Origin of the sequence: Tenacibaculum sp. Mcav3-52 (assembly GCF_022347665.1) — a bacterium.
In the GTDB taxonomy this organism is placed as follows: Bacteria; Bacteroidota; Bacteroidia; order Flavobacteriales; family Flavobacteriaceae; genus Polaribacter; species Polaribacter mesophilus.
This window is the reverse complement of sequence record NZ_JAKRGE010000006.1, coordinates 57,672-173,014: the sequence shown is the minus strand read 5'-3', so window position 1 is coordinate 173,014 and position 115,343 is coordinate 57,672. Positions and strand designations below refer to the sequence as shown.

The window sequence follows — 115,343 nt, the reverse complement described above, 5'->3', positions numbered from 1 at the left end:
GCTATAAAAACTACCTATTTTAGTATTCTAAGCAATACTAGTTTAGCAATTATTAAAGGATTAGCAGGTGTTTTCGGAAACTCATACGCATTAATAGCAGATGCAATTGAATCTACTACCGATATTTTTTCTTCTCTTTTAGTGTTGTTAGGGTTGAAATATGCGAAAAGACCCGCAGATAAGAATCACCCATACGGACACGGAAAAATAGAACCTTTAATCACTTTTGTAGTAGTAGCCTTTTTGGTAACTTCAGCTACAATTATTGCTTATGAAAGTATACAGAATATCCAAACTCCACACAAAACTCCTAAACCGTGGACGTTACTCGTTTTAGGGGCAATTATTATTTGGAAAGAAATATCTTTTCAAGTGGTTATCAGAAAGAGTAAAGAAACTAATAGTTCTTCCCTAAAAGCAGATGCGTGGCATCATAGAAGTGATGCAATTACCTCTGTAATGGCATTTATAGGAATTTCAATAGCACTTATTTTTAAAGATGGTTACGAAACTGCTGATGATTGGGCTGCTTTATTGGCTTCGTTCTTTATTTTATACAATAGTTACCTGATTTTCAGACCAGCTTTGGGTGAAATAATGGATGAACATGTATATGATGATTTGATAGATGAAATAAGAGAAAAGTCTATGGAAGTAGCAGGTGTTTTAGGAACAGAAAAATGCTTTGTTCGTAAAGCAGGAATGAAATATCATGTAGATTTACATGCCATTGTAGATAGTACTATTACAGTAAAAGAAGGGCACGATATTGCTCATAAATTAAAAGACTATTTAAGAGAAAAACTCCCAGACTTGGGGCATGTTTTAATTCATATAGAGCCTAATGAATATTAATAATAAATATTCTCCATATTGGATATTAAACCCTTTAACGAATAGAATAAGTATTAAAACTTATGGAGAATGGAGTTTTTTTTCATCCGAAGAAATTACAAAAGGGAAGTCCCCTTTAAATGATTTAGGGAGGAAGTTTTTTCGTTTGGCACATTATAAAGTAAGTCTTTATGATCGTAATTTATGGATTTTTAGAAACAAAAAATTTGATTATGATGACTGTTATAAGTTTTCTAGAATTTTAAAAGCAGTATCAGAAACATTTTGTAATTCTTATCTCTCTCAGCCTGGGGTTATTATTGAGTTTGATAATGGAAGTATAACCAAGCAACCAGCATCGCCAGAATATTATGAAACTATTGCTAACGAGAATTTTACAAACGGAAAGTTAATAAGGATTTTAAATATTACTGAAAGTATTTATGAAAAGAACTTGGTAGAATATTTGGCTGTTTTTGAATACTTAAGAGAAATTAAAAAGTCAAGTTTATTTATTTGTGAACTGGCTTTGTGGTCTTTTGTAGAACAACATTGGAAGGGTGAAAAAAAGAGTAACAATGAACTGGCTGAAAGTTTAAAGAGATTAGGGACAACAGTATATGATAGAAAAGATCCAGATTATGTAGAGTTTAAAAATAATCTTAAAACTTTTATTGATACTACGGGAGGAAAGAAGAAAAATTTATCAGACATGAGAAATCTTTTAGCTCACGGAACTTTCTTTAAACAAAAAAAGAATTGGAATAATAGGCAATGGAGTCTATTTGTTGAAATTCATGAATTTCTGTTTAATATGGTGCTTCTAGGTCTTGAACAGGAAATAAATAATTTTTAATATAAATCAAAAAAGCAACCTATTTAGGTTGCTTTTTTGTTTATGGTATATTTAAATATTTATGAGTTTGTAAGGAAATTTTCCATTGTGGATGCTCCATCACATAATCAATAATTTGTGGAGTCATTTTTTCCTTTTTACTCCATTCAGGTTGTAAAAACAACTTACATTTTTTACCAACTTTAGCGGCCTGTTCCTCAGCAAACTGAAAATCATTTTTATTATGAATAATCATTTTCAACTCATCTGCTTCTTGATAAGCACGTTCTAAAGGTAATTTTGTTTTTTTAGGCGATAAACAAAACCAATCCCAAACCCCAGAAAAGTCATACGCTCCAGAAGTTTCAATATGTGTTTTAATACCTTTTTCTTGAAGTTGCCCTGTAATATAGTCTAAACTCCACATTAAAGGCTCTCCACCTGTAATTACCACAGTTTCGGCATATTTCTTTGCATTTTCAACAATAATATCCGTTTTTGTAGGCGGATGTAAATTAGCATCCCAGCTTTCTTTTACATCACACCAATGGCAACCTACATCGCAACCACCAATACGAATAAAATAAGCAGCAGTACCAGTGTGTGCCCCTTCTCCCTGAATCGTGTAAAATTCTTCCATTAACGGAAGCATTTCTCCTGTATTAATTAACTCTTGTACTTCTTTTTTCAACATAAGAGTGCAAAGATAGGCAACATTAAAAATTAATGAATGATTTTTGTTACTTTTACGTGTTTTTATCACAAAAAAGGTCATAAATAATGAGTAAAACCGAAGAGTTTTTCAATTACATCAAAGAAGGCTATACAACAAAAGGAGAGTTTATTACGCTAGGAGCAGGAATGTTAGGAGAAGAAACTGTAACAAATGCTCATGTAAATATCCCTTTAAAAACATTAAACCGTCACGGGTTAATAGCTGGAGCAACAGGAACAGGAAAAACAAAAACCTTGCAAGTACTGGCAGAAAACATGTCAGAAAAAGGAATTCCTGTATTGTTAATGGATGTAAAAGGAGACTTAAGTGGATTAGCACAACCAAGCCCTGGGCATGCTAAAATTGATGAACGTCACGAAAAAATCGGAATACCATTTACTCCAACAAAATTTCCAATAGAAATTTTATCAATTTCAGAACAAGATGGAGTGCGTTTACGTGCTACAGTTTCTGAATTTGGTCCTGTTTTATTATCACGTATTTTAGATTTGACTGAAACACAATCTGGAATTGTAGCGATTATTTTTAAATATTGTGATGATAACCAATTACCGTTATTAGACTTAAAAGATTTCAAGAAAATCCTTCAATACATAACCAATGAAGGAAAAGAAGAGATTAAAAAAGAATACGGACGAATTTCTACCGCAAGTACTGGGGCTATTCTTAGAAAAATTGTTGAAATTGAGCAACAAGGAGGTGATTTATTCTTCGGAGAAAAATCATTTGATGTTGACGATTTAACTCGTATTGATGAAAACGGACGTGGTGTTATTTCTGTACTACGTTTAACAGATATTCAAGATAGACCAAAACTGTTTTCAACCTTTATGCTACAGTTACTAGCTGAGGTATATGAAACTTTTCCAGAACAAGGAGATAGTGGTCGACCAGAATTGGTGATTTTTATAGATGAAGCCCATTTAGTATTTGATGAAGCTTCAAAAGCGTTGTTGAGTCAAATAGAAAGCATCGTAAAATTAATTCGATCTAAAGGAATAGGATTATACTTCGTAACACAAAATCCAAAAGATGTTCCAGAAGACGTATTAGCACAGTTAGGAATGAAGATTCAACATGCCTTACGTGCCTTTACAGCAAAAGATAGAAAAGCAATTAAATTAGCTGCAGAAAACTATCCAGATTCTGAATATTACGATACTAAAGAGGTATTAACACAGTTGGGAATAGGAGAGGCGTTGATTTCTGTATTAAATGAAAAAGGAATTCCAACACCATTGGCACGAACCATGTTACGTGCACCTATGAGTAGAATGGATGTATTAACAGATAAGGAAATTAAACAAGTTTTAGATAATTCAAGATTAATCCCGAAATACAACGATACTATTGATAGGGAGAGTGCTTACGAAATGCTAAACGAGAAGATAGAAAAAGTCAACAAAGAAAAAACTGAAGAAGCACGCAAAGAGGAGGAAGAAAAAACAAGAAGAAAATCTTCAACACGTAGTAGAAGCACACGTATGAACCCAATAGTAAAGGTATTAACCAGTGCTACCTTTATAAGAGCAGCCTTTGGAATTTTGAAAAAAGTAATAAAATAAGAAATACAAGAAATAGACGTTTTAAATATAAAAGAAGACAAATGAGAACATTTATGAAACCTTTAGTTATCGCAGTAATATCAGTACTATTTATCCAGTGTGGTAATAGCAAATTTGATATTGCTAAAGGAAAAGTAGGAAAGTTAACAACGAAAACAACTGTTAACGAAATAGAAAACGTATTTAAGCAAGACTCAGTAGTTAAAGTATTAAGTGAAGGGGCTAAAGGAAATAATCTTTTTCAAGAAGATGATAAGTATTTAGTATATGAAAAAGGAGGAAAGCATTTACTAACAATTACTCCAAAAGAACAATTAGACTCTACGTCAACAATTAAGAGTATTGAGATTTTTGATGATCGTTTTAAAACAAAATCAGGAGTAAATATAAAATCTACTTTTCAAGAAATTAATGCAAATACTAAGGTAAGTAAAGTAGAGTCATCATTTTCATCAGCAACCTTATTTATTGATGATTTAAACGCAACAATAACGATTGATAATGAAGATTTAGGTTTAAAAGAATTTAGTACTCAAAAAGTAACCAAAGAACAAATTCCAGATTTAGCCAAAATTAAATCATTTACTATTTGGTTTAACTAAAATATTTGAAGCCGAAACATATGTTTCGGCTTTTTAATTAATAACAGCTATGTAATTTTTAAAAGATGGAAGTAATAAAAATAGCATTTTTTGTATTGGGAGTTTTCTTTGGAGAAAACAGTAGGATAGGAGCGGAGAAAACAACCGTTACCATAAACCCAAATAAGCAAACAATAACCATAGTTCAAGAAAACATATTTGCACTTATAGCGAATGAAGCAGATAGTATGCAAGTTAGTACAGAGCTAGAAAAGGTGATAGCAAGAAATTGGAGAAAAGAAATAGAAACCTATCCATCAAAATCATGTACTTTTTATGTTACTGATAAAGGGGATTTAAACGCAAAAATTATACTGAAGTATCCTTCTGAAAATGTATTAAGAGATTTTGCTTTAGATTTTAATAAAGAAGCTAAAGAATTCTCTTTAATTAATATCCCTGATTGGAATGTTGAAACAGAAGATGGAGCATTAAAAGGAAATTATTGGCGATTTAGTGCAGACGACAGCTTTACTTTTGTTGTTACTCCTTTTAAAAACATGCCTGATAAGTTTAAAGACGCTAAAAGAAATCTTGCTCCAATTTGGGAAGCTGAAAAGAATAGGTAAAAAATACATTATGAGTAAAAAATATAAGATTCAAAAAAGCCCGTTTGTAGTACCAACGACTGATGGAAAATTAATTGAAGAGCATTTTGGAAATGCTACTGATGGAAATTCAAAAGTAAGTATAGCACACATGATAGCACCTCCAGGCTGGAGTGAGCCTTTTCAAGCACCAGAATTTGAAGAATATACTTATATAATCAAAGGAAAAAAGCAATTCAATATTGATGGTGAAATTGTGGTGTTAGAAGCAGGACAATCGATTAAAATTGAAAAAAAGACACGTGTTCAATATTCTAACCCATTTACAGAACCCTGTGAGTATTTAGCAGTTTGTTTACCTGCTTTCTCAATGGGGTTGGTGCATAGAGAAGATAGTTAACAATATTCCTAAAATAATAGCAGCAAACTTTTGGTAGTTGAATTTATGGTTTTCCGTGCTTTCAAAAAGAATGATGGTTGAAATATGTAAAAACACTCCAACTATTAAAGCTGTAATTTCTGTATGGTATTGTTTTACTAAAAGAACGTTGTTAGATACTAAAATACCTAAGGGACTCATTAATGCAAATAAGGTTAAAAATAAAAAGACTGTTTTTTTAGAATACTTAGCATGTAATAAGAAGGTAGTTAAAACTATTGCAATAGGAATTTTGTGTACAACAATAGCCCATAATAAGTTGTCATCTGCATGATGAATAGGTAATCCTTCTGAAAAAGCGTGTACACACAAACTAATAAATAATAACCAAGGAAACTTAGACGAGTCAGAATGTAAATGTATATGTCCGTGTTCAGCACCTTTAGAAAAAGACTCTAATACCGATTGAATGATGATTCCCACTAAAATTAAAATACCAACTAATCTTGTGTTATTAGTGTAGAGATATACTTCTGGCAATAAATGTAAGATAGTTACTGAAAGTAAATAAGCGCCACTAAATGCTAATAATAAGCGAACGAAGGTATTACTAGGTTTTAGTGTAAAAACGAATAAAACACCTACTAAAACAGAGACAATTAGTAAAAAGTAACTCATTTAGCAACAATAATTAAGCGATCAGAAGATTGTGAATTAAACTCATTAAGACTGTAATCGCCAAAAACATGTGTTATTTGTAAATTGACACTACTAAAATATGATTGTAGTTTTTCTAAAGTTAAAAATTTTACACGCTCTGTATACGAGTGTGATTTTCCTTCAGCTGTAAAAGAAATATGTTTTAATATAAATCCGTCTTTAATTTCTTTTTTAATATTAAACTCAATACCATCAATAGTTTTTATTTCTTCTTTTATAAGTGTATTTTTTACTTTTTCAACATTTAAGAAGTCCAAGACAAATACACCGTTTTCTTTTAATCCGTTTTTAATACTTTTTAAAACAGCAATGTCTTCGTTATCATCTTCAAAATAACCAAAACTAGTAAAGAGATTAAATATAGCATCATATTTACTTTCAATAGGCTCTCGCATATCCCAAACTTCAAAATGAAGCGTGTCATTCTCAAACTGTTTGGCATGTTTAATACTATTTTTACTTAAATCACCACCCACAACGTCATATCCTAACGAGTTTAAGTATACTGCATGACGTCCTTTTCCACAGGGTAAATCAGCAATACGACTTAACTTAGGCAGTTGTAAGAAAGAAGTGATATTACGCATAAAAAACTGTGCATCGGCATCGTTTCTATGCTTGTATAAAATATGATAGTATGGTGTGTTAAACCACGAAGTAAACCAATCTGTTGTATTCATAATTATAAAGGTCTGCAAAAATACGCAAAACTTACGTTTTTTACATTCAAAGTAGAAAAGATTCATAACAACCCAAAATTAGCTGTACTTTTGTAATGAAATTTTACAGTTACATGGAAAAAGATTTTAAAATGACTGCCATAACCATGGCAGGTTTAGAAGGTGTTTTAGCAGACGAGTTACGTCAACTAGGAGCAATGGAAGTGAAAGAAGGAGTAAGGAGTGTTACTTTTAGAGGTGATAAAGGTTTTATGTACAAAGCAAATATAGCTTTACGTACTGCTATTCGTATTTTAAAACCAATTAAACGCAGTAAAATTTTTGATGAAGAAGATTTATACGAAGCAATTCAACGTGTAAAATGGGAACGTTTTTTGGATGTTGATGGAACGTTTGCGATAGGTTCGGTAGTAAATTCAAAAAACTTTACTTCAAATTCACATTATATTAGCTTAAAATCAAAGGATGCCATTGCTGATTATTTTATGCATAAGTATAAAAAGCGTCCGAATGTAGATTTAAAATATCCAGATGTAAAAGTTCATGTACATATTCACAAAGAATGGCTAACTATTTCGTTAGACTCATCAGGTGAATCGTTACACAAACGTGGATACCGAAGTGCTACGAATATTGCTCCGATTAATGAGGTATTGGCAGCAGGATTAATTTTACTTTCAGGATATAAAGGGGAAGAAAATTTTATTGACCCGATGTGTGGTTCAGGAACTATTTTGATTGAAGCTGCAATGATTGCGAATCAAATTCCTGCAAATATCAACCGTAAGCACTTTGCTTTTGAAAACTGGAAGGATTATGATGAAGATTTATACTTTGTTATTCAAGATTCGTTATTAAAGAAAATACGAAGTTCTCATTTCAAAATTATGGGGTTTGATAAGGCTCCATCGGCAGTTAGAAAAGCGCAGCAAAATATTATCAATGCTAATTTGGATGAGTTTATAGGAGTACATCACGTAAACTTTTTCAATTCTAAGAAAGAAGTATTTGGTAAAACTACAATTTTGTTCAATCCGCCTTATGGAGAGCGTTTAAATATTGATGTAGAAGAATTTTACAGAAAAATAGGAGACACCTTAAAGAATAACTATCCAAATTCAACTGCGTGGTTAATTACGTCGGATATTCAAGCGCTAAAGTTTGTAGGGTTACGAACGTCGAAAAGAATACCGCTTAAAAATGCAGATTTAGATTGCCGTTTTGTAAAGTATGAACTGTATGAAGGTAGTAAAAAAGCAAAGAAGAATTCTTCATTTAACGATGAAGAAGAATAAAAATAAAAACTCCGCTGAAAGGCGGAGTTTTTGTTTTTAGCGTAAGTATATTTTAACTCCTTTTATTATGAGAGGAGAGTATAAACCTTATCTTTTCATTAAATACTTATTAAAACTTTTTCCGTTTATTTTAGTGTATTTAGAGTCTATATCAAAAGCTACTTCCATTCCAGTAATATCAAACTCTCCTGATACTTTTGTGTACTTAATATTTAAGTCTTCTTCAAACTTTACATTTCTAAATGATACACCATCTTTAAATTCGGTATATTTAAAAATAGCACTTTCATTGAAAACAGAGTTTTTAAAGCTTACAAAACGGTTAAAATCTGCATACTTAAATGTAGCTGGTTCCTCAAAAGAGGTGTTTTCGAAAGTAATATCTCTATCAAATTTTGCGTACTTAAATGTTGAGTCACCTTTAAATTTAGTGTTAGAAAAGTTTGTGTTTCTCTCAAAATTTGAATATTTAAACATCGCTTTTTGTTCAAAAGTACAATCTTTAAATACAACAATATCTTCAAAATTAGCAACAAAAGTATATCCACTTTTCTCATGAGGAATGTAGGCTAAAACATCATCATCAAAAACACAATTTACAAAAGAAATTTTATTTGTAATTTGTTTTTCAACGGTGTTAGATCCTCCATTATTCCACCAACTTTTTCTTTTAGGTAATTTAGGTAACGCTTCATTCATAAAAGTAAAGTCTAATGTACCTTTAATAGTAGTGTTAGAAATTTCTATTGCTTTTCCGTTTTTAACATCTCTCATAATATCAGATGCATTTATAACTTTTTGAGCAAAAGCAGTTGAAAAGCAAAGTAAAAGTCCTGTAATAGTAACTATAATTTTCATTTTTAATGGTTTTTTAAGTTCTATATAAAAGACAACTAACTTTTGGTTTTTGTGACACTCAAAAAAAAAACAGTATTTAGTTGCCTAAATACTGTTAGTATATTTTCTTAAAAGAGGATATTAGTTTACTGAGTCACTTAAACCAGCACCAGCTTTAAATTTAACTACGTTTTTAGCAGCAATTTTTATTTCTTTTCCTGTTTGAGGGTTTCTACCAGTTCTAGCAGCTCTCTTAGAAACAGACCAAGTTCCCCATCCAACTAAAGCAACTTTATCACCTTTCTTTAAAGTATTAGTTACGTTAGTAGTTAAAGAATCTAATGCAGCTTTAGCGGCAGCTTTAGAAATTCCTGCATCAGCAGCCATCGCATCGATTAAATCTGATTTGTTCATAATTTAAATAGATTTTAAAATTAATTAATATTTTTTTGCTTCAATAGCTCAACAAATATAGACGGAACGTGAGATTGTGCAAGATTTGACTTGAAAAAAATACTCTTTTGTTAATAAGTTACCTTAAATTGTTAATAACCACTCATCTTTTTTTGTTAAAAACGCTAAAACCCCATGGATAAAGGGCTAGAGAACTTTTGCATCTTTTTCGAATTGAAAACCGTTTAATAAACTCTGAACATCCATTAACTTTTTACCAGAAATTTTAATTTGATGAATATTTAAGTAACCATCTGTAACAGCAATTTTTAACTCCTTTTTAGTGGTAACGATAGCACCAACCTCAAGATTATGAGAAGTAGGGTCTTTACTAACTCCGTATATTTTAGCAGAAAGTTCATCATCTCCATTTACAATGGTAGTCCAAGCAGCAGGATATGGATTTAACCCGCGAATATGATTATAAATATCATTTAAAGATTTAGACCAATCTATCTTACAGTTATGAGGGTACAATTTGGGAGCAGATTTCTCTTCTAATTCAGGTTGTTTAGTAGTTGTAACATCTCCTTTAGCAATTAAGTTTAAAGTTTCAGCAACTAGTTTAGCTCCTAAGTGCATTAATCTGTCGTGTAACTTACCAACAATTTCATTTTCTTTAATAGTTACCTCACTTTGTAATATGATTTCTCCTGTATCAATTTTATCATCAATAAAGAAAGTAGTAACACCTGTTTTCGTTTCGCCATTTATAATTGCCCAATTAATAGGTGCAGCACCACGATATTCTGGTAATAATGAAGCATGTAAATTAAAAGTACCATATTCTGGTAGTGCCCAAACGGATTTAGGTAACATTCTAAAAGCAACAACTACTTGTAAGTTAGCATCCCACTTTTTTAAATCTTCTTGGAATTCTTCGTTCTTTAAGTTTTTGGGTTGAAGAATAGGCAAGTTTTGAGAAAGTGCATATTTTTTTACAGCAGATTGATTAAGCTTACGACCTCTACCAGCAGGTTTATCTGGAGCAGTAATAACTCCTACTACATTATAATCATTCTCCACTAAATGCTGTAAAATGGTAGCAGCAAAATCAGGAGTTCCCATAAAAACGATGCGTAAATCTCTCATTTATTTTAAAAAGTATTTATTGTTTTTTGTGTGTATTTTTTCTTCGGAAAGAAGCTCTCGCAAAAGTATTAAAATGTTCGTTTCTTTTTCATTTAATAGCGAGCAGATTTCAGTAACTGTATAGGTTTTTTCTTTTTGTAAGTTAGAAAGAATATCTTTTTGGCTTATACTAGTTTTGTTTTTTCTTTGCAAACAAACATCACAGATTCCACAACTTTGAGAGCTGTGTTCACCAAAATAGGAAAGAAGTTGTACGCTTCTACAAACCGAATTGTTTTCTACAAACTGAAGTAAGTCTCTATTTTTTTGTTTTTTCTGTTTAATGTATTGTTTAATGTTTAGAGAAATTCGGTTGATGGTTTTATCATCTTCTCTAGGGTGTAAAAAGAAAAGTTCCGAATTGTTAGTAGCTTTTGTATAAGCTATTAATTCTTTTTGAGCTAACTTTTCTAAAGTATTGATTACGAACCAAGAGGTAGTACCTAGCTTTTTAGCAATGTAAAATTCATCAATTTTTATAAGGTTTTCAAAAATGCCACCATACATACGTAAAATTTGTTGGACAAAATTTTTAATTTGAGAGTTTTGATTTGTATGTGATATAACTTGTTTGCTTGAGGCTAAAAACTGAACTGTAGATTTTTGTTGGAAGCTATGATTTAATTCAATAATGCCATTATTATTGAGTATTTGAAGAGCATTGAATGTTTTATTGGGGATGAAATTATACTTATTACAAAAAGCTAAAAAATTAAAATCGAAAGCAGTTTCGATTAATTCACCTTTTGCAATTTGAAAATGTTGATATAGTTTTTGGTGAATAGTTTTTATTTCATCAATGGTTGGTAATGATTTTTCAAATAATTCACTACTTAAAGAAATATCACTATCGTTAGTTAATACTACAGAAAAAGACTTTACTCCATCACGTCCACCACGACCCGCTTCTTGAATGTAGTTTTCAATAGAAAAAGGTAGGTTAAGATGAATAACAACTCGAACGTTGGGTTTGTCTATTCCCATACCAAAAGCATTGGTAGCAACTATAATTGGAGTTTTCTCTGTCATCCAATTATCAAAAGCTAACTTTTTTTCTACAGGAGAAAGGCCTCCATGGTAAAAAGAACTTTTAAATCCATTAGCATTTAAGTAACTACTAATTTCTTTCGTTTTACTACGAGTATTTACATATATAATTGAAGGAGCTTTTGTTTTAGTAAAAATCTGATTGAGCTTACCAAGCTTGTCTTCAGTTTTAAAAATTTGATAGGCTAAATTCTCTCTAAAAAAAGATTTTTTGAAAACGGTAGGTTTTTCTAATTCAAGAGAAGAAACAATATCTGAAATTACTTTTTGAGTTGCCGTAGCTGTTAAAGCAATTATAGGGATTGTTGGTAGTAACTCTTTTAAAACAGTAATCTCTTGATAAGAAGGACGGAAATCGTGCCCCCATTCAGAAATACAATGTGCTTCATCAATAGCTATTAAGTTTACATTTAGTTGCTTTATTTTTTCTTGAATAAAACGAGATTGCAACCGTTCAGGTGAAATGTATAAAAACTTAGTATTTCCAAACCGAATATTATCAAAAAGTGTAATAATATCGTCTTGTGAGCTTCCAGAAGATATTAAAGTAGCTTTTATGCCTTTATCAATAAGATTAGCAACTTGATCTTGCATTAAGGCAACTAAGGGAGAAACTACTATACAAACTCCTTCCTTAACCAATGCGGGTACTTGAAAACAAATAGACTTTCCACCTCCTGTAGGCAGTAAAGCAACAACATTATTTCCTGCTAAAACTTCAGTAATTATTTCTTGTTGCGGTTTTCTAAAAGAAGTATATCCCCAATAATGTTTTAATATTTGTAGCAATTTATCATACATCGTGTTTTAACGAATGTAAAATAAAATCACAGCGCTCTTGTACCGAACCAAAAGGAACATCAATAATATTATAGCCTACTTCCTCGTAAGCTTCTTTTAAAAAGGTATCTATTTTCACTGATTGCTCGAAGGTTTCATAACGTTCGTTGTCAGATTTATAAATAGCCTCCCAAGGAGCGCACATAAATACTTTATTGTATAAATATTTATTGCTTTTTTTAATAAAAACATCTGGGTAGTCAGAACCTAAATAATTCATATAAGCGTGTACATCAGGAATCCCTCTATCAAAAAAGATAATCTCGGCATCACTTTGGTGAGCTTCTAAGTACTGTTGCTCTCTTCCTTCTAATAATAGTTGGCTAAATAATAAAGGTTGCTCTAAAAAAAGTTGATCAATACCATCTTTTTGAGCTTTAAGTGTAACCTCTCTTGAAATCTCTGGCATACATTCATACCCACGTCTAATAAATTCTCTTAAAATAGAGGATTTACCTGTGCCAGGACCACCTATTAAAACTATTTTTTGTTGCATGGGGCAAAAATAAAAGTTTCAAGTTATAAATATAATAAATAGTGTAATTTTGTGCATCATCACTACATGCTTTAAATTTTTGATGAGTTTTTATAAAATAGTAATTTCTGAGTTATGCAAGATAGAGAAGCTTTTTACGCAAAATTAAAATCACAATTAGAAGATACCACAACGTTTCCAGCTAAGTATTTATATAAATTTATTGTTCCTACTGACGGTAGTCAGGAGAAAGAAGTACAAGACTTATTTAATAATGCTGGAGCAGTTATCAATACAAAAAAATCTAAAACAGGAAAATACGTAAGTGTATCAATACATATTACAGTAAAGAGTTCAAACGAAGTTATTTCGTATTATAAAAAAGCAGAGGCAATAAAAGGTATTATTTCTTTGTAAATTTATAACAAAAAAAGTTTTACACTTTCATTTTTGGATGTAGTTTTTCTTTTAAAAAAAGAAAAATTATGGCTAAAAACCTTTTACTAAGCTAAAAGTATGGCAAAGAACTTGATGCAATAAAAAAGATAAGTAATTATTTCTAGTAAGGAAAAGAATGATAAAAAAGCTATGAAACAACTATATGGTTAGAGTAAGAAAAGGGGATTAATAAAATTTAAGAATACGTTTAACCAATAATACAAAGTGAGAAAATATATTTTTTTAACAACATTATTTATAATCGTTTCATGTGATCTTGTTAGTTTAAAAACTAAAAGGGTTACGAGTGAAAGACCAATTGCTACTGTTTATAATAAACATCTATACAAAAAAGATATTGCTGGTTTATTGCCAAAAAATCTTTCACCCAAAGATAGTTTAGTTATAGTAAAAGGTTTGATTAATTCTTGGGCTAAACAAGAATTATTGTACATTAAAGCAGAAGAGAATATCTCAGAAGTAAACAGTGAAGAAATACAAAACTTAGTTAACGATTATAAAAAGAGTTTATACATTAACGGCTATAAAGAACGTTTGATAAAACAACAATTAGATACGGTTGTTACTGAGGAAGAAATAGAGTTGTATTATGAGGAAAATAAAGAGAATTTTAAAGTAAGTGAAGAACTTGTACAATTTGAATATGTACATTTTGGTAAAGATTACCTGGATAAAAAAGAAACAATAAAGCAGTTTAAGTCAGAAAAAGAAGAGGATAAAGAAGATTTAGAAAGACATTTATTAAATTTTAAATCATATCGATTACAAGATTCAACTTGGGTAACTTTTGAATATTTAAAGAAAAAAATTCCACCTTTTCGTAACGAAACGAAAGAAAACTTGTTAAAAATATCAAAATTCATACAAAAAGAAGATAGTTTAGGAGTATATTTGGTCGCTGTAAAAAATATGTTACCACAAAACGCTACGGCTCCACTGAGCTATGTAAGCGCTAGAATAAAACAGATTATTTTACATAAAAGAAAATTAGAATTAATACGAGATATTGAAAAAACGCTGATAAATGATGCAATTGAAAACAAGAACTTTAAAGAATATTAGTATAGTATTTACGTTGTTTTTAGCAGGCTTAACAACAGTTAATGCACAAGGAACAAAAGTAGATGGTGTTGCTGTGGTGGTAGGTAAAAACATTGTTTTAGATTCTGATATAGATAAGTTTAAGCAAGAAGTAGAGTTAAGAAGTGAAGGAAAAGTAAAGATATCTGACTGTGAAATGTTAGAAGAATTAATGCAACAAAAACTATTAGCTCATCATGCAATTATTGATAGTGTAACAGTATCTCAATCTGAAATTGATAGTAGAGTAGATAGAAGTATTGCTTTTTTTACACAAGAATATGGAAGTGAAGAAAAAGTGGTTGAAGCTTATGGTTTTAATGATGTTGAAGATTTAAAGAAAGAACTAGGTAGAGTTCAAAGAGAGAATTTACTAATAGAAAAAGAACAGCAAAAGATCACTGAAAATATTGACGTAACTCCAGAAGAAATTCGCATCTATTTTAAAGGATTACAAGATAAGGGAGAGCTTCCTGAAATACCAGCTGAAGTTCAATTGCAACAATTAGTAGTTAAAGCAGAACCAACAGAAGAAGAGAAAGAGCGTGTAATAAACAAATTAAAAGAAATAAAAAAAGAAATAGAAAACGGTGCAAGTTTTAAGTTGAAAGCAATTATTAACTCAGAAGATCCAGGAGTAGCTCAAAATGGTGGGAAATATGTAATTACAAAAGATAGTCCATTTATTAAAGAGTTTAAAGAAACAGCATTTTCATTGGATGTAAATCAAATCTCAGAGCCTATTAAATCAGCCTTCGGATACCATATACTTCAACTGCATAAAATTAAAGGTAATCAACGAGAAGTATCTCATATTTTAATGCAACCTGAAGTTTCTGATGAAAAATTAAATGAAACTAAAGAACAAATAGAAAAGATAGTAGCTGATATAAAAGAAGAGAAAATAACTTTTGAAGAAGCTGTAAAGAAATATTCTGAGGATGAAGAAACAAAAAATAGTGCAGGTATTATAATGAATCCTTATACTCAAGAACCAACTTTTGAGTTAACGAGAATGCCGCCTGAGCTATTCGCAAGAATTAGTGAGTTGAAAAAAGGTGATTTGTCTGATATTTTTTATGATGAAACACGAGAAGGAGAAAAAATGTATAAAGTAATTTTATTAAAAGATAAAACAGATACACATAAAGCTGATTTAGTAGATGACTATGTAAGAATGCAAGAATTTGCTCTTGCTAAGAAAAAAGAAGAAGAAATTACAAAATGGACCAAGGATAAAATCCAAGAAACTTACCTAAAATTAAGTAACGATTATAAGAAGTGTACTTTCAAGAAAGATTGGAAGAAAGAAAACAAATAAGAAATAATAAATTTAGTATATTGTCATTCCCGCGAGAGCGGGAATTTCATTTTATAAAAGTTTGTAATTAAATTTATTGAACAAAGAAAAATTTTGATTTATGTCTGACGTAACAGCAGTAAACACACTTGTAGAAAAATATAGTCAACTACAACAAGAAATAGGTAAGGTTATAATAGGTCAGCAAGAAGCTGTAAACTATACATTACTTTCAATTTTTTGTGGAGGGCATTCGTTGTTAATTGGAGTACCAGGATTGGCAAAAACCTTATTAGTAAATACAATTTCTAGCGCATTAGGGTTGAATTTTAATAGAATTCAGTTTACTCCAGATTTAATGCCTTCTGATATTTTAGGAAGTGAAATATTAGATGAAACACGTCATTTTAAATTTATAAAAGGACCAATTTTTTCAAATATCATTTTAGCAGATGAAATTAACCGTACACCACCTAAAACTCAAGCAGCTTTACTAGAGGCTATGCAAGAAAAGTCGGTAACTGTAGCAGGACATCATTATAAGTTAGAGCTACCATTTTTTGTATTAGCTACACAAAACCCTATTGAGCAAGAAGGAACGTATCCGTTACCAGAAGCTCAGTTAGACCGTTTTATGTTTTCAATTAACTTAGAGTATCCAAGCTTTGAAGAAGAGGTACAAGTGGTAAAAAATACGACATCAATAGCTGAACAAACAGTCAACGCTATTTTTTCTTCAGAAGAAATTATTGAAGTCCAAAAGTTAATACGTAAAATTCCTGTAGCAGATAATGTAGTTGAGTATGCTGTTGGTTTGGTGGGTAAAACACGTCCTAATTCAGATAAAGCTACTGAATTAATTAAAAAGTACATTGATTGGGGAGCAGGACCAAGAGCTTCACAAAACTTAATTTTGGCAGCCAAAGCACACGCAGCGGTACATGGAAAATATTCTCCAGACATTGAAGATGTTCAAGCGGTAGCAATTCCTATCTTATCACATAGAATTGTGAAGAATTATAAAGCAGAGGCAGAAGGAGTGACTATAAAATATATTATAAACTCTCTATTTTAAAATGAAAAAGTTTTTAAGTATTGTTTTTTTAGTGATATTATTTGCTTCATGTAAGCAAGAAGCAGCCAAAACCGTTTCAGAAGAAACAGAAAAACAAGAGATTTTATCGGTGATGAAGGCACAAGAAGAAGCTTGGTCAAATCGCGATTTAGAAGGTTTTATGCAAGGGTATTGGAAGAGTGATTCATTAAAGTTTTACGGACGAAATGGAGTTACTTTTGGATGGCAAAAAACCTTAGATAATTATAAAAAAGGGTATCCAACAAAAGAACACTCAGGAACATTAACTTTTAAGGTTAATGACATTTCTAAAATTACTGAAGGAGCTTATTCAGTTATGGGGGAATATCATTTAAAAAGAACAATAGGAGACGCTAACGGCGTTTTTATGATTATTTTTAAGAAGATACAAGATGAGTGGAAAATCATAGCGGATACTTCGTGTTAAATAAAGAGAGATGAAAAAGGAAAAAGTTATAGTAATACTACTTCTAATAATTGTAGTATTCTCATGTAAAAGTACAGAAAATGAAAAGGAAGTAGTCTTTTTTAATAAGTCAAAAGAAGTTGTAGAGAGTAAGTTTCCTTCTCCGATAGGTTATGTGAATGATTATGAAGATATGTTCACAAATGATGAAGAGCAAAAATTGGAAAAACTAATTGATGATTATGAAAAAGAATCAACAAATGTTATAGCAGTTGTTACTGTAAGTAGTTATCAACCGTATGATAATATTGAAGATTATTCTTTAGCGTTGGCTAATGATTGGGGAGTAGGGAGAAAAGACAAGAATAATGGCTTAACAATTGTTATCAATAAATTAAAAAGAGAAATACGAATATCTACAGGGTTAGGAACAGAAGAAACGCTTACCGATGAAATTTGCAAAAAGGTAATAGGTAGTGTAATTGTTCCTGAGTTTAAAAACGAAAACTACTATAGAGGAATTGAAAAAGGAATCGGTAGTTTAATAAAACAATGGTAAAGTATTAGCTAAAAAAAGCTTCTGAAAGTATTTTCACTACTTTCTCAGCTTTTCTATTTTCAGAATAATCGTAAAAAGCTATTAGATAAACTTATAATTTAGGAAACTAGTCTTTAGTTTACTATGATGGGGTAATCATCTTTTCAGTTATATTTAGGAAAAGGAATTTTCTTATGCTCCATGTAATCAATTCCCCAAGCATGTAATGGGGCTAAAGCATTGACTAAATCATTGCCAAATGGAGTAAGAGAATATTCAACTCTAGGTGGAACTTCAGCATATATTTTTCTGCTAATAATTCCATCAGCTTCTAACTCTTTTAATTGGCTAGTTAACATCTTTTCTGAGATTGTTTCACATGCAGTCTTGATTTGTCCATACCTAAGTGGTTTTTCAACAAGTCTAGAAATGATGAATAACTTCCATTTTCCACATACAACTTTTGTAGCATAAGTTAAAGGGCAATAATCAGGTGAAAATTTTTTCATTTTTTTTCAATTCTATCTTTTTGGTACTAAAAAAACTAACCAAAAGGTGCGTAAGGTACAAAAATGTAACGTATTGTTTCCTGTAAAAAAGTGCTTTAGTTTCGTAGTTAAATAAGAAAAACATATAAAAAAATGAAGAAATTAAATCAACTGCTAATAGTAGTCTTAACTGTAATTAGCGCATGTAAAACAACGAATAATGCTATAAAAGAGACAGTAACAAAATTGCAATATATACGACAAGCTACTGTACTTTTAGAAGTGAATTCAAAAAAAATATTAATAGACCCTGTTTTGTCAGATAAGGGAACACAAGACCCAATTCCTTTTTCTAATGACAAACGTATTCCGATGAATGATTTACCGATACCTAAAAATAAAATTATAGAACAAGCCGATGCTGTTTTGATAACGCATTACCATCCAGATCATTTTGATGCTGATGCTGAAAAATTACTTCCTAAAAACATACTTATTTTTTGCCAACCTTTTGATGTAGAAAAATTAAAATCAAAAGGATTTACAAACTTACAAAGCATAGAGCAGGTTGTAAATTGGTCTGGAGTATCGATAAAACGCTACGAAGCACATCATCATGAAGGAGCAACAGGAGCAATGCCTTTTGGCGAATCATCTTCTTTTTCTTTAACATTTAAAGAAGATACAATATTTATTACAGGAGACGCCGTTTTAGATAGTCTTTTAAAGAATGCTTTGAAAATTGAAAAACCTACTCATATTATTGCAAATACAGGGGAGTGTACTTTTAGCAAGCCAAACCCTGTTTTAGAATCAGGTAAACATATGACGTTAAGTAAAGAAGAATTACTAAGGACAGCTGTTGAGAATACGAAGGCTATTTTAATAGCAATTCATATGGACGCAATAAACCATTGTGGACTAACGAAAGAGGAGCTTCGCTTATTTTTAAAAGAGCAAGAAAAATCTATTCAAGATAAAATAGTAATCCCTAATGAAGGTGAAGTATTACAGTTATAAAACAAAAAGAAGCCCAAAAGGCTTCTTTTTGTTTTATATTTTTCTTAGTTTTTAAGAAAACATCTTAGCAACTTTCTCAGCTTTTCTACTTTCAGAATAATCGTAAAAACCTTCACCAGATTTAACACCTAATTTACCTGCTGCAACCATGTTTACTAATAACGGACATGGAGCATATTTAGGGTTTTTAAATCCGTCATACATTACGTTTAAGATAGATAAACAAACATCTAACCCAATAAAATCGGCTAATTGTAATGGTCCCATTGGATGTGCCATTCCTAATTTCATTACGGTATCAATTTCAGCAACACCAGCAACACCGTTGTATAACGTTTCAATACTTTCGTTAATCATTGGCATTAAAATACGATTGGCAACAAAACCTGGGTAATCATTTACTTCAACAGGAACTTTATTTATTTTCTTAGTTAAATCAACTGTAAAGTCCATTACTTCATCAGAAGTGTTGTATCCTCTAATAATTTCAACCAATTTCATAATTGGCACAGGATTCATAAAGTGCATTCCAATTACTTTTTCAGGTCTATTGGTAGCTGCTGCAATTTGAGTAATTGAGATTGATGAAGTGTTGGTAGCTAAAATAGTATCCTCAGCACAAGCTTCATCTAAATCTTTAAAAATCTTAAGTTTTAAGTCAATATTTTCAGTAGCAGCCTCAACAACTAAACTAGTATTCTGTACACCTTCTTTAATAGAAGTGTAGGTCGTAATATTGTTTAAGGTATTATTTTTATCGTCTTCAGTAATTTTTTCTTTCGCTACCATTCTATCTAAGTTTTTAGTAATGGTTGCTAAACCTCTATCTAAGGCAGCTTGCGAAATGTCGATAAGTTGAACATTGTATCCAAATTGAGCAAACGTATGCGCAATTCCATTTCCCATTGTTCCTGCTCCAATTACGGCGATATTTTTCATGTTGTTGTGTTTTGGTATTTATATGGGCGTTCCCCTATGGGGCGGGCTTTCCGCTACAATCTTTTTTGTTATAATCTTTGCTTTGCGCAGCATAACAAAAAAGGATTTTCACTGCAATCCCTAACGCGGTTGTTACTTATTTACTTTATTCTAAAAACAGTCTATAATCTGATGTGCTACACGTAAAGCCTCAGTACCTTGACGTAACGAAACAATAGGCGTAGTATTATTGTGAATAGCATCTGCAAACGATTCTAATTCATCTAAAATAGCGTTGTTAGCTACTACTTCAGGATTATCGTAATAAATTTGCTTTTTAACACCTTCAGCATTCTGCAAAATCATAGCAAACTCATCAGGTTTTTCTGGTACGTCTTTCATTCTAACAACTTCAGACTTTTTTTCTAAGAAGTTTACTGAAATGTATGCATCTCTTTGGAAAAAACGGCTCTTACGCATGTTTTTCATCGAAATCCTACTTGCAGTTAGGTTTGCAACACAACCATTTTCAAATTCAATGCGCGCATTAGCAATATCAGGAGTTTCTGAAATTACTGATACACCACTGGCATGAACGCTTTTTACTTTTGAGTTTACTACCGATAAAATAATATCAATATCATGAATCATTAAATCTAAAACTACAGGCACATCTGTTCCTCTAGGGTTAAATTCAGCTAAGCGATGTGTTTCAATAAACATTGGTGTGTCAATCAAATCTTTTACAGCCATAAAAGCAGGGTTAAAACGCTCTACATGTCCAACTTGACCACGAACATGATGCTGGCTAGCTAAAGTTCTTATAGCTTCAGCTTCTAACACTGTATTCGTAATAGGCTTTTCAATAAAAATATGTTTTCCTTTTTCAATGGCTTGTTTGGCACAATCGAAGTGAGAAAGTGTAGGAGTAACAATGTCAACTACTTCAACAGCATCAATTAATGCTTCTACTGAATCGAATAATTTATAGCCAAATTCATCAGCTACTTTTTGTGCATTTTCTGTAAAAGGGTCATAAAACCCTACTAATTCATATTTTTCTGATTGTTGTAACAAACGCAAATGGATTTTTCCTAAGTGACCTGCGCCTAAAACTCCAGCTTTTAACATAAGTGAAAGATTATTAGTTATTTGATTGGTTTGTTGAAAAAGAAATGATTTCTACAAAAAATCAACGCAAACAAAGATACACTTTTATACAGATTTATTACTACTTTTATCCTCCTGAAATTTTATAATTAGTGAGAGATACAACCAAACACCAAGGACTTAGAAATCAATTAGCAAACGTTTTAGAAGCAAAAGGAATTAATGACGAGAGAGTATTAAAAGCTATCAGAAAAATTCCAAGACATTTGTTTATGGATAGTAGTTTTGAAGCGCATGCATATCAAGACAAAGCTTTTCCTATTGCTGCTGAACAAACAATTTCTCAGCCTTATACAGTAGCGTTTCAATCACAAGTATTAGAAGTAAAGCCAGAAGAAAAAGTATTAGAAATAGGAACTGGATCTGGATACCAAACGGCAGTATTATTAGAATTGAATGCTGTGGTGTATTCAATAGAAAGACAACATGAGTTATTTAAAAAAACTTCAATGTTTTTGCCAAGACTTGGATATAAGCCAAAAAGGTTTATTTTTGGTGATGGTTACAAAGGATTACCAGAAGAAGCCCCTTTTGACAAAATTATTGTTACAGCTGGAGCTCCGTATGTACCTAAAGCATTACTGGGGCAAATTAAAGTAGGAGGTAGGTTGTTGATTCCTGTGGGGGATCAAGAGCAAGTAATGACACTTTTTATAAGGAAATCACCAAAAGAATTTGAAAAGCATGAGTTAGGTGATTTTAGGTTTGTGCCAATGTTAAAAAAGAAAAATTAATCATTAAAACTAAATTATATTATGAAAAAAGAGAATGAAACAAAATATTACGTTATTACATGTGTAGGAGTTATGTTGTTATTAGTAATGGTGTTTGCCTTTGAAAAGGGTGCTCTGTTAGGAGAAATTATAGCAAAGTAAAAAACTAACACATATAAGATAAGCTCAAATCCTTTTCTATTTTAGAAAAGGATTTTTTGTTATGAGAAAAATCAAAATAAAAAAATCCGCCTAAAAAAGCGGATTTATTGAATTTGAATAAAGAAACATCAACTTATTCAGCGATTGCTATTTCAGTTGCATCTGCAACTACTATCTCTTGTTGTTGATGTTGTTTTTGTTTGTTTTGATTAGTTTTTGCTAATCCACAAGGACTAGTACTTCCGCAAGAAGAAAAACCTAATAAACTAACAGTACAAATTGCAATAAATACTACTTTTTTCATCATTATTCCGTTTTATAAAAATCAAATATACATATTTCTGATTAAGTCACCAGAATTTTCCTTCTTTTCAATAACGTTGAACTCCACCATTTTATTTTGTATGTCCGTAATTAAATTTTCGGAAATAGCTTCGCCGTCATTCCATTCAGTAATAGATAACCATTCCTGAATATCATCTATTTGTTGTTCATACCTATTGGAAAGAACTTTATCAATATTATCGAAGTCTTTAAAGTCTTTAGTACAAGCGTTAATGATATCGTGTACTTTTTTTACTTCTTCAAAATTATTTTCTAAGATTTCATCACGAACAGCAATTACAAAACAAGGCCATGGGGTAGGGCAGTTACCAACTCGCCTAAAAGTACCGTTATCAACCAATGGTTTTGTGGTAAAGTGCTCCCACATAAAATAATCGGCTTCTCCATTAGTTAAAGCGTCTATTCCTCCTTGTAAATCTCCAACTACTTTAAATTGTAGTTTATTAACATCCCAACCATTGTTATGGGCATTTACAATTGCCATAAGTTGAGAACCTGAACCAAATCGGCTAATAGCTACTGTAGCATTCTCTAAGTCATTAATGGTTTTGAATTTTGAGTTCGCAGCAACATGAATTCCCCAAACAAGTGGACTTTTTACAAAAGTTTGTGTAATTTTTGAAGGATTTCCATTAATAATATCTTTAATAATTCCTTCAGTAAGCACCAGGGCAATGTCAACTTCACCAGAGCGTAAAGCTTTCGTCATAGCTCCAGTACCTCCAGGATAATCTTTCCAGCGTAAGTTGATTCCTTCTTTGGTGTATTCTTTATTTTTTAATGTAATGTACCATGGGTAATTAAAATGTTCAGGAACACCACCTATTTTTAATTTCAGCATTTATTCAACTAATTTATCTAGGGTATATGCAATCAAATCATTTACTACTTTATACGGATCTTTACTAAATGTTCCGTTGGCTCTGTTAGCAATAATAGCATTCATTGATGCTGCATTATGACCTAGTAGTTTAGCCAACCCATAAATGGCTGATGTTTCCATTTCAAGGTTGGTAATTCGATTGTTATTATAGTTAAAACTATCAATCTTCTTATTTAAATCGGGGTCTTGCAAAGGTAAGCGTAAAACACGTCCTTGAGGACCATAAAAACCACCAGCAGTAGCTGTAATTCCTTTATATACTTTGTTAGATATTAATTTATCTTCTAAAGGTTTTCCGTTAGAAATGATTAACGGATATGATTTTTTTGCACTCCAATTGGTATGTTTTATGAAAGCTTCTTCTATATCTGGATGTGAGATTTCATCCACTTGATACGATTGTAACATTCCGTTTAAATCCAACCCGTGAGAGCTTAATAAAAAACTATCTACAGGAATATCAGCATGTAAAGAACCAGAAGTTCCAATTCTTGTAATGTTTAATTGTGTATGTTTTTCTTTAGGTTTACGTGAGTTTAAGTCGATATTAACTAGAGCGTCTAATTCATTTAAAACAATATCAATATTATCAGGACCTATTCCTGTAGAAATTACAGAAATTCTTTTTCCTTTATAGGTGCCAGTTGTGGTTTTAAATTCTCTTTTTTGTGTGCTAAATTCTATAGTATCAAAGTGTTTGGTGACTTTGTCGACACGATATTGGTCTCCAACAAAAATGATATCGGTAGCAATATGTTCAGGTCTTAAATTCAAATGGTAAATACTACCATCTGGATTTAAGATGAGCTCAGAATGTTGTATACTCATTTACGATGTTATTTTTAACAGCTTATCAGTAGAGTTTACGTAGAGATAGCTGTATTTTTTTGCGCCACCAAGATACGAAAAATCAGAACGAATTTTAGCATAATAGTTTGTTTGGTTTTGCAATACTTTCTTACCTGTTTTACTAAGTTTTACAGGATCAAAAGAGGTAAATAGCTTTTTAAGGCTTTCAAGTTTGTTAACGTATTGAATATCACCAAACCCATAGTTTTCTTGATGAGTTAAAAGACTTCTAAGCAGTTCATCTTGGTTTGCAAATGTATGCTCGTTAGCAACCTTTAAAATATTATTTTCTATATAATTTAATCCATTTTCAATTGAAGGAAAACGAAGTAAATGTGCTTTTATAGCGTTTTCTAGATATACAAAAGGTGATTTTGGATTAAATTTATGTGCATTTTCAAGAGGTAACGGACTATCTGAGCAATATAATTGCCATATATAGTCAGCATATTCTATATCATCTTGAGAAAGCTCTATTTTATTTTTAAAGTGCTCTTTTAATTGATCGTCAGATAATTCTCCTAAACCATATAACTTTTTAGAGTTATCTATTTTACCACTTGTAACTAAAGATATTTTGTGATTTTTACGGTATCTTTTTAGCCAGCTTATTACTGCTAACATATTTACTTGACAAAATAAATCGTATTCAAACCATAAAACAATCTCATCTTGTTGTTTTTGATTACATAGGTTTCGGTATTCTTTAAGGGTATAATCTATAAACTTCTTCTTAGTAATTTTATAAGTAGTTTTTAAAAAGTCAAAACGTGTTTTCCAGAAGTCTTCACTACCTACGTCTACTGATGTTTTTCCTTCACATAACATTTCACGCCACGTAATAATATCACCTTCAATATTTAGTTCTTGAAGTCTTTGAGTTGTAACGTCTCCATTGGTTATGTGTAATAAAGAATGTTTCATAATTTTAGGGAATTGGTTGATTTCTTTATTTATGTAAAATAAACGATTTATTTTATACGTTATTATTTACTGGTTGGTATTTAACACTTTACAAAAGTTGTAAATATAAAAAAAATGTCGAAGAATCAAATCTTCGACATTTTTTACTTATCCACCAACGCGTTTTACGTTGAATCCTTTATCTTTTAAAAGTTGCATTATAGTATCTCTATAATCACCTTGAATTATGATTTTATCATCTTTAAAACTACCACCAACACTTAGTTTGGTTTTGATTTCTTTTGCTAATTTTTTAAAGTCTTGGGTAGCCCCATTATAACCGTCTATTATAGTAACAGGTTTCCCTTTACGTTTTTCATACTTACAAAGAATGGGTTCATCTTGTAACCAGACGTCAGGTTTTTTTTCTTCAGGTTTTTCCTCAAACTGATGATCTGGGAATAAATTTTTTAATTGATCTTGTAAATCCATTAGATTTATTTTTTCAATCCTAATTCGCGTAAACGTTCATCTAAAAACTCACCAGCAGTAATATCTTCAAACTGCTTTGGATTGTTTTCATCAATACAGTTTTCTAAAACATCTAATTTCATATCAGAAACAGGATGCATGAAAAATGGAATTGAATAACGTGATGTTCCCCATAATTCTTTAGGAGGGTTAGTTACACGGTGAATTGTTGATTTTAACTTGTTGTTACTATGGCGTGATAACATATCACCTACATTAATCATTAACTCGTCATCTTCTGCTATAGCATCAATCCATTCACCTTTATGGTTTTGAACTTGTAATCCTTTTCCTTGAGCTCCCATTAATAAAGTGATTAAATTAATGTCACCATGAGCAGCAGCTCTTACAGCTCCTTTAGGTTCTGTTGTAATAGGAGGGTAGTGTATTGGACGTAAAATACTATTTCCGTTTTTGATGTAGTTGTCAAAATACGTTTCTTCTAAACCTAAATGTAAGGCTAATGAACGTAAAACGTATTTAGCTGTTTTTTCTAACATTTGGTAAGCTTCTTTACCCACTTTGTTAAATTCAGGTAATTCTTCAACTTCAACATTTTCTGGGTATTCTTTTGCGTATTTTGAATCTGCATCAACATACTGACCAAAGTGCCAAAACTCTTTTAAATCTCCTTCTTTCTTTCCTTTAGCACTTTCTTTACCAAAAGAAACATACCCTCTTTGACCTCCAATACCTGGAATTTCATATTTTTCTTTTACATCTGTAGGTAAATCAAAAAACTTTTTGATTTCAGCATATAAGTTATCTACTAATTCATCGTCTAAAAAGTGTCCTTTTAATGCTACAAATCCTATATTCTCGTAAGCGTCACCAATTTCATTGATGAATTTTTGTTTTCTTTCAGCATCGTCCGATAAAAAATCTGCTAAGTTTACGCTTGGAATTTTATTCATTGTTAATAAGTTTTATTATTCAGGCAGTAAAGTTAGTGAAATCAAGCGTATGCTGATAATTTATTTATTAACAAAAGGAATTAAGTACGATATTGTATAGTTGAATCCGAAGCCTGTACTGCTTTCAAAAACACGATTAAAACCTGGTGTATATAGCGTTTTAAAGCCTTTTTGATCGTCAACACTTAACATAATTTTATATGAAAAGCTAAAACCTATAAACAAGTTTTTAAAAGTTTCTGCTTTTATACCTAGCTGTAATTCAGTCCAATGAGCGGTAAGTCCGTCGTCAGACATAGGTGTTGTAACAGGGTTTGAAGGAAAATAAGGAGGTAAGTTTTCAGTACCTGAAGAAACATTAGGTTGATAGCTATTTAAGGTATGATCAAATATGGCAAAACCATAACGCATACCAACATAAATTTCGTTATTCATGTCTAACCAATTCTCGTAGGCGTTGTAGTTTGCTCCAAGTCTAATATAACTTCCTTTTGAACTAGAAGAAGAAAAATCTTCATAGGTAGTTTCATCTTCAAAACCTAATTCAGTAGCGATGTACCATTTTTTTGATACTCTATAATCACCTACTAATTCAAGTCCGCTATAACTTTTATCAATAATGGCAAGACCAGGTTTACTAATGTCTAATCCAATACGTAAGCCATATCCTGTTTTATATGTAACGGTATCTTTTTTTTCTTTGGTTTCTTCTTTAGATGTATTTATTTGTGAGTATCCGTTCACAAATACAAAAACGAAACATAGACTAATGAAATACTTGTACATGGGCGCTAGCTTGATTATCGATTAATGGAATTTCTGTAGTTGATAAACTGTTTATCCAACCTGTATCATTTAAAGTTACATTTTCATAAATAATTCTGAAACCACATGAACGAGACACAAAGTCTTCTTTAGGATTGTACTCAATGGTAAGTGTAGCCGTTTGGTTATTAGCTATATTGCCATCTACATCATTCATTTTTAGTGTATAGACTGTTTTTTGAGATAGGCTGTTTAAAGGAATAGCAATACTGTCTACTGTTCTATCGGTAAAAAGGCTATCAGTTTTTCCTTCTGCAATTACAGATAAACGTTCTACATTTTTTAAATCATTCGTATTATCCATATCGTAAAAACGAAGTACTAAATTAGGGGTTACTGGGTTTTGTGTACAGAAATCATCTTTTTCACAGGCCGTTAAACCTGCTATAAATATGAATAGAGCAATGTATTTTTTCATATAATGTTTATTTTTCAAATAGAACTACTGTTTCTATGTGTGATGTATGTGGAAATTGATCTACTAAACTAATCTTTTTTAATTGATATCCGTTTTTCATCAATTCCTCCGTATCACGAGCTTGTGTTGCTGGGTTACAAGATACATAAACCATTCTATCTGCATTTAAGTTTATGATTTTCTTAAGTGTTTTTGGTGCAATACCCGCACGAGCTGGATCTAAAATAATGGTTCTTATCTTATTTTTATATTGTGGGTGTTCGTTTAAGAACTTTCCTACATCAGCTGCATAAAATTGCAAACCTTCAATATTGTTACGTTCTGCATTTTTCTTAGCGTCTTCAATAGCAGAGGCTACAATATCTACACCAACAATTTTAGTGTTATTCGACTTTGAAGCAATAATTTGTCCAATAGTTCCTGTTCCACAGAATAAATCCATCACTACGGTATTGTCAATTGCATCTTTGTTTTCTAACGCATAATCAACTACTTTGGTATATAGTTTTTCGGCAGATTTAGGGTTGGTTTGAAAAAAGCTTTTCATGCTAATTTCAAAATTTAAACCTAATAACTCTTCAACAATTTTATCTTTTCCATATACTAATTTTACACTTCCTGAGGTAGCTATGGTTCTATCGCCAGTTTCGTCATTAATAGTATGTAATAAACCAGCCACTCTATCGCCAAATAACTCTACTAAATAGTTAGTAAATTCTTTTAAATCAAATTTAGGTAAATCGTGAGAAGTGGTTACTAAGTTGAATAACAATTCGTTGGTTTTGTATGATTTTCTTACCACAAAATACCTAAAGAAACCTTCTTTTTTAGGTCCGTGCCAAGGCGCTAGACCAGTTTTTTTACAGTACTCTCTAATGTTTTTGATGTTGTCTTCAACTTGTTTGTCAAATAAACCAGAATCTTTTTCAAGGTTATCACCCATCCACCAAACACCGCGACGTTTAAAACCTAAGGTAAATTCATCTACATCGGTTTTGTTTTCACGATCGTAACCAATGGCAGAAAAACCATATTCCATTTTATTTCTATAGTGGAATACATTAGGGGAAGCGATAAATTCATCAAATAAATCTTCAATATTTTCAACTTTACCAATACGCTTAAATAAAGATAACGTACTTTCTTGCTTGTATTTGTGTTGTAAATCTATAGGTAATTGAATATAAGGTGCTCCAGGAATATCTTGATAAGGAATAGCTACTTCGTCCTCAGAATGTTTTAAAACATCAATTAATTTACACTCTGCATACTTTTTCTTTGATTTGTCTACACGTGCTTTTACTAACTGTCCTGGTAAAGTGTTAGGAACAAAAACAACAAAAACACCTTCTTCTGAACGTATTCTTCCAATTCCTTTTCCGCCGAAGGCATAATCTTCAATTAAAATTTCAATGACTTGTCCTCTTTTTACAAACTTATTTCGTTCTCTTCTTGGCATTCTATACTATGATTTATAGTGTGCAAAATTAGGAAAAGATATGGTTTGAAGATAAAAAAAAGACCACTCATTGTAGAGCAGTCTTTTTAGGTATAGTTTGTAAAAGTTATTTTTTTATTGACGGGCTTCTTGTTTTGCTTCTTTTATCATTTGTTCATTTGCAACAATCGCAAACTCTACACGTCTGTTTTTACTTCTTCCTTCAGCAGTATCGTTTGTTGCTATAGGATCTTTAACACCTAGTCCTTTAGTTTCAAAACGACTGTTTTTTAATCCCTTACTAGCTAGGTAACTTTTTACAGAGTTAGCTCTTTTTTCTGAAAGCGTTTGGTTGTATTCAACCCTACCTGTACTATCTGTATAACCATAAATTACAATATTAGTATCTCCATAATCTTTAAAAACAGGGACTAATTTATCTAAGTTAGCTTTAGCAGTAGTTGTTAAAGTAGCTTTGTTAGTAGCAAAACGAACGGCGTTTTCTCCTAAGGTAAGTTTAATACCTTCACCAACTCTTTCAACTTCAGCACCAGGTAAAGCTTCTTCAATCTCACGAGCTTGTTTATCCATTTGATTACCAATTACACCACCGGCAACACCACCTACAACGCCACCTAAAATAGCTCCAAGTTCTGAGTTGTTTTTACTTCCTACATTATTACCTATTACAGCACCTATCACAGCACCAGCGGCTGTACCAATAGCAGCTCCTTTTTGAGTGTTGTTAGCATTTTGAATAGATTTACATGAGGTAAAAACTGTACTAGCTAAAAATAAAATTGATAAACTATAAATTATTGATTTTTTCATAATGTTTTATTAATTATTGTCTTTGAAATGAATAGGTAATGTTTTTTACTTGGCCAGCAACGTTTACTTTGTCTATTAAATCGAAGCTAGTTTCAGTAACATTATTTATATTTAATATATATCCTTGGTTTACTTCTTTTGCTTTGTGGTTATTTATAATTTTTAAAACAAAATTACCATCTTTATTAACATACCAAGTAATTGGAGAACTAAAGTTTTTACAATTTGTACTTGGATTATTTAAATTCATTTGTCCTTTATTATTGTTAGAGATAAAACTCCAATCACTACCAATAAAACAGTTAGAATCTTCTAAATTAAATGAGTTTACTTTTAAATAATTTGAACCCGGAAAACTTACAGCAGTAATGGTCCAGTTACCCTTTAACATTCGTTCAGTTTTGTTGTCAAGTTTTGTGTTAGTTACAGATGTAGATTTACAGCCGATTGTAACTATAGAAAGCAGTAGTAAAAAAAAGATTTTTTTCATAAAAATGATATTTAGTTAAATTCTCTTAAAGATAAAAAAAACTAATTAACTGTTGTTTTATTGTAAATAATAAAAAGTTAAGTAGTCTATATTTTTAGACCCTATAAAATCTAAGAAAGTCACTTAAATTTAATAATTTTGTAGTTAGGGATGATTTCTTTCCCACGCTGAATTTTCGAAACTTCTTTTTCGAAAGGATAAAGGTAGATAAGGAATGGTTATTTTATAAATTTTAAAAAATTAAGAAAAATGGCTGTTTTAGACCAATTAACTTCGCAACAAGCGATTGACTTAGAAAACAAATACGGAGCACATAACTACCATCCATTACCAGTAGTATTGAGTAAAGGAGAAGGAGTATATGTATGGGATGTTGAAGGAAAAAAATATTATGATTTTTTATCGGCTTATTCCGCAGTAAACCAAGGACACTGTCACCCAAAAATTGTAGGGGCAATGGTAAACCAAGCGCAAACATTAACATTAACATCTCGTGCTTTTTATAACGATATGTTAGGAAAGTATGAAAAGTTTGCAACTGAATACTTTGGTTTTGATAAATTATTACCAATGAATACAGGTGCAGAAGCTGTTGAAACTGCTTTAAAAATCTGTAGAAAATGGGCGTATGAAGTAAAAGGAATTGAGGAGAATGAGGCGCAAATTGTTGTTTGTGAGAATAACTTCCACGGAAGAACAACTACCATTATTTCTTTTTCAAATGATCCTGTAGCACGTAAGAATTTTGGACCATTTACTGATGGGTTTATCAAAATTGAGTACGATAACTTACAAGCTTTAGAAGAAGCATTAGAAAATAACGATAACATTGCTGGTTTTATGGCTGAACCTATTCAGGGAGAAGCAGGAGTATATGTGCCTTCTGAAGGATATTTAGCAGCAGCGAAAGCGTTATGTGAAAAGCACAATGTATTATTTATTGCAGATGAAGTACAAACAGGTATTGCACGTACAGGTCAGTTATTAGCAGTAAACCACGAAAATGTACAGCCAGATATTTTAATTTTAGGTAAAGCATTAAGTGGAGGTGCATATCCAGTATCTGCAGTATTAGCAAACGATAGCATTATGAGTGTTATTAGACCTGGAAACCACGGTTCTACTTTTGGAGGAAACCCTGTTGCTGCAGCGGTAGCTATTGCAGCTTTAGAGGTAGTTAAAGAAGAAAAATTAGCTGAGAATGCTGAGCGTTTAGGTAAAATCTTTAGAGAAGAGTTAGCTGAGTTTGCTAAAGAAAACGAGTTAGTAACGTTAGTACGTGGTAAAGGGTTATTAAATGCTGTTGTAATTAACGATACTGAAGATAGCTCAACTGCTTGGGATATTTGTATGAAGTTACGAGATAATGGACTATTAGCAAAACCAACACACGGAAACATCATTCGTTTTGCACCACCATTAGTAATGAATGAAGAGCAATTAAGAGACTGTATTAATATTATTAAGAAGACTATTACTGAGTTTAAAAAATAAGCTTACAGTATTGTATATAAAAAAAAGGAACGATTTAATCGTTCCTTTTTTTGTTGTTATTTATTAGTTTTTAATTACTAAAAGATGAAACTAACATTTTTCTAAATGTTATTAAAAATGTTTAATAGCAAGTTAGGTACTTTTCTGTACACTTTTTAAGTTGATAATTTTTTTGGTGTACAAGTGTTGTACACTTTTTTAGTTATGATTTTTTTTGGTGTACAAAACATAATTAGTTAGCCATTTCATAAATGTTTAAGTGCCTTTTTAAAATTCCTGAAGGTGTGTTTTTGGTTTCATCAAAAATACGAGTGTCTCCAAAAAGAATAAAGCTTTCTTTGGCTCTAGAAACTGCTACATTTAGCATGTTAGGCTTATTGTCTTTTTCAAAAAATAAGGTTCCTTCATCATCATTAGAATATACAGAACTGAACAAGATAATGTTTCGTTCTGCACCTTGTAATGCGTGTACAGTACCTAGTTTAATATCACTTACTTTATAACCCGCATCGGTTAAGGCTTTTGATAATTCTCCTTTCTGACTTGCAAAAGGAGTAATAATTCCTAAAACAGGTTCAATAGCATCTACATCGTATGCTTCTTGAATGGTTTCTTTGTTTTGTTGTAACCAAGAAATTATGGCTTTTACTTCACTAATGTTTTGACGACTGTTGTATTTGCGCTCACTAACTCCTTCTATATGATATGCCATCATTGATGGAAATGCCTGATTTTCTTTAGCTTTTCCTTTCATAGGTTTTAAAATACCATCGTATGCCAATTCGTTACAAAAACTAATAATTTCATCATTACATCGTCTATGTTCTAATAAAACCAATCCTTGTTCTTTTTTTGTGGGTAATGGTGTTTCAAATTCGCAAGCATTTTGAGCCATTTTCATAATACTTCCGCTAGAAGCTAAAAAACCTAATTCGTCTAAATGCGCGTCATTTTGGTTTTCAATAATATCAAGACTTGTTAAGTTTCCTTGGTCAATTTTTTTAGGAATAGACCAAATAGGTTCAATTTGTTGTAAATCACCTACTACAAAGGCTTTTTGAGTTAATGAAAATACAGGGATGCTTACTTCTGGAGTAACCTGACCTGCTTCATCAATAATTAATAAATCTAAAAAGTTGTATAGCGGTAAATATTCAAAAATAGGCTTTCCGTTTTCGTTTTCTCCTTGAAATTGACTGTATAAAAAGTGACTTGGTGCTGTGTAAAAGGTAGCTACAAAGCAAGGGGTAAGCATAGCTCTTCGTTTCCATTTTGCTTTAATAGCATATTCTCCTGTTCCTTTTTCGGTGTTTTCCTCTAACATTTCTCTGGTTTCTAGTAACCAGCGAGCCTCCCAATAATGGGTTGCTAATAAGAATGCTTTATGGCGTAAATCAATATCTAACTCATCATAAAAGAAACGTTGTGTTGCATCATTAGAGTTTATCTTTTCATATTCATATGCCCACATTTGTTCTTCTGAAACAAAAGGAAATCCTTTGATGTTATTTTCGTACTTCCAATTTTTTAGGCTTAAATGTGATTGCAGTAGCAGATTTACATTGTTTGTACATTCTTTTATATATGCTGCTGCTTTTTTAGCATCCAACAGTGTTTCAGCGTTAGCCTTAAAAATGTGTTCAGCATTTCTTGATTCAAACTGAGCTTCATCAATAAAATAGTGTTTTACTTTATCAATAAAATCAGTGTCTTTTGTAGCTGTTTTTAAATCGTTTAAAACAGTTCTCCATTCTTGTAGCTTGGAGATTTTAAATGTACTTTTTTGAACAAAATCTTCTTCGTGTACAAGTATGCTGTTAATATAATTTACAGCATTTATATAGTTTCTTGAGAAATCAACACCATCAGCTAAAATATTTTGAATACCAATAATTTCTTCTTGTAGATGGTTGCAAACATCGTCAAGTGAATTTGTTTGGGTATTGAAATACTGACAGTAGTTTGTTAAAAAATAGTATTCTGCTTCAGAGATATATTTTTCATTTTCTAGATTACATAGTGTTCCTTCATGACCAAATAAATTTCCTTTTAAGTAATTGATATTGGCTAGTTTTTTCTCACTTTTAGAACTGGATGGGAGGTAGGTTGCATATCCGTTAAAATCGGGTATCCAACGATTGGCCAATTCTTCCATAGTACTTTCAGAATTGATAAAACTATCAATAATATTCGTTACTGCTTGGTTGTTGTTAGAGCATGCTAAAATTATTGGAGCTTCTTCACCGTTAATAGCAGCTTTTACAAACTCGGTAGCAACCAAGCTTTGCAATAGCGTAGTTTTTCCAGTTCCTGGAGGTCCGTTTACAGCGGTAACTGCATTTTCTTCGGCTACTAAATAGGATAATAATGTTTTTCGCTGACTAACCGAAAGTGGGAACTTATTCGACATTTGTCCTAAATGCAAATGGTTATACACTAAAAATCCGTTATCGGTTATGGCTTCTTGTCGTTCTCTAGTATATGGGTTGATGATTTTAGAGAGTACAGGTAACTCATCCGTATTTTTAAGTAGATTTTCGTACAGAAATAGAATACTTTTTGCTGTAGAAATTTTAGAACTTAAAGCGAAATAAGTAAGTTCATATTGTGTGGTATGGCGTTCTACTTGATAACGATATAGGTTGCTAAAAGTTATCGCAGAAAACACTTCGTTAATATAGTTCCAGTATTCATCCCAAGGTATAGGTTCTTCGCTATTTTCAAAATCGGGAGCATCTAGGTCTTTGGCATCTAAAACGGTATCGATAGAAGAGAAGATAAAATCGTTCTTAACATCCGCCATAGGAGTTAGATAGTTACGAACGATTAAGGGAAATCCATCTTTTGGAGCTGATAATTGTCCTGAACGATTTACAATAGCACTAATCCAAAAAGGATGAATAGTACGTTGTTTAAATTTTGTATTATCCGTTTGATATACTAAATGAAAAGGTGCTATTAATATTTTAGTTTCTTCTACTTTATGCCACTTAGGATTGTCTTTTTTAGTAATTCCTTTTAACCGATTAATTCTACGTTCTTCAACATCTAACAGTTGACTTGCTTGTTTAGCGTTGATGAGAGCGTTACTTAAGTCGGAAGATTTTTGATGAAAAAGGTTTTTTATTTTACTAATATCAATCGCTAAGTTTTCACTATCAGATAAGCTGTTTTTATAATATTGTAACCAGTTTTTTTCGTCGTTCATAGTTGTTCTCGTACCCTTGAAATGTGATTTTTTCTGTAAGAAAGGGTGCGAAAATACTATATTCAACGGGTGAAAAAATAGTTTTTGTTAGCTTTTTATTAACGAAAAAATAGGAGAGAGGATAGTGGGTTTGTTTTCAGTAAATTAAAAATTATTGTTAAGATGTTGCTTTACACTATGCATAGTTTTCCATAAATATAGTTAGTTTAACTACGAGAGTTTTGTAATAAAATTTAAAGTAGTAAAAAAAATATGTGTTTATATAATTTAATTTATTATATTCGTGACCAAATGGAAAGTAATCGTTTAAAAAATAGCATTGCATATTTATTTCTTGTCCTGTTTCTATCAATGAAAGTGGGCGGATTGCACGTGCTATCCCATACAGACGATAAAGACCATACATCACACTGTACTATATGTGACCATACGGTTGCAAGTGATTTAACTCCGTTAGTTACTCCTGATGCTCTAGATTTTTCAGTAGAAAACACTGAGCACTTTGTTCAGAGAGAAGTAATTAAAAGTTATGATTTTATTATTTCAGGTACTATTACTGCGGAGCAACTTTTTTCTAGACCACCACCTTTTTTAGTGTAAGAGTTTTTATTTTTACATTTAATCTTTTTCTTATTAACGTTTTTTTATTCAAGTATTTGAGCTGTTATAGAGTATTAGCTTAAATAATGCTTGTGATGAATAAGAGATAGGTTGTTGTGATATCTCAGTTTTAAAGAGGAGAGAAAATACTAGCTTAAAAGCTCTTACCACCACTTTGTTTTTATTTTAATAACCTATTTTCTTTATTGTTTTAAAGGAATAGCTCGTAGTATATTTAGATGCAGGATTATCTTATCTAAAATATATTATAGCAGCTTAGATGTCTTTACGTGTTTTTAAGGGTTTTAAACAGTTATAGACATTAGATAATATAAGAAGTAAGAAAAGTACCTAAATATACTAGAGTATAGGTTATTACTAAAATTTAAATTTCAAAAGAATCTTTACAGAAATCTTTCAGTTTTTCAAAAGACTAAGTCTCATTTTGAAAAGCCTAGGAATTCTATTGGATTTATGTACCATAATATTAAAGAAGTTGCAACAAAGGGGATGCTGAAAACCTTATAAAATAGAGTAGGCCAAACTTTAAAATTTTTAATTATGAAAACCAAAGAATCAATGATTTCAGAAATTTTAGCTGATAAGTCTAAGCAAGCAGCTGGAACTACACATTGTAGTAATTGTGGGCACTGTGTTAACACTTTATAGTCCCAAGTTTATAGCGGTAGGAATTTATCCTACCGCTTTTTAAAAAGTAAAAACAGTTAAATATAATGGAAGGAAAAGTTACAGAAGAACAATTAGAAAAGCTCCTAACTTTTAGTGATGAAAATGTAATATCTAGGTTTTTAGATATGTATGATGTTACAGAAACTGAAGCAGAAGATATATTAACGGAAACTTTGAAGTTTTTGTACATAAGTCAAATTCCAGGAGTCTTCATTCCAGATGATTTATTAATTATAGACGAAATGTGGCACAATCTTATACTGTTTACACCACTTTACCATAAGTTAAGTAAAGAATACTTAAACACGTCTTACTTTCATCATCTTCCTGCAACTAAAAAAGAAAAAGATGAAAGAAGAGAGGCCATGAGAATTGCGCCAGATGAAGCAAAAGAAGAGTACCTCAAGAAATTGGAATTTTTGTTGTCTACAACCTACGATTATTTAGGTGAAGAAACCATGGTAAAATGGTTTAAAGTATACCCTCAAAAATACAGCAAAGAAAATATTAAAAAATTGAAAAAATAAGAATGAGCATTTTTCCCAAAAGAACCATTCAAGGTACCACTGTTACCATTCATTGGAACTTTAATACAGCACACTTAAAAGATAAACACTTATGTCCATTGGTAAAAATAGGAGTAAAAGATCCTAAAGGTAATGTAACAATTCTTTTTGAAAATCATGTTGTTGCTTTTCCAGAAGAAAATGAAAATAAGGAAGTAGTACCACAAAAATTAAAATATTTAAACAAAAACACTCCGCTTTTAGTGTTGGCTTCATATTTAGAAGGAGCTTGTAAACGTGAAAAGCTTGTAGAAATTCTTACAAACATACAAGCTGGTCGCCATTATTATTTTACATATAACGTTCCCGATAATGCTCCTTTAGGAAAATATACTCTCGTATCTGAGGTACATAATAATGGAAATATAAAGTACTCAAAAACTCACTTAGACGATCATTTTTGGGTAGAAAAAGTTTCGCTAATTAATGTAAAAAAAGAAGAAAAAATAGCAATGGTTTGCAATCATTCAGAAGAGAAAACTCCAGTAAAAATAGTAAGGTGCTTTATCAACTCTGAAGGTTGTATGAAAACAGAAATGGAAGCTTTTGAAATGAATCCAAATGAAACAAAATCACTTTCAATTTCAACAGGAAATACTTTTTTACTTTACAATGAAGAACGAGAAATAGTGCCATTATTAGAAGAGACCCCCATACACTTAATAAAAAATCACGAAATACTATTAGTTAGTAAATCACCAGAACTTAATTATCTCATGAAAAAAGATACTGATGAAGCTTTTTCTCTTACGTCAGAAGCAAAAGAATTATGGGATAAAGCCGATGGATTACTCACTAAAAACAGCCTATCAAAAAAAGAATTAGAGATATTTAAAGAAATGGAAGCTGAAGGGCTGATAAAGCAAGTAAGGTTATAATGACTAAAAATTATTTTAAATCAGAGATGTTATACCTTGAAAAGTTAGGAGGTAAAAAAGTTATATGCATACTATTTTTTAGCCTATTAACAAGTAGTTTTTTGCATTCGCAAACAGTAAAAATTTCAGGAGTAGTAACTGACAATTTAGGGATTCCTTTATTTCAGTCTCATCTCCAAATACAAGAACTTAATAAAAATGCAGTAACCAATGAGGACGGAAAATTTACATTTAAAAAGATTCCGAAAGGAAAATATAGCTTAAAAATATCTTATGTAGGTTTTAAAACAAGTTACCAGGCAATAGATGTTTCAGGTGAAAAAACGAATATAAAACTTACTATTCAGTTAAAGCCTGAGCAAAATCAGCTAAATGAGGTAACTCTTGAAGGAAAATCAACAGCTCAAAGATTAAAAGAGAGTACAGCTAACGTATCAGTTTTACAAATGGAAAAGTTTCGAGAGAGGAACATTAATACAAGTGATATTGTAAAACAAATTTCAGGGGTAAATGTACGACAAACAGGAGGCTTTGGTAGCGATGCAAAAATCTATGTAAATGGGATGACTGGAAAATCGGTACCCTTTTTTCTAGATGGAATTCCTTTATCATATTTTGGGGCTGGATTAGGGCTAAATGTACTGCCTTCAAACTTAATAGAACAAATTGAAGTTTATAAGGGAGTAGTACCTGTAGATTTAGGAGCAGATGCGCTTGGAGGAGCTGTTAATATAGTTCCTAGAAAATCATATTCAGACTATTTAGATGTTTCCTATTCAGCAGGATCGTTTAATAGCCATAAAATGAGTGTAAATGCGCAATTGATGAGTCCAGACAATCAATGGATGTTTGGGGTAAATTCATTTTTTAATCACTCTGATAATAGCTATAAAGTTGATGTTGAAATACCAAACGAACAAGGAAATCCAAAGCCTGCGAGAGTTAAACGGTTTCATGATAAATTTTCTAACCATCTTTTAAACGTTTATGCAGGAGTTTTAGATAAAAAGTATGCAGATCGATTGGTTCTTAGTGCGCGTTATTCAGGACTTGACGATGATATACAGCACAATGCTATTATGGCTCAACCTTATGGAGAAGCCACTTATAGTGAATCAACCGTTGGAACTTCTTTAGAATATGAAAAAAAGAATATTTTAAAGAAAATGAACATGAAATGGTATAGTGCTTATAACCGTACCAGAGGACATTTTATTGATACTACCCTAAATGCCTATACTTGGGATGGTAAAATATATCGTAAACGGACAGATGGTGGAGAAATTTCTGCTTCACGAAATTCTTTAAAATTAACCTCTCAAAATGTTTTAAATCGAGTTAATTTAAACTACTATCCTTGGGAAAAAGGAAAGTTTACGTTGAATCTTTTTTCATCTTGGTTTAGAAGAGTAGGAGAAGACCCAATTGCGGCTGAGTTTTATGGAGAAGATTTTTTTAAGAATCCAACCCAACTTTTTAAAAACGCATTAGGTGTTGCTTATGAACACCGTTTTTCAAAAAGTTTAACGAGTTACACGGGAGCAAAACATTTTTGGTTAGATGCGGATGGGTATGAAATAAAAAACCTTGACTTTGTTCCTAACCAGCAAGAAACATCTAATTTTGGATTTTTACAATCGCTTCGTTACCATCTTACAAAATCTTTTTTAGTAAAGTCTTCTTACGAGTATGCTACGAGACTTCCTGATGAAGTGGAGCTTTTTGGAGACTTTACCTTAATAAAATCCAATCCATTTTTAGAACCAGAACAAAGCCATAATTTTAATTTAGGTTTCCAGTTAAAAACAAAGAAAGTTAATTGGGATACGAATCTTTTTTACCGAGGAACAAACAATGTTATTTGGTTACGCACCTCTCAATTTTATTCTCAATATCAAAATTTACTAAAATCACGTACGCTTGGGGTTGATATGGAGCTGCGCTATCGTCCGGTTGATTTTCTTGATGTAAAAGCAAATGCTACTTATCAAGATTTACGAAACCGTTCACCAAAAAATATTACTGGGGCTGTGGATAATCGTTATTTTAATGCAAGACTACCTAACATTCCTTATTTTTTTGGAAATGCAGAAGTACGCTACCACAAAGAAAATTTCTTACACACAAAAAATAATATTTCAGCATGGTGGTCTGCAAACTACGTAAATGAATTTTATCTGTTTTGGGCTGTAGATGGTAATAAAGATTTAAAAAACACCATTCCATCTCAATTTACTCAAAATTTAGGTATCACTCTTTCTCACCCGGAAAATAGATGGACGGTTACTGCTGAAGCGACCAATATATTTAACGAAAAAGTATTCGATAACTTTAGTGTGCAACGTCCTGGAAGAGCATTTTATATAACACTTAGAACATTTATAAATTAAAAATAAACATCAATAAATAAAAATGAAAACACAATTCTTAAAAAAAATAAGTTTAGTATCACTTTACACATTTGTATTAGTTTTTACATTCATAGGGTGTAGTAGTGATGATAATTCACCAGTTGGAACCGATCCAGTAATTATTAATTTTGGGATTACAACAGTAAGTGGAGCATTTCCTAATCAGACCTCTTATATTCAAGGAAAATCAAGTTTAGAATTTTCAACGATAGGAAATGACAAGGCTTTAGAATTAACAGGAAATACAAGAACCGTTTCTTATAATAAAGAGTTGTATGCATTGCCTTTTGGCGCACCTGCAACCCTTGCAAAATATTCATTTAATGAAGAAGGAAATGCAGTCGAAGATCAACGTATTGTTGTTCCTGGGGCAAATACTTTTTCTGCCCTTTATTTTGAAAGTAAGGAGGTAGCGTATGCTTCAGTAGCAGGGGGGATTTCAAAGCTTATTATTTTCAATCCAACTACAATGCGTATTACAGACGAAGTAGCTTTAACATTAATTAAAGAAAAATTTCCTGAAGCTACGCGCACCTATTATACAGATATGATTGAACGAGATGGAAAGTTGTTTATGGGAGTACATTATGAGAAAAATTTTGCTCCAGTAAACGATTGGGCGTATGTAGCGGTAATTGATTTAAAAGAGAAAAAGGTAGAAAAAATAATTTCGGATAAAAGAACAGGAATGGTGTTTGGCGGACATGCAGCAAATGCAGGAATGGTTAAAACTACTAATGGAGATATTTATGTACAAGGTTTAGGAACTACAATGAGTAGTGGAAGTAGCCCTAGTGGTTTGCTAAAAATACCTAATGGAGAAACTTCTTTTGACCCAGATTATTTTATGAATATGCAAGAAGCAACAGGAAATGTATGTTATGGAATTTATCATGCACCTAATGGAAGAAGCTTTACAGCAAGAGTAGAGGAGGTAAGTGATTTTTATGAGTATCAAACTGGGCAACCTCAATTCAAATATTTTGAGATTGATGTTCAAAAAAAGTCGAGTTTAGGGGCTGTACCAGGACTTCCTACCACATATGGATCTCGTAGTATGATTATTCTTCCTTATAAAGACCAAAAATTATTATTTACAACAGCAACGAATGATGAAAATGCTGTGTTTAGTTTTGACACCAGTTCAAACACATCTAGTAAAATGTTTACGTCTACAGGTGGTTACATATCTGGTCTTGAAGATTTTAATAACGAATAGAATACACCATGTTAAAAGCACAAGATCTCACAAAAAAATATGGTGATTTTACCGCCTTGAATAGTTTAAATTTAAATATTAAAGCAGGAGATATTTTTTGCTTGCTCGGAGCTAACGGTGCGGGAAAATCAACAACTATTAATTTGTTTTTAAATTTTATTGAGCCTACATCTGGTAGTGCTTTTGTTAATGATTTAGATGTAACAAAGAACCCACAAGAAACAAAAAAATGGTTGTCTTATATTCCTGAAAATCTCCAGTTGTATCAATATATGACAGGACTGGAGAATCTTCACTTTTTCTGTGGTCTACAAGGTGTGGATATAGAAAAAGAAGCATTAGAAAACTTATTAATACAATCAGGTTTACAAAAAGATTTTGTTAAGAAAAGAGTTCGTAGTTACTCTAAAGGAATGAGACAAAAAGTAGGGATTGCTTTAGCGAGAGCTAAAGGAGCCAAGGTATTACTTTTAGATGAGCCTACCTCTGGATTAGATCCTAAAGCAAGTAATGAGTTTTCTGAGCTTCTACTTAACATGAAGCAACAAAAAGTTGCCACTTTAATGGCAACACATGATCTTTTTAGAGCTAAAGATACAGGAACACATATTGGTATTATGAAAGAAGGGGTTTTGGTTGAAAAAATGGAATCAAATCAAGTTTCTTTTCATGATTTAGAACAAAAGTACTTAAAACATATGCACGAATAGTGTGTAATAAGTCATTACGTCTAAAAAATAAAAATGTAAACAGATGATACATCAAGTATTTTTAATAGCTAAAAAAGAACTTACCAATATTGCAAGGCAAAATGCTTTAAAAATTTTGTTTCCTATTATTTTGTTTCTCTTAGGGTTTTCACTTTATGCTGGACATATAGCTTATAAGCAGGAAATGGGTATGGTGAAAAAGGCTCAAGAAGAAAGAAGAGCTGAGTGGTTAGAACAAGGAAATAAGCATCCGCATATTGCGGCTCATTATGGAACATATGTTTTTAAGCCTAAAACGCTTTTAAGTCTTTTTGATTTTGGATTGGATACTTATACAGGAACCTCCGTTTATTTAGAAGCACATTATGCACATGAGTTTATGTTTAGACCTGTACAAGGATATGGTAATATGGCTCGTTTTGGAGAATTGAGTGCAGCTTTGGTTCTTCAGTTATTATTACCACTTCTTATTATATTCATCACTTTTCAAACTTTTAGTAAAGAAAAAGAGACAGGAACCTTAAAGCTGCTAATAGGACAAGGAGTTTCAATGAGATCCATTTATTTAGGTAAAGTTTTGGCTTATTTTTTAATAGTTCTACTCATATTAATATTGTTTTTTACAGGACTTTATATTGTGGGAATAATTGAAGATAATAGTTTAGTAGTGCAAGATGTAGGCTTACGAGTTTTATTTCTCTTTTTCCTTTACGTTGGGTATTTATTTGCTTTTACAAACTTTTCTGTTTGGGTTTCTTTTAAGTCTTCAAATGCGCGAAACTCTCTTCTAACTTTATTAATGTTTTGGATTACAACTGGTATTATTATTCCACAAACCTCGGCTAATATAGGAGAGAGTTTATATCCTTTACCATCTCTTAAAGCATATAAAGAGAAAATTAAAAAGGATATAGATAAGGGGTTGCCTAAGGATGGCTCTAAAGAAGAGAGACTTGTTAAATCAAAGGAACAGTACTTAAAAAAATATGGAGTAGACTCTTTACATCAATTACCACTAAATTTTGAAGCAATACGAATGCAAGAGGGAGAAGAATATGCTTATAAAGTACAAAAAGTTCATGATTCTCTTCTTAACAGAAGGTTTGAATATCAAAATAGAATAGGAAGTATAATAGGGTTTGTTGCACCGTACATTTCAGTAAGAAATTTTTCAATGGCTTTTGCAGCAACAGATGGGTACAGTTTTAATGATTTTCAAGAAAAAACAAAAGTATACCGCCTTAAATTAATGAGAAAAATGAATAATGATATGGCTGTAAATTCACGTTATGGCGAGTTTTACGAGTACAAAGCAGGAAGAAATTTATGGGAAACGGTTTCTGGACTAGAATATCGTACACCAAGTGTAATGAAAATCTTTAAAAATTACAGAATAGAATTAATATCATTAATTTTTTGGGTTTTAATAATGTTCTTACTAATACCTTCTTCTCACAAAAATAAATTGATATGAAATTAACGATATTATTATGGAGACGTGAAGGTATTTCAATCGTTAGAAATACGTTTCAAATAGTTTTACTTACCATTGTGTTTTTATTGGGGATTTATGCTGTTTATTATGGGCACTCAAAAATAACGGAGCAGCGTAAAATAATTGAGAATGTTAAACATATTGAAAAGAAAGAATTTGAACAGTATAAAGAGAGTTTTTATACCAATCATACTTCGTTAAAAGATAAACAGTTATTTGACATAGCTTCTAAGCCTGCTTATGCATGGTATCGACATGGATATCATGCAATTTTACCTCCTCATGGTTTAGCACACATGTCTTTAGGCCAAAGAGATATAGAACCTTATTATTATAAGTTAACGGGAATGAGCTTATATTATCAATTGTTTGAAAATGAACTAGCAAACCCGCTTAAACTCTATGTTGGAAATTTAGACCTATCGTTTGTTTTTGTTTATTTGTTTCCATTGCTTGTCATAACTTTTACTTATGGATTATATGCAGAGGAGAAGGAAAACGGAATGTTACCCTTATTAAGGTTACAATCTATAGGACTAAGAAAAATCCTCTTAATTAGAATTGCTTTTTATTATGTTTTAGTTTTAGGATTAGGAGTCCTTTTGTCTATAATAGCTTTTACGGTTGCTGAAATAGTAAGTGTTTTAAGTGCTTGTTTATGGTTATTAGCAGTCTTTTGTTATTTCAGCTTTTGGTTTGTCTTAATGTTTCTTTTAATAAGCTTTAAAAAGAATTCTTCATTAACAGCCATTACTGCTGCTGGTTTATGGTTACTTTTTTTAATAGTTTTCCCAGCAGTATTAAATGTATATGCAAATATTGTACATCCGATAGACAATACTTCATTAGCTGATATAACCAGAAGAAGAAGTCTTGAAAATGAAGAGAACATAGAAGAAGCTAAAGCTGTAGTTGTTGAGTATTTAGATTACCGAGATGATTTAAAAGGAGCAAAATCTTTAATAGATGTAAATACAATGGCCAAGGCTTATGCATCTTTTACTGCGCTTAATGATAATCATCACAGAGAAGAAGTACAGGAGTATTTTAAACAAATTGAGTTAAGACAAGAATGGGTTTCTAAATTTCGATGGGCAAATCCAGCGGTAAATGCTCAAGGAATGTTTAATGAAATAGTTGAAACGGATTCTGAAATTTTTCAATCTTTTTATCAATCAATTGAACTTTTTCATAGAGATATTACCAATTTTTATTTTAATAAATTGTTTTTAGGTAAGCAAATAACAATAAGAGATTATGAAAGGTTGCCTAAGTTTAAGTTGAATGCTGATTATACTAAAAGTCAAAGAATAGGAAAAAGTTTATTAGAAGTAATACTTATAACCTTTATAATTTTTGGTACATCACTGGTCTTTTTTAAAAAAATAACTTCTTAAAAGAGTGGTGCAAATATGAGTTCCGAAATAAAGAATAACACAAAACAAAAGCTTGATTTTATTAATGATAGCCTTTGGGGTCTTATGTTACAACTATCTGTTCCAAGCATTTTAGGTATGATGGTTATATCTATAAACGGGCTTGTAGATATATTTTATACAAGCTATTTTATAGGGATAAAAGCTTTTACAGGGGTTTCAATGTTATTTCCCTTAATGCTAGTTGTTACAAGTATTACTGTTTTTATAGCTGCAGGCTCTGCATCTGTTCTTAGCAGAGCTATAGGAGCTAAACAAGTTGAAGTTCAAAAGAAAGTAATTCCAAACATGATAGCCTTATCTCTCATAGGGGCAACTTTAGTAACTGTTTTAGGAATTATTTTTTCTCATGAAATAGTCTCAGTAATAGGAATTTCAGGAGAACTATTTACGTATGCTTTAGAATATTTTAAAGTATACGTTTTGGGAGCATTATTCAGTATTTATGGTCTGTCAGCTAATAGCTTAATACGGGCAGAAGGAAGCATAAAAGTAGCAATGCAATTCACAATAGCTTCAGTAATTTTAAATATTTTACTAACTCCCATCTTTATTGGCGTTTTACAGATGGGAGTAGCAGGTGCTGCATGGAGTAGTATTATAGCAATGTTTATTTATAGTTTGTTAACATCTTTATACTTTATCCGTGGAAAAGCAACATTTAAAACAGGGGCTTTTGGAATAAGATTGGAGTATAAAATACTTAAAAATGTTTTAAGCATTGGTTTTTCAGCATTTACAATGCAACTATCTAATTTGTTTAGACAATTTTTACTTTTCAGGTTAGTGGTTTTCTATGGAACAGTAGAAGCTATGGCATTTTTTAATGCTGTTTTTAGGTTGTTTACTTTTTTAGCTATCCCGCTTTTAGGACTTTACCAGTCTATGCAGCCGATTATAGGAATTAATTACGGAGCTAACAAGCCGTCTAGGTGTTTAAAAGGAGTAAGGGTATACAGGTTAGCAGGGGTTGTTCTTGGTGCAGGACTATTAATTCCGATACTGATTTTTCCTGAGGCAATGGTTAATGTTATATTACCTAATGTAAAACTTAATGATACAGAAATTTTTAATGTACGAATGTTGCTAAGTATTTTATTAGTTATTCCAATATCTTCTAGTAGCATAGTTCTTTTTCAAGCTATAGGAGAAGCAAAATTAGCAACGTTGTTACCTATTGGAAGACAATTATTGTTGTTTGTTCCGGTAGTATTACTTTTAACTAAATACTTTGGAATAGAGGGGATATATTACAGTTTAGCTTTAGAAAATATTTTATATGCTTTGGTTTTATATATTGTATCTAGAAAAACACTTAAGCAAATATCCAAGGGAATAATATAGGGGTAGGTATAAATGAGTTAGTTTATTATTTTATAAGGTGTTTCTTTTTTGCCACAATATGAAAAACATGCCAAAATTTTTCTTTTCCAGATAATGTTTTTCCTTTTTTAGAGATTTCATTAAAATAAAGAATCTCAAACTTATCAAATAAGTTTTTTACATCTTGTATATTGTGAAAAGTCATATCAGAATTAGAACTCCAGGAATCTTGTGGTCCAAAAAAATGTCCGCAAAAAATTCCTCCAGGGGATATGCATTTAATGATATTCGACCATAACTTACCAAATTGATTAGGAGAACAAAAAGGAAGTGAAAAAGATGCATTAACCAAATAAGCTAAAGGAAGCTTTTCTAAATTCTCAAAAGAAACGTTACTAAATTTTAATAATTTAGAATGTTTAGGAGCTAAGTTTTGTTGCAGGTAAAGTAATGAGTTAGGGTTACTGTCTATGGCAACTACAGAAAAACCATTTTCTAATAAAGCAAATGTATCTACCCCATTACCACACCCCAAGTCTACAGCTGTTTTTTCTGTTATATTATCTTGGGTAGCTATAAAATCTAAAGCTTTACGAAGTGTATAAGCTGGGGGATGTTTTTCTTTTTTAATTTTATTATAATGCTCTTTCCACATTCTATATTTTTTTCTGAGATAAACAAATATAATGAAGTATTACACTGTTTAAATTAAAAAAATAAAACATTCTATTATATTTTAACTTTTATAAGAGTAAAAGGTTTATTATTATGTGTTTAACTTTATTGAGGTATTTGTTTTTTGGATGAAAGCAAGTGTGAAATTAACACCTTTTTTAAGTTAATTTTAGTAGGTTTGTAAGTAATGAAAAAAGGTTGGTTAAAGAGAAGTGTAGCCTATTTATTTCTTGTGTTTTTTCTTTCAGTGAAAATGACAGGAATTCATGTATTGATGCATACGGATGATATGGATCATGCAGTGCATTGTACCATGTGTGACCATAGCATAACACATGATTTAACTCCTGCGCTTACTCCTAATTTCCAAAATTTAATTATTGATAAGTTTGAAATAATAGTTCAAAAATCAATTATTAAAAATTACAAGTTTACTGCCACAAGTAACTTTGCTTTGTATCAACTTTTCTCCAGACCTCCTCCTTTCTTATTATAATTTTTTAGAGAAAAACAAAGTAAAATATCATCTTGGTTTTTTATAAGTTATTCTAGTTTCTTTTAATGATAGTGTAATCAAAAGTTAAAAACTTTGGATTATAAAATGCATCTAAATATTTAGAGTATATAAAAAGCTATGTGTAAAGAAAAAACATTTTCACATTCAATTTTTTGAAAATAATTACAACTTTTTTAAAAAGGAGTTGAAGAACATTTTATGCAACTAATTGTAATGAAAAACTTCTAGAACTTATAAAACCAAAATAATTCATTCTTAAGTAATACTTAATATTTAGGTATCTGTGTAAAAACAGAAATTAAATAAGCAGAATGATTACAGGTAGATAAATCTATCTAACTAAAAAATAAATTAAATAATGAAAAATTATATCAAAATACTTGTACGTTACTTTTTAATTCTTTCCCCATGGCTTATTTTTTCACAGGAGGTTGAAGTAAAAGGAATTGTTAGTGATGCCACAAATCAAGTATTACCAGGTACAACTGTTTTTATAAAAGGAAGTAATAAAGGAACAGTAACCAATTTAGACGGGAAATATTCAATAAAAACTACTAGAGGAGCTGTTTTGGTATTTTCTTTTGTAGGAATGATTACGAGAGAAAAAAAAGTAACTGATGAAGAAAAGATAAACATAACCTTAAAAGAAGATACTAATGCGTTAGACGAAGTAGTGGTTAATTTTAAAAAACCGCTTATTGAGGCTAGTAAAGGAAAATTAACATTTAACCTAAAAAAATCTACTCTTACAACAGGGCAATCCGCTCTTGATATGTTAAAAAAAATACCAGGGATAAATGTAGCGCAAAACGATGCTATTTTATTTAGAGGGGCGTCTGGGGTAAATATTATGATAGATGGTAAAATGACCTATTTATCTGGAGGGCAATTGTCAAATTTATTAAAAGGAATGAGTGCTGAAGACCTTAAAAAGATAGAATTGATAACATCACCAACAGCCGAGTTTGATGCAGCAGGTAATACAGGTATAATTAATATTGTTCTCGAAAAAAAACTCAAAAAAGGTTATGCAGTCAATTTACGAACTACCATTTCAAAAGGGAAATACTGGATGACAAATGAAAATATTTTGGCAAGTTTACGTACAAAAAAAGTGAATTTATATGGTTCTTTTGATTATAATACGCCTCATAGATTTACCAAAAACAAGAGTGGAAATACCATCAATGAAAATGGAGAATCTCTGTGGCTTAGTCGCAAAAACGAAAGTAATTATAAAATAAAATATTATACTTGGCGATTTGGAGCTGAATGGCAATTTTTACCTAAACATAGTTTAAGCATTAATTATCATGGTTACTTAGATGACTTTAAAAAACAAAATTATTCTACAGTTAATAAATTCAATAATTTTAAAGAACTACAATCCTATACATTAACTGATAATAAAATAATTGAACCTTATCATTACGATGCGGGGAGTATGCATTATATGTTTGTTATGGATTCTCTTGGAAAAAAGTTAACAGCAGATGCCAATTATACATCCTATCGAAATTATTCAGATGGAATACTGATAACAGACAATTATGATGCAAACCAAAATAAATTAGATACCAACGTACTCAAGTCACACCAACCAGGAAGTGTAGATATTTTTTCTGCACAAATTGATGCTAATTTGCCTTTTAAGAAGTATGCTATTAAAACAGGGGTTAAATATGCTAAGGTTAAAAACGACAATCAATATGAATTTGAATCGTTAGAAGAGGATACTTATGTAAAAGTACCAGCATTAAGTAATCATTATAAATATAAAGAACAGATTGCAGCAGCATATATAACTGGATCAAAAGAAATAAATAAAACAACAATTGATGCTGGACTTCGTGTGGAATATACCAGGGCAGAAGGATATACAGTAAAAGAAAATGAAACAAATCAATGGCAATACACCAAGCTGTTTCCCTCTTTTTCAATAGGACAAGTTTTAAATAAAGACAATAAAATTGATTTTTCGCTTAATAGGCGTATCAATCGTCCATCTTATACCGATTTAAATCCAGTAAGATGGTATAGAGATCAGTACTTCTATTATTCAGGGAATCCTAATTTAACACCTGAATTAGCTTGGGTATATTCGTTTACATATAGCTTAAAAAATAAATATGTTTTTTCTGCAACGTATAACCAAAGCGATAATTTTATAAATCGAAGGCTTTTAGTAGATGATAATGGTACTACCATAAAAAGTCAAAGTGATAATTTTGGTAATAGAGAACGTTTTGATTTTACTGTGTCAACACCATTTAAATTATATTCGTTTTGGAATTTACTTTTCTTTTCAGATATAAGTTATACTACGTATCCTATTTCACAAGTTTCAGGAGAAAAACAACTATCAAAGTGGGCTACAACATTTACATTACAACAAGATATTTCTTTACCAAAAGATTATAAAATAAATCTTTCTGCACATTGGTTTTCATCGGAGTTACTTGGTTTGTACAGTACAAAAGCAACAGGTTATGTAGATTTTGGAATAAAAAAAACATTCCTAAATAAAAAACTAGTAGCGCAACTGACTATAAGTGATATATTTAATACCAACCGTTATGAAGCCTATTCTCAAAGTGATATTATAGATTATTACTATAACAATAAACCAGATTCAAGAAGGTTTGGTGTAACCTTGCTTTATCACTTAGGAGGAAACTTAGTGAAAGAAAATAGAAAAAAAACAGAAGAACAGAAAAGGTTATGATTTTTTTCAAGAATTAAATTACGAGATAGAATTCCATAAAAAAACAAAGAATGACGTTCTAAAAGGCGGTATTCTTTGTTTTGATTAGGTTGCTTTTACTTAAGTAAGTAATGTTTATTTAAACTTGTGTAAAATAAATATTACTGCCTCGCGTAATAATGATAATCTTTAATCACAGTATCTATAAATTTAGCAGGCTTTTGCTCGGTAGTAATTCCTGTTAACTCAATAACTTTTGTGTATAGTTTCAAAATTACTTTATGATTTCTTTTCTTTATGGCATCTCTATATACTCTTGTGATAGTGTGAATATCATTATCACTCAATAGCGTTACCTGTGAATAGGTTGGTGTGTAGTTATCTACTACATCGCTTGCAATAGTATCTTTTAACGTAATTCTTTTCTTTTCAGATATTACAGTAGTCCCTGCAGCAATATCTCCTAAACGTTGTCCTTTTCCGTTTAATAAAATGGTAAGTACAGCAACAGAACCACTAGCTAAAGTGAAATCAACAAAACGTAATAACCATCTAATTAAATAACTTCCAAAAGTGGGTTTAGAACCATCTAATTTAACCACTCTTATTTGGTTAAAGTATTTGCCAGGAGTTTGCCCGTTCATTAAAACCTCAAAAAGTAAACTATAAAAGAATACAGGAAGTCCTAATAGAACAAAGAGACTCATATATTCCATACTCATAGGAATATCTAACATGCCTATTATAATAGCAATGATAATGTAATATCCAACAATAAATAACGCATCAATTAAATAAGAACCAATACGAGTGGTAACATGAGCTACATTTTGACTAATAGCAATGTTTTGAGCTGTTTCTATTTGAAAATTATCCATGAACTAGTTTTTCACTTTTTTTTGTTGATATTTATGCAACTTTTTTTAGTTTAGCGAAGATAAAAATATTCTATGATTAGAGAAACTTCTCAACAAACATGCTTTAATTTTTTAAACTCATGAGAGAAGCTGCCTTTGTAAATAAAAATAAAGAAAAGTGGCAACTTTTTGAAGATGCGTTGTACAACAAAACAGTTATTTCACCAGATAAACTATCTGATTTATATGTGGAGTTAACTGACGATTTGAGTTATGCCAAAACGTTTTATCCTAACGGAAATACGGTAATATACTTAAACTCGATAGCATCTGCAGCACATCAAAAAATTTATAAAACTAAAAAAGAAAGTAAAAACAGGTTTGTTAGCTTTTTTAAAACGGAATTTCCTTTAATGTTTTATAGTCATCAAAAACAATTACTGATTGCGTTTTTAGTATTTGCTTTTTTTTCTATTTGTGGTGCTTTTTCAGCCGCAACCGATATTGATTTTGTCCGTTTGATTTTAGGAGATGGTTATGTAAATATGACTCTGGAGAATATTGAAAACGGAGATCCAATGGCTGTATATAAAAAAGCTAATGAAGTAGACATGTTTATTGGAATTACTGTAAATAATATAAAAGTAGCTATGTATGCCTTTGTGTTAGGAATGTTATTTTCGGTAGGAACCTTATACATTATGATGCAAAACGGAATAATGTTAGGTTCGTTCTTATATTTTTTTTACGATAAAGGGTTGTTTTGGGAATCGTCAAGAACCATTTGGATTCACGGAACCATAGAAATATCAGTAATTGTTATTGCAGGATGTGCCGGATTGGTATTAGGTAACGGATTACTATTTCCAAAAACCTATTCACGACTAGAATCATTTAAAAGAAGCATGAAAGATGGATTAAAAATAATGGTAAGTACCATTCCGTTTTTTATAGTTGCAGGATTTTTAGAAGGTTTTGTAACCCGTCATACAGAAATGCCTGATTGGTTAGCAATCTTAATAATTGCTACCTCATTAGCACTCATTATATTTTATTACGTCATATACCCAATTAAAGTTTATAAAAATCAACAAACCCATGCATAAAGAATACGTAGAGTTTAAAAAAGAAAGAGATTTAGGAAGTATTATTTCAGATGCCTTTAAGTTTATACGATTAGAAGGGAAACAGTTCTTTTTAACCATTTTAAAAGTAGCAGCAATACCTATTGTTATAGCGGTTGCTTCTATGATTTACTACATGATGTCTATTTCTTCAATAATGAGCCAAGATACAAGTGCAGTTGCAGGAATGGTGGGAGCGGTGTTTATTATGATGATTGCTTATTTAGTAGCCATTGTTTTTATAAACTTGGCAGGTATGTATTATATTAAATCATATATAGATAATAAAGGAGTAGTTAGACAAGAAGATGTTATAACCAATACAAAAGCTAAGTTTTGGTCGTTTACAGGATTTGGTATTTTGGCAGGGTTACTATTATTTGCAAGTGCAATGCTATGTGTATTACCTGTGTTTTATACTTGGCCAGCATTATCTTTAGGAGCTTCAATTTTAGTATTTGAGAATGAAACAGCTTCTGGAGCAGTAGGAAAATGTTTCAACTTTATAAGCGGATATTTTTGGGAAACTTTTGGGGTGATTTTCGTTGTGTCTATTTTAGTAAGTATTTTAGGATATGTTTTTCAAATACCAGCAACTATATATCAATTAATAAGCATGGGGATAGGTTCAGGAAGTGATGACCCAGCGCAAGTTTTTGGATTTTTTGGTGATCCTATTTATTTGATTTTAAATGTTATATCAATAGCAGGCCAGCTACTATTTTATTCAATTACCTTGATAACGAATGTGCTTTTATATTTCGATATTAATGAAAGAAAAAATCTTACAGGAACTATTGAAAGAATTGATAGTATAGGACAGTAATCTTTTGAAGCAGTTTCTTTTTTACATAACGTTTTTTATTTGTTCAATCACTCTATTTTCACAGGAAGAAAAAAGAGAGGTGCAGTATGATGATACTATTATTGAACAAAAAAAGTTTGATACTCAAAAAATAGAGGAGTACAAACAAAAAGATGAATTTATATACATTGTAGAAAAAAGAGAACCTACTATTTTAGAAAAAATATGGGACTGGTTAAAACGAACCGTCATAAAAATTCTCTCTTATATTTTTGATGATATTACACCAGCAGTAGGATTTTTACGTGTTGTTTTAAAAGCGCTACCATATGTAATTGCAGGGTTGGTGTTGTACTTCATTATTAAGTTCTTTTTAAAAGTAAATGCACGCAATATTATTGATGGTAAAAAGGCTAAACCTATTGTGCATTTATCGGAAGAAGAAGAATTGATAAAAGATAAAGACTTACCAAAGTTAATTCAAGAAGCAATTTCAGAAGGAAATTATCAACTAGCAGTACGTTATTATTATTTGTTGCTGTTAAAAAAACTGTCAGATAAAGAGTTTATTTCTTGGCAACAAGAAAAAACAAACGAAGATTATATAAAAGAGTTATCATCTAAAAAACAACTGTATACAGACTTTAAAGAGTTAACTTATTTGTACGATTATGTGTGGTATGGTGAGTTTTCTATAGATAAAGAAAAATTTACACAAGCGGAGAACAACTTTAAAAACACACTAGCTAAAATTTACTAATTTGGATAAAAAACTTAAAATATACATTGGTCTGTTGGTGCTTATAGTGCTCGGTATTTTTTATGTTGAATCTGTAAAGCCTAAAGAAATCAATTGGTATCCAAGTTATGCTGCAAAACATAAAATTCCATATGGTACATATGTATTGCATAAAGAAATGCCAAGTTTATTTCCAAAAAGTGAAGTAAAAGATATATACCAAAATCCGTATGTGTACTTAAAAGACGATAAGAATAACGGAACCTATTTTTTTCTTGATAATAAAGTGAATTTTGACAAAGATGAGTTGAATGAGCTTTTAGAGTTTGCAGATAGAGGAAATGATGTGTTCATAGCAACCAATGGAATATATTTAGATACGTTGCAAACAAAGACAAGTTATTTAACAACTTCAGCGTTTGAGGAAAAAGCCTATCAAAAAATGAGTAACCCTATTTTTGGTGGAAAAGAATATCATTTTGATAGAGATTTTTCAAAGCTGTATTTTTCTGAAGTTGATACGCTCAATACAACTATTTTAGGCGAGTTGGTAATACGAAATGAAAACGATTCAATCATCAGTAAAAAGCCGAATTTTATCAAAGTTAAACACGGAGAAGGTAATTTTTATTTGCATACGTTCCCGCAGGCATTTACGAATTATAACATGCTATTAGATAATAATTATGAGTACGTAGCGAATGTGTTATCATATCTAAATAACCCGGGTAATAAAGAAGCAGAGGTGGGTTCTAATAGTAACAATACCATTTTATGGGATACCTATTATAAGACAGGAAAAAGTAGAATAACCTCTCCCATGCATTATATTTTATCAACCCAATCGTTAAAATGGGCATATTATATAGGATTGATAGGGGTGTTGTTCTTTATTATTTTTAAAGGAAAGCGTAATCAGCGATTAATTCCTGTTATTACACCGTTAAAAAATCAAACACTGGCTTTTACACGTACCATAGCCAATATGTATTACGAAAAATCAGATCATAAAAATATAGCTGAACATAAAATCAACTATTTTTTAGAATATATCAGAATAAAATACCGATTATCAACTTTAAACATAGACGAACGTTTTTATAAAAACCTTGCTAATAGAAGTGGTAATTCAGAAGAAAAAGTAGTTGCTTTATTTAAAAAGATAGAGCAAATACAGTCAAAATCAAGTATAACCGAAGAAGATTTAATAGCCTTAAATAAAGCTATTGAAGCTTTTAAAGCATATAAAAAAGAATAGGATGGATACAGAAAACAACCCAATAGAAAATACGAATGAGTTATTTTCAAGTAGAATAGATTTGTCAAAGTTAAAAGAAGCGGTTGTAAAAATAAAAGAGCAACTAGGGAAAGTAATTGTAGGTCAAGAGGAGTTTATGGAGTTACTGTTGGTTTCTTTACTGGCTGACGGACACGTATTGATTGAAGGTGTTCCTGGAGTAGCCAAAACAGTAACAGCAAAGTTATTGGCAAAAACCATAGCAACCGATTTCAGCCGAATTCAGTTTACGCCTGATTTAATGCCTTCGGATGTATTAGGAACTTCGGTTTTAAACATGAAAACATCTGATTTCGAGTTTAAAAAAGGTCCGATTTTCTCTAACATTGTGTTGATTGATGAAATTAACAGAGCACCAGCTAAAACGCAAGCAGCATTGTTTGAGGTGATGGAGGAAAAGCAAATTACAATGGATGGTGAGCGTTATGAAATGAATCCACCCTTTATGGTATTAGCAACTCAAAACCCAATAGAGCAGGAGGGAACGTATGCCTTACCAGAGGCTCAATTAGACCGTTTCTTATTCAAAATAAATGTTGGGTATCCGAATTTAGAGGAAGAAATACAGATAATCACTGCTCATAACGATCGCAAAGGAGCGTTACCGCAAACGAAAGTGGAAGCTGTGTTAACAGAAGCTGAGTTATTAGAATACAGAAGCAAGGTTTTTGAAGTATTGGTAGAGGAAAAAATAATTAAATACATAGCACAACTTATTTCTAATACACGTAACAATGCACATTTGTATTTAGGAGGTTCACCAAGAGCAAGTATTGCAGTATTAATGGCGTCTAAAGCATTTGCAGCAATCAATGGACGTGATTTTGTGATTCCTGAAGATGTAAAGAAGAGCATTTACCCTGTATTACGCCATAGAATTATGTTAACTCCTGAACGTGAAATGGAAGGAATGACAGCCGATAAGGTGATTGAAATGATTGTACAATCTGTAGAAGTTCCAAGATAGTGATTCAATTCTTTAAATCGTTATACGTACACAATCGCTTTTTTATCTATATAAGCGTTATTTCGGCATTATTTTTAGTGTCGTTTTGGATTCCTGCGCTTTATTCAGTAACATGGATGCTTGTGTGGTTATTTGTAATAACGATATGTGTTGATGTGTTTATCTTATACCGATTTAAAAATGGATTTTTAGCGAAAAGAATTACATCAGAAAAACTATCAAATTCAGATGCTAATGAAATAGCCATTACGCTTGAAAATAATTATCCGTTTCAAGTTTTTATTTCATTGATTGATGAATTGCCAGTACAATTTCAAAAAAGAGATTTTGAACATGCAATGTCTTTGAAGCCTGGTGAGAAATCAACCTATACCTATAGTGTTAGACCAGTTGAAAGAGGGGAATACAAATTTGGGAAAGTAAATATATTCGTGTCTTCTTTTTTACAAATGTTTTCCAAACGTTATTCCTTTGCTGCGGAAGAAAGTGTGAAAGTATATCCGTCATATATACAAATGAAAAAGTACGAGTTTCTGGCGATGCACAATAACTTAACGGAGTTTGGTATGAAGAAAATCCGACGAATAGGGCATACCATGGAGTTTGAGCAGATAAAAAACTATATTCCTGGTGATGATGTACGTACCATAAACTGGAAAGCAACAGCTAAAAGAGCAGAGTTGATGGTGAATCAATATCAAGATGAAAAATCGCAACCCATATATTCTATTATCGATTTAGGTCGTGTCATGAAAATGCCTTTTGAAGGGTTGAAGTTATTAGACTATGCAATTAATTCAACCTTAGCTTTTTCAAACATAGCCTTATTAAAAAACGATAAAGCAGGGATGCTTACCTTTTCCAAAAAGGTTGAAAAGATAGTAGCTGCTAGTAACAAAAAAACAAACTTATCGGTTATTAACGAAGAGTTGTATAATATTACAACCGATTTTTCAGATGCTAATTTTGCGTTATTGTATGCGAATATTAAAAGAAAAATAAATCAACGTAGCTTGTTAATTTTATATACCAATTTTGAGCATATATCGGCGTTAAAAAGGCAATTACCATATTTAAAAGCAATAGCTAAAAAACACTTGCTAGTGACTGTTTTTTTTGAAAATACGGAGTTAGATACGTTGATTACTGAAAATGCAGAAGATTTACAAAGTGTGTATCATAAAACAATTGCCGAGAAATATGCTTACGAAAAACGTTTGATGATAAAAGAGCTAGAGAAAAACGCTGTGCATGCTATTTTAACAAAACCACAACATTTGTCTGTTAATGTAATAAATAAATACCTAGAGTTTAAAGCAAAAGGAATGATATAAAAAAAGCGACCATTTGGTCGCTTTTTTATGAGTTATTATTGATATTGTTCTAACTGTCTGTTATATTGTTCCATAAGAACATCCCAATCTGTTGTTGCAACTCTATAAATAGTCATTGACAAATAAATGGCATTTAATATTAAAGCAATCATAGCAACTGTTTTAGCTGTTTTTATAGACTTGATTGTAGCAGCATTGTATTGCTCAGGATTTGCTTCAGCTTCTTTTAGTTTATTGTTTGCCATTATAAAAGCAGGTGCAGCCAATACAATACCTAATCCAGCAAAACAACAACATAGGAAGCTAATTATAGGATAGTACATAAATAGCCGTTGGATTGAATTGTTTTTCCATAGTTTTCTAAAGTTTAAATTAATTGATTCATTTTTATAACATAACTACTCACTATAATAATTATGTTAATGATAGCCAATATACTGATTATTTTTTGAGCATATTTTACTTTATAGAAGAAGTTAATGCCTACAACAAAAGCTAAAAGCAATAAAGTATATATTGCAGGGTACATTTTAAAAGCAGCAACGAACTCTCCTTGTGAAATTAAGCTCAAAGCACGCTGTATACCACAACCTAAACAGTCAACTCCAAAGAATTTTTTGTTTAAGCAAGGCAACATATAATCTTCTAATTGTACAGGCATAACTTATTATTTGAACATATCCATTCCAGGAATATTAGGCATTCCGCTTTTAGCAGCAACAGCTAATTCCTGTTCGTTAATTTCACCAGCACGTTTTAATGCTTTGTTTAGCGCTAAGATTAAATAGTCTTCCAATTCTTCTTTATCATCTAACAAAGACTCATCTACTGTAATAGCTTTAACTTCACGATTAGCGGTTACGGTAACTTTTACATTTCCTTCAGCAATTGCTTCATCAATTAAAACGGTATCTAATCGTTTTTTTGTTTCTTCTACTTTTTGTTGAGCTTCTTTTAGTTTACCCATCATTCCAGAAATATCTCCGAACATATTGTACAGTTTTTATGATTTATTTTCCAACAAAAATAGTATTTTCACAAGAAATATAAACCAACTTAAAAAATGAAAAAAATAATGCTACCGGCTTTGTTTTTTAGTCTTATTTTTGGTTCTTGCAAAAAACAAGAAATGAATAAAGATATCAAAGCCCCAGTTGCTGAAAAGCAACCAATTAAGTTAGAGAAACACGGAGATATACGTACTGATGATTATTTTTGGATGCGTTTAACTGATGCTCAAAAAAATGCAGAAGTTAAAGACGAACAAACTCAAAAAGTATACGATTACTTAAATGCAGAGAACGCTTATTATGAAGAAATGACAAAAGAAACTAAAGAGTTTCAAGAAGAGTTATTTCAAGAAATGAAAGGGCGCATAAAAGAAGATGATGAGTCAGTACCATACAAAAAAGATGGATACTTTTACATAACTCGTTATGAAAAAGGACAGCAATATCCTATTTATAGCCGTAAAAAAGAAACTTTAGAAGCAGAAGAGGAAATCATGTTCAATGTGAATAATGAAGCAAAAGGATATGATTATTTCCAGCTAGGAGGGTTAAATGTGTCACCAGATAATAAAATGACAGCTTTTGCTACAGACACAGTTAGTCGTCGTCAATATTTTATTAGAATTAAAAACTTAGAAACTGGTAAAATCTATAAAGATATTATTGAAAATACCACTGGAGGTTCTGTATGGGCTAATGATAATAAAACGTTGTTTTATGCTAAAAAAGATCCTGTAACGTTACGTTCTTCAAAGATTTACAAACATACATTGGGTTCTGATGCATCTTTAGATGAATTAGTGTATGAAGAAAAAGACGATACGTTCGGAGCTTTTGTTACCAAATCAAAATCTAAAGATTATATCATAATAGGTTCGTATAGTACTGTTTCAACAGAATATCATGTATTAGATGCTAATAATCCTGATGGAGAATTACAAATAATTCAACCACGTGAGCGTGATTTAGAATATGAAGTAGCACACTACGGAGATCATTTTTATATTAAAACCAATAAGGACGGAGCAACCAATTTTAAGTTGATGAAAACTCCTGTAGATAAGCCTGGGAAAGAAAACTGGGTAGATGTAATTCCACATAGAGAAGATACCTTATTTGAAGATTTTTCAATTTTTAAAGACTATTTAGTTTTAGAAGAAAGAAACGAAGGATTGAATAAAATCCGTATTAAACGATGGGATGGAACTGAAGACTACTACTTACCTTTTGAAGAAGAAACCTATTCAGCAGGAGTATATGGTAACCCTGAATTCGATACAGAGGTAATTCGTTACTCATATAATTCAATGACAACTCCAAGCTCTGTGATTGATTTCAATATGAAAGACAGGTCAAAAGAAGTTAAAAAGGAGCAAGAAGTTTTAGGAGGAAAGTTTGATAAAAATAATTATGTAAGCAAGCGTATATGGGTACCTGCACGAGATGGTAAAAAAGTAGCGTTATCAATTGTACACCATAAAGATACGAAGCTTGATAAAAATACACCAATCTTACAATATGCGTACGGTTCTTACGGATATACAATTAATGATGGGTTTTCAACAACACGTTTAAGTTTATTAGATCGTGGATTTGTATATGCTTTAGCGCATATTAGAGGAAGTCAGTATTTAGGACGTGAGTGGTATGAAGATGGTAAAATGTTGAACAAGAAAAATACATTTACCGATTTTATTGATTGTTCTAAATATTTAATTGATAACGGTTATACATCTCCAGAGCATTTATATGCTATGGGAGGTTCTGCAGGAGGTTTATTAATGGGGGCTATTGTAAATATGAATCCTGAGCTATATAACGGAATCATAGCTGCGGTGCCTTTTGTTGATGTAATTTCTACCATGCTAGATGATAGTATTCCATTAACTACAGGTGAATATGACGAATGGGGGAACCCGAATAATAAAGAATATTACGATTATATTAAGTCGTATTCTCCATACGATCAAGTTGAAGCAAAAGCATATCCAAATATGTTAGTAACTACAGGTTTACATGATAGCCAAGTGCAGTATTGGGAGCCAGCAAAATGGGTAGCGAAACTACGTGAATTAAAAACAGATAACAACATGTTATTCTTACATACTAATATGGAAGCAGGTCATGGAGGAGCCTCAGGAAGGTTCGATGCTTTAAAAGAAACAGCAGAAGAATATACGTTCTTTTTAATGTTAGAAGGTAAGTTAAAAAAATAATTATATTTTTGCGCTCGATTGAGTGTAAGTGTCATTGCGAAAGCAACGAACAATCTCAACAGATTTTTCGTGTCTAATTTTCGTAATGACACTTTTTCTTATTTATAAAACATAATGAAAAGACATCAAGGTATTACCAATTCAATAATAGATTTAGTAGGTCAAACCCCCATGATTCAACTGCATCGAATTACCCAAGACTTACCGGGTACGTATTATGCAAAAGTTGAAGCTTTTAACCCAGGTCACTCTGCTAAAGATAGAATTGCATTGCATATCATAGAAACAGCAGAACAAAAAGGAATCGTAAAAGAAGGAGATATTATTGTTGAAACAACATCTGGTAACACAGGGTTTTCATTGGCAATGATTAGTATTGTAAAAGGATATCGATGTATTTTGGCAGTGAGTGATAAGTCTTCTCAAGACAAAATAGACATGTTAAAGTCTATGGGAGCAGAAGTACATGTTTGTCCTGCAAATGTTACTCCTGACGATCCTCGTTCGTATTACGAAGTAGCTAAAAGATTGCATAGAGAAAATCCAGGGTCTATTTATATCAATCAGTATTTTAACGAATTAAATATTGAAGCACATTATAAGAGTACGGGACCAGAAATTTGGGAACAAACCGACGGAAAAGTAACCCACGTAGTTGCAGCTAGCGGGACAGGAGGAACGATTTCTGGAACAGCACGTTATTTAAAAGAACAAAATCCTGATATTCAAATTTTAGGAGTCGATGCGATGGGCTCAGTGATTAAAAAGTATCATGAAACAGGTGAGTTTGATTCAAATGAAATTAGTCCCTATAAAATAGAAGGTTTAGGTAAAAACTTAATTCCTACTTCTACTGATTTTGATGTGGTAGATGTGTACGAAAAAGTATCAGATAAAGAGGCGGCTTTAAAAGCTAGAGAATTAGTAAAAGCAGAAGGAATTTTCGCAGGGTATACTTCAGGAGCAGCTTTACAGGCTACACAACAATATGCAGACAATGGTTTTTTTGATGAAAATAGTGTAGTAGTCGTAATTTTACCAGACCATGGTTCTCGTTATATGAATAAGATTTATTCTAATAACTGGATGAAAGAACAAGGGTTTATGTAGTGGTTTATCTTATTTAATAGAACGCTATCTTATATTTTTTAGCCAGTTTCTATGCCAAGCGATTCGGTATTTATCTTTCTGTTCAATGTTAGAGTTAAAAATATCAATGAGTTTTATTTTTTTTGACTTACTAAGACATATTGTGCAAACTAGTGAATCAATTAAACCAGAATCCCTTAATTTTCTTGTCCTATAATCAGTATCATAAATCATTATTCTTATATAACTTGTTTTTAAAAAACGTCCCCAAAAAGGGTGTATTTTTCGTTTTGAATGTTTTATTCCCTTTTTTACAATTTTCTTGTAATTATTTTTTACGTACTCAAGAGCATTTTCATTTCCAAATTCATTTAATACAATACTCATATCACTAACAACAATTGAGTACTTTCTCCTATGTTGTTTAGAATCTCTAATCGAATATTTTTTTCTAAACTTATTTTCAGTTTTTTTGTGAAAATCATCCCAAAGGCTTTTTTGTTTTATAATAATGTAGAAGTTAAAAAAAGCAGAAAGAAATTGAGGGATTTTAAATTTTGGAACAAAAAAAAATAAATTATTCAGTAAAACATTTTTGTAGTCTTTTAAGTTTTCGCTTTTAGCTTCCCTATTAATTTTTAGTATTTTACCATCATAACCACCAAATCCAATTAAACTACTATAAGTAGCTTCTATGGATAAATAATAACGTTGATAATTTCTTACAAAGTATTCAGAAAGAATAGCTGTTCTACAGCCATAATAATTAACTTCATTATGAGTGCGACAATTAGTTTTTATAAAGATGTTTAGCTGTTCTTCATTGTTTATAGTTTTGTTACTCAAGCAATCTTTTATTTCCCATTGAGGTGTGCTTCCTAGTGCTTTAAGTTCTTCAATAGCTATACTTTGAGGGTAAGAATACTTTTCTTTCTGTAAAAACTCTCGATTATTTATTAAAAATATTTTAAAAGCGAGTGCAACTCCGTTAACTATGTCAATTAAATTGTCAAATAAATCAATAATTTTTTTAGTTCTAATTTCTTTAGGATCTCCTCTTTTACCTTTGTAAACTGTTGAATGTTCTAAATAGCTTACGTTACCATGTGCAATACCATTTCGAATAGTATGATCGTAAGGCTTAGTTAAAGGTGATAATTCAGTTTTTTTTAATTCTTCAACTATATGATATAAATCTAACCGAGAAAAAGACTTATCTCTATATAACCTTTCTAATATGGCAGGAAGTTTAAGGAAAGTAGTATAGCTTGACTCCAGTATTTTCAAGTAATTAAAATGAATACTATTTTCAATAAATTGAATTGTGACTAGATTATTAGCCTCAGGAATTAAACAATCATGAATATGAAGTTTGTTAATTTCGTTCAAATTGTTAATACCAATATCTATTTCCTTAGAGTTTTCCTTAAAAAAAGAAATAACTGCGTTTGGATTTTGTAGAATTCCGTTTTCTAAATTATTAAGATATAATTCAAATGAAGAGTTACAAAATAATTTCTCAGGATAACTTTCTAGATACTTTTTTAAATGTAGAACTCTAGAACTTGGGTTAATTCTATTAAATTTACTAAGAATTTTTTTAGTAGATATTCTATTCTCTTCTTTGGTAATAGGACATTCTTCTAATAGCATTTTTTAGTGATTTTTTGCAAAGTTTATTAATGTTCAACTAAGCTTAGTCAATTACTCATACAACAAATACAACTCACGTATCTTTTTAAAGTCGTTTAAACCTTGTTGCCAACTTGCTTTGATTTCTTCTTCAGAAAGTCCTTGTTCAATTTGTTCTTGTAGTTTCTTAGTACCAGCTAGTTTGGTGAAAAAAGCATTGAAAAACTCTTTTTTGGGAGACTGCTTATAGGCTTTCACTAACCAACTAAGGTTTAGGTTAACTAAACGTTCAGAAGTGCTTAAATCTTCTCCAAAACACATTTTTTCTTTATGTTTTGGATGTTTTGCACCTTCATTGGGTTGTGGTGTAAAACTAAAATCAGTTTTTTCTAAATGTGGTGAACCATAAATTTGAAATTGTTTATCTGTTCCTCTTCCAGCAGATACATTGGTTCCTTCAAAAAAACATAAACTAGGGTATAAGTTTATTGAAACATCGTTCGGTAAATTAGGCGATGGTTTTATCGGTAAACTATATGTTGATTGATGTGTGTAATTTTCTAGCGGAATTACGGTTAAGTTACACTGAATACCATTTGCTAACCACTTTTCACCATTAATCATTTTACCGTATTCACCAATTGTCATTCCGTAAACTACAGGAACAGGGTGCATGCCTACAAAACTTTTGTGTTCAGGTTCTAAAATAAGTCCGTCAATATAATGTCCGTTTGGGTTTGGTCTATCTAATAAAATTACAGGAATATTAGCCTCGGCACAAGCTTCCATCACATAATGTAACGTAGAGATATAGGTGTAAAAACGTGCGCCTACATCTTGAATATCAAAAATAACAACATCGATTCCATTCAATTGTTCAGGCGAAGGTTTTTTGTTTTTTCCGTACAACGAAATAATTGGAATCCCTGTTTTTACATCTTTTCCATCAGCTATGGCTTCACCAGCATCAGCTTTTCCTCTAAAACCATGCTCAGGAGCAAATACTTTTTGAACGTTAATTCTATCGTAATTATGTAAATAATCTACTAAGTGATGTTGTACCATTTCAGACCCCATAATGTTGGGGGCAACTTCAGCTCGTTGTAACACTTGCAATACGGAAGTTTGATTTGCAACTATGGCAATATTTTTATTCTTTAAAAGAGGAAGGTAAGCTGTAGTTCTATCAGCACCCGTTTTAATTGTTTTTGGCTGTTCTTGTATTGGCTCTTCTTTAGTAGTTGATTTTTTTTGTTGTTGTGCACAAGAAGAAAATTGAAAACTGAATACTAAAAAAAGTAAAAAAACGTAATTAAAAGTAAGCTTCATCTATAAAAAATTAAAACATAAAGGTACAGATTTCTATTTTTTAAGAATAATAAAAGTTAAAGAATTAAAACCTAGGTATTCTTCTCTTTCTTTACATAAGAATTAGTTACTTTTGGTTTGTAAAAAAGAAAACATTTGAACTTCGAATTATTTATAGCAAAACGAATCATTGCTGGAAAACAGTATAAAAGCAGTATTTCATCACCAATTATTACCATTGCAACCATTGCCATTGCTCTTGGTGTAGCTATTATGTTAATTGCAGTGTCGATTACCTCTGGGTTTCAGAATAAGGTGCGCGATAAAATGACAGGCTTTAAAGGGCATATTCAAATTGTAAATTACGATAATAACAATTCAGATGTTTCAACAGTACCGATTGATATTAACCAAGAGTTTTATCCAGAGTTTAAAAATATTGACGGCATAAAAAAAGTGCAACCTTTTGCTAATGTTGGAGGGATAATTAGAACTCCTACTGATTTTGAAGGAATTATTTTTAAAGGAGTTTCGGCTGATTACGATTTTACTTTTTTTAATGAGTGTTTAGTTGAGGGTCGTTTACCAGATTTTACCCAAGATAGAAACCGAGAAATTCTAATTTCTCAATCTATTGCAAACCGATTGCATTTTAAACTAAACGATACCATTCAAACATGGTTTGGAGCAGAAAACAGTAGTTTGAAATTTAAATCAAGAAAGCCAATTATTGTGGGAATATACAATACAGGTTTTGAACAGTTTGATAAGATTATGTTGTTGGGAGACTTAAGAGAGGTTCAAAAAATTAATCGTTGGAAAGACAATGAAATAGGAGGCTTTGAAGTGTTGATTGATGATTATGATATGCTTAAAGAAAAAGGAGATGAAGTGTATACAAGTATTGGAGCAACCTTAAATAGTATTACCATTGTAAATAATTATCCTGCTATTTTTGAGTGGTTAAAACTATTAGATAATAACGTATGGTTTATTATTGGAATCATGGTGTTGGTTGCTGGAATAAACATGGTAACAGCATTGTTGGTTCTTATTCTAGAACGTGTACAAATGGTTGGAATTTTAAAAGCATTGGGAAGTGTAAATTGGAGTATCCGAAAAATATTTTTATACAATGCTTCTTACTTAATTTTAAAAGGATTGTTCTGGGGAAACCTTATTGGGCTTAGTATACTTTTAATTCAAAAATATACGAAGTTAATAAGTCTAGATCCTGAAACTTATTATGTATCAACAATGCCTGTAGATATTAATTTCTTGGCAATTTTATTGTTAAACATAGGTACGCTAATACTTTGCTTTTTAATGTTGATAGTACCTTCATATATCATTACAAAAATTCGCCCTTCAAAATCCATTCGATTTGCTTAGTTTTGCATAACATTAATAAGATATGAAGTACGCAAAAAATATATTAGAAACTATTGGTAACACACCTTTAGTTCAATTAAACTCAGTAACAAAAGAAGTAGATGCTTTAGTATTAGCTAAAGTAGAAACGTTTAATCCAGGAAACTCTGTAAAAGACCGTATGGCACTTAAAATGATAGAAGATGCTGAAGCAGATGGTCGTTTAAAGCCAGGAGGTACCATTATAGAAGGTACTTCAGGAAATACAGGAATGGGATTAGCATTAGCAGCTATTGTAAAAGGGTACAAATGTATTTTTGTAATTTCAGATAAGCAATCAAAAGAAAAAATGGATATTCTGCGTGCTGTAGGAGCAGAGGTAGTTGTTTGCCCTACGAATGTAGAACCAGATGATCCTCGTTCATATTATTCTGTATCTAAGCGTTTAGGGGAGGAAACTCCAAACTCTTGGTATGTGAATCAATATGATAATCCGTCAAACGCACAAGCACATTATGAACAAACAGGACCAGAAATTTGGGAACAGACCGATGGTAAAATCACACATTTTGTTGTTGGAGTAGGAACAGGAGGAACGGTTTCAGGGACTGCTAAGTTTTTAAAAGAAAAGAATCCAAATATTAAAATTTGGGGAGTAGATACATACGGTTCCGTATTTAAAAAATATCACGAAACTGGTATCTTTGATGAAAATGAAATCTATCCATATATTACGGAAGGAATTGGGGAAGATATTTTACCTAAAAATGTTGATTTTTCTTTAATTGATGGATTTACAAAAGTAACTGACAAAGATGCTGCTATTTACACACGCAAAATAGCTAAGGAAGAAGGGATTTTTGTAGGGAATTCAGCAGGTTCAGCTATTAAAGGATTATTACAGTTAAAAGACGAGTTTAAACCTGATGATGTAGTGGTAGTGTTGTTTCACGATCATGGAAGCCGTTATGTAGGAAAAATGTTTAATGACGATTGGATGCGTGATAGAGGATTCTTAGATGAAGAAATTACTACAGCTGAAGATTTAATTAAAGATCATATAGATAAACCATTAGTAACTGTTCAAACAGAAGAATTAGTATCGCATGCTATCGAAAGAATGCGTGCATTTAAAATATCACAGATTCCTGTAAGAGATGTAAATGGGTTTGTAGGTTCAGTAGATGAATCAGCATTATTATATAGTTATTTAGAAGATAAAAATATAGCAGAAAAGCCTATTAAAGATGTAATGGGAAGAACATATCCTACAGTTAAAAAATCAGCTTCTATTGATGAGGTATCTAAGTTAATTAACAAAGAAAATCAAGCAGTTTTAGTTGATTTAGAAAATGGAAAACACCACATCATTACAAAATATGATATAATTAGAGCTATTTAAAATTAGCATCTCTAAAGAGAATAAAAACAGGAAGCCCACTCAATTTGAGCGGGCTTCTTTGTTAATCAACTAATTCAAATAATTTACACAATGAAAACAATGTTACTTGCTTACGGTATTGTTGTTTCCAATATCTGTGCCAAAATTATAAATAAAAAGCGGTACTTTATTTAATTTTTAATTATTTGACATTTTTTTAACGTTAAACCGTTAAAAAGTTAAGGATATTTTAATTTAAGGTTAGCTAGCGTGTTTGTGTGCTTTATACGATGAACGTACTAAGGCACCACTTTCTACATACATAAAGCCCATTTCTAACCCTAATGTTTCGTATTTTTTGAATTGTTCTGGTGTTATAAATTCCTTAACAGGTAAGTGTTTTTTACTAGGTTGTAAATATTGACCGATAGTAATAACATCCAATCCAACATTACGTAAGTCTTTCATGGTTTGTATTACTTCATCTTCTGTTTCGCCTAAACCAAGCATAATTCCAGATTTAGTACGCATTCCGTTTTCTTTTAGGTATTTTAAAACCCCCAAGCTACGATCATATTTTGCTTGAATACGAACTTCACGAGTTAAGCGACGTACCGTTTCCATATTGTGAGAAACAACTTCAGGAGCTACTTCAATAATACGGTCTATTAATTTTTCGTTTCCTTGAAAATCAGGAATAAGAGTTTCTAAAGTAGTATTCGGATTAGCTCTACGAATAGCCTGTACTGTTTCAGACCAAATAATAGAACCTCCATCTTTTAAATCATCACGGTCAACAGAGGTAATTACCGCATGTTTAATATTCATTAATTTAATAGAACGAGCTACTTTTTCAGGTTCATCCCATTCAACGGTGTCTGGACGTCCAGTTTTAACACCACAAAACCCACATGAACGTGTACAGATGTTACCTAAAATCATAAAGGTAGCAGTACCTTCTCCCCAACATTCACCCATGTTTGGACAGCTTCCACTGGTACAAATAGTGTTTAATTTATATTTATCAACAAGTCCTCTTAGTTCCGTGTATTTTTTTCCTACAGGTAATTTTACACGTAACCATTTTGGTTTTTTCGTTCTTTCTGGTGTTGCTACAGTTTCGTTTGCCATTCCATAAAAATTGAACTGCAAATTTACGAAGAAAAGATTTATAAACTAAGTAAAAACCAAATACTAAATCCGAACAAAAAAACAATACCTATAAGACTCAAAATGCGTAAACCAATATTTGGTCTGTACTTTTTTGGCGTATGCTTACCAGTAATTAAGATATAGTTGAGAATAGCATAAAACGGAGCTGTTAAAAAAGATAAAACTGTGGCTATTCGTACAAGAAATACCATATCACTTAAAAAACAATATAAAATAACAGAGGTTCCAAGCGTTAACAGTAGTAACCAAAACCAGTAGCCTAATTTTATTGTTCTTGTTGTTCTCGGAAAAAGTAAAAAAGAAGATTTTTCCATAGCTCTTGGTGAAGCATCTAATGTTGTAATGGTAGTACTAAACATAGTTGTAAAAGCTGCAATACCAATAAATACAGAAGAAAATTCTCCTAAGTTTTTTGTGTATAAATTGATTAGTTGAGAAGCAAAAATAGTTCCTTTACTAGAGAATGATTCTCCTGATTGATGCATAACTAAAGCACCTAACATAACGAAACAAACTCCTAAAAATAAGGCTCCAATATAGCCAACATTAAAATCAAAAATGGCTTGTTTAGGCTTTATTTTTACAAAAGTAGTTTTGTCTTTTTCTACCGACCATAAAGAATGCCAAATAGAAATATCCAACGGAGCGGGCATCCATCCTAAGAAAGCAATTAAAAAGGTTACTTGAGCTGTTCCGCTAGGTATTATTTGTTGAAAGCTAAAACCCTTGTCAGTTTTAAATAGGGCAATGTTTACGGCTATTATAGTGCTAATGGTTAAAATAGCAATAATATACTTCATTAAGTTATCTAAAAATTTGTATTTCCCTATGCCTAGTAAAACAATACTAATGAACATAATTAATACAGACCACGCTACTAAATCAAGTGAAATACCAAAAATATTAGAAGCTAAACTGGCTGTAACAATAGTTACTGCAGCTTGAATGGTAAACATAGTTGCAATATTTAATATGAAATAGCTGATTAAAACTCCTTTACCAAGTTTTTTATAACCATCTAAAAGCGTTTCGCCTGTTGCTGTAGCATATCGAGGGCCAAATTGAAAAAAAGGATATTTGATAATGTGTACTAGGAGTAAAGCCCATAGTAAACCAAAGCCAAAATCGGCACCAGCTCTAGTTGATTGTACTAAATGGGAAACACCTATGGCAGCACCAGCAAATAATAGTCCAGGGCCTAATAGGTTTAAGAGAGATTTTTTCATGAAAAAGAGAGCTTAAAAGTTTAAATAGTCACCATCTTTTAACTTTTCAAACAAAGTTTTCAGATGCTTTTTTTCTTCTCTTTTTGGTTGAAATTCTTTTTTATGTAGATATTTTCTTATTGCATTAAACTGTAAAATCATAAAGTTTTGATTTTTATGGTTTTGCAATTTATGATTTCTTTATTATTTCAGCTAATAATTTTTTTGCACGTAATAATTTTACTTTTACATTATTTATCGGTTCCCCAATTTGCTCAGAAATTTCTTTATAACTTAATTCTTGAAAATACCGAAGGTTGATGACATCTTGATATTTTGGTTTTAATTTTTTAATGTCTTTTAGAAGTTTCGCTAAGTTTTGTTCAGTAATAATTTTGTCTTCAGGAGAAGGAGCGTCATCAACAACAGCATACACTTCTTTTTCTTGTTCTTCAGTTGTTTGTGTATATATGGTAGATTTTTTCTTCCGAAGAGAATCGATGTATACGTTTTTTGAAATTGTAATTAACCAAGTTTTGAATTGATAGTTTTCATCAAAAGTTTCAATTCTATCAAAGGCCTTAGAAAAAGTCTGAATAGTAATATCTTCAGCATCATTATCATTTTTGGTTTTTTTCAGCTGAAAAGCATACACGCTCCCCCAGAAAGTATCTAATAAATAATTAAAAGATATTTGATTTCCTTTTTTAGCTTGTTGAATGTGGTGAAATACTTTTTCTTGATTTATGTCCAATGCTTGGGTTTCAAAATTTGATTTGATATAAATATACTAATTTATAGCGATATTCGGTAAATACCAAGTATACCAGCTATAAAAAACTAAGTAACTCTAGTTATGGAAGAGTAATATCTTGAACGATATAACATCTAAACATAGATTTTTTTACTTCCTTTTGCAAAATAGTAGCTGCTGTAAGAGAGAAGGGTAAAGTGATAAATTCTAAAAAAGATTAGTTAATTGGTACTTGTTTAATAATTATGTTGAGGTTCACTACAAGTATCAAACTGGTCTGGAGTTTTACCACAAAATCCACAAGCTTCACCACTCTCATTTAACATCGGGTTTTGGCTAGCACAAGTACCAGCAAACTCTCCGTCTTTTTTTGCCCAAATTTTAATGGCAATTCCAGCAAATGCTAACGCTAATAATCCTATGGTAACAAAAATTAATTTCATGATGTATTGTTTTGTACTGCAAAGATACGAACTTCATATTTTTTTGTATGAAATTAAATAAATTTATACTAATGAAATTGAAGTATGGCTAAAATGTTAGAATTAATTGTAATTTTATAAAATAATGTTTACCTCTATTTCTAGGTTAATATTAAACTTTTCTTTGATAGTGTGTTGAATATTTTGTGCCAATTCATAAATTTCATTTCCCTTTGCATTTCCGTAATTTACTAAGACTAAGGCTTGCTTTTCGTGGACTCCATAGTCGCCAAAACGCTTTCCTTTAAATCCACTTTGTTCAATTAACCAACCAGCTGGTACTTTAATTTCAGTATCAGAAATAACATAACTAGGAGTATTAGGATACTTTTTCTGAAGTTTTTCAAAATGTTCTCTTGAAATTACTGGATTTTTAAAGAAACTACCACTGTTTCCTATTTCTTTTGGATCGGGTAATTTTGATTGACGTATGGCGATTACAGCATCAGAAATATCTTTTATAGTTGGATTTGTAATATCTTTTGAAGCTAACTCAGACTCAATAGCTCCGTAGGAAGTATTAAGTTTGTGATTGTTTTTAGTGAGTTGAAAACTTACTGAAGTTAACACATATTTCCCTTTGGCTTCGTTTTTAAATATGGAATTACGGTATCCAAACTGACATTCTTCCGCAGAAAAAGAAACTAATTTTCCTGTTTTTATTTCAACAGCTTCTACTTTTGTGATAGTATCTTTTACTTCAACACCGTAAGCACCAATATTTTGGATAGGACAAGTACCTACATTTCCAGGGATTAGAGATAAGTTTTCCAATCCACCATAGTTTTGAGAAACGCACCACAACACAAATTCATGCCAGTTTTCACCAGCATTTACAGTTATGTAGATGTCATTATTATTTTCTCTATCAATAGAAATTCCTTTAATATCAATATGTACAACTAGGTTTTCAATATCTTTGGTAAGTAACATGTTACTACCACCAGAAATTAAAAAAAGATTTTTTTCCTCTTTTAAAAGCTGTTGTAGTTGATATACAGAAGTAATAGAAACAAAACGTTTGGCATTTACATCAATGCCAAACGTGTTGTACTCTTTTAAAGATATGTTTTCTTGAATATTCAATTAACTATTATATTTTTCTAAGGCGATTTTTAATATCTCAACTGAACGTTTTAAATCGGCTTTGTTTAAAACATAGGCAATACGCACCTGATTTTTTCCTTCACCTTCGGTAGAATAGAATCCACTTGCAGGAGCTACCATTACCGTTTCATTATTATCGCTGAATTTTTCTAAAATCCATTGAGCAAAGTCATCAGTATCTTTAACTGGTAATTCAGCAACACAGTAAAAAGCACCTTTAGGATTGGCAACTTTTACACCTTCAATTTTTTGTAACTCAGAAATTAAGGTATTTCTACGATCTTCATATTCTTCTATAACTTCATCAAAATAACTTTGAGGAGTATCTAAAGCAGCTTCACTGGCAATTAAGGCATAGGTTGGTGGGCTTAGACGTGCTTGAGCAAATTTAATAGCTGTTCCAATAAAATCTTCGTTTTTAGAAACAATACAACCAATTCTTGCACCACACATACTGTAACGTTTCGATACAGAATCAATCATAATAGCATTTTGTTCTAATCCTTCTAAAGCCATTACCGAGTTATGCTTTTCACCATCATAGGTAAACTCACGATATACTTCATCAGCAATTAAAAACAAATCATGTTTTAATACAATTTGTTTTAGTTTTTCAATTTCTTCTTTGCTGTATAAATATCCAGTTGGATTCCCAGGGTTACAAATTAAAATTGCTTTAGTTTTTGGAGTAATTAACTTCTCAAAATCTTCAATAGCAGGTAAAGCAAAGTTATTTTCAATTTTAGAAATAACAGGAACTACTTTTACACCTGAAGCTGTAGAGAAACCATTATAGTTAGCATAAAAAGGTTCAGGTATAATGATTTCATCTCCTGGATCGGTAATACTACCAATAGTAAATAATAAAGCCTCTGAACCTCCTGTAGTAGCTATGATATTATTAGCCGTTACATGGATATCATTTTTAGCATAATAATTAGCTAGTTTGGTTCTGTATTCTTCTGAACCTTCAGATCTAGCATATGATAATACTTCAATACTATTGTTTTTTACTGCGTCTAAAGCAACTTGTGGTGTTTTAATATCAGGTTGACCAATATTTAAATGATAAACTTTTGTTCCATTTTTTTTAGCAGCCTCAGCAAAAGGAACCAATTTACGAATTGGTGATTGAGGCATTGCGTTTCCTTTACTAGAAATTGATGGCATTTTTAAATTAAATTAGTTGTTTGAAAGGCAAATTTGCAAAATATATTTGAGAGTATTAGAATGTTTACGATGAAAAAATCGGTTAAAAAAATCATAAAAACCAGAATTTCTAAAATGAAGGTTGTATATTTAAGTATATAACTATAAAATAAGTTCTTTTGAATAGATTATTACTATACTTTTTTATACTTTTTTTAAGTACTTCAGCTTTTACTCAACAAAACTTTCAGTTTTTAGGTAAAGAGATTGATAAACAATCGATAAAGTTTCAGTTAATTAACAATTTAGTCGTTATTCCATTGGAAATTAATGGACACAAACTATCATTTATTTTGGATACAGGGGTAAATAAGACAATTTTATTTAATCTAACTTCTAAAGATAGTATTGGTTTAAATAATGTAAAAAAAGTGTTTATAAGGGGGTTAGGGAGTGGAGCTCCAGTAGAAGCATTATTTTCTAGAGGTAATAATTTTAGAATTAAAAACATAGCTAGTTCTAATCAAGGGTTATATGTTATTTTGAAAGATACTTTTGATATTTCTGCTAAAATGGGAACAACCATTCACGGTATTATAGGGTATGATTTATTAAAAGATGTTATAGTCAAAATTAATTATGCTAGCAAGAGGATTGATTTTTACAACCCTAAAACTTATAAACTGAATGTATGTAATAGATGTGAAAGTTTTCCTTTACAATTTTATAGAAATAAACCTTACATAGATGTAAATGTGCAAGTTGATACTTTGAAAACAACAATGTTACCAGTAAAATTATTAATTGATACAGGAGGTAGTGACGCAGTTTGGTTGTTTGAGGGAACAAAAAAAGAGTTGAAAACACCTAAGAAGTTTTTTAAGGATATAATAGGAGAGGGGTTTAGTGGTACTATCTATGGAAATAGAAGTAGGCTTCAGAAAATTTCTATAGGAAAGTTTAAAATAAGTGAACCAACAGTATCTTTTTTAGATTCTTCATCAACCTTTAATGCCAGACAATTTAAAGAAAGGAATGGTAGTATTGGCGGAGGAATTTTAAAACGTTTTAAGGTATGGCTTGATTACCCGAATAAAAGAGTAATACTGAAAAAGAACGCTTCATTAAATAGAGGCTTTTATTATAATATGAGTGGTCTACATATAATATATGATGGGCAAGAGTTAATAAAAGAAAAAGGAGCGATTAAGTTTGAAGATGCTTATGGTTCAAATAATCAAACACAAAAAAGTAATGTAATTTCTTTAGTAAGTACATATTTTTATCGTTTTAAGCCTAAGTATAAAATAGATAAAGTAGTAGAAAATTCACCAGCTTTTAAAGCAGGTCTTCAAATTGGAGATGTAATAAAGAGAATTAATGGAAAGGCAGCACATGAATATCATTTAAATGAGATTATAGATATGTTTCATACAAAACCAGGTAAGAAAATAAATATAGAAGTAGAAAGAGCAGGTGTTAGGCTAAGGTTTATGTTTAAGCTAGAACAAAGAATATAAAAAAAGCTCAACATTTGTTGAGCTTTTTTTTATGTATAATAAGTTTTTAGCTATCGCTTACCGTACTTTTCTCTTTGGCAGGAGTTGCATCCTTTACAATGAATCCTTTAATTTTAACTCTTTTTCTTTTGTTTTTAGCATTTGAAATAACAGTTAAAGTTTTAGAAAAACCACCTAATCTTTTTGTGTCATAAGAAACTTCAATTTGTCCTTTTTTACCAGGCATAATTGGTTCTTCAGGTTTAGTAGGTACTGTACATCCACAAGGAGATACGATATCCTTAATTATAATAGGAGCTTCACCTACGTTTGTAAATTCAAATACGCGTTTTCCTTCAGACCCATAAGCTATTTTTCCATAGTCAATAGTTTCAGTTTCAAATTTAAATTCTTGAGCGCTTACTGTTAAGGTAATAAAGCAAACAGCGATAAATGATAAAATTGTTCTCATAATGTTAAAAATTAATTTTTTAGGGTATTAACCGCTACAAATTTAGTATTATTTCTTTAAGTTCTAAAAAAACAACCTCTAATTTTCTGTACCTCATAGATAGTTGTATTTTTGCTAATCGAATTTCAAAAACAATGCCAAAGGTTAAAAAATGTTAAATTATTAACCATAAAGATACACATAACATATGAATATTCCATCAAAATATAATTCCAAAGAAGTAGAAGGAAAATGGTACGATTACTGGATGAAACACAATTACTTTCATTCAGAAGTAGATGAACGCGAACCCTATACAATTGTTATACCGCCACCAAACGTTACAGGAGTATTACATATGGGGCATATGTTAAACAATACAATTCAAGATGTGTTAATTCGTCGTGCTCGTTTACAAGGAAAAAATGCGTGTTGGGTTCCAGGTACTGACCACGCCTCAATTGCTACTGAAGCAAAAGTAGTAGCGAAATTAAAAGAACAAGGTATTGATAAAAATGATTTAACTCGTGAAGAATTTTTAGCACATGCTTGGGAATGGAAAAATGAGTATGGAGGGATTATTTTAGATCAATTAAAAAAGTTAGGAGCTTCTTGTGATTGGGAACGTACTGCATTTACCATGGATCCTGCATTGTCAGAATCAGTAATTAAGGTATTTGTGGATCTATATAATAAAGGGTTAATTTACCGTGGATATCGTATGGTAAATTGGGATCCAGAAGCAAAAACTACACTTTCTGACGAAGAAGTTATCTACGAAGAACGTCAAGGTAATTTATATTACTTACAGTACGATATAGTAGGTTCTGAAGAAAAAGTAACTATCGCAACTACACGTCCAGAAACTATTCTAGGAGATACAGCTATTTGTATCAACCCAAACGATGAGCGTTTTACGCATTTAAAAGGTAAAAAAGCAATTGTTCCTTTATGTAATAGAGAAATTCCAATTATTGAAGACGAATATGTAGATGTTGAGTTTGGTACAGGGTGTTTAAAAGTAACTCCTGCACACGATGAAAATGATAAAACCTTAGGAGATAAGCATAAGTTAGAAGTAATCGATATTTTTAATGAAGACGCTACCTTAAATTCTTTTGGATTACATTATGAAGGAAAAGACCGTTTTGTTGTTAGAAAGGAAATATCTAAAGAATTAGAGGAGAAAGGTTACTTAATTAAAACAGAAGTTCATACTAATAAAGTTGGGACTTCAGAAAGAACGAAAGCGGTAATTGAACCAAGATTATCGGATCAATGGTTCTTAAAAATGGAAGAGTTGGTAAAGCCAGCTATTGAAGCTGTATTAGGAGAAGATAGAGAAGTTAAGTTATTCCCTAAAAAGTTTGAAAATACATACCGTCACTGGATGGAAAACATCCGTGATTGGAATATTTCTCGTCAGTTATGGTGGGGGCAACAAATTCCTGCTTTCTACTTTGGAGATGGGAAAGAAGACTTTGTAGTAGCTGAAAATATTGAAGATGCAGTAAAACTAGCCCAAGAAAAAACAGGGAATACATCATTAAGTGTTTCTGATTTAAAACAAGATCCAGATGCGTTAGATACTTGGTTCTCTTCTTGGTTATGGCCAATGTCGGTTTTCGATGGAATTCGTAATCCAGAAAATGAAGAAATAAAGTATTACTATCCAACCAATGATTTAGTAACTGGACCAGATATTTTATTTTTCTGGGTGGCACGTATGATTATTGCCGGATATGAATACAAAGATGAACGTCCGTTTGAAAACGTATACCTAACAGGGTTAGTACGTGATAAGCAGCGTAGAAAAATGAGTAAATCCTTAGGGAACTCACCAGATGCTTTAAAGTTAATTGAAGATTTTGGAGCTGACGGAGTTCGTGTAGGGTTATTATTAAGTGCAGCGGCTGGAAACGATTTATTATTTGATGAAGATTTGTGCCAGCAAGGAAAAGGATTTGCTAATAAAATTTGGAACACCTTCCGTTTAATTAAAGGGTGGGGAATAGACGAAAGTTTAGCGCAACCAGAAACGGCTAAAATAGGATTAGCTTGGTATGAGGCTAAGTTTAATAAAGTGTTGTTAGAAATAGAAGATCACTTTAGTAAGTATCGTTTATCAGATGCTTTAATGGCAATTTATAAGTTAATTACTGATGATTTCTCATCATGGTTATTAGAAATTGTTAAACCAGGATACCAACAACCAATCGATGCAAAAACATATAAAGCTGTAATAGAAGTATTAGAGAATAACTTAAAAGTATTGCATCCATTTATGCCTTTCTTAACGGAGGAAATTTGGCAACACATTACAGAAAGAACTCCTGAAGATGCATTGATTATAGCTAAATATCCAACAGTAGGAGAAACAAATGAAGAATTGATAACGAATTTTGAATTTGCTACAGGGGTCGTTTCAGGAATTAGAACAATTAGAAAAAATAAAAATATTTCGTTTAAAGACGCGGTTGAATTGTCTGTTGTAAATAACGAAAAGTTTACAAAAGAGTTTGATGTAGTAATTCAAAAGCTAACAAATGCTTCAGATATAAATTATGTTACCGATAAGGTAGAAGGTGCAGCATCTTTCCGTGTAAAATCAAATGAATATTTTGTTCCAATTTCATTGGATACAATCGATGTAGAAGCAGAAATAACTAAGCTAAATGCAGAGTTAAAAAGAGCTGAAGGTTTCTTAACAGGAATTCAAAAGAAGTTGTCTAATGAGCGATTTGTAAGTAATGCACCAGAGCAAGTAATAGCCCTAGAGCGTAAAAAAGAGTCAGATACGTTAGCAAAGATTGAAACAATTAAAGCTAGTTTAGCTTCTCTACAGTAAGTTAATTGTTTTAAATAAATAAAAAACTCCGCTGTAAACTTACAGCGGACTTTTTATATAGTAAGATACTTTAATTTCTATCAATAACATTTCCAGAGCCTAAAGAAGTCTTATCTATGTCTGAAGGGTTTCCTTTATAATATATACTTCCAGACCCTACTATTGTAGCTTTAATCTTATTGTTAACGGTTACTGATACATCACCAGAGCCAGCAATACTAGCTTTTAAAGAACTTGTTTTTAAATCGTATGCTTTTATATTTCCTGACCCACCAATAGCACATTTTAAGTAGTCACTTTTTCCTTTTAGTTTAATGTTTCCAGAACCGCCAATAGAAGTTTTAACAGTATTAGCGTCTACACTGGCTATAATATTTCCGGAACCTCCTAAACCAAAAGAAATTACATCAGCCTTAATACGTTTTTTTGCAATTATATTTCCTGATCCTCCTAAAGCTACGGCTTCAATTTTTTCAAAAGGAATAGTTACTGTTAGCTTTTTTGTAGCTTTAATATTGGTGTTTTCTTTAAAGTGTATATTTAATTTTCCGTTTTTAACTTCAGTTTCAATATACTTTAAAATATTTTCTTCTCCTTCTAAGGTTACTTTACCTTCGGTTCCGTTAATTAAATAAACATCAAATGAGCCTCCAATGTTTACTTTGTCAAAAGAACCGATTTTTCTAATTTCTGTAGTAACGTTTCCGTTTCCTTTAATTTTTTTTGAATTCCACCAGCTTTGTGCTTGTGTTTGAAAGCTAAAAAAAAGAGATAATAATAAGATTGCTAATTTCTTCATTGTAATATAATTTGTAAGTTGGTTAATCATTTAATTTTAAAGAAACACCTCCGTATTTAGATTTTATGGTAATGGTAGAATTAGAATTTCCTTTACCAAAAGTTCCCTCGTAGTATTTTTTAGATGATTTATTAATGCTTTTAAACATGTTTACATAGTTTTCAGGATATCCAAATCCAGCATAACCTAAATCAACAGTAAAAGTAAAGTTGTTATTACTATTCGTGCCAAGTTTAATTCCAGCATAACTTCCATCAACAACAATACTTTCAAAGCCTTTTTTAATATTTCTAACTCTAACACTACCGTAATCAGTATTAATTTTTAAGTTTTTTCTAATAGCACCTATTTTTATGCTAGCATAATCAGAATTACCATTAATGTTTGAGGCATCATCTATAGAAATACTTCCATAATCACTATTAAAATCAATATCGGTTACAGTACCTATTTTCATGGTAGAATAATCGGCACTTACTTTTAAGTTCTCTGATTTTATAATAGCTAACTTAGAGTAGTCAACACTTAAGTTTCCTGATTTCATAAAGTTAATTTCAGAAGTACCACAATAATCTAAGTTAATGTTATTAGTTCCATTTAATAATTGATCAATTTGTATTTTACCATAATCACAATTAATATTAGACTTACCTTCTAATTTATCTAGCTCAATGTTTCCGTATTTATTATTTAAATCAGCATTGTTGGTGATTGGCATTTTAACAAAGTAGTTAATTTTGTAGTTGGTGTTATTATTACCCCACCAAGACCAGCTTGATTTTGTTTTTTCAATAATGGTTCTGGCTTCTATTAAACTAGGTGTAGCTTCAAATTGAACATCAATTGCTTTTAACTTACGTTCAACGTTAGATAAGTCATTGCCCTTAACGGTTATTTTGATATTAATTTCTATTCTGTTTTCGTTCCAAGTAGCTACATTTATATTACCATATTTATTGTTAATGTATAAGGTTGCGTTTTTGTTAACCGAAAATGTTTTACGTATGTTTTTGCTTTTTTCGTGATTTTTATCATTAGCTACTAAAAGAGTAGGAATTAATAACAGTAGGAAAAGTATTTTATATAATTTCATCTTCTAATATTTCTAATTTTGCGGGGTTTTGTTGTAATTCTAATCGTAAAAGAAGTTTTTCTAATACATCTAATCGTTGTTGATAATTTTGTATCATTTCTCTGATGATTTGATGTTTGTTATCTTTTTTAGATAGTTCTTTTACGAGCGTTTTGTATTGGTCTTCTAGCTCTTCAATTTCATTTAAAGAATCTTCAATAACTATTTCGGTTTCTAAATTCCTATATTGTTCAACTTCCTTTAATTCTTGATTTATAGTTGTAACAAAAAAGTTTTGAGCCTCTGCCATTTTGGGCGAAATATCAGCTAAGTCATAGGTGTTTTTTTGTTGATAACTACCAAGATAAAATCCTAAAAATAATACGATTGAAGCTGCTATGCTCATCCAAAAATAAGATGGTCTTTTAGCTCGTTTTGGCGATTCTAGTTTTCGTTGAAATCGATTTAAATGTCCTTGATGAGGCTCGAAAACATCAAAATCATTTTCTTTAAAAAACTGATGTAGTTTATCCTCCATATACTTGTGTTTTATTAGTATTAGCTGCTAATACTTGTTTTAATTTCTTTTTTGCTCTAGATACTGTTGTTCGCACATTTTCATTGGTGTAATTTAATATCTGAGCGATTTCATCATAATCATAACCTTCAACAAGGTTCAAGGTCAATACAATTCTGTAATTATCCTTTAAACTTTGCAAACAGCTTATAACTCTTTTAACTTCTAAAGAACTATAGTCTATCTCAATATCTTCTACTTCGTAGTTAGGAATCACATCCATTCGTACTTCATCATATCGAGTAACTTTCTTTAATTGGGTTAAACTTTTATTAATCACAATTCTTTTTAACCATGCACCAAAAGTAACCTCACCTTTAAAGCTATCTAACTTCATGAAAGCAGTTAAAAATGCTTCTTGGATTAAATCTTCTGCCTCAAACTCGTCTTTTAAGATACGATATGACGTATTATACATAGCTTTGTAATAGTTTTGATAAACCTGCATCTGAGCAGCATTATCGTTCTTTTTACAGCGTTCGATTAGTTGGTTAATATGTGTATGTTGAGACTCCAATAAAATCATTCTACACTAGAGACAATTTAACTTTAAAATTGTGACAGTTTACATCAATAAAAGTAAAATTTTTTTTATAGTTTTAAATTTTATATTGATATTTTGTTGATAATTAAAGTGTTGTGTGTTTTGTTTTTTGTTAGGGATCGGAAGATTAAGACAAGTGAAAAAATGAATCAAAATATGTATATTTGACACAATGGTGAATAGTGTTAAAATTATTGAATGTCCAAGGGACGCAATGCAAGGAATTAAAAGTCATTTTATTCCTACAGAGGCAAAGGCTAAGTATATTAATTCACTGTTAAAAGTAGGGTTTGACACTATTGATTTTGGAAGTTTTGTATCACCAAAGGCAATTCCGCAAATGAGAGATACAGCTGAAGTTTTATCGATGTTAGATTTATCTACTACTACAAGTAAACTTTTAGCAATTGTAGCAAATGTTCGAGGAGCAAATGATGCTTCACAATTTGAAGAAATAGATTATTTAGGATACCCTTTTTCAATATCAGAAAACTTTCAAATGCGGAACACGCACAAAACAATTGATCAATCTATAGATACCCTAAAAGAGGTATTAGCCATTGCTAATCGAACAAATAAAGAGGTCGTAGCTTATTTGTCAATGGGATTTGGAAATCCGTATGGAGATCCTTGGAGTGTTGAGATAGTTGGAGAATGGACCGAAAAACTTTCGTCGTTTGGTGTTAAAATATTATCTTTGTCAGATACAATTGGAAGCTCAACACCTGAAGATATAGATTATTTATTCTCAAATCTAATACCAAGTTACCCTCAAATAGAATTTGGAGCTCATTTACATACTACACCAGTTAAGTGGCACGAAAAAGTTGATAGTGCATTTAAGGCAGGTTGTCGACGTTTTGATGGAGCTATTAAAGGGTATGGGGGGTGTCCAATGGCTAAAGATGATTTAACAGGTAATATGCCTACGGAGAAATTGTTATCTTACTTTACATCAAATAAAGTAATAACTAATATAAAACCAATGAGTTTTGAAAGTGCATATAATAAAGCCCTAGAAGTTTTTTAAAAAAATGATGAAATTAAATATTGTTTTTCTTTTTTTCTTTATTTCAGCTTTTTCTCAATCTGTTGATAGTGAAAGAATAGGAGTATGGGACGTGAAAGGCAATAAAATAATTAAAAATCATTCTGTAAGTGATGAATTAGCTTCTTATTATTGGAGTGAGTTTAATAGAATTTTTCCAAAAGAGCTCACTCAAAAATATATAAAGCGTATTGTTTTAATGACAGATGGGGTTGATGAAAAAACAGGTGCTTTAGTAGCTTTGAGTTCAAAAAATGATAAATGGCAATTAGAAATTGATATTAGAGATGTAAACTTTGAAACTAAAGATAAAAGAAGATTACACGAGTCTGTTTATACCTTAGTTCATGAGTTTGGACATTTGTTAACACTTAATAGAACTCAAATAAGGCCAACGAATAAAAGAAAGCAAGAAGAAGGAGAGTTATATTTAACTCATGAGGGAGAGGCTTATAAAGATAGTTATATTAACAGGTTTGTTAATATTTTTTGGAAAGGAGCCCTTTTAAACCGTTGGGATGTTATTCAACGAAAATACTGTTATACAGAAGCAAATTGTGTAGAAAAACTATATGATTTATATTTAAATAACAGAACAGAGTTTCTTACAGACTATGCAGCAGAAAGTCCAGAAGAAGACATCGTAGAAAGCTGGACAGCTTTTGTGTTAAGGCCTAAAATAAAGAAGCCTAGAACTATAGCACATAAAAAAATAAATTTCTTTTATCAATTCCCTGAATTGGTAGAATACAGAAAAATGATTAGGCAAAACACACGTCAATATCTTCACTAAATTTGTAAATTTGATTTCTTTATCAAAGTAAAATCAAATGAAACAAGTTAGAATTCTTATAGTATTTCCCATAATCTTTTTGTTTATAGTTAGTTGTAATTTAAATAAAAAAACAGCTAATGCTTCTACAAACAAATATCAGTTTACAAAAGATGCCGATAAAACGTACTTTACAATACTTCAGTTAAATGATGTTTATGAAATAGCGCCAATACAAGGAGATAAATATGGCGGAATGGCACGGGTGGAAACCGTACACCAAGACTTACTTAAAGAAAATGAACAAACAATGTTAGTGTTGGCAGGAGATTTTTTATCACCTTCTTTGCTTGGAACAATGAAGTATAATGGAGAACGAGTAAGAGGAAAACAAATGGTAGAAGTTATGAATGCTATGAATTTTGATTTAGTTGCTTTTGGTAATCATGAATTCGATTTAAGTTACACACACTTACAAGCGAGATTAAACGAGAGTAAATTTGAATGGATTTCTGCTAATGTTTTGCATAACATAGATGGTAAACACTCGTATTTTTATAAAATAATTGATGGAGAAAAACATAGTTTAAAAGATTCTTATATAAAAGAATTTGTAAACCCAGATGGTACAAAATTAAAGGTAGGTTTTATAAGTGTTTGTATACCTTCCAACCCTAAGAGTTATGTATATTATGGAGATATGTACGAAGAAATAAAGCGGGCATATAATGAGATTAAAGATAATGTTGATATAGTTATTGGGTTAACCCATGCTTCGCTAACTCAAGACAAAGAAATAGCAAAAATATTACCTAATGTGCCTTTAATAATGGGTGGACATGAGCATACCAATAGTTACGATAAAGTAGGAGAGGTAGTAATTACCAAAGCAGATGCAAATGCTAAAACGGTCTATATTCATAGATTTGAATATGACCCAGCAACTAAGAAAACTCAATTTAAGTCAGAGTTAAAAGAGATTAACGATTCGATAACTTCAAATAAAAAAGTAAAAGCTGTAGTTGATAAATGGCAGGTTGTTTTACAAAGTAAAATTCAAGAAGTAGTTTCTAATCCTTATGAAGTTATATATACAGCTAAAGAACCTCTTGATGCAAGAGAAAGTACTATTAGAAGTGTTCAAACAAATATGGGTAAGATTATAGCTGAGTCTATGAGTTTAGCATACAATAACGAAGTTGACTGTGCATTAGTAAACGGAGGTTCTGTTAGGATAGATGATGTACTAGCAGGAGATATAAATGCCGTTGATATTTTCAGAGTTTTGCCTTATGGAGGTGAAGTTTTAAAAGTAGAAATCAAAGGAAGTCTATTAAAAGAAGTGTTGGACTTTGGAGAAGCTGCTTCAGGAACAGGAGCCTATTTACAACGATTCAATGCTAAAAAAGAAAAAGGAGAATGGGTGCTTAAAAACGGTAAACTTCAAGAAGATAAAATTTATACAGTTGCTTTTTCAGATTATTTATTAAGAGGTCTTGATATACCTATACTTTCAAATAAAAGTAAAGATGTAATACATATTTATAAACCAAAAAAAGATGAAATGGCTTATGATATCCGTAAAGCCGTTGTAAACCTTTTTGAAAAAAATAAATAGATTAATTTTACTTCATGTGTAACTAAGTAAAATATGTTGAAAATTATTTAAAATAAGTCTTAATAAGATTTGGTAAAATAAATTTCTTACATAAATTTGCCAGTAAATTTAATTAAAACTTAATCTAAATAAAATGAAAAGAGTATTTCTTTCAATGTTAGCTATATCAGCTCTAGTATTTACATCTTGTTCAGACGATAATGATAATGATGTAAAACCACCAGTGGAAGCTCCAGCTACCTACGCTTTTAATGGAAAAGATAATAAATCTAACGTTAGTTTTTCAGGACAAGTAGCACGTTTAAAAATGGCTAAAGAGTTAAAGGATGCACTTGGAGATAACGTTAAAACTCAGGCTCAGTTAGAAGAAATGTTTAAAGATGGTACAGGGTTTGAAGATGCATCATTAAACACTTCAGGAAAAAAACTTAGAGGTACAGTGGCTTCAGCTACAAACTCTAATGTGGATGCTGTTGAAACAGATGAGTTAAGGCTAAAAATGGATGGATGGATTAAAGATCATGCAACAGAGGTATATGCTAATTGGAATACAGATGCTGCTGCTGGTACAGCAGGAAAATTAACTACAGGTAGTAGAACAGTTTATGTGAGTGCTAAAGGAGTTGAGTATAATCAAGCAGTAGCTAAAACATTAATAGGTTCTGTGATTGCAGATCAAATGATAAACAAGTATGTTTCTCAAAAATTTATTGATGATAATAAAGCAGATCATGAAGCAGGAAAACCATACAAAGGAGATGATACCAAAAATTATACAGCTTTACAACATGGTTGGGATGAAGCTTATGGGTATTTATTTGGTTTAGAAGAAGATCCTGCAAAACCAGTTAATTCTTTAGACGACAGAAAAGGCTTCCTAAACTCATATATTAAAAGTGTTGATAATGATAGTAAGTTTAAAGGAATTTTTGATGATGTTTATAATGCATTCAAATTAGGAAGAGCAGCAGTAGATGCTAATGATTATGAATTAGCAAGCAAGCAAGCTGAAACTATTAGAGCATCAGTATCTAAAGTAATAGGGGTTATGGCTGCACATTACCTATTAAAAGGAAAAGGAGCTAAAGATGCAAATAGTTTACATGCATTATCAGAAGCATACGGTTTTTTACAATCTTTAAGGTTTGTTGAAATTAATGGAGAACAAGTTGAAAAAAACCAAATAGCAGGAACTATCGCAATGTTAGAAGCTGATAATGGTTTATGGTCTATTACAGACGATCAATTAGACCAAATTGCATCTAGATTAGGAACCTATTTTGGATTCTCAACAGAAGATGTAGTTAGTTTAAACGATTAAAACCATTAAATTAAGATAAATTAAAATAGCCATGTATAGTTACATGGCTATTTTTTTTTATTTTTGCGTGTTTATTTAGATTAATAAAAAATTAATTAAGACAAAATGAAAAAAATCGTATACATATGTGTACTTTCTTTAATCGTTGCATGTAGCTCAAGTAGTAGCGATAATCCTAGTACATCAAACCCAGATGATTTTAATAGAAAAGAGATGTTGACTTTTTGGGCTGATCAAATGATTATTCCAGGATACAATGATTTTGTAGAGAAAACACAATTATTAAACGAAGCAATAAATAAATTTACAACAACAGTAAGCACAGCTAATTTAGTTGAAGCAAGAACTGCTTGGAAAAATGCTTACGTAACTTGGCAAAAAGTTTCTTTATATCAAGTAGGTAAGGCTCAAGAGATAAACATGGTTGGTTATATGAACACAATACCAACTAACGCTACTCAACTAGATGATTATGCTAAGTCAGGGACTTATAACCTAGAATCACCTAATTTAATAAGTGTACAAGGTTTTCCTGCTTTAGACTATTTACTTAACGGGAAAGGGACTGATGAGGAAACTGTAACTTTTTACACAACAGCAGAAAATGCAGCTAAGTATAAACAATACTTAAAAGATGTAAGTAACAGAGTTTATAATTTATCTAAAGAAGTTAAGGATGATTGGAACGGAGGTTACAAGCAAACTTTTATTGAAAATGATGGATACTCAATATCAAGTAGTGTAGATAAATTAGTAAACTTTTATGTTGTAGCTTTTTTTGAAAAACAATTAAGAGACCCTAAAATAGCCAATCCATCAGGAGCAAGAACAGGTATACCAGATGTAACCTTGGTTGAAGGATTTTATAAAAAAGACATTTCTAAAGAATTATTTATAACCGCATTAACAGCAACAAAAAATTTTTATAAAGGAATAGGTTATAATGGAAATAATGGTAAAAGTTTACAGCAATATCTTGAATTTCTAAAAAGAAAAGATTTAGCAGATTTAATAAACACAAACTTTACAAATTTAGAAGATAAGGCAAGTTTAATAAAAGATGATTTTACAGATCAAATTCAAAATGACAAAAACGTGTTTTTAAATACTTATGAGGCTATGCAAACAGTATTAAAAAACTTTAAACCAGATATGATGAGTGCTATGAGTATTAAAAATACTTCGAGCGACGCTGATAATGATTAATACATTACAAAAATATTTCAAAAAAAATACGGAAGCTGCTCCACTTGCAGTATTTCGTATTTTTTTTGGTTTTATGATGTTTTGTAGCATACTACGTTTTTGGTTAAACGGATGGATAGAAGAACAGTATATAAAACCAAAATTTTTCTTTTCATACTACGGATTTGAGTATATAAAACCATTAGGTAACTACACTTATTTATTATTTTTAATTTGTGCAATAGCTGCACTATTTATAATGTTAGGTTATAAATATAGAGCAGCAGCAATTACTTTTTTTTTAAGCTTTACCTACATAGAATTAATGGATAAAAGCTATTATTTAAACCATTATTACTTTGTAAGTTTAGTAGCATTTATTCTAATTTTTTTACCAGCAAATGCTTATTTTTCTGTAGATGCAAAACAAAACGAGAAAATAGCCTATCAAAAAATACCTAATTGGACTATAGATGCTATAAAGTTACTATTAGGTATTGTATATTTTTATGCAGGATTAGCAAAACTAAATTCTGATTGGTTGTTTAGAGCATCACCATTAAATATATGGTTACCCGTACAAAACAATTTACCGTTAGTAGGTTTTTTAATGGCTAAAACATGGTTTCACTTTGCTATGAGTTGGGCAGGAGCCATATACGATTTAACAATACCTTTCTTATTATTAAATAAACGAACACGCACAATAGCGTTTATTGCAGTAATTATATTTCATGTATTTACAAGAATATTATTTTCAATAGGAATGTTCCCTTATATAATGATTGTCTCAACCATTATATTTTTCAATCCAAAGCTACATCATAAAATACTAAATACCATAGCAGCCATATTTAGAATTTCTAAGGATTATTTCGATCAGGGAAAAACCTTAGTAACTAACCAAAAACTAACATTAACAAGAAAATTTTTAATACTATTTTTTGTACTGCAAATAATTATTCCTTTTAGATATTTGTTGTACCCTGGAGAATTATTTTGGACTGAAGAAGGATACCGTTTTTCTTGGCGTGTCATGTTAACAGAAAAAGCAGGCTATGCAGAGTTTAAAATAATTGATGAAGAAACAAAAAAGCAAGTATATATTGATAATAGCGACTATTTAACAACGTTACAAGAAAAACAAATGAGTTTTCAATCAGATTTTATACTTGAATTTGCTCATTTTTTAGGAGACACCTACAAGAAAAAAGGAATGAAAAACCCTAAAGTGTATGTAGATAGTTATGTAACATTAAACGGTCGACTTAGCACACAATTTATAGATCCAAAAGTAGATTTATATCAACAAAAAGAAAGTTTTAAACATAAAAATTGGATTATACCATTTAATCATGAAATCAAAATTAAAGGCCTGTAGCATTATTTTTACCTTATTTTTAGCTGTGCAAACAGTAGTAGCACAATATACCATTTCAGGAAAAATAATTGATGAAAAAGGAAACCCTATTAATAATGTTGAAGTTTTTGATGCTTCAGGCGGAAAGTTAGCAATATCAGATGCTCAAGGAAATTATAAAACCAAACCATTGCAATCAGGAAACTATTCATTGGTATTCTTTTCTTATAATTTCGAAATAAAAGAACATGCACTAACTATTACAAATAAAAATATTGTAGAAAACATAACACTTTTAAAGTTAGATGAAGAATTATCAGAAGTAATTATCAATCAAAGACTAAGAAAAGTGTTTAGTTTAAAAAGATTAAAAGCAGTAGAAGGAACTGCCATTTACGAAGGAAAAAAAACAGAGGTAGTTTTATTAGACCAAACAGTAGGAAACAAAGCAGCTAATAACGCTCGCCAAATATACAGTCAAGTAGTTGGACTCAATATTTACGAAAATGATGATGCAGGATTACAGTTAAACATTGGAGGTAGAGGCTTGGATCCTAACAGAACATCAAACTTTAATACACGACAAAACGGTTACGACATTAGTGCAGATGTATTAGGATATCCAGAAAGTTATTACACACCACCAGCAGAAGCCTTACAAGAAATACAAATTGTAAGAGGAGCTGCATCATTACAATACGGAACACAATTTGGAGGCTTATTAAATTTTAAATTTAATGAACCTAATAAGAGTAAAGAATTTGAGTTCATAACAAGACAATCTACAGGATCTTTCGGTCTTTTCAATTCTTTTAATAGTGTTGGAGGTACAGTTGATAGAACAGGTTATTACGGTTACATAAATTATAAACGAGGAGATGGTTTTAGACCAAATTCAGAATTTAATTCAATAAATATTTATGGTCATGTAGATCATAAACTATCAGAAAAAACAACTTTAACAGTAGAGGCAACATATTTAAATTATTTAGCTAAACAAGCTGGAGGGTTAAATGATAAAATGTTTAATGAAGATCCTTTTCAAAGTAACAGATCAAGAAATTGGTTTCGTGTAAACTGGAATTTGTGGACGGTAAAACTAGACCATAATTTTACAGAAGACACGCGCCTAAGTGTTAACTTATTTGGGTTAAATGCTTCGAGAAAAGCCATAGGGTTTAGAGGAAATTATAAATCAAGTAATGTAAGTCCTATAACGTATGTAGATGAACCTTTTGCAGATGGAAATTATGCTACGAGAGATTTAATTAACGGGCAATATAAAAACTGGGGAACAGAAATTCGCTTTTTATCAAACTATGATTTTAGAGGGCAAAAGAATACTTATTTACTAGGTGTAAAATATTACAAAGCAAATAATTCAGAAGAACAAGGAGCAGGATCTAATGGTGTAGATGCAAACTTTACATTTGCAGATGTAGATGCCTATGCCTCATCTAATTTTAAATTTCCCAATACGAACGTAGCATTATTTGGAGAACATATTTTTAAACTATCAGATAAATTTTCAATAACTCCTGGATTTAGATTAGAATACATAAAAACTGGAAGTAACGGAGATTATAAAACAGTATTGTGGAATAATGAAGATCTACAAAACGGAGTGCCGTTACCTAACGGAATTAATACGTTTAGAGACGATAGAACAAAAGAAAGAAGCTTTGCTTTATTTGGTATTGGAGCAAGTTATAAACCATCAACAAAGTTAGAAATTTATGCAAATGCTTCTCAAAACTACCGTTCAGTAACCTTTAATGACATCCGTACGGTAAGTCCTACTTTTAAAGTAGATGAAAACATAGATGATGAAGAAGGAGGCACAGCAGATATTGGAATAAGAGGAAAAATTAAAAACATAGTAACCTACGATCTAAGCGGATTTGGATTGTTTTATAACAAGAGAATCGGAATTTTTTGGGTAAGTAGCGGACCCGATGCAGGAGATAGGTTAAGAACTAATGTAGGAGACGCTTTTATTTATGGTTTTGAAGGTTTTACAGATGTTAGTTTGGCAAATGCATTTAAATTGTCACCAAACTACGTGCTAAATACCTATGTAAACCTAGCGTTAACACAATCAGAATATACAGATTCATTAGAAAAATCAGTAATAGGAAATCAAGTAGAGTTTATACCGAACCTAAACTTAAAAACAGGAGTGAAGTTTGGATATAAAAACTTTTTAAGTAGCTTACAGTTAACGCATTTGTCTGAGCAACAAACAGATGCTACACATGCAACAGTAGATAGCACACATCCTAGTTACGGAACAATAGGGCCTATACCAGCATATACAATTGTAGATGCTTCTTTTTCATATTCGTATAAAAAATGGAAGCTAGAAACAGGAGTAAACAACCTATTAGATGAAAAATACTTTACACGTAGGGCAACAGGATACCCAGGACCAGGTATTATACCATCGTCTCCAAGAAATTGGTATGTAACATTACAGTTCAAAATTTAAAATAAAGGGAGATATTTAGTTTTCTCCCTTTTTTAGTTAGTTACATGGTATTAGCACATAGTTTCATTGTGTTTATAACGGTTTTCTCTTACTGTAAATAATATTTACTTTCCCAATAGGAATATGAGAAATTTCACAAAAGACAAATTTCTCTATAACCTCTATAAAATAGTAACAAACTATTTTTTCTTTTCTTTTTATAATTGTAAATTTAGCCAATAACCAAATTAAAATTATAAAAACATGGGAAACCCAGTAAACGTTAACGGAGTTACATTAGAGTTAAAGTACTTTAGAAAATTTGATACAAATATTAGTGTTGATAATGTACCTACAGGTCCTTTAGTAAACATGTCTAGAGATGAATCAGGAAACAGTGCAACTCCTAATACCGTAACGGTTTTAGCTTACTTACCAGACAACACATTAAATCCAGTAGATAATACAAGTGGATTACAACTACAAGGAAACGAAGTATACTTAAATTACTACGGAGTTACACCAACGCAAATCTTAAACAAAGACGGTGGATATGATACAATAAGTTGTAGAGATTTTAGAGTAGAGTTTAATTGCGATGAAGTAGCAAGCCAATACGATTTATATTATGTACAGTTCGCTTATCAATTAGATGAAGGAACTCCTTCTGTAGATATGATTTTAGTACGTAGTGAAAATGATGACCCAGTAACAGATAGAGGAACTGTAACTACGCCTGCTAATGGAGGGCAATAAATTTTTCTATATTTTTATTTTTGTTTTTTCTACTTGTTTTTCTCAAGTAGAAAAAACAAATGATTTATACGATCTTTATAAAGATGGAGATAGTATATCAAATGTCTCTGGAAATGAATTGTTTTCTAAAGCTTTTTCTTTTTATAAAAAGAAAAAATATGATTCTTGTTATGCTTTTTCGTCAAAAGCTTTATTGAATACAACTTATCTAGAGCATGAAGATATTTTAAATTATATACAAGGGGTTAGTGCTATTGAAAAAGGACTTTATAAAAAAGCTTTAAAAAGTATTTTACTGGTCAAAAGCCCTAAGTATGAAAGTTTAACACAACAAAAACTAGGTAGAGTATATCTCAGTTTAAAGGATTATGATAAGTCAATATTTCATTATAATAAATGGATTCAATTAACAGATAGTAGTTCTGTTGATAAATTAAAAAAGGCATCTTTTCATAATCTAGGACTAAGTTATGTTCATAAAAAAGAATATAAAAAGGCAAAAGAATATTTTACTAAAGAACTTTCTTTGATTGAACAAAAAGATACGGCTGCTGTTATAAGGACTAAAATGGACTTAGCAAATGTCTATTATAACCAGTATTTAGATGATGAAGCGATTCCATTATTTAAAGAGGCGTATGATTTAGCAAAAAGTTTTTCTGATTTAGAATTGAAGCAAAATTCTACGAGAAATATGGCGGTTGTTGAGAAGAATAGAAAAAACTACCAAAAAAGTATAGAGTATTATACGGAATATGGTAATTGGAAAGATTCTATTTGGAACCGTGATAAAATTTGGGAGCTTACAGAAAAAGACAAACAATTAGCCGTAGCTCAAAAGCAACAAGAAATAGCTTTACAAGATGAACAATTAAAGCGTCAAGCAGTAGTGCAAAAGAGTTTAGTAATTGGAGCTTCGGGTTTATTAGTTTTTCTCGGGTTTTTAGGTTATTTTTATAGAGAGTTAAGAAGTAAAAATAGATTTATAACCCAGCAAAAAGAGGAGTTAAACGTAGTTAACAAAACGAAAGACTATTTATTTTCTGTAGTGTCTCACGATTTACGTTCGCCAATTAATACAATTAAACGACAGCACGAAAAGCTAAAACGACAATTAAAAAATAAAGAATACGACGCGGTAAGTGAAACTACCAACAATGCTATTGCATTAACAGAAAGTACAAGTCATTTATTAAACAATGTATTGCATTGGTCGTTAGAACAAAACAACCAGTTATCGTTTAAAGCAGAAGAATATCCTTTAAAACCGTTGGTAGAACAGGCTGTTTATAACTTTGAAGAAATTGCAGAAGCTAAAAACATAGCACTAACTACAAAGTTAGAAGCTACTATTTTGGTAAAAGCAGATAAGGAATCCTTGAAAATAGTATTGAGAAATTTGTTAGATAATGCACTAAAATACACAGGAGAAAAAGGTGAAATAGCAATAAAAACCTATAAAGACTCTGAAGAATTTAGTACTATTGAGATTAAAGATACAGGTTTTGGAATTTCAGAAGAAAAACTAGCAAAAATTAAAGGATTAGAAGATTTAAGTATTGACAAAATTAACAGATCTGAGGGTGTAGGACTAGGTATGTTACTGTGTCAAACACTTATTAAAAAGAATAATGGAAAATTACTCATAGATAGTGAGTTGGAAGTGGGGACAACTATACGAATTTTGTTACCCAACGCAAGCGCATAAATTATGAAAAAACTACAATTACTATTGCTAGAAGACTTAGAAGAAGAAGCTTTAGAACTTTCTTCTTTTTTAGAAGATAATGATTATGAGGTATCATTAGCAAAAAATGCGGTAGAAGCAGAAAAGCTAATTAGAAATCGCTTTTTTGATGTTATTATTTTAGACATCATGATAAACGGAAGACCAGACGGAATTTCGTTAGCACACCGTTTGAATAAAGAAGGGATTAATGTGCCTTTTTTATTCCTAACAAGTATGCAAGGAAGAGAAATTTTTGATGAAGCAAAACTAACCAATCCGTTAGTGTATCTTCTAAAACCATATAACAAACTAGAATTGTTATTTTCTTTAGAATTGGCAATTGAGTCGTGTTATCAACAAAACAACAGTATTAGTTTAGCATCAAACAATGGTGTAATAAGTCCGTCTTTTTTATTTATAAAGAAGAAAAGAAGTGTGGTAAAAGTAGATGTAGCTGCTATTAATTATGTAGAAGTAAAGGAAAAATACTGTAGTATAATTTGCGACTCAGGAAATTATCTAATAAAGTTATCGCTAACCAAGCTAAAAGACATGCTATCTAATCCAGATTTTAGACAAGTACATAGAAATTACTTAGTTAACGTAAAGAAAATCAAAGAAATTTACTTTGAAGATAATCTTATTGTCTTAGATAATGATGAAAAAATACTCTTTAGTGAGCGTTACAAAACAGCATTTATAAAAGACAATACAATTTTTAGGTAGTTATACCACTTTAGAAACTAAACTTATAACAAAGCCAAAGCCATTTTCAATATTAGAAATAGCTTTGGCTTTTTCATTATTACTAATAGTAGCATCATCAATAAGTTTAAGTGTTTTTATGGCGTTTGCATTGGTAATTTTACTTTCCTTAATAAAAGCATCCACTTCGCTAAGCTTTAGGTTTGTTAAACTAGCCAATTGTTTGTTAAACTCAGCATCAGTTTGTGAAGCAGCTTCTTTAGCTATATTGTTCCAGTCTATAGAGTTCATAATCGTTATTTTTCAGAAATTACTTTTTCAATGGTTATCAATTTATTTAGGGCACTTCCAGTTTTATCAATACTCTGATTAATAGTATTTTCAACCTTTTTTATATTAATTTTATCACCTGTAAGTTGATCTATTGCCGACAAAGCATCACTTTCTGTAGTTTTTATTTTCACTGCAGAGTTGATTAAGTTTTGAAGCGAAGTAGTTGCTTTACTATAATCGCTATAATTTGAGTTTAGCTGGTTTAAAATATCTTGTCTTTGTGAATCCAAAACACTTTGAAGTGAATCTTTCTTGTGATTAATAATAGGAACAATATTATTTAGAATATTAGGTAGTTCTTTTTTATAATCTAAAGAATCTGGTAATAAACCCTCAAACTTTTTTAATAGCGTAGGGGTGTACTTATTTTCAATAAATAAATTGATTTTTTCTTTTCGCTCATCAAAAAGTTTATTGACTAAAGCTACATTTAGTTGATGCATATTATCAGCTTCTTTAATAACTTCTTTAGTAAGTGTTACAGTAGAGCTTGGAATACTGGCGCAGGAAAAAAGAAAAAAAGAAAAAACAGATGCATAAAAGTATTTCATAAGTATAGTTAGTTTATAATAAAAAAGAGGTTACTACAGTATTGAGCTAAGTTTGGTTAGTATGTTGTAAGCTCTATTATAATCACTTAACAGTGCAACCTCTTTTATTTTTAGTAATAGTTATTTATTGGGTTTAGGTACAATAAAAATAGATTTAACCCTATCTATAATGCCTTGTAATATGCTAAAAATAGCTTCTGAAGAAAACCCTCCAATCAGAGCCAAAACTCCTTTATTGAAAAGGTTGATATCTTCAGGGCTTTTGGTGTAAAATGAAATAATTTCCGACATGATAAGTCCAGCAATAATACCAAGTACTATTTGAGCCAAATAAGAAATAGACTCCTCTGAAACCATGGTTGATTCTCTAATAGAATCGCTAACCCTTTTCAATAAATAAAAAATAACACCTAAACCAGCAACAGAGGCTAAGTAGGAGAGGTTTAAAAGAAGTGGTAATCCAGAGTTATTCATTAAGCCTTTATCTAATGAGTTATTATTTACATCAGGAGAAAGTGCAGTAACAATAAACAAAACCAAAAAGAAAAGAGCTAAAAAAATAAGGTTCCTAACCACAGGAAGCTTGCTAAAAATCGATTTGTTTTGTCCTTCTTCACGCAGTGCTTTAGTGTATTCTATCGATTTTGGTGTTGCAGGAGCAATGTTTTTAACAAGAATATTATGTGCATTTATCAAGTCGTTTAAATCCTTACTTTCAATTAAAGAATTCACCTCAGTATTAATAACAATACCATTATAAATAGCATACGATAGCATGTTGTTAATTTCAGTAATTAATTCTTTAAATACCTTAGGATAAACATCGGTAGTGTTAACTATTTTCTTGGTATCTTTTATGAGGGTACTGTTCTCCATTAGTTGTAGGTTTATGAATAGGAATAGGGTAAACACATACTAAAATTAAGAATGATATATAAAAGAATGAGCAGAGAAACCTTGAGCGTATAAAAGTTGATTATTAGCGTTATTGATAGAAGGGTAAAGCAATAAACAAAAGATAAAATATAAAGCGATTTACTTAACTTAAAATTAAAGGTAGTTTTTGCATTATTTGTAGTATATTTGCATGCAATTAATTAACAACACACTAAATTGATTGCATATGCAAGCTCATCAAGCTAAAATATTAGGAGAAGGATTAACGTACGACGACGTTTTATTAGTTCCTGCCTACTCAGAAGTACTTCCAAGAGAAGTTTCAATCCAAACAAAATTTACAAGAAACATAACAATCAATGTTCCAATAGTATCAGCAGCTATGGATACGGTAACCGAATCTGCTATGGCAATTGCTATTGCAAGAGAAGGAGGAATAGGAGTGTTACATAAAAATATGACAATTGAGCAACAAGCTCAAGAAGTTCGTAAAGTAAAACGCGCAGAAAGCGGAATGATAATCGATCCGATTACTTTGTCGTTAAGTGCAATCGTTTTAGATGCTAAACAAGCAATGCGTGAGCATAAAATTGGAGGTATTCCAATTGTTGATGAAGCAGGAAAATTAGTAGGAATTGTAACGAATCGTGATTTGCGTTTCGAAAAAAATAACGAGCGTCCTATTGTTGAAGTTATGACCTCTGAAAACTTAGTAACTGTTGCAGAAGGAACTTCTTTAAAAGATGCTGAAGTTATCTTGCAAGAAAACAAAATAGAGAAGTTACCTGTTGTTAATGACGATGATAAGCTAGTAGGATTAATTACTTTTAGAGATATTACAAAGCTTACACAAAAACCAATAGCTAATAAAGACTCATATGGACGTTTACGTGTAGCTGCAGCATTAGGTGTAACGCATGATGCAGTTGATAGAGCAGAAGCCTTAGTAAATGCAGGGGTAGATGCTGTGATTATTGATACAGCTCACGGACATACCAAAGGAGTGGTTTCTGTATTAAAAGAAGTAAAAGCTAAATTCCCTGAATTAGATGTTGTTGTAGGGAACATTGCAACACCAGAAGCAGCTAAATATTTAGTAGAAGCTGGAGCAGATGCAGTAAAAGTAGGAATAGGACCAGGATCTATTTGTACAACTCGTGTAGTTGCAGGTGTAGGATTCCCACAATTTTCAGCAGTATTAGAAGTAGCAGCTGCTATTAAAGGAAGTGGAGTTCCTGTAATTGCTGATGGAGGTATTCGTTATACAGGTGATATTCCAAAAGCTGTTGCGGCTGGAGCAGACTGTGTAATGTTAGGATCATTGTTAGCAGGAACCAAAGAATCTCCGGGAGAAACTATTATTTACGAAGGAAGAAAATTCAAATCGTACCGTGGAATGGGATCTGTTGAAGCAATGAAACAAGGATCAAAAGACCGTTACTTCCAAGATGTAGAGGATGATATTAAAAAGTTAGTTCCAGAAGGAATTGTAGGACGTGTAGCTTACAAAGGAGAATTACAAGAAAGTATTCACCAATTTGTAGGAGGTTTACGTGCAGGAATGGGATACTGTGGAGCAAAAGATATTGAAACATTAAAAAATACAGGGAAATTTGTTCGTATTACTGCAAGTGGAATTAACGAAAGTCACCCACACGATGTTGCTATTACTAAAGAAGCACCTAACTATAGTAGACGATAAAATATAAAGTTATTATTACCTTAATTAAGGTAAAGGTAAAAGCTGTTAATTTAAATATTAACAGCTTTTTTTATTTTAGCGGAAAAATTTATTTATATGAGAAAAGTAATTTTATCAGTAGCACTTTTATTAGCAAGTGGAGTCTTCACATCTTGTACAGATGTATCCGAAGATAATATTCAAGAACAAGAAAAATTAGAAATTCAAAATACAGGCGGGGAAAATGATCATGACCCTGATGAAGAGGATGATGAAGTGTCAATAAAAGGTGGAAAAGAAAGTATTGATACGGGAGGTGAAGAGGATCCAATAGATGAAGAAGAGGAAGATCCTAATCCACCAAAAATACAAAAATTTGAAAGTACTGATACAGGAGGAGAAACCGACCAAGATCCTGATGAAGATGAAGAGGTACCCACAAAAGGTGGAAGATATGAAAGTATTGACACGGGAGGTGAGGATGGTCAAACTCCAGTAGAAGATGAAGACGAAGGTTAAAGCAATCTAAAATATCAAACGCCGTTAATTTAATTATTAACGGCGTTTTTACTTTCTATAGAAAAACCTTCTTTCTCCAAAATGTAAGGTGTAATAGGATCTAATTCTTTTAACGTTTCAGGATGTACGCCTCTAGCTGTAAAAAACTCTCTTTCTCCTTTTGTATTACTTCCGTACCAAAAATTCTCCTTACCGTTTGTAAAAAACTCCATATCCTTGGTAAGTGTTACTTTTTTAAAACGATCAATATCTATATGGTAAGTTGTATTATCTATTGAATTTAGATAATAACATGGGATTTCTTTATAATGGTCTTTTTCCCAAACGATGCAGTTGCTTTTTTCAAATAAAATATCTTTATAAAAAATAAATACAGAAACTAAAAGAATGGCACCAATTAAAATTGATGCCTTCTTTTTTAAGAGAATAGTTGAAATTCCTAACTTATTTTTTCCTTTTACTTTTTTACCAGTTAAGTTAATTTCTTCACTTATTGAAAAAGGTTTTACAGGATCTATAGTAATACTCTCCTTATAGTTTTCAAAGTCCTCAAAACCCAAATATTCAGCCATTACATCTTTTACAAAAAGATCGGGAACTCCAACAGGGATATTCTCTTCTTTTTCTACATATTTTTTATGCAATCTACTAATTGTTTGTACACTTACATGATTAAATATATCATGCCTTCTTTCTAGTAGTTCTTGTACAAAAAACACAGCTTTTCCATTTCGACTATCAATTCCTTCATCTGTCTCAATCTTTTTAAAAAAATCAACAATTAGTTTTTCAATCATGGTTAATCAATTATTAGACAAGTTGCGGTCAAAAGTAAAGTTGTTGTACAAAAATTGATTACGGTTATCCATAAACTAGACAAAAACCAATTGATCAAGTTTTGATAAAAGGTAAAACTTGGATTTTCAGAATCTTTGCAGTGGCACTGATCGAGAAATTAAAAAGAAAACAAATTGATTGGTTCTAATTAAAAGATGAAATATCGGTAGAATTTCTTAGGGGGAAGCTACTTAATAATACCGATGTTCATCTCTACTTCCCGCGAAAGAGGCGCGCGACTCTTTTAAAAATTCTACACCCAACAAGGTGTAACTGTAGCTAAGCAAAGTGCTTGGACAGGATAAATATTATCAATTTTTAAAAGTAACAAAATGAACAAGGTTTTATTAATTATAACATTTTTAGTAACAAATGGAATCTATACTATAAATACAAACTCAACTACTGTAGTACCACAAACCAATTCTACAGAGACAACGACAAGTGATACAGGGGGAGAGGATGGTCAAACTCCTGATGAAGATGAGGATGAAGGATAAGTAGTGATAAAAGAAGGCTTTTAAAGCCTTCTTTTTTATTTTAGCATAAAGTTTATTTATATGAGAAAAGTAATTTTATCAGTGACACTTTTATTAATAAGTTGAGTATTCACATCTTGTACAGACTTATCCGAAAATATTGTACAAAGAAAAATAGAGCAAGAGCTTCAAAGTACAGGAGGAGAGGAAGACCAAGATCCAGACGACCTGAAGATCCAGATGAAAGTTTAACAAGTAAGTAGAAAAAAATTAATATTTTAGGAGGATGAAAATGATTAAGATTTTATCCTTCTTTTTTTTTGTGTTAGTTTTTTCTTGCAAAAAAAGTATAGATGTTCAGAATAATGAAGTTATAAAGCTGTATAGTTTATCTAAAAAAGATTCGTTAACAACTTTACAAAAAAGAGTATTTTTAGAAAAAGCATTTGAAGTACTAAAGTTAAAGAGGAATGATTCCTTGGAATTAAAAATGCTAAATTACAATGTAATTCTTTATAGAAAAGAAAAAAAATATAAAGAAGCGATTAGAGCTTCAAGAAAATTATTATATACAGCTCAAAAATATAATAACGAAGAAAATATAGGTGAAGCTTATTATAAAATGGGGTTGTATTATTATAGAATGAATATTGAAGACTCGGCGTATGTATATTATAAAAAATCTTTAGGTGTTTATAAAAAACTTAAGGATAGTGTTAAAATAGGAAGAAGGTTTTTAAATATAGCAATTGTAGAGTCTAACTATGGAGATTATCTAAAAAGCAATACAACTGCGGTTGATGCTTTAAAATACTTAAATGAATCTAAGAAAGAGTATATAGCTTCTGTTTATAACTGTTTGGCTATAAATGCACGAAAACAAAAAGCACTATCTAAATCTATTGAGTATTATAATAAAGCAATAGATTTTTCAAGGAAAAAAAATAAAATAATTATATACTATAATAATAAGGCTAATATTTATAGGGATCTAAAAGAGTATTCAAAATCAATAAAGCTTTTAAAAGAAATATTAAAAGATTCATTAGTTAATAAAAAATTAAAAACAAAAGCAAAAGTCATAGACAATTTGGCGTATACAAAATGGCTTCAAGATTCAACTAGAAATGTAGTAGCTGACTTACATTTAGCAGAGAGTATAAGAGTAGCAGAAAAAGACAGAAATGGTTTAATAGCTTCGTATTCACATTTAGCAGATTATTATAAAGACGTAAATGTTAATAAATCACTAGGGTATGCTTATAAAATGAAGAGTGTTGCAGAAAAAGAAAAGAGTGTTTATGATATTATTGAAGCCTTAGATAAAATAAAAGTACTGGAGAAACCCGAAAAAGCAATTGTTTTAGCGAATAGAAGAAGTGTTTTAAAAGATAGTATTGAACTAGCTAAAGATAATACGCAAGATAAATACGCTTTGATAAAATATGAAAGTGAAGAAAACGAAAAAGAAGCTATAGAAAACAAATTCTTAGCAGAACAACAAAAATCGCAAAAACAACTCTGGATTTTTACAGTTATTCTTACCATTCTATCCTCAATAGTCTATTTCTTTTATAAAAGAGAAAAAAATAAAAAAGAAAAAGCCATAGAAGTTTACAACACAGAAACCCGCTTAGCTAAAAAAATACACGATGAATTGGCAAACGATGTATACGCGGTAATGAATACACTACAAAATACATCAATAACAGATGAAAGGTTGCTCACGAGAGTAGAGAAAATATACGCACAAACCAGAGATATTTCTCACGAAAACAGTCCTGTACTCACAGGAGAGCACTTTGAGAATTTCTTAAAGCAACTGTTTTTAGATTTTACGAACGATCGTTGTAAAGTAATCCATAAAGGATTACAAGAAGCAAACATAAACCAGTTAGCTAAAGAAAAACAAATAGTAGTGTATAGAGCCTTACAAGAGCTCTTGGTAAACATGAAAAAATACAGCGAAGCAACGTTGGTGCTTATCACTTTTTCAGTAGAAAAAAACAAATTATCGATAGCGTATCAAGACAATGGAATAGGTGTAGAAAACCTCTCTGTAAAAAATGGTTTGCAAAATATGGAAATCCGTATTAAATCAGTAGGAGGGTTTATTACTTTTGAATCAAAGCAAGAAAAAGGATTTCAAGCAAAGTTTCAATTTAAAAAGTAGTTATGTTCAAAAAAGTATTGATAGCAGAAGATGCTGATTTTATGTCAAGCGGAATAAAAGTAGCCTTAGAAAATATGCAAATTCCTAATGTTGAATATGCACAATATTGCGACGAGGCTTTTTTAAAACTAAAAAAAGCATGGTTAGACAATGAGCCGTTTGATTTATTGGTAAGCGATTTATCATTTAAAGACAACATACATGAACAACGATTAGAATCAGGAGAAGATCTCATAGCCGAAGCAAAAAAACTACAGCCTACTTTAAAAACAGTCGTATTTTCTGTAGAAGATAAACCCTACCGAATTCAGCAATTATGTAATGAGTTAGCAGTGAATGCGTATGTATGGAAGTCTAACCACGGACAAAGAGAGCTAAAAAAAGCAGTACAAAGTGTGTTTAACGGTGAGTTTTTTATCACCCCACAATTAGCACATGCGCTACGCGATAAGGAAGCCTTTGAAGTAACAGACTATGATGTGTTTTTATTAAAACATTTAGCAGAAGGCCTAGATCAAAAAGAAATTAGCGAAGCATTAAAAAACAAAGACATAAAGCCCAGTAGTGTTAGTTCGGTAGAAAAGCGCTTAAAGCTATTAAAAGAAAACTTTAACGCCAATAACCCTACACAATTGATTGCCATCACCAAAGATTTCGGACTTATCTAAAATAAACCATTATTCTGAACGGTAGAAGGAATCTCATTCAAAAGAGAAAAACGATTTAGTCTGATAGTAATAAAAACAAAGCGGTTTAGATAAACATCCAAACCGCTTTTGTTTATAAGGTTATTCTACATGCGTAAAAACCTTAGCTACAATTTTCCATTCATTCTCTATTTTGTTTAGAGATAAATAGTCATAGTAATTATAACCCAACATAGGTACATGTAACTTTGCCATGGCAACTTTCCCTAAAATATCAACTCCTACAATTTTCATGTTAAAAGTTTCTTTTAAATCATTTGGACTTTGCCTGTTAGCAACCCCTTCAATATAATTTTCAGAACTTTTAAAATAGTCAGCGCCTTTAATATCTCCATAAATAGGAGTATTGTTATGAAAGCATGATTGAAGTTTTTGAGTATCTCCATAAAAAATACCCTCAAAGTAGTTCGTTACTAAAAGTTCTATTGCTGTTATATTCTCTTTATACATCTTTTTTAGTTTTAAATGGCATGACCAACGGTGTGACCACCAGCCACATTCATAGTTTCACCTGTAACAAAATTTGAAAAAGCTAAATAGTAAGCAGCTTCAGCAATATCAGTTACCTCACCAATACGGTTTAACAAGTGTAACCCAGCTAAACTATCAGCGTCTTCAATACCTATTTTGCTTTGTAGCGGACTTCTAATAATACCTGGAGCAATAGTATTTACTTTAATATTATCATTACCAAACTCAGCAGCGAGTTGTCTGGTTAAGGCATGAATTGCACCTTTGCTCATTAAAGGAGCAGTAGCAGGGAAACCAGCTATGGCATGATCTACTAAAACAGTTCCTATATTTATAATAGCTCCATTTTTTTGTGCTACCATACTCGGAATAACAGCTTGAGAGGCAAAATAAGTTCCTTTTAAATTCACATTCCAGTACAACTCTAAATCGCTTTCTTCAACCTCTAAAAAAGGTTTAGGAGCAAAGATTCCTGCATTGTTAATTAGTACATCTATACTGTTGAATTTTTCTAAAGCTAAGGCTACTAATTGTTTACTTGTTTCTTGTTTACTAATGTCTCCAACAAGAAGCACAGCGTTTAACGGACTACCTAACTCTTCATAAGCTTTTTGTAGGTTTTCTTCATTAGAAGCATTCATTACCACATTGCATCCTTTTTCTATGAAAAGTTTAGCAATTTCTTTACCAATACCTGTTGAAGCTCCTGTAATAATTGCAGTTTTGTTCTTCATGAGTCTTATTTTTTAGTTCCTAAATACTGTTTACCATCGTGCCCCCAATTACCCATAGGAACTTCTTCAATAACAATATGGGTAGTTGCAGGATTTTTTTGGAGTACATCAACTAAAAGCTGCGTTGTTCCTTCAATAAGTTGACGTTTTTGTTCTTGGGTTACCTGTTCGTCGGTAACTTTAATGTTTACAAAAGGCATAATAATATGTTTTAAAATTATACTACAAAGTTGCAGTGGACGTACAACTTTAGACAGGAGCTATGTCACACCTTTAAAGTGATGTATGTCACATGCAAACAATAAGAAATATTAAAAACTAAGAATTAAGCCTGCTAAGAGTTTCTCTAGAAACCCCTAAATAAGCAGCAATCATTTTTTTAGGAACCCGTTGAAAAAGGGTAGGGTATTGTTCTAACAGTTGATCGTATCGTTCTTTTGCAGAATTTTGTAAGAGCGATACAATTCTTTTTTGAAGAGCTATTCTGCCCATTTTACTCTTTTTAGCCCAAAAACGTTCCATTTTGTGCAAAGAGGCAGTTAGTTTATCACGGTTTTCGTAAGTAATGTATAGTAGTTCGCAATCTTCAATACAATCAATTGCTGTTTTAGAAGGTAGTTGCTTTACAAATGATTCATAATCGGTAATCCACCAATTTTCCATAGCAAATTGAAGAATATGCTCTTTACCGCTATCTTCAATAAAATAGCTCTTTACACAACCTTTAACCACCCAATATTCTTTATTGGCAGTTTCGCCCTCTTGCAGTAAATATTGATGTTTACGTTTAGTAATAGGCTGAAAAAAACTTAGAATATAGGCGAATTCCTCATCAGTAAGAGGTATAATTTCTTCAATATGTTGTCGTAAAGGATGTGTCATTAAGACGGTACTATTTTCTTTTTACTATATGCAAATATAGCTGTAAAGTAAGTAGTATAAGTAAAAATACTTTTACAAACCATCATTCCGAGGAAGGTATGACGAAGTAATCTATTTATTTAGAGTCCCAAACATAAAAACTACACGTTTGTCTCATAACAACGTTATAAAGAGAAGTTTTTCCTCAAAGATTATTGTGGTATTCTTTTTCTTGATAAAAAGAAACAAAAATCAAGACTTACAATAAAATCGTGAGAAAATACTACGACATCCTCCACTGATAAAAAGAACTCGCTATCGCTCAAACAGCTTTTTATCTTACATCCATCACTGCTGTCTTGATTTTCAAAGATTTTCTTGTAGGTCACAAGACATACCGTTATTCCGAACGTCACTGAAATTAAGATATATTTTAATTGAAAGTATGTTGCAAAGCAACTGAGAAGGAATCTCATTGAAAAGTGTTACTCTTTTTTTATTGTAATCACTGTCAGTTCGAGTGATTTTTATTGAGTGATAACGAAATAAAAATAGTATCTAGAACTATTAGAAAACTTCTCGATACAAAATTATTTTTATTTCATTTCAATAATTTTACTCGAAGTGACACTGGATGATAAAAAGAATATAGAAAAAAGAGAATAGAACAAAGACCTATAAATAAGTCTTTACTCTAACAGCGAAGCGGTCTATTCTCTTGGCTCTAAAAAACAACCGTCATAACGAGTAGCAATAGCAACGTAGTTATCTCATTATTCAAAATCCATACGCTAACAACTAAGCATTCTTTCATAGTGTTTAACCCTAAACAAAGTTAGTAGAAGTACTTATTAAGTACAAACAAAGTACACGATCCGTATTTGCTTAGTACAAAGAGATTTAATAATAAATATGCTAGCTTTTTAAATAGAAAAATTGTAGGTTTGATACGTTGAAATTGCTAAAGATTACTTCAACAAGAAAAAAATATAACTAAAAACGATGCTATGAAATATAGAACTATGCTGTTGTTTAATAACAGAGAGATAGAGGTACTAACCTATAACTTTGGTTTTAATAGAAACATAAACGTTTCTGACCAACCCACAAGCTCCGCTAACTTTGCAGGTTTAGAATTAGAAATAGAATCAGGTAGTAATACTGATTTTGAAGAATGGGCTTGTAAAGAAAATGCTATAGACCAACTAGAGTTAAAAATATACTACCCATATTTAAAAGGGGGCTCTAAAACAATGACTTTTTTTGATTGTTACCTAAAGAAATATGAAACAGTATTTTCTAATACAAACGATCAGCCTATAAAAGACCGATTAATTATTACGTGTGCAGGAGTAAAAATGCCTAATTCTTCGCTAGAATACTCTACGTACTGGAGAAAAACACTTTCAGGAGCACAAAACGAAGTAACTGATAACGGAGATACTGCTTCAGGAGGAGGTGATACAAACTTTAGTGTAACCCCAAAATTATCGTAATATGCCAAGTTTTGTCCCCCTAGGAATTGCTGATTACAGCGGAAATAGTGAAAGAGGCTTTGTACAATTTACTTACCAAATAGCCGATAATAATGCCAAGGAACTAACGCTACAAATTAGAGATGGAAGCTCGGTGATTTTTGAAGAAAAAATAACTGATGCTAACAAACTAAAACAAGGAGAACACATTTGGAAATGGGATGGGTTTGATAGCGGAGGAATTTTAGATACTGCTAAACTAACACAATACGAAAATTTAAACTTGTATACTATTGGCGTAGATAACTCAAATAACTATAGCAGAAAAAAGTTAGATTTTAGTATGCGTTACGATGAGGTTAGGTGGGTTGATGTAAAAATTGATAAAAACTCTAAAAGAATAGATGTTACATTACGAGTTAACTTAAAAGATGGAGGAGCAAAAGGAATAGAGTGTTATGAAAAGGATATTGACCCAGATCCAAAACTTAGAGTTCCAATGAAAGTATGTCCTTGGGATAAAATACCAGAAGAAGATTTGATAGCTGGTAAATCTCCTTTAACAACACGTACAAGAAGTTTTGAAGATTTAGAAAGGTTGGCTTTAAATGGTATTAACTATCACTGGGGCAGAAACAGGGAGCACTACATAGCAAAAGATGTTGATATTAATGGAGAAAAATATGAAGTTTATGTAAACGCAATAAATACAACGGAGAAAACAATGGATGATGTTAGTTTAATCTTTAATACAAATGGTGATTGGATGCGCTCAGGAAACCCAGGAACCGTGGAAGACCCTATTTCTTTTGTAGGAAATATTGTTTCTAGAGAAGCTGTATGCTATAATGTTGGGTATATTTATGAGTATTTTTATGTTGATAGTTGGGATTATCAAACCTCAATTAATGAAGATAACGAGTTCAAAGAAACTTCAGCGCATGAAATAGGGCATACTATTTTAAAAGCGTATGGAGGTACATTTTATTCGTATGGTCACAAAGGAAGTGTAAATACGATTACTCAAAAACAAAAATCATCAGCCCCAGTTTACCCAGTTTCTGGAGAAGTTGATATTATGCCATATTTGAAAAAGAATAAATATGGAGGAAAACGAAGACAACCTAACATATATAAAAGACTTGTAGCTTCAGAAAAAGATGTGCTAAGTTTACTTTGGTTAACTAAATTAAAATTGAAATGAGAAAGCTGTTTTTAATAATTTTGCTGATTGTAATAACTCAATCTTGTTCAACAAAGTATCACGGTTATGTTTATGACTTTGATAAAGAAACTCCTTTAAATAAAGTGAAAGTTTATTATAAAGATTCTACAGATTTTGTTCTTAGTAATAAAGAAGGATATTTTGAGGTAAAAAAGAGTGCTACAATAAAATACCTTCTCTTTGAAAAAGAAGATTATCGAAGATTTAGTTTAAGTACATTCGATAGACAAAATGAATTTATAAAAGAACAGCCATTTGGAGATACTATCTATTTAATATCAAAAAATAGTAAACATAGAAGACCTCAAATAGCATTACCTATTAGAAACTAAAAAATGAGGCTTTGTTACTTACTAATAATGACATTTATTTTAAACTCATGTTCATCAAGAATAGAAAGACCCGAAATTAAAGGAACACTATACGATTCTTTGACATATAAACCAATTAAAGGTGTATTAATACAAATTGATGATGAACAGATAAAGTCCGATAACCAAGGAAAGTTTACCATACAGAGAGTAAAGAAAAGAGTGATGTTTAATTTTGAAGGCGGGCATGTTCCTTTATCTTATTCAATGGAATTAAAACATCCAAAATACAAGAGTATCAAAATAGAAAAAGGAACAAGAGGGAGTTTTGGAGAAGAGGCAATATTGTATGATTCAATCTTCCTAAAGCCAATTGAAAAGTAAGCGTATTCTAGACATGTTATGTAGCTAAAATGAAAAACGTATTATTACTAACATTATTACTTTTAACAGTTTCTTGCAAACAAGAACTATGTGATTGTTACCACGGCTATGTATTAGATGAAAACAAAGAGCCAATAAATAAAGTAAAAATAATAGAAAGCTCATCTTATTCACAGCATACCTATTCTAAAAGTGATGGCTATTTTTATCTAAACAGAAAAGCAGATTTTATTAGTGAATTAATTTTTGTTAAAGAAGGTTATATCTCAGATACTATTTCTCCTTATACAGCGAACAGAAGAGGAGATAAATCGTTATTCGTTCATAGAAAAGACACTTTATTTATGAAGAGGAAAGAATAAAATGAGAAAACCCCTATTCATATTTTTCATTGCTTTATTACTATTCTGTGAAGAAGAAAGCAATACTTCCTTTAGAAGACTAAAATTATAATGAAAAAGTTATTTTTATTTACTCTAACTATAAAAATAGAATAATAGCAAGCGAAAAAGATGTATTAAGTTTAATTTGGTTAACTAAATTAAAATTGAAATGAGAAAGTATATTTTAATCTTATGTATTTTATCTTATTCTTGTGAATCAGATAGAAAGTTTTACCACGGCTATGTATTTGATGAAAATAAAAAGCCGGTATATAATGTAAAAGTTCAAGAACAAAGTAAAAGGGATGTTCAAACTTTTACAGATACTTCAGGATATTTCAAGCTAAAAAAGTACCCCGATTTTTCATCTAGTTTAATCTTTTCTAAAGATGGATATCAAATAGATACTATTAAAACAGTTGTAGAAAGATATGATGGAGTCAAATATATTTTTGTGAATTATAAACCAGACACTTTATTTATAAAGAGGATAGAATAAAATGAGAAAGCAAGTATTATTAGTTGTATTAATTACATTGTTTACTTCTTGTACAGAAGGGACAAAAGAGTATTTTGAGGGGTATGTTTATTATAAAGAAATCTCTCTCAAAGGTGTAGTAATAACTGAAGGACACTCTGAACCTAATAACGTGTTTTCAACAACAGATAGTTTAGGGTATTTTAAATTAAAGCGATTTTCACAAACTTATGTAGATAAACTAATATTTAGTAAAAAAGGATTTAAAACAGATACCGTTTACCTACTAAGAGGTAGAAACTCTCCACCTCTATATACACTATTTTTACGTGAACAATCAGACACTTAATTTATGAAGAGGATAGAATAGGATGAGAAACTTAATATATATAGTATTAGCAATATCTTTATTATGTTTTGCATGTTCTAATGAGACTAATAAGACTAATAAGTATAAAGGGTATGTGTTTTATAATAATAAGCCTTTAATAAATGTGACCGTTATTGAAGATGGAGTAACAGAAAATTTTACGAAAACGAATGAAGACGGGTATTTTATTTTAGAAAGAGCATCAAAAAAAGTAACTAGAGATTTAGTTTTTAAAAAAGAAGGATACTTTACAGATACATTGAGGATATTAAGAGGAAAAACGGGAGGCAAAATTTATTTTCTTTTTTTACGTGAACAATCAGATACTTTATTTATGAAGAGGAAAGAATAAAATGAGAAAGCAAGTATTATTAGTTGTATTAATTACATTGTTTACTTCTTGTACAGAAGGGACAAAAGAGTATTTTGAGGGGTATGTTTATTATAAAGAGAAACCCCTCAAAGGTGTAGTAATAACTGAGGGACACTCTGAACCTAATAACGTGTTTTCAACAACAGATAGTTTAGGGTATTTTAAATTAAAGCGATTTTCACAAACTTATGTAGATAAACTAATATTTAGTAAAAAAGGATTTAAAACAGATACCGTTTTCTTATCAAGAGGTAGACATTCACCTCCATTTTATCGTTTGTTTTTACGTGAACAATCAGACACTTTATTTATGAAGAGGAAAGAATAAAATGAAAAAAGTAGCATTCATATTTATAATAGTAACATTAACAAGCTGTTTTGTAAAAAGAGTTAGTAGACCTCCTATCATGGGTTATATATATAACTCTGAAACATTACAAAGAATAGATAGTGTTGATGTAGTAACTTGGGATTCAGTAAAAAAAGATTATTCTACTGAAACCAGTAGTGATGTAAACGGGAGTTTCTTTTTAAAAATGAAAACTTACTACGATAAAATGGCCATAGGAGGTGAAGCTCCTATGGGCTTTTTTAAGTTTAGTTTAATAAAAAAAGGATATGAAAAAAGAAGTATTGAGAGAAGAGGTAGGTATGGTTTTACAAAAGACACTATAAGATTCGACTCAATCTTCCTAAAACCACTTGAAAAGTAAGCGTATTCTAGATACGCTGTGCAGCTAAAATGAAAAAGTTATTTTTATCTATTCTCTTGTTGTCTTTACTTTCTTGTAAGAAAAAGATAGACTATTACCACGGTTATATTTATAGTAAAGAGAAAAAGCCTTTAAGAAACTTAAAAGTAGTAGAAGATGACAACCTTAAAACTTTTAGTTTAACAGATGAAAAGGGATACTTTAATATACCAGAGTTAAATAGTTTTGGAGGTAATTTAGTTGTATATACCGAAAATAATAAGGTGATTGATACCATACATACCATATTCTCAAATCGTGGAGAAAAATTGAATTATCGTTTTATTAATGGAAGAAACGATACTCTTTTTATAGATATGAGTAGGTTTAAATAGTTGTAAAAATCTTATTCAAGGATGCTACCGTATCTTTTTATCGTCATTACGAGGAGGATACGACGAAGTAATCTGTTTATTTAGAACTCAAAACTTAGAGATTGCTTCGTTTTAGCCTGTCTTGAGCAACAGCCGAAAGGCTCGTAATGACGTTAACAAACAGTAAACCGTCATTCCGAACGATAGAGAGGAATCTCACTCAGAAGTGTTACCCTTATTCTTTTATTGTACGTCTTAATTTTTGTTTCTTGTTATCAAGAAAAAGAATATAAAACTTCTTTTTGTCTTCATTACGAGGAAGATATGACGAAGTAATCTGCTTATTTAGAACTCAAAACTTAGAGATTACTTCGCTTTAGCCTGTCTTGAGCCTTTCGACTTCGCTCAAGATAAACTTAAATCGAAAGGCTCGCAATGACGTTAACAAATAGCAAACCGTCATTCCGAACGATAGTGAGAAACCGTAAGGTTCAGCGTAGCTAAATCTCACTCAAAAGAGTTGCACTTATTCTTTTATTGTAATCACTGTCAGTTCGAGTGATTTTTATTGAGTGATAACGAAGTAAAAATAGTATCGAGAACTATTAGAAAACTTCTCGATACAAAATTATTTTTATTTCATTTCAATAATTTTACTCGAAGTGACACTAGATAATAAAAAGAATATAGAACAAAGACCTATAAACAAGTCTTTACTCTAACAGCAAAGCGGTCCATTCTCTTAGCTCTAAAATAACCGTCATAACGAAGAACGATACAACACCGTATAAAACATTGAGAATTTTGTTAGTTATACTAGTTAACACCTAATACCCATTAAAAACCATAGCAAATAAGAAATATAAAAAAAGTACGAGCATATAGCTCGTACTTTTTACGTTATTAGATTTTGTATTAACCTTCATACACTACTGTATGAAGTCACCCGACACTACTGTATGGTGTCACTCGACACTACTGTATAGTGTTACGATACAGTAAGAGTATATGTAGACTCAGCTATCATAATATCCTTTAAAAATCGATCAGAACTAGAAGTAGCCTGCGTTTTAATTCTAACACGGTAATTACCCGCAGCAAGGGCAGGAGCTTGACCAATAATCTTCTTATAGCTGTTTTGTGCCAAATAAGATACCTTAGTTTCGGTACCATCCTCGGCAACAAAATACAAACCAACCTCAGGTAAGTCACCAGCAACCTTTAAACGCAAACCATTCAGCTCAAATAATCCGTTGGCAGATAAGGTGGTATTCGTAGTTGCTGTGGTAATATCTTTTAAATTATTAATAACTGTGTTGGTAATAGGAGCAGTTACTTTTTGTAGCGGAATATCGTCTTTAATTTCGTTGATTAACTTTCCGCTGTTGAGGTTTACGTGTAGTTTATGAGTTTCAGGATTAAAACCATCTTCCTCAGTATCAAAAACCCCAGAAATAGAGTAGCCAATATTTAGTAAGGGTAGGTTAATATTATCACCGTCTTCTATCGACTCGATAATTTCTTCATAGTAAGAATTAAGCACCGCCACAATATCGGTTTTACTTACTAGGTTACGTTTACTCAACATTTTATCAATCAACTCGTCTTGATTAATAGTACGCTCTGTTAATACGCGTGCTGAGTAGTTGGTTTCATCGGTTAACTTGTTTTCAATTAAATAGTACTTCATCATATTGATTTTTAAAATTACATACTTTTCCTTTTGAATCCTTTTTGGGGTAGTAACAGTTGGGGTATTGGAGCAATAACCAATACATGCCAAAACATTTACTAACCTTGGTGTTATTCATCACCAAACAGTCAGGTACAAGTGTACCTTAATAGCATTAGCTTCGTAAAGATGTTGTAAAATTGAATGTGATTGAATAGTAATAAGAGATAGCAATTTACTTTTTACAAACAATTTTTATAGCTGACACTAAAATAGTTTTTTTTCGTTTTAACCCTCTGACTTTATGAGTTTTTTAACGTTTTAGGAAGTGTAGGGGAGGTATGGGAATAGAAAACGCGGATGTGAAATCCGCGTTTTATAATATTACTATTCTTCAAGTTTAACTTTTTCTACGATTGAGAAACCTTTAGTTTTTGTAAACTTCATGTTATGGACGAAGTTTAGCATGCTATCTGAAGGGTCAATTGTTTCTAAATTTAAACTTTCAATTGTTTGAGGAGGAAAAATGACAGACAGAATAGGTTGTTCTTCTAAGTGACCTGTTTTAGTATTTACAATTTCACTCATCGCATTTACTCTAGCATAATCAATAGGTAAATACGCAAACACTTCTCTAGCAACACGCATTGATGCACTACATATATGATCTTGATACAATTCATTAAACTTTGACTTTGGCATATTTTTTTTAGAAAGCTTTCCTGTTGAGGTTTGTCTTAATTCATAATCAGGTATAACGTTAAGACTATTAACATGTAAATCAATATCAATGTGATTTTCGTTGAAAGCAAAACTGATTTTTGTACCTAATTCTCCAATATCAGAAAAAGGGTCAAAATAATGAAGAGCTTTTTTATAAGAGGAAGTTTCTCTTTTTTTTATACCAGAACTAATATCTTGGAGTTCATTCCAATTATTTAGTTCATTTAAGTAGTTTTTATAAACAATATCAAACTCTTTTTTATCTTTTTGTTTAGCTTGTTCTAATTGATTAGATAACCTTTTTATTTTCTTTTGAGTAGAGCCAAATATTTTGTCAAAAAAAGAAGGTTTAAAGTTTTCTAACCTCTTCTTAGCAAGAGCTTCATTTCTTGTTTGTAAATTTGGTTCTATTGGTTTTTCAGTCTTTTCTATTTCTAGCCAGTCAATAGGTTCTGTGCAGTTTTTATGAACAGACTGTATGGTTTCAACATAATTTTTCCAATCTAAAACAGCTTGTTTAGCATTTTTTATTTCTTGTTGTTTCTGTTGTTCTTTAAACCTTTTGGCAGCTTCACGAGCTTGTCTTTGTTGTTCTCTTTCTATTCTTCTAACTGAAGCGCCATATGAACGTATAGCTCCTTTTAAAGTAGTCATTTTAGTTTTTTTAAGTTAGTATAACACAGAATAATCATATCATAATGATTATTTTTATCAGTAAAATTACAATACATACCCTGTTGATTCTTACGGTTTTCCGCAACCTAAATTGCAGATATCCGCAAAACATACATTATTACATATATAATTACCATTTAATAACACAATAGTTGTTATTACTAATGATATTTTACTACTTTTAAATTGTTAATATGCAGTTATGTAGAGTTTTAACTAGTGTTTTGCTGCTGGTTTTAAAGATTGTTGTAGCTGTATGTGTACAAAAAAATAACTAACCAAACTAACTAAAAATTATGAAAACCCTATGCACTTGCTTAGCACTCTTTTTTTATGTGCTATGCATTAACGGACAAACACAAACTATTAACTGTGAATTTGAAATTAAAAAGCTTAACAAAGCTTATGAGAATCATTTAGACTTTATAAAAGATAATAAAGAAGAAACTAGTCTAGTAAAAAAGGTTATAAATGAACAAACAGTAGAAGAACTTAATAAATTAATTGAAGAAAGAAGAAAATATCAAAAAGCACTACATAAAATTTATAATAAGTTTACAAGTTTTAAAGATGTGTGTACCAGTATTCCTATAGATTCTATTAAGGAATGGTTTCCTCATAAAAAACCTCTTAAGTTAGAAGAGGTTAAAGAAATAGAGAAAAAGAAGGAAAAGGAGGAAAAGAAGGAGGAAAAAAAGAAAGATTGTGAATCTGAAATAAAAAAGTTAATTAAAACATTTGAAGATTATGAGAAAGCTAAAGAAGCAAAAGAAAAGGAGATAAACGAAGTTAAAAAAGTAATAACTAGTGAAACTTTTACAAAGTTAGGTGTCTTAAAAGAAGAGAGAAATAATATTATAAATTCGTTAGGAGAAACGTACTCTAAACTTGAAGCGTATAAAATAGATTGCCCTTCAGTGACTTTAGAAAATATAAAAGAATGGTACAAAGAAGAAAAACCTTCTGTATTAGCAATTCTTTTTAAAGGAGAAGAAAATGAACCCGTAACCTACAGCTATTTTAACGAGAATGTAATTATAAGCGAAGATATAAACGGAAAGGATACAAAACAGAAAAAGATATTTAATCAGGTATTAAAGCAAGTAAATCAAGAAACTTACCTAGGGGATATTACGATACCTAAAGATGGACAGGAGTTTTGTTTTTATAATAATAAATTTGAACGTCAAGATGAGGAAAAATATACGTATAAATTTAAAAAGATAGATATAGAAGTGCGTGATGGTAGTTTTGCTGATATACAGGTATTGGTAGAATATAAGGGAAGTTTGTTATTATTTGAAAATTATAAAGGTGTGAGTTTTCTAAGGTATAGTCATTGGGCAAGAAAAAACTACCTTTTTTATTCACAAAAACAACCAACAACCAATGTTGATGAAGCAGAATTTAAAGACCTTCGCATTCGTTTAAGTGATGTACTGATGTATAAGTACAAAATAGGAAATAACTACATACCATACGATTTAACATTAGA

117 protein-coding genes (2 of these 117 cut by a window edge) are annotated in these 115,343 nt (G+C 31.0%); 66 read left to right on the top strand and 51 right to left on the bottom strand.

Features of this window, described 5'->3' with window-relative positions; all coding sequences use genetic code 11:
* Both MHM83_RS14690 and MHM83_RS14685 read left to right on the top strand, forming a co-directional pair.
* Positions 1-855 carry the 3' portion of a cation diffusion facilitator family transporter gene (locus MHM83_RS14690; RefSeq protein WP_239180571.1) on the top strand. It extends 18 nt beyond the left edge of the window, so the window shows 855 of its 873 coding nt (coding positions 19-873); its start codon lies off the left edge, out of view; it ends in the stop codon at positions 853-855.
* The gene (locus MHM83_RS14685; RefSeq protein ID WP_239180569.1) at positions 845-1,690 is read left to right on the top strand and encodes a hypothetical protein; all 846 of its coding nucleotides are present in this window, start codon (positions 845-847) and stop codon (positions 1,688-1,690) included. The genes MHM83_RS14690 and MHM83_RS14685 overlap by 11 nt, the downstream gene beginning before the upstream one ends.
* Before the next feature lie 40 nt (positions 1,691-1,730).
* Here MHM83_RS14685 and MHM83_RS14680 read toward each other — a convergent pair whose 3' ends face one another.
* Positions 1,731-2,363 carry a 7-carboxy-7-deazaguanine synthase QueE gene (locus tag MHM83_RS14680; protein WP_047789407.1) on the bottom strand — a complete coding sequence of 211 codons (633 nt, stop codon included), beginning with the start codon at positions 2,361-2,363 and terminating at the stop codon, positions 1,731-1,733.
* 86 nt (positions 2,364-2,449) lie between these two features.
* Between MHM83_RS14680 and MHM83_RS14675 the strand changes: the two genes are divergently transcribed.
* The 4 genes from MHM83_RS14675 (at position 2,450) to MHM83_RS14660 (ending at position 5,559) form a co-directional block, all read left to right on the top strand.
* Positions 2,450-3,970, top strand: coding sequence for a helicase HerA-like domain-containing protein (locus tag MHM83_RS14675; protein ID WP_239180567.1), 1,521 nt, complete (start codon positions 2,450-2,452; stop codon positions 3,968-3,970).
* Positions 3,971-4,011: 41 nt separating this feature from the next.
* Positions 4,012-4,572 carry a hypothetical protein gene (locus tag MHM83_RS14670; RefSeq protein ID WP_047789409.1) on the top strand — a complete coding sequence of 187 codons (561 nt, stop codon included), beginning with the start codon at positions 4,012-4,014 and terminating at the stop codon, positions 4,570-4,572.
* A 65-nt stretch (positions 4,573-4,637) separates the two neighbouring features.
* Positions 4,638-5,180, top strand: coding sequence for a hypothetical protein (locus MHM83_RS14665; RefSeq protein ID WP_159611682.1), 543 nt, complete (start codon positions 4,638-4,640; stop codon positions 5,178-5,180).
* A gap of 10 nt (positions 5,181-5,190) precedes the next feature.
* Complete coding sequence (locus tag MHM83_RS14660) at positions 5,191-5,559, top strand: cupin domain-containing protein (protein ID WP_159611680.1); 369 nt, start codon at positions 5,191-5,193, stop codon at positions 5,557-5,559.
* Here the strand turns inward: MHM83_RS14660 and MHM83_RS14655 are convergent.
* Both MHM83_RS14655 and MHM83_RS14650 read right to left on the bottom strand, forming a co-directional pair.
* Positions 5,527-6,216, bottom strand: a complete 690-nt coding sequence (locus tag MHM83_RS14655) for a ZIP family metal transporter (protein ID WP_173360054.1) — start codon at positions 6,214-6,216, stop codon at positions 5,527-5,529. The two genes, MHM83_RS14660 and MHM83_RS14655, sit on opposite strands and share 33 nt — an antisense overlap.
* The gene (locus MHM83_RS14650; RefSeq protein ID WP_239180565.1) at positions 6,213-6,938 is read right to left on the bottom strand and encodes a class I SAM-dependent methyltransferase; all 726 of its coding nucleotides are present in this window, start codon (positions 6,936-6,938) and stop codon (positions 6,213-6,215) included. The genes MHM83_RS14655 and MHM83_RS14650 overlap by 4 nt, the downstream gene beginning before the upstream one ends.
* Positions 6,939-7,051: 113 nt before the next feature.
* Here MHM83_RS14650 and MHM83_RS14645 point away from each other — a divergent pair, with 113 nt between their 5' ends.
* Entirely contained in the window at positions 7,052-8,233 is a 1,182-nt protein-coding gene (locus MHM83_RS14645) for a THUMP domain-containing class I SAM-dependent RNA methyltransferase (RefSeq protein WP_047790156.1), read from the top strand.
* An 87-nt stretch (positions 8,234-8,320) separates the two neighbouring features.
* Here MHM83_RS14645 and MHM83_RS14640 read toward each other — a convergent pair whose 3' ends face one another.
* The 5 genes from MHM83_RS14640 to MHM83_RS14620 form a co-directional block, all read right to left on the bottom strand.
* Positions 8,321-9,091, bottom strand: coding sequence for a pentapeptide repeat-containing protein (locus tag MHM83_RS14640; RefSeq protein ID WP_239180563.1), 771 nt, complete (start codon positions 9,089-9,091; stop codon positions 8,321-8,323).
* Positions 9,092-9,211: 120 nt separating this feature from the next.
* On the bottom strand, positions 9,212-9,484 hold the full coding sequence (locus MHM83_RS14635) for an HU family DNA-binding protein (protein ID WP_047789030.1): 273 nt from the start codon (positions 9,482-9,484) through the stop codon (positions 9,212-9,214).
* A 186-nt stretch (positions 9,485-9,670) separates the two neighbouring features.
* Complete coding sequence (gene fmt, locus MHM83_RS14630) at positions 9,671-10,615, bottom strand: methionyl-tRNA formyltransferase (RefSeq protein WP_239180561.1); 945 nt, start codon at positions 10,613-10,615, stop codon at positions 9,671-9,673.
* Positions 10,616-12,502, bottom strand: coding sequence for a RecQ family ATP-dependent DNA helicase (locus tag MHM83_RS14625; protein WP_239180559.1), 1,887 nt, complete (start codon positions 12,500-12,502; stop codon positions 10,616-10,618).
* Complete coding sequence (locus tag MHM83_RS14620; RefSeq protein WP_047789027.1) at positions 12,495-13,037, bottom strand: AAA family ATPase; 543 nt, start codon at positions 13,035-13,037, stop codon at positions 12,495-12,497. Before MHM83_RS14620 ends, MHM83_RS14625 begins: the two co-directional genes overlap by 8 nt.
* Positions 13,038-13,151: 114 nt before the next feature.
* On the opposite strand from MHM83_RS14620, the gene MHM83_RS14615 reads away from it, so the two are divergent.
* The 6 genes from MHM83_RS14615 (at position 13,152) to MHM83_RS14590 (ending at position 17,916) form a co-directional block, all read left to right on the top strand.
* The gene (locus tag MHM83_RS14615; protein ID WP_047789026.1) at positions 13,152-13,433 is read left to right on the top strand and encodes a DUF493 family protein; all 282 of its coding nucleotides are present in this window, start codon (positions 13,152-13,154) and stop codon (positions 13,431-13,433) included.
* Positions 13,434-13,679: 246 nt separating this feature from the next.
* Positions 13,680-14,537 (top strand): hypothetical protein, encoded by an 858-nt coding sequence (locus tag MHM83_RS14610; protein ID WP_047789025.1) that lies wholly within the window; start codon positions 13,680-13,682, stop codon positions 14,535-14,537.
* The gene (locus MHM83_RS14605) at positions 14,500-15,876 is read left to right on the top strand and encodes a peptidylprolyl isomerase (RefSeq protein WP_239180557.1); all 1,377 of its coding nucleotides are present in this window, start codon (positions 14,500-14,502) and stop codon (positions 15,874-15,876) included. Before MHM83_RS14610 ends, MHM83_RS14605 begins: the two co-directional genes overlap by 38 nt.
* A gap of 100 nt (positions 15,877-15,976) precedes the next feature.
* Positions 15,977-16,930 (top strand): AAA family ATPase, encoded by a 954-nt coding sequence (locus MHM83_RS14600; protein WP_073183653.1) that lies wholly within the window; start codon positions 15,977-15,979, stop codon positions 16,928-16,930.
* 1 nt (position 16,931) lies between these two features.
* Complete coding sequence (locus tag MHM83_RS14595) at positions 16,932-17,378, top strand: YybH family protein (protein ID WP_159611674.1); 447 nt, start codon at positions 16,932-16,934, stop codon at positions 17,376-17,378.
* A 10-nt stretch (positions 17,379-17,388) separates the two neighbouring features.
* A complete protein-coding gene (locus MHM83_RS14590; RefSeq protein ID WP_159611672.1) occupies positions 17,389-17,916 on the top strand; it encodes a TPM domain-containing protein in 528 nt (175 codons plus the stop codon).
* 143 nt (positions 17,917-18,059) lie between these two features.
* Here MHM83_RS14590 and MHM83_RS14585 read toward each other — a convergent pair whose 3' ends face one another.
* Positions 18,060-18,404 (bottom strand): winged helix-turn-helix transcriptional regulator, encoded by a 345-nt coding sequence (locus MHM83_RS14585; protein ID WP_159611670.1) that lies wholly within the window; start codon positions 18,402-18,404, stop codon positions 18,060-18,062.
* Positions 18,405-18,536: 132 nt separating this feature from the next.
* Between MHM83_RS14585 and MHM83_RS14580 the strand changes: the two genes are divergently transcribed.
* Positions 18,537-19,403: an MBL fold metallo-hydrolase gene (locus MHM83_RS14580; RefSeq protein ID WP_159611668.1), complete on the top strand. Its 867-nt coding sequence runs from the start codon at positions 18,537-18,539 to the stop codon at positions 19,401-19,403.
* A 51-nt stretch (positions 19,404-19,454) separates the two neighbouring features.
* Here the strand turns inward: MHM83_RS14580 and MHM83_RS14575 are convergent, their stop codons facing one another.
* Both MHM83_RS14575 and MHM83_RS14570 read right to left on the bottom strand, forming a co-directional pair.
* Positions 19,455-20,342, bottom strand: coding sequence for a 3-hydroxybutyryl-CoA dehydrogenase (locus MHM83_RS14575; RefSeq protein WP_047789019.1), 888 nt, complete (start codon positions 20,340-20,342; stop codon positions 19,455-19,457).
* 150 nt (positions 20,343-20,492) lie between these two features.
* Positions 20,493-21,452 (bottom strand): Gfo/Idh/MocA family protein, encoded by a 960-nt coding sequence (locus MHM83_RS14570; RefSeq protein ID WP_239180553.1) that lies wholly within the window; start codon positions 21,450-21,452, stop codon positions 20,493-20,495.
* Between the two features lie 131 nt (positions 21,453-21,583).
* Here MHM83_RS14570 and MHM83_RS14565 point away from each other — a divergent pair, with 131 nt between their 5' ends.
* A complete protein-coding gene (locus tag MHM83_RS14565; RefSeq protein WP_073183647.1) occupies positions 21,584-22,225 on the top strand; it encodes a protein-L-isoaspartate(D-aspartate) O-methyltransferase in 642 nt (213 codons plus the stop codon).
* 274 nt (positions 22,226-22,499) lie between these two features.
* Here MHM83_RS14565 and MHM83_RS14560 read toward each other — a convergent pair whose 3' ends face one another.
* The 11 genes from MHM83_RS14560 to MHM83_RS14510 all read right to left on the bottom strand — a co-directional run bounded on the left by MHM83_RS14560 (position 22,500) and on the right by MHM83_RS14510 (position 30,793).
* Positions 22,500-22,670: a hypothetical protein gene (locus MHM83_RS14560; protein WP_164506702.1), complete on the bottom strand. Its 171-nt coding sequence runs from the start codon at positions 22,668-22,670 to the stop codon at positions 22,500-22,502.
* Positions 22,671-22,691: 21 nt separating this feature from the next.
* Positions 22,692-23,552 (bottom strand): substrate-binding domain-containing protein, encoded by an 861-nt coding sequence (locus MHM83_RS14555; protein WP_047789016.1) that lies wholly within the window; start codon positions 23,550-23,552, stop codon positions 22,692-22,694.
* Positions 23,553-24,422, bottom strand: a complete 870-nt coding sequence (locus MHM83_RS14550; RefSeq protein WP_239180551.1) for a nucleoside phosphorylase — start codon at positions 24,420-24,422, stop codon at positions 23,553-23,555.
* A complete protein-coding gene (locus MHM83_RS14545) occupies positions 24,423-25,367 on the bottom strand; it encodes a DUF1835 domain-containing protein (RefSeq protein WP_159491368.1) in 945 nt (314 codons plus the stop codon).
* A gap of 147 nt (positions 25,368-25,514) precedes the next feature.
* Positions 25,515-25,838 (bottom strand): translation initiation factor, encoded by a 324-nt coding sequence (locus tag MHM83_RS14540; RefSeq protein ID WP_073183642.1) that lies wholly within the window; start codon positions 25,836-25,838, stop codon positions 25,515-25,517.
* 5 nt (positions 25,839-25,843) lie between these two features.
* A complete protein-coding gene (locus tag MHM83_RS14535) occupies positions 25,844-26,791 on the bottom strand; it encodes an isopenicillin N synthase family dioxygenase (RefSeq protein WP_073183641.1) in 948 nt (315 codons plus the stop codon).
* 60 nt (positions 26,792-26,851) lie between these two features.
* On the bottom strand, positions 26,852-27,577 hold the full coding sequence (locus MHM83_RS14530) for a DUF6048 family protein (RefSeq protein ID WP_047789011.1): 726 nt from the start codon (positions 27,575-27,577) through the stop codon (positions 26,852-26,854).
* Positions 27,558-28,034, bottom strand: a complete 477-nt coding sequence (locus tag MHM83_RS14525) for a DUF6452 family protein (protein ID WP_047789010.1) — start codon at positions 28,032-28,034, stop codon at positions 27,558-27,560. The genes MHM83_RS14530 and MHM83_RS14525 overlap by 20 nt, the downstream gene beginning before the upstream one ends.
* A gap of 7 nt (positions 28,035-28,041) precedes the next feature.
* Complete coding sequence (gene rlmD, locus MHM83_RS14520; protein ID WP_239180549.1) at positions 28,042-29,493, bottom strand: 23S rRNA (uracil(1939)-C(5))-methyltransferase RlmD; 1,452 nt, start codon at positions 29,491-29,493, stop codon at positions 28,042-28,044.
* A 114-nt stretch (positions 29,494-29,607) separates the two neighbouring features.
* On the bottom strand, positions 29,608-30,303 hold the full coding sequence (locus tag MHM83_RS14515; RefSeq protein ID WP_047789008.1) for an OmpA family protein: 696 nt from the start codon (positions 30,301-30,303) through the stop codon (positions 29,608-29,610).
* A 13-nt stretch (positions 30,304-30,316) separates the two neighbouring features.
* Entirely contained in the window at positions 30,317-30,793 is a 477-nt protein-coding gene (locus MHM83_RS14510; RefSeq protein ID WP_047789007.1) for a lipocalin family protein, read from the bottom strand.
* Positions 30,794-31,042: 249 nt separating this feature from the next.
* On the opposite strand from MHM83_RS14510, the gene rocD reads away from it, so the two are divergent.
* Positions 31,043-32,287: an ornithine--oxo-acid transaminase gene (rocD, locus tag MHM83_RS14505; protein WP_239180547.1), complete on the top strand. Its 1,245-nt coding sequence runs from the start codon at positions 31,043-31,045 to the stop codon at positions 32,285-32,287.
* Between the two features lie 232 nt (positions 32,288-32,519).
* Here rocD and MHM83_RS14500 read toward each other — a convergent pair whose 3' ends face one another.
* Positions 32,520-35,495 (bottom strand): DEAD/DEAH box helicase, encoded by a 2,976-nt coding sequence (locus MHM83_RS14500; RefSeq protein WP_239180545.1) that lies wholly within the window; start codon positions 35,493-35,495, stop codon positions 32,520-32,522.
* 252 nt (positions 35,496-35,747) lie between these two features.
* On the opposite strand from MHM83_RS14500, the gene MHM83_RS14495 reads away from it, so the two are divergent.
* The 9 genes from MHM83_RS14495 (at position 35,748) to MHM83_RS14455 (ending at position 46,844) form a co-directional block, all read left to right on the top strand.
* On the top strand, positions 35,748-36,095 hold the full coding sequence (locus MHM83_RS14495) for a hypothetical protein (RefSeq protein ID WP_239180543.1): 348 nt from the start codon (positions 35,748-35,750) through the stop codon (positions 36,093-36,095).
* A gap of 734 nt (positions 36,096-36,829) precedes the next feature.
* Positions 36,830-37,312 (top strand): hypothetical protein, encoded by a 483-nt coding sequence (locus tag MHM83_RS14490; RefSeq protein ID WP_239180541.1) that lies wholly within the window; start codon positions 36,830-36,832, stop codon positions 37,310-37,312.
* A 2-nt stretch (positions 37,313-37,314) separates the two neighbouring features.
* On the top strand, positions 37,315-38,229 hold the full coding sequence (locus MHM83_RS14485) for a hypothetical protein (protein ID WP_239180539.1): 915 nt from the start codon (positions 37,315-37,317) through the stop codon (positions 38,227-38,229).
* Positions 38,230-38,330: 101 nt separating this feature from the next.
* Positions 38,331-40,619: a TonB-dependent receptor gene (locus MHM83_RS14480; RefSeq protein WP_239180537.1), complete on the top strand. Its 2,289-nt coding sequence runs from the start codon at positions 38,331-38,333 to the stop codon at positions 40,617-40,619.
* A gap of 22 nt (positions 40,620-40,641) precedes the next feature.
* Positions 40,642-41,859 carry a DUF4374 domain-containing protein gene (locus tag MHM83_RS14475; RefSeq protein WP_125067246.1) on the top strand — a complete coding sequence of 406 codons (1,218 nt, stop codon included), beginning with the start codon at positions 40,642-40,644 and terminating at the stop codon, positions 41,857-41,859.
* 8 nt (positions 41,860-41,867) lie between these two features.
* Entirely contained in the window at positions 41,868-42,569 is a 702-nt protein-coding gene (locus tag MHM83_RS14470) for an ABC transporter ATP-binding protein (protein ID WP_239180535.1), read from the top strand.
* A gap of 43 nt (positions 42,570-42,612) precedes the next feature.
* A complete protein-coding gene (locus MHM83_RS14465) occupies positions 42,613-44,043 on the top strand; it encodes a DUF3526 domain-containing protein (RefSeq protein ID WP_239180533.1) in 1,431 nt (476 codons plus the stop codon).
* On the top strand, positions 44,040-45,461 hold the full coding sequence (locus tag MHM83_RS14460; protein ID WP_239180531.1) for a DUF3526 domain-containing protein: 1,422 nt from the start codon (positions 44,040-44,042) through the stop codon (positions 45,459-45,461). The genes MHM83_RS14465 and MHM83_RS14460 overlap by 4 nt, the downstream gene beginning before the upstream one ends.
* 15 nt (positions 45,462-45,476) lie before the next feature.
* Positions 45,477-46,844, top strand: coding sequence for an MATE family efflux transporter (locus tag MHM83_RS14455; RefSeq protein ID WP_239180529.1), 1,368 nt, complete (start codon positions 45,477-45,479; stop codon positions 46,842-46,844).
* Positions 46,845-46,869: 25 nt separating this feature from the next.
* Here the strand turns inward: MHM83_RS14455 and MHM83_RS14450 are convergent, their stop codons facing one another.
* Positions 46,870-47,478 (bottom strand): class I SAM-dependent methyltransferase, encoded by a 609-nt coding sequence (locus MHM83_RS14450; protein WP_239180527.1) that lies wholly within the window; start codon positions 47,476-47,478, stop codon positions 46,870-46,872.
* A gap of 273 nt (positions 47,479-47,751) precedes the next feature.
* Here MHM83_RS14450 and MHM83_RS14445 point away from each other — a divergent pair, with 273 nt between their 5' ends.
* Both MHM83_RS14445 and MHM83_RS14440 read left to right on the top strand, forming a co-directional pair.
* A complete protein-coding gene (locus MHM83_RS14445) occupies positions 47,752-47,994 on the top strand; it encodes a hypothetical protein (protein ID WP_239180525.1) in 243 nt (80 codons plus the stop codon).
* A gap of 379 nt (positions 47,995-48,373) precedes the next feature.
* Positions 48,374-50,740, top strand: coding sequence for an outer membrane beta-barrel protein (locus MHM83_RS14440; RefSeq protein WP_239180523.1), 2,367 nt, complete (start codon positions 48,374-48,376; stop codon positions 50,738-50,740).
* Between the two features lie 140 nt (positions 50,741-50,880).
* Here MHM83_RS14440 and MHM83_RS14435 read toward each other — a convergent pair whose 3' ends face one another.
* Positions 50,881-51,597 (bottom strand): RDD family protein, encoded by a 717-nt coding sequence (locus tag MHM83_RS14435; RefSeq protein WP_239180521.1) that lies wholly within the window; start codon positions 51,595-51,597, stop codon positions 50,881-50,883.
* 119 nt (positions 51,598-51,716) lie between these two features.
* Between MHM83_RS14435 and MHM83_RS14430 the strand changes: the two genes are divergently transcribed.
* The 6 genes from MHM83_RS14430 to MHM83_RS14405 all read left to right on the top strand — a co-directional run bounded on the left by MHM83_RS14430 (position 51,717) and on the right by MHM83_RS14405 (position 57,842).
* Positions 51,717-52,682 carry a stage II sporulation protein M gene (locus MHM83_RS14430; RefSeq protein ID WP_239180519.1) on the top strand — a complete coding sequence of 322 codons (966 nt, stop codon included), beginning with the start codon at positions 51,717-51,719 and terminating at the stop codon, positions 52,680-52,682.
* The gene (locus MHM83_RS14425) at positions 52,675-53,526 is read left to right on the top strand and encodes a hypothetical protein (RefSeq protein WP_159611630.1); all 852 of its coding nucleotides are present in this window, start codon (positions 52,675-52,677) and stop codon (positions 53,524-53,526) included. The genes MHM83_RS14430 and MHM83_RS14425 overlap by 8 nt, the downstream gene beginning before the upstream one ends.
* A 79-nt stretch (positions 53,527-53,605) precedes the next feature.
* Positions 53,606-54,265: a hypothetical protein gene (locus MHM83_RS14420; protein WP_053056700.1), complete on the top strand. Its 660-nt coding sequence runs from the start codon at positions 53,606-53,608 to the stop codon at positions 54,263-54,265.
* Between the two features lies 1 nt (position 54,266).
* The gene (locus MHM83_RS14415) at positions 54,267-55,502 is read left to right on the top strand and encodes a DUF4350 domain-containing protein (RefSeq protein ID WP_159611626.1); all 1,236 of its coding nucleotides are present in this window, start codon (positions 54,267-54,269) and stop codon (positions 55,500-55,502) included.
* A gap of 1 nt (position 55,503) precedes the next feature.
* Positions 55,504-56,508, top strand: a complete 1,005-nt coding sequence (locus MHM83_RS14410) for an AAA family ATPase (RefSeq protein WP_073182992.1) — start codon at positions 55,504-55,506, stop codon at positions 56,506-56,508.
* Between the two features lie 2 nt (positions 56,509-56,510).
* Positions 56,511-57,842 (top strand): DUF58 domain-containing protein, encoded by a 1,332-nt coding sequence (locus tag MHM83_RS14405; protein WP_159490947.1) that lies wholly within the window; start codon positions 56,511-56,513, stop codon positions 57,840-57,842.
* A gap of 35 nt (positions 57,843-57,877) precedes the next feature.
* Here the strand turns inward: MHM83_RS14405 and MHM83_RS14400 are convergent, their stop codons facing one another.
* From MHM83_RS14400 to MHM83_RS14390, 3 genes are read right to left on the bottom strand one after another with little or no spacing between them, the layout of a single operon-like run.
* The gene (locus tag MHM83_RS14400; protein WP_239180517.1) at positions 57,878-58,165 is read right to left on the bottom strand and encodes a CCC motif membrane protein; all 288 of its coding nucleotides are present in this window, start codon (positions 58,163-58,165) and stop codon (positions 57,878-57,880) included.
* Positions 58,166-58,209: 44 nt separating this feature from the next.
* Positions 58,210-58,503 carry a DUF2752 domain-containing protein gene (locus MHM83_RS14395; RefSeq protein ID WP_231128418.1) on the bottom strand — a complete coding sequence of 98 codons (294 nt, stop codon included), beginning with the start codon at positions 58,501-58,503 and terminating at the stop codon, positions 58,210-58,212.
* 6 nt (positions 58,504-58,509) lie between these two features.
* The gene (locus MHM83_RS14390) at positions 58,510-58,833 is read right to left on the bottom strand and encodes a YbaB/EbfC family nucleoid-associated protein (RefSeq protein WP_239180515.1); all 324 of its coding nucleotides are present in this window, start codon (positions 58,831-58,833) and stop codon (positions 58,510-58,512) included.
* A 138-nt stretch (positions 58,834-58,971) separates the two neighbouring features.
* On the opposite strand from MHM83_RS14390, the gene MHM83_RS14385 reads away from it, so the two are divergent.
* Together MHM83_RS14385 and MHM83_RS14380 are read left to right on the top strand one after the other, a co-directional pair.
* Positions 58,972-61,068, top strand: coding sequence for a S9 family peptidase (locus MHM83_RS14385; RefSeq protein WP_239180513.1), 2,097 nt, complete (start codon positions 58,972-58,974; stop codon positions 61,066-61,068).
* A 114-nt stretch (positions 61,069-61,182) separates the two neighbouring features.
* Positions 61,183-62,178, top strand: coding sequence for a PLP-dependent cysteine synthase family protein (locus MHM83_RS14380; RefSeq protein ID WP_239180511.1), 996 nt, complete (start codon positions 61,183-61,185; stop codon positions 62,176-62,178).
* A gap of 24 nt (positions 62,179-62,202) precedes the next feature.
* Here MHM83_RS14380 and MHM83_RS14375 read toward each other — a convergent pair whose 3' ends face one another.
* Both MHM83_RS14375 and MHM83_RS14370 read right to left on the bottom strand, forming a co-directional pair.
* Entirely contained in the window at positions 62,203-63,810 is a 1,608-nt protein-coding gene (locus MHM83_RS14375; protein ID WP_239180509.1) for a hypothetical protein, read from the bottom strand.
* Positions 63,811-63,861: 51 nt separating this feature from the next.
* A complete protein-coding gene (locus MHM83_RS14370) occupies positions 63,862-65,118 on the bottom strand; it encodes an exo-beta-N-acetylmuramidase NamZ family protein (RefSeq protein ID WP_239180507.1) in 1,257 nt (418 codons plus the stop codon).
* Between the two features lie 135 nt (positions 65,119-65,253).
* On the opposite strand from MHM83_RS14370, the gene MHM83_RS14365 reads away from it, so the two are divergent.
* Complete coding sequence (locus MHM83_RS14365; protein ID WP_159490911.1) at positions 65,254-66,489, top strand: ABC transporter permease; 1,236 nt, start codon at positions 65,254-65,256, stop codon at positions 66,487-66,489.
* Between the two features lie 22 nt (positions 66,490-66,511).
* A complete protein-coding gene (locus MHM83_RS14360) occupies positions 66,512-67,870 on the top strand; it encodes a pyridoxal-phosphate dependent enzyme (RefSeq protein WP_073182975.1) in 1,359 nt (452 codons plus the stop codon).
* Positions 67,871-68,110: 240 nt separating this feature from the next.
* On the opposite strand, the gene lipA is transcribed toward MHM83_RS14360, so the two are convergent.
* From lipA to MHM83_RS14330, 6 genes are all read right to left on the bottom strand, one after another.
* A complete protein-coding gene (gene lipA, locus MHM83_RS14355) occupies positions 68,111-68,980 on the bottom strand; it encodes a lipoyl synthase (protein WP_047789490.1) in 870 nt (289 codons plus the stop codon).
* Positions 68,981-69,018: 38 nt separating this feature from the next.
* A complete protein-coding gene (locus tag MHM83_RS14350) occupies positions 69,019-70,248 on the bottom strand; it encodes an Nramp family divalent metal transporter (protein ID WP_073182973.1) in 1,230 nt (409 codons plus the stop codon).
* Positions 70,249-70,417: 169 nt separating this feature from the next.
* The gene (locus MHM83_RS14345) at positions 70,418-70,981 is read right to left on the bottom strand and encodes an RNA polymerase sigma factor (RefSeq protein WP_082118657.1); all 564 of its coding nucleotides are present in this window, start codon (positions 70,979-70,981) and stop codon (positions 70,418-70,420) included.
* Between the two features lie 236 nt (positions 70,982-71,217).
* Complete coding sequence (locus MHM83_RS14340; protein ID WP_073182971.1) at positions 71,218-71,424, bottom strand: membrane or secreted protein; 207 nt, start codon at positions 71,422-71,424, stop codon at positions 71,218-71,220.
* A 114-nt stretch (positions 71,425-71,538) separates the two neighbouring features.
* Positions 71,539-72,549 carry a UDP-N-acetylmuramate dehydrogenase gene (gene murB / locus MHM83_RS14335; protein WP_073182968.1) on the bottom strand — a complete coding sequence of 337 codons (1,011 nt, stop codon included), beginning with the start codon at positions 72,547-72,549 and terminating at the stop codon, positions 71,539-71,541.
* Positions 72,550-73,740: a pyridoxal phosphate-dependent aminotransferase gene (locus MHM83_RS14330; RefSeq protein ID WP_239180505.1), complete on the bottom strand. Its 1,191-nt coding sequence runs from the start codon at positions 73,738-73,740 to the stop codon at positions 72,550-72,552.
* Positions 73,741-73,898: 158 nt separating this feature from the next.
* On the opposite strand from MHM83_RS14330, the gene MHM83_RS14325 reads away from it, so the two are divergent.
* On the top strand, positions 73,899-75,239 hold the full coding sequence (locus MHM83_RS14325; RefSeq protein WP_239180503.1) for an aspartyl protease family protein: 1,341 nt from the start codon (positions 73,899-73,901) through the stop codon (positions 75,237-75,239).
* Positions 75,240-75,285: 46 nt separating this feature from the next.
* Here MHM83_RS14325 and MHM83_RS14320 read toward each other — a convergent pair whose 3' ends face one another.
* Complete coding sequence (locus MHM83_RS14320) at positions 75,286-75,690, bottom strand: DUF1573 domain-containing protein (protein WP_047789497.1); 405 nt, start codon at positions 75,688-75,690, stop codon at positions 75,286-75,288.
* Positions 75,691-75,877: 187 nt separating this feature from the next.
* Here MHM83_RS14320 and MHM83_RS14315 point away from each other — a divergent pair, with 187 nt between their 5' ends.
* Positions 75,878-78,517, top strand: a complete 2,640-nt coding sequence (locus tag MHM83_RS14315; protein ID WP_239180502.1) for a valine--tRNA ligase — start codon at positions 75,878-75,880, stop codon at positions 78,515-78,517.
* A 70-nt stretch (positions 78,518-78,587) separates the two neighbouring features.
* Here MHM83_RS14315 and MHM83_RS14310 read toward each other — a convergent pair whose 3' ends face one another.
* Genes MHM83_RS14310 through MHM83_RS14295 form a run of 4 tightly spaced genes read right to left on the bottom strand, consistent with a single transcriptional unit; the run spans position 78,588 to position 81,482 of the window.
* Entirely contained in the window at positions 78,588-79,316 is a 729-nt protein-coding gene (locus MHM83_RS14310; protein WP_239180500.1) for a head GIN domain-containing protein, read from the bottom strand.
* A gap of 22 nt (positions 79,317-79,338) precedes the next feature.
* Positions 79,339-80,409 carry a hypothetical protein gene (locus MHM83_RS14305; protein ID WP_239180498.1) on the bottom strand — a complete coding sequence of 357 codons (1,071 nt, stop codon included), beginning with the start codon at positions 80,407-80,409 and terminating at the stop codon, positions 79,339-79,341.
* Positions 80,396-80,926 (bottom strand): hypothetical protein, encoded by a 531-nt coding sequence (locus MHM83_RS14300; RefSeq protein WP_239180496.1) that lies wholly within the window; start codon positions 80,924-80,926, stop codon positions 80,396-80,398. Before MHM83_RS14300 ends, MHM83_RS14305 begins: the two co-directional genes overlap by 14 nt.
* Positions 80,916-81,482 (bottom strand): RNA polymerase sigma factor, encoded by a 567-nt coding sequence (locus MHM83_RS14295; protein WP_239180494.1) that lies wholly within the window; start codon positions 81,480-81,482, stop codon positions 80,916-80,918. The genes MHM83_RS14300 and MHM83_RS14295 overlap by 11 nt, the downstream gene beginning before the upstream one ends.
* A 199-nt stretch (positions 81,483-81,681) precedes the next feature.
* Here MHM83_RS14295 and MHM83_RS14290 point away from each other — a divergent pair, with 199 nt between their 5' ends.
* The 10 genes from MHM83_RS14290 to MHM83_RS14245 all read left to right on the top strand — a co-directional run bounded on the left by MHM83_RS14290 (position 81,682) and on the right by MHM83_RS14245 (position 94,491).
* Positions 81,682-82,539: a hydroxymethylglutaryl-CoA lyase gene (locus tag MHM83_RS14290; RefSeq protein WP_159490927.1), complete on the top strand. Its 858-nt coding sequence runs from the start codon at positions 81,682-81,684 to the stop codon at positions 82,537-82,539.
* A 4-nt stretch (positions 82,540-82,543) separates the two neighbouring features.
* Positions 82,544-83,350 (top strand): hypothetical protein, encoded by an 807-nt coding sequence (locus tag MHM83_RS14285; protein WP_047789503.1) that lies wholly within the window; start codon positions 82,544-82,546, stop codon positions 83,348-83,350.
* A gap of 37 nt (positions 83,351-83,387) precedes the next feature.
* Positions 83,388-84,947, top strand: a complete 1,560-nt coding sequence (locus MHM83_RS14280) for a bifunctional metallophosphatase/5'-nucleotidase (protein ID WP_239180492.1) — start codon at positions 83,388-83,390, stop codon at positions 84,945-84,947.
* A gap of 133 nt (positions 84,948-85,080) precedes the next feature.
* Positions 85,081-86,268: a DUF4856 domain-containing protein gene (locus MHM83_RS14275; protein ID WP_239180490.1), complete on the top strand. Its 1,188-nt coding sequence runs from the start codon at positions 85,081-85,083 to the stop codon at positions 86,266-86,268.
* A gap of 105 nt (positions 86,269-86,373) precedes the next feature.
* Entirely contained in the window at positions 86,374-87,474 is a 1,101-nt protein-coding gene (locus MHM83_RS14270; protein WP_239180488.1) for an imelysin family protein, read from the top strand.
* A complete protein-coding gene (locus MHM83_RS14265; RefSeq protein WP_239180486.1) occupies positions 87,467-88,834 on the top strand; it encodes an HTTM domain-containing protein in 1,368 nt (455 codons plus the stop codon). The genes MHM83_RS14270 and MHM83_RS14265 overlap by 8 nt, the downstream gene beginning before the upstream one ends.
* Positions 88,809-91,301, top strand: coding sequence for a TonB-dependent receptor domain-containing protein (locus MHM83_RS14260; RefSeq protein ID WP_239180484.1), 2,493 nt, complete (start codon positions 88,809-88,811; stop codon positions 91,299-91,301). The genes MHM83_RS14265 and MHM83_RS14260 overlap by 26 nt, the downstream gene beginning before the upstream one ends.
* A 243-nt stretch (positions 91,302-91,544) precedes the next feature.
* Positions 91,545-92,036 carry a hypothetical protein gene (locus MHM83_RS14255; RefSeq protein WP_239180482.1) on the top strand — a complete coding sequence of 164 codons (492 nt, stop codon included), beginning with the start codon at positions 91,545-91,547 and terminating at the stop codon, positions 92,034-92,036.
* Positions 92,023-93,744, top strand: a complete 1,722-nt coding sequence (locus tag MHM83_RS14250; protein ID WP_239180480.1) for an ATP-binding protein — start codon at positions 92,023-92,025, stop codon at positions 93,742-93,744. Before MHM83_RS14255 ends, MHM83_RS14250 begins: the two co-directional genes overlap by 14 nt.
* A 3-nt stretch (positions 93,745-93,747) precedes the next feature.
* The gene (locus MHM83_RS14245) at positions 93,748-94,491 is read left to right on the top strand and encodes a LytR/AlgR family response regulator transcription factor (protein ID WP_047789510.1); all 744 of its coding nucleotides are present in this window, start codon (positions 93,748-93,750) and stop codon (positions 94,489-94,491) included.
* Here MHM83_RS14245 and MHM83_RS14240 read toward each other — a convergent pair whose 3' ends face one another.
* The 3 genes from MHM83_RS14240 to MHM83_RS14230 all read right to left on the bottom strand — a co-directional run bounded on the left by MHM83_RS14240 (position 94,492) and on the right by MHM83_RS14230 (position 96,230).
* On the bottom strand, positions 94,492-94,761 hold the full coding sequence (locus MHM83_RS14240) for a hypothetical protein (RefSeq protein WP_047789511.1): 270 nt from the start codon (positions 94,759-94,761) through the stop codon (positions 94,492-94,494).
* 5 nt (positions 94,762-94,766) lie between these two features.
* Positions 94,767-95,354, bottom strand: coding sequence for a hypothetical protein (locus MHM83_RS14235; RefSeq protein ID WP_239180478.1), 588 nt, complete (start codon positions 95,352-95,354; stop codon positions 94,767-94,769).
* 120 nt (positions 95,355-95,474) lie between these two features.
* Positions 95,475-96,230 carry a hypothetical protein gene (locus MHM83_RS14230; protein ID WP_239180476.1) on the bottom strand — a complete coding sequence of 252 codons (756 nt, stop codon included), beginning with the start codon at positions 96,228-96,230 and terminating at the stop codon, positions 95,475-95,477.
* Positions 96,231-96,477: 247 nt separating this feature from the next.
* Here MHM83_RS14230 and guaB point away from each other — a divergent pair, with 247 nt between their 5' ends.
* Together guaB and MHM83_RS14220 are read left to right on the top strand one after the other, a co-directional pair.
* Complete coding sequence (guaB, locus tag MHM83_RS14225) at positions 96,478-97,953, top strand: IMP dehydrogenase (protein ID WP_125067294.1); 1,476 nt, start codon at positions 96,478-96,480, stop codon at positions 97,951-97,953.
* Positions 97,954-98,049: 96 nt separating this feature from the next.
* Positions 98,050-98,451 carry a hypothetical protein gene (locus MHM83_RS14220; protein WP_173360368.1) on the top strand — a complete coding sequence of 134 codons (402 nt, stop codon included), beginning with the start codon at positions 98,050-98,052 and terminating at the stop codon, positions 98,449-98,451.
* Between the two features lie 29 nt (positions 98,452-98,480).
* On the opposite strand, the gene MHM83_RS14215 is transcribed toward MHM83_RS14220, so the two are convergent.
* Positions 98,481-99,248, bottom strand: a complete 768-nt coding sequence (locus tag MHM83_RS14215; RefSeq protein WP_173360367.1) for a hypothetical protein — start codon at positions 99,246-99,248, stop codon at positions 98,481-98,483.
* A gap of 372 nt (positions 99,249-99,620) precedes the next feature.
* Between MHM83_RS14215 and MHM83_RS14210 the strand changes: the two genes are divergently transcribed.
* The 3 genes from MHM83_RS14210 (at position 99,621) to MHM83_RS14200 (ending at position 102,608) form a co-directional block, all read left to right on the top strand.
* A complete protein-coding gene (locus MHM83_RS14210) occupies positions 99,621-99,788 on the top strand; it encodes a hypothetical protein (protein ID WP_239180474.1) in 168 nt (55 codons plus the stop codon).
* 271 nt (positions 99,789-100,059) lie between these two features.
* Positions 100,060-101,940 (top strand): tetratricopeptide repeat-containing sensor histidine kinase, encoded by a 1,881-nt coding sequence (locus MHM83_RS14205; protein ID WP_239180472.1) that lies wholly within the window; start codon positions 100,060-100,062, stop codon positions 101,938-101,940.
* Between the two features lie 2 nt (positions 101,941-101,942).
* Positions 101,943-102,608, top strand: a complete 666-nt coding sequence (locus tag MHM83_RS14200) for a response regulator transcription factor (protein WP_125067305.1) — start codon at positions 101,943-101,945, stop codon at positions 102,606-102,608.
* A gap of 120 nt (positions 102,609-102,728) precedes the next feature.
* Here the strand turns inward: MHM83_RS14200 and MHM83_RS14195 are convergent, their stop codons facing one another.
* From MHM83_RS14195 to MHM83_RS14180, 4 genes are all read right to left on the bottom strand, one after another.
* Positions 102,729-103,097, bottom strand: a complete 369-nt coding sequence (locus MHM83_RS14195; RefSeq protein ID WP_159611574.1) for a nuclear transport factor 2 family protein — start codon at positions 103,095-103,097, stop codon at positions 102,729-102,731.
* An 11-nt stretch (positions 103,098-103,108) separates the two neighbouring features.
* Positions 103,109-103,852, bottom strand: coding sequence for an SDR family NAD(P)-dependent oxidoreductase (locus tag MHM83_RS14190; protein ID WP_239180470.1), 744 nt, complete (start codon positions 103,850-103,852; stop codon positions 103,109-103,111).
* Between the two features lie 5 nt (positions 103,853-103,857).
* A complete protein-coding gene (locus tag MHM83_RS14185) occupies positions 103,858-104,052 on the bottom strand; it encodes a tautomerase family protein (RefSeq protein ID WP_073183706.1) in 195 nt (64 codons plus the stop codon).
* 118 nt (positions 104,053-104,170) lie between these two features.
* The gene (locus MHM83_RS14180; protein WP_159611570.1) at positions 104,171-104,734 is read right to left on the bottom strand and encodes a Crp/Fnr family transcriptional regulator; all 564 of its coding nucleotides are present in this window, start codon (positions 104,732-104,734) and stop codon (positions 104,171-104,173) included.
* 986 nt (positions 104,735-105,720) lie between these two features.
* Between MHM83_RS14180 and tssD the strand changes: the two genes are divergently transcribed.
* From tssD to MHM83_RS14125, 11 genes are all read left to right on the top strand, one after another.
* Complete coding sequence (gene tssD / locus MHM83_RS14175) at positions 105,721-106,209, top strand: type VI secretion system tube protein TssD (protein ID WP_239180468.1); 489 nt, start codon at positions 105,721-105,723, stop codon at positions 106,207-106,209.
* Position 106,210: 1 nt separating this feature from the next.
* Positions 106,211-107,392: a hypothetical protein gene (locus MHM83_RS14170; protein WP_239180466.1), complete on the top strand. Its 1,182-nt coding sequence runs from the start codon at positions 106,211-106,213 to the stop codon at positions 107,390-107,392.
* Complete coding sequence (locus MHM83_RS14165; protein WP_047789062.1) at positions 107,389-107,745, top strand: hypothetical protein; 357 nt, start codon at positions 107,389-107,391, stop codon at positions 107,743-107,745. The genes MHM83_RS14170 and MHM83_RS14165 overlap by 4 nt, the downstream gene beginning before the upstream one ends.
* A 27-nt stretch (positions 107,746-107,772) precedes the next feature.
* Entirely contained in the window at positions 107,773-108,108 is a 336-nt protein-coding gene (locus tag MHM83_RS14160; protein ID WP_239180464.1) for a hypothetical protein, read from the top strand.
* Positions 108,109-108,137: 29 nt separating this feature from the next.
* Positions 108,138-108,470 carry a hypothetical protein gene (locus MHM83_RS14155; protein ID WP_173360357.1) on the top strand — a complete coding sequence of 111 codons (333 nt, stop codon included), beginning with the start codon at positions 108,138-108,140 and terminating at the stop codon, positions 108,468-108,470.
* Between the two features lie 190 nt (positions 108,471-108,660).
* Complete coding sequence (locus MHM83_RS14150; RefSeq protein ID WP_239180462.1) at positions 108,661-108,990, top strand: carboxypeptidase-like regulatory domain-containing protein; 330 nt, start codon at positions 108,661-108,663, stop codon at positions 108,988-108,990.
* 1 nt (position 108,991) lies between these two features.
* On the top strand, positions 108,992-109,318 hold the full coding sequence (locus MHM83_RS14145) for a hypothetical protein (protein ID WP_239180460.1): 327 nt from the start codon (positions 108,992-108,994) through the stop codon (positions 109,316-109,318).
* Positions 109,319-109,340: 22 nt separating this feature from the next.
* The gene (locus MHM83_RS14140) at positions 109,341-109,691 is read left to right on the top strand and encodes a carboxypeptidase-like regulatory domain-containing protein (RefSeq protein ID WP_239180458.1); all 351 of its coding nucleotides are present in this window, start codon (positions 109,341-109,343) and stop codon (positions 109,689-109,691) included.
* Between the two features lies 1 nt (position 109,692).
* Positions 109,693-110,040: a hypothetical protein gene (locus tag MHM83_RS14135; RefSeq protein WP_239180456.1), complete on the top strand. Its 348-nt coding sequence runs from the start codon at positions 109,693-109,695 to the stop codon at positions 110,038-110,040.
* Position 110,041: 1 nt separating this feature from the next.
* Positions 110,042-110,425: a hypothetical protein gene (locus MHM83_RS14130; protein ID WP_159491424.1), complete on the top strand. Its 384-nt coding sequence runs from the start codon at positions 110,042-110,044 to the stop codon at positions 110,423-110,425.
* Positions 110,426-110,454: 29 nt separating this feature from the next.
* Entirely contained in the window at positions 110,455-110,799 is a 345-nt protein-coding gene (locus MHM83_RS14125; RefSeq protein WP_239180454.1) for a hypothetical protein, read from the top strand.
* Between the two features lie 967 nt (positions 110,800-111,766).
* Here MHM83_RS14125 and MHM83_RS14120 read toward each other — a convergent pair.
* A complete protein-coding gene (locus MHM83_RS14120) occupies positions 111,767-112,468 on the bottom strand; it encodes a DNA-binding domain-containing protein (RefSeq protein WP_239180452.1) in 702 nt (233 codons plus the stop codon).
* 369 nt (positions 112,469-112,837) lie between these two features.
* Positions 112,838-113,827 (bottom strand): hypothetical protein, encoded by a 990-nt coding sequence (locus tag MHM83_RS14115; protein WP_239180450.1) that lies wholly within the window; start codon positions 113,825-113,827, stop codon positions 112,838-112,840.
* Positions 113,828-114,144: 317 nt separating this feature from the next.
* Between MHM83_RS14115 and MHM83_RS14110 the strand changes: the two genes are divergently transcribed.
* Positions 114,145-115,343: the 5' portion of a hypothetical protein gene (locus MHM83_RS14110; protein ID WP_239180448.1), read on the top strand. Its footprint extends 817 nt past the window's final position; 1,199 of the gene's 2,016 nt are visible here — the first part of the coding sequence; it begins with the start codon at positions 114,145-114,147; the stop codon falls past the right edge of the window.

Coding starts and splice junctions, on each gene's coding strand:
- MHM83_RS14685 (WP_239180569.1), top strand. CDS start 845: ATGAATATTAATAATAAATATTCTCCATATTGGATATTAAACCCTTTA.
- MHM83_RS14680 (WP_047789407.1), bottom strand. CDS start 2,363: ATGTTGAAAAAAGAAGTACAAGAGTTAATTAATACAGGAGAAATGCTT.
- MHM83_RS14675 (WP_239180567.1), top strand. CDS start 2,450: ATGAGTAAAACCGAAGAGTTTTTCAATTACATCAAAGAAGGCTATACA.
- MHM83_RS14670 (WP_047789409.1), top strand. CDS start 4,012: ATGAGAACATTTATGAAACCTTTAGTTATCGCAGTAATATCAGTACTA.
- MHM83_RS14665 (WP_159611682.1), top strand. CDS start 4,638: ATGGAAGTAATAAAAATAGCATTTTTTGTATTGGGAGTTTTCTTTGGA.
- MHM83_RS14660 (WP_159611680.1), top strand. CDS start 5,191: ATGAGTAAAAAATATAAGATTCAAAAAAGCCCGTTTGTAGTACCAACG.
- MHM83_RS14655 (WP_173360054.1), bottom strand. CDS start 6,216: ATGAGTTACTTTTTACTAATTGTCTCTGTTTTAGTAGGTGTTTTATTC.
- MHM83_RS14650 (WP_239180565.1), bottom strand. CDS start 6,938: ATGAATACAACAGATTGGTTTACTTCGTGGTTTAACACACCATACTAT.
- MHM83_RS14645 (WP_047790156.1), top strand. CDS start 7,052: ATGGAAAAAGATTTTAAAATGACTGCCATAACCATGGCAGGTTTAGAA.
- MHM83_RS14640 (WP_239180563.1), bottom strand. CDS start 9,091: ATGAAAATTATAGTTACTATTACAGGACTTTTACTTTGCTTTTCAACT.
- MHM83_RS14635 (WP_047789030.1), bottom strand. CDS start 9,484: ATGAACAAATCAGATTTAATCGATGCGATGGCTGCTGATGCAGGAATT.
- fmt (WP_239180561.1), bottom strand. CDS start 10,615: ATGAGAGATTTACGCATCGTTTTTATGGGAACTCCTGATTTTGCTGCT.
- MHM83_RS14625 (WP_239180559.1), bottom strand. CDS start 12,502: ATGTATGATAAATTGCTACAAATATTAAAACATTATTGGGGATATACT.
- MHM83_RS14620 (WP_047789027.1), bottom strand. CDS start 13,037: ATGCAACAAAAAATAGTTTTAATAGGTGGTCCTGGCACAGGTAAATCC.
- MHM83_RS14615 (WP_047789026.1), top strand. CDS start 13,152: ATGCAAGATAGAGAAGCTTTTTACGCAAAATTAAAATCACAATTAGAA.
- MHM83_RS14605 (WP_239180557.1), top strand. CDS start 14,500: ATGATGCAATTGAAAACAAGAACTTTAAAGAATATTAGTATAGTATTT.
- MHM83_RS14600 (WP_073183653.1), top strand. CDS start 15,977: ATGTCTGACGTAACAGCAGTAAACACACTTGTAGAAAAATATAGTCAA.
- MHM83_RS14595 (WP_159611674.1), top strand. CDS start 16,932: ATGAAAAAGTTTTTAAGTATTGTTTTTTTAGTGATATTATTTGCTTCA.
- MHM83_RS14590 (WP_159611672.1), top strand. CDS start 17,389: ATGAAAAAGGAAAAAGTTATAGTAATACTACTTCTAATAATTGTAGTA.
- MHM83_RS14585 (WP_159611670.1), bottom strand. CDS start 18,404: ATGAAAAAATTTTCACCTGATTATTGCCCTTTAACTTATGCTACAAAA.
- MHM83_RS14580 (WP_159611668.1), top strand. CDS start 18,537: ATGAAGAAATTAAATCAACTGCTAATAGTAGTCTTAACTGTAATTAGC.
- MHM83_RS14575 (WP_047789019.1), bottom strand. CDS start 20,342: ATGAAAAATATCGCCGTAATTGGAGCAGGAACAATGGGAAATGGAATT.
- MHM83_RS14570 (WP_239180553.1), bottom strand. CDS start 21,452: ATGTTAAAAGCTGGAGTTTTAGGCGCAGGTCACTTAGGAAAAATCCAT.
- MHM83_RS14560 (WP_164506702.1), bottom strand. CDS start 22,670: ATGAAAAAAGTAGTATTTATTGCAATTTGTACTGTTAGTTTATTAGGT.
- MHM83_RS14555 (WP_047789016.1), bottom strand. CDS start 23,552: ATGCTGAAATTAAAAATAGGTGGTGTTCCTGAACATTTTAATTACCCA.
- MHM83_RS14550 (WP_239180551.1), bottom strand. CDS start 24,422: ATGAGTATACAACATTCTGAGCTCATCTTAAATCCAGATGGTAGTATT.
- MHM83_RS14545 (WP_159491368.1), bottom strand. CDS start 25,367: ATGAAACATTCTTTATTACACATAACCAATGGAGACGTTACAACTCAA.
- MHM83_RS14540 (WP_073183642.1), bottom strand. CDS start 25,838: ATGGATTTACAAGATCAATTAAAAAATTTATTCCCAGATCATCAGTTT.
- MHM83_RS14535 (WP_073183641.1), bottom strand. CDS start 26,791: ATGAATAAAATTCCAAGCGTAAACTTAGCAGATTTTTTATCGGACGAT.
- MHM83_RS14530 (WP_047789011.1), bottom strand. CDS start 27,577: ATGTACAAGTATTTCATTAGTCTATGTTTCGTTTTTGTATTTGTGAAC.
- MHM83_RS14525 (WP_047789010.1), bottom strand. CDS start 28,034: ATGAAAAAATACATTGCTCTATTCATATTTATAGCAGGTTTAACGGCC.
- rlmD (WP_239180549.1), bottom strand. CDS start 29,493: ATGCCAAGAAGAGAACGAAATAAGTTTGTAAAAAGAGGACAAGTCATT.
- MHM83_RS14515 (WP_047789008.1), bottom strand. CDS start 30,303: ATGAAAAAATCAATAATTTATAGTTTATCAATTTTATTTTTAGCTAGT.
- MHM83_RS14510 (WP_047789007.1), bottom strand. CDS start 30,793: ATGAAAAAAATCTTTTTTTTACTACTGCTTTCTATAGTTACAATCGGC.
- rocD (WP_239180547.1), top strand. CDS start 31,043: ATGGCTGTTTTAGACCAATTAACTTCGCAACAAGCGATTGACTTAGAA.
- MHM83_RS14500 (WP_239180545.1), bottom strand. CDS start 35,495: ATGAACGACGAAAAAAACTGGTTACAATATTATAAAAACAGCTTATCT.
- MHM83_RS14495 (WP_239180543.1), top strand. CDS start 35,748: ATGTGTTTATATAATTTAATTTATTATATTCGTGACCAAATGGAAAGT.
- MHM83_RS14490 (WP_239180541.1), top strand. CDS start 36,830: ATGGAAGGAAAAGTTACAGAAGAACAATTAGAAAAGCTCCTAACTTTT.
- MHM83_RS14485 (WP_239180539.1), top strand. CDS start 37,315: ATGAGCATTTTTCCCAAAAGAACCATTCAAGGTACCACTGTTACCATT.
- MHM83_RS14475 (WP_125067246.1), top strand. CDS start 40,642: ATGAAAACACAATTCTTAAAAAAAATAAGTTTAGTATCACTTTACACA.
- MHM83_RS14470 (WP_239180535.1), top strand. CDS start 41,868: ATGTTAAAAGCACAAGATCTCACAAAAAAATATGGTGATTTTACCGCC.
- MHM83_RS14465 (WP_239180533.1), top strand. CDS start 42,613: ATGATACATCAAGTATTTTTAATAGCTAAAAAAGAACTTACCAATATT.
- MHM83_RS14460 (WP_239180531.1), top strand. CDS start 44,040: ATGAAATTAACGATATTATTATGGAGACGTGAAGGTATTTCAATCGTT.
- MHM83_RS14455 (WP_239180529.1), top strand. CDS start 45,477: ATGAGTTCCGAAATAAAGAATAACACAAAACAAAAGCTTGATTTTATT.
- MHM83_RS14450 (WP_239180527.1), bottom strand. CDS start 47,478: ATGTGGAAAGAGCATTATAATAAAATTAAAAAAGAAAAACATCCCCCA.
- MHM83_RS14445 (WP_239180525.1), top strand. CDS start 47,752: ATGACAGGAATTCATGTATTGATGCATACGGATGATATGGATCATGCA.
- MHM83_RS14440 (WP_239180523.1), top strand. CDS start 48,374: ATGAAAAATTATATCAAAATACTTGTACGTTACTTTTTAATTCTTTCC.
- MHM83_RS14435 (WP_239180521.1), bottom strand. CDS start 51,597: ATGGATAATTTTCAAATAGAAACAGCTCAAAACATTGCTATTAGTCAA.
- MHM83_RS14430 (WP_239180519.1), top strand. CDS start 51,717: ATGAGAGAAGCTGCCTTTGTAAATAAAAATAAAGAAAAGTGGCAACTT.
- MHM83_RS14425 (WP_159611630.1), top strand. CDS start 52,675: ATGCATAAAGAATACGTAGAGTTTAAAAAAGAAAGAGATTTAGGAAGT.
- MHM83_RS14410 (WP_073182992.1), top strand. CDS start 55,504: ATGGATACAGAAAACAACCCAATAGAAAATACGAATGAGTTATTTTCA.
- MHM83_RS14400 (WP_239180517.1), bottom strand. CDS start 58,165: ATGTACTATCCTATAATTAGCTTCCTATGTTGTTGTTTTGCTGGATTA.
- MHM83_RS14395 (WP_231128418.1), bottom strand. CDS start 58,503: ATGCCTGTACAATTAGAAGATTATATGTTGCCTTGCTTAAACAAAAAA.
- MHM83_RS14390 (WP_239180515.1), bottom strand. CDS start 58,833: ATGTTCGGAGATATTTCTGGAATGATGGGTAAACTAAAAGAAGCTCAA.
- MHM83_RS14385 (WP_239180513.1), top strand. CDS start 58,972: ATGAATAAAGATATCAAAGCCCCAGTTGCTGAAAAGCAACCAATTAAG.
- MHM83_RS14380 (WP_239180511.1), top strand. CDS start 61,183: ATGAAAAGACATCAAGGTATTACCAATTCAATAATAGATTTAGTAGGT.
- MHM83_RS14375 (WP_239180509.1), bottom strand. CDS start 63,810: ATGCTATTAGAAGAATGTCCTATTACCAAAGAAGAGAATAGAATATCT.
- MHM83_RS14370 (WP_239180507.1), bottom strand. CDS start 65,118: ATGAAGCTTACTTTTAATTACGTTTTTTTACTTTTTTTAGTATTCAGT.
- MHM83_RS14360 (WP_073182975.1), top strand. CDS start 66,512: ATGAAGTACGCAAAAAATATATTAGAAACTATTGGTAACACACCTTTA.
- lipA (WP_047789490.1), bottom strand. CDS start 68,980: ATGGCAAACGAAACTGTAGCAACACCAGAAAGAACGAAAAAACCAAAA.
- MHM83_RS14350 (WP_073182973.1), bottom strand. CDS start 70,248: ATGAAAAAATCTCTCTTAAACCTATTAGGCCCTGGACTATTATTTGCT.
- MHM83_RS14340 (WP_073182971.1), bottom strand. CDS start 71,424: ATGAAATTAATTTTTGTTACCATAGGATTATTAGCGTTAGCATTTGCT.
- MHM83_RS14330 (WP_239180505.1), bottom strand. CDS start 73,740: ATGCCATCAATTTCTAGTAAAGGAAACGCAATGCCTCAATCACCAATT.
- MHM83_RS14320 (WP_047789497.1), bottom strand. CDS start 75,690: ATGAGAACAATTTTATCATTTATCGCTGTTTGCTTTATTACCTTAACA.
- MHM83_RS14315 (WP_239180502.1), top strand. CDS start 75,878: ATGAATATTCCATCAAAATATAATTCCAAAGAAGTAGAAGGAAAATGG.
- MHM83_RS14310 (WP_239180500.1), bottom strand. CDS start 79,316: ATGAAGAAATTAGCAATCTTATTATTATCTCTTTTTTTTAGCTTTCAA.
- MHM83_RS14305 (WP_239180498.1), bottom strand. CDS start 80,409: ATGAAATTATATAAAATACTTTTCCTACTGTTATTAATTCCTACTCTT.
- MHM83_RS14300 (WP_239180496.1), bottom strand. CDS start 80,926: ATGGAGGATAAACTACATCAGTTTTTTAAAGAAAATGATTTTGATGTT.
- MHM83_RS14290 (WP_159490927.1), top strand. CDS start 81,682: ATGGTGAATAGTGTTAAAATTATTGAATGTCCAAGGGACGCAATGCAA.
- MHM83_RS14285 (WP_047789503.1), top strand. CDS start 82,544: ATGATGAAATTAAATATTGTTTTTCTTTTTTTCTTTATTTCAGCTTTT.
- MHM83_RS14280 (WP_239180492.1), top strand. CDS start 83,388: ATGAAACAAGTTAGAATTCTTATAGTATTTCCCATAATCTTTTTGTTT.
- MHM83_RS14275 (WP_239180490.1), top strand. CDS start 85,081: ATGAAAAGAGTATTTCTTTCAATGTTAGCTATATCAGCTCTAGTATTT.
- MHM83_RS14270 (WP_239180488.1), top strand. CDS start 86,374: ATGAAAAAAATCGTATACATATGTGTACTTTCTTTAATCGTTGCATGT.
- MHM83_RS14265 (WP_239180486.1), top strand. CDS start 87,467: ATGATTAATACATTACAAAAATATTTCAAAAAAAATACGGAAGCTGCT.
- MHM83_RS14260 (WP_239180484.1), top strand. CDS start 88,809: ATGAAATCAAAATTAAAGGCCTGTAGCATTATTTTTACCTTATTTTTA.
- MHM83_RS14255 (WP_239180482.1), top strand. CDS start 91,545: ATGGGAAACCCAGTAAACGTTAACGGAGTTACATTAGAGTTAAAGTAC.
- MHM83_RS14250 (WP_239180480.1), top strand. CDS start 92,023: ATGGAGGGCAATAAATTTTTCTATATTTTTATTTTTGTTTTTTCTACT.
- MHM83_RS14245 (WP_047789510.1), top strand. CDS start 93,748: ATGAAAAAACTACAATTACTATTGCTAGAAGACTTAGAAGAAGAAGCT.
- MHM83_RS14240 (WP_047789511.1), bottom strand. CDS start 94,761: ATGAACTCTATAGACTGGAACAATATAGCTAAAGAAGCTGCTTCACAA.
- MHM83_RS14235 (WP_239180478.1), bottom strand. CDS start 95,354: ATGAAATACTTTTATGCATCTGTTTTTTCTTTTTTTCTTTTTTCCTGC.
- MHM83_RS14230 (WP_239180476.1), bottom strand. CDS start 96,230: ATGGAGAACAGTACCCTCATAAAAGATACCAAGAAAATAGTTAACACT.
- guaB (WP_125067294.1), top strand. CDS start 96,478: ATGCAAGCTCATCAAGCTAAAATATTAGGAGAAGGATTAACGTACGAC.
- MHM83_RS14220 (WP_173360368.1), top strand. CDS start 98,050: ATGAGAAAAGTAATTTTATCAGTAGCACTTTTATTAGCAAGTGGAGTC.
- MHM83_RS14215 (WP_173360367.1), bottom strand. CDS start 99,248: ATGATTGAAAAACTAATTGTTGATTTTTTTAAAAAGATTGAGACAGAT.
- MHM83_RS14210 (WP_239180474.1), top strand. CDS start 99,621: ATGAACAAGGTTTTATTAATTATAACATTTTTAGTAACAAATGGAATC.
- MHM83_RS14205 (WP_239180472.1), top strand. CDS start 100,060: ATGATTAAGATTTTATCCTTCTTTTTTTTTGTGTTAGTTTTTTCTTGC.
- MHM83_RS14200 (WP_125067305.1), top strand. CDS start 101,943: ATGTTCAAAAAAGTATTGATAGCAGAAGATGCTGATTTTATGTCAAGC.
- MHM83_RS14195 (WP_159611574.1), bottom strand. CDS start 103,097: ATGTATAAAGAGAATATAACAGCAATAGAACTTTTAGTAACGAACTAC.
- MHM83_RS14190 (WP_239180470.1), bottom strand. CDS start 103,852: ATGAAGAACAAAACTGCAATTATTACAGGAGCTTCAACAGGTATTGGT.
- MHM83_RS14185 (WP_073183706.1), bottom strand. CDS start 104,052: ATGCCTTTTGTAAACATTAAAGTTACCGACGAACAGGTAACCCAAGAA.
- MHM83_RS14180 (WP_159611570.1), bottom strand. CDS start 104,734: ATGACACATCCTTTACGACAACATATTGAAGAAATTATACCTCTTACT.
- tssD (WP_239180468.1), top strand. CDS start 105,721: ATGAAATATAGAACTATGCTGTTGTTTAATAACAGAGAGATAGAGGTA.
- MHM83_RS14170 (WP_239180466.1), top strand. CDS start 106,211: ATGCCAAGTTTTGTCCCCCTAGGAATTGCTGATTACAGCGGAAATAGT.
- MHM83_RS14165 (WP_047789062.1), top strand. CDS start 107,389: ATGAGAAAGCTGTTTTTAATAATTTTGCTGATTGTAATAACTCAATCT.
- MHM83_RS14160 (WP_239180464.1), top strand. CDS start 107,773: ATGACATTTATTTTAAACTCATGTTCATCAAGAATAGAAAGACCCGAA.
- MHM83_RS14155 (WP_173360357.1), top strand. CDS start 108,138: ATGAAAAACGTATTATTACTAACATTATTACTTTTAACAGTTTCTTGC.
- MHM83_RS14150 (WP_239180462.1), top strand. CDS start 108,661: ATGAGAAAGTATATTTTAATCTTATGTATTTTATCTTATTCTTGTGAA.
- MHM83_RS14145 (WP_239180460.1), top strand. CDS start 108,992: ATGAGAAAGCAAGTATTATTAGTTGTATTAATTACATTGTTTACTTCT.
- MHM83_RS14140 (WP_239180458.1), top strand. CDS start 109,341: ATGAGAAACTTAATATATATAGTATTAGCAATATCTTTATTATGTTTT.
- MHM83_RS14135 (WP_239180456.1), top strand. CDS start 109,693: ATGAGAAAGCAAGTATTATTAGTTGTATTAATTACATTGTTTACTTCT.
- MHM83_RS14130 (WP_159491424.1), top strand. CDS start 110,042: ATGAAAAAAGTAGCATTCATATTTATAATAGTAACATTAACAAGCTGT.
- MHM83_RS14125 (WP_239180454.1), top strand. CDS start 110,455: ATGAAAAAGTTATTTTTATCTATTCTCTTGTTGTCTTTACTTTCTTGT.
- MHM83_RS14120 (WP_239180452.1), bottom strand. CDS start 112,468: ATGAAGTACTATTTAATTGAAAACAAGTTAACCGATGAAACCAACTAC.
- MHM83_RS14115 (WP_239180450.1), bottom strand. CDS start 113,827: ATGACTACTTTAAAAGGAGCTATACGTTCATATGGCGCTTCAGTTAGA.